Origin of the sequence: Actinocorallia herbida, from assembly GCF_003751225.1 — a bacterium.
Lineage (GTDB): Bacteria > Actinomycetota > Actinomycetes > Streptosporangiales > Streptosporangiaceae > Actinocorallia > Actinocorallia herbida.
The window spans coordinates 2,951,297-3,063,239 of the sequence record NZ_RJKE01000001.1 but is presented as its reverse complement, the minus strand read 5'-3'; the positions used below and the strand labels follow the sequence as shown (position 1 = coordinate 3,063,239).

The window sequence follows — 111,943 nt, the reverse complement described above, 5'->3', positions numbered from 1 at the left end:
CGCACGGCAGGGTCCGCGACTGGGCGGCCGGGGAGTGCGAGCCCGTCCCGGGCAGGACGATGCCGAAGCTCAGCGTGATCGAGCGGGACTACGGCGCGGTCGGCGCGAAGATGGCGGCGCTCGGCCCGCTGGTGGAGGAACTGGGCGCGGCCACCAAGGGCGTGGTGTTCCACCCGGAGCGCGAGGTCGAGTACCTGCGGTCCAAGAACGGGGTGATCCGGGGCGGCCCCGCCGACGGCCGACCCTCGCTGCGCTCGGAGATCGAGGCGTGCGAGGCGGTCCTCGCCCTTTCCGGGACGACGAACGGACGCCTCGCCGTCCAGGGCTTCCACCAGCTGGAGAAGCGGACCGGCGTCCAGCTCGCCGACCTCGCCGCGGAGCGGGAGGGCGAGCGGATCACGTTCGCCGACACCCAGGCCAGGCCCGTCTCGGTGATCACCTCGCCGGAGTGGTCGGGCTCGGAGTCGGGCGGCCGGAGGTACTCGCCGTTCACCGTGAACGTCGAGCGGCTGAAGCCCTGGCACACGCTCAGCGGCCGCCAGCACCTCTACCTCGACCACGACTGGATCGCCGAGATCGGCGAGCAGCTCCCGGTGTTCCGGCCGCCCCTGAACGTCGCGGGGCTGCGCGGCGAGCCCGAGATCGGGTCGGTCGGCGGCATGGGGGTGACCGTCCGGTACCTCACGCCGCACAACAAATGGTCGATCCACTCCGAATACCAGGACAACCTCCTGATGCTCTCCCTGTCGCGCGGCGGGCCGAACATCTGGATGAGCCCTCAGGACGCCGCGAAGGTCGGGGTCCGCGACAACGACTGGATCGAGGCGGTGAACGCCAACGGCGTGGTCGTCGCCCGCGCGGTCGTCTCGCACCGGATGCCCGAGGGCACCGTCTACATGCACCACGCGCAGGACCGGCTGATCGACGTGCCGCTGGCGGAGACGTCCGGGAAGCGCGGCGGCGTGCACAACGCGCTGACGCGGATCCTCATCAAGCCGAGCCACCTCATCGGCGGGTACGCGCAACTCGCGTTCGCCTTCAACTACCTCGGCCCAACAGGCAACCAGCGGGACGAGATCACCACAATCCGCCGCAGAAGCCAGGAGGTCACCTACTGATGCGCATCATGGCCCAGATGGCGATGGTGATGAACCTAGACAAGTGCATCGGGTGCCACACCTGCTCGGTCACCTGTAAACAGACCTGGACGAACCGGACAGGTGTCGAGTACGTCTGGTTCAACAACGTCGAGACCAGGCCGGGGCTCGGCTATCCGCGCACGTACGAGGACCAGGACCGGTGGCGCGGCGGCTGGCGGCTCACCAAGCGCGGCAGGCTGACCCTCACGGCGGGCGGCCGGCTGAAGAAGCTGCTCACCATCTTCGCCAACCCCGTGCTCCCCCGCATCCAGGACTACTACGAGCCCTGGACCTACGACTACGCGACGCTCACGAACGCGCCGCTCCAGGAGCACATGCCGGTCGCCCGGCCGAAGTCGCTGCTCACCGGCGAGAACACCAAGATCATCTGGTCGGCCAACTGGGACGACGACCTCGGCGGCTCGCTGGAGCACGCGCGCGGCGACGTCGTGCTGGAGAAGATCTCCGACCAGGTGAAGCTGGAGTTCGAGCAGACCTTCATGTTCTACCTGCCGCGGATCTGCGAGCACTGCCTGAACCCGAGCTGCGCGGCGTCCTGCCCGTCCGGGGCGATCTACAAGCGCGAAGAGGACGGGATCGTCCTGGTCGACCAGGACAAGTGCCGCGGCTGGCGCATGTGCGTCACAGGCTGCCCGTACAAGAAGGTGTACTTCAACCACCGCACAGGCAAGGCCGAGAAGTGCACCTTCTGCTACCCGCGCGTAGAGGTCGGCCTGCCTACGGTGTGCTCCGAGACCTGCGTAGGACGGCTCCGCTATATCGGCCTCGTCCTGTACGACGCCGACAAGGTGCTCGAAGCGGCCTGCACGCCTGAGGACACCGACCTCTACGAGGCGCAGCGGAGCGTGTTCCTCGATCCCGACGACCCGGGCGTCCAGCGGGCCGCGGAGGAGGCGGGCATCCCGCACGACTGGATCGAGGCGGCCCGCCGCTCCCCCGTGCACGCGCTCATCAACACCTACAAGGTGGCGCTGCCACTGCATCCGGAGTACCGGACGCTGCCGATGGTCTGGTACATCCCGCCGCTGTCCCCCGTCGTGGACGTCGTGCGCGAGACCGGGCACGACGCCGAGGACGCCGGGAACCTCTTCGCCGCGCTCGACGCGCTGCGCATCCCGATCGGCTACCTCGCCGAACTGTTCACCGCGGGCGACCCCGCGCCCGTGGAGGCCGTGCTGCGCAGGCTCGCCGCGATGCGGGCGTACATGCGCGACATCAACCTCGGCCGTGCGCCCGACGCGGGCATTCCGCAGCGCGTCGGCATGGCGCCGGAGCAGATGTACGAGATGTTCCGGCTGCTCGCGCTCGCCAAGTACGACGAGCGCTACGTCATCCCCGCCGCGCACGCCGAGCAGGCGCACCACCTGGAGGAGCTGGCCACGGACTGCTCCCTGAACTACGAGGGCGGGCCCGGCATGGGCGGCTCGGGCCCGTTCGGGGAGGCCTCGGGCGCGCCGGTGCCGGTCGCCGTCGAGAACTTCCAGGTCCTGAAGGACCGGCAGACCAGCGACGCGCCCACGGGCTCGTTCGACCGGGCGACCCGGGTCAACCTGCTCAACTGGGACGGCAAGGGCACGCCGACGGGCATGTTCCCCGAGCGCAAGGACGAGGCGTGAGGCCCCGGGGCCCGGCCCCCGCCGAGGCCGCGGCGGCCTGGCAGACGGCGTCGGTGCTGCTGCGGTACCCCGACGAGCTGCACGCGCTCGTGCCCGAGCTGCGCGACGTCCTCGCGGGCCTGCCGCGCCCCATCGCCGAGCCGTTCGGGCGGTTCCTCGACCACGTCGCCGCGACCAGGCCGCAGGACCTGACCGTCGCCTATGTGGACACCTTCGACCACCGCAAGCGCGGCTGCCTGTACCTCACCTACTACGCCTACGGTGACACCCGGAAGCGCGGGATGGCCCTGCTGCGGTTCCAGCGGGCCTACCGGGCCGCCGGACTCGTCCTCACCGGCGAGGAGATCGCCGACCACCTGCCCGTCGTGCTGGAGTTCGCGGCCTTCGACGGGGCGGGCCGGAACCTGCTCGTCGAGCACCGCGCGGGGCTGGAGCTGCTGCGGCGCTCCCTCAAGGAGTCCGCCTCGCCCTGGGCGCACGTCCTCGACGGCGTCCACGCGACCCTGCCTCCGCTGACGGGCAGGGCCGCCGACGCGGTCCTCAGGCTCGCCGCAGAGGGGCCGCCGGAAGAAGAGGTCGGCCTCCCGGGATACGGCCCGGACGCCGCGGCCTACGCCGAGCCCGTCTCAGCACCCGCCTCAACAGGAGCCCGCCCGTGACCTCGATCCTGCTCTGGGCGGTCCTGCCCTACGTCGCCATCCTCGTCTTCGTCCTCGGGCACCTCTGGCGCTACCGGTACGACAAGTTCGGCTGGACGACCCGCTCGTCGGAGCTGTACGAGCGGCGCCTCCTGCGCTGGGGCAGCCCGATGTTCCACTTCGGGATCATCTTCGTCTTCCTCGGCCACGTCGGCGGCCTGCTCATCCCCGAGTCCTGGACCGACGCGATCGGCCTGAGCGAGACCGCCTACCACTGGATCGCGATCGTCCTCGGGGCCGTCGCCGGAGTGCTCACCGTCTGCGGGATGGCGATCCTGATCTACCGGCGGCGGACCGTCGGGCCGGTCTTCATCGCCACGACCTGGAACGACAAGCTCATGTACCTCGTCCTGGCCGTGACGATCCTGCTCGGCCTCGCCGCGACCGCGCTGGCCAACGTCGCGGTCGGCGGCTACGACTACCGGCACACCGTCTCGCCCTGGTTCCGGTCGATCTTCCTGCTGCGACCCGACCCCGATCTGATGTCCGGCGTCCCCGTGCTCTACCAGGCGCACGCACTGAGCGCGATCACCCTGTTCGTCATCTGGCCGTTCACCCGCCTCGTCCATGTGCTGACGGCCCCGGTCGGGTACCTGACCAGGCCGTACATCGTCTACCGTTCACGGACGCCCCGGCCCGCGCCGCGCGGATGGACGCCTTCCCGCCAACCCGGGAAGAGTCCGCGGGTATGATTTGAGTACAACGGTCTCATAATGTGCGCCAGCTCACACCGGTTGGCGCGTGCGGGCACCCCGGTGCCCCTTCCCCCCGGAGGTGACGGCCATGGCCATCGTCGAAACGGAACGTTCCCCGCGCACGCTGCGGTTCCCCGGCGCGACGGGCAACACGCTCGTCGGCGATCTCTGGGGGCCCGAGGACGGTCCGCTGGTGGTACTGCTGCACGGCGGCGGCCAGACCCGGCACTCCTGGCGCCGCGCGGGCGCCGCCCTGGCCGCCGAGGGCGTCCGGGCGCTGGCCCTCGACGCACGCGGCCACGGTGACAGCGAATGGGTCGCCGACGGCGACTACCGGGGCGTCTCCATGGTCGAGGACGTCGAGCGGGTGCTCCAGACGGTGCCGGGCCGCCCGGTCGTCGTCGGCGCCTCCATGGGCGGGCTGACCGGCCTGATGCTGGCCGACAGGCTAGGCGCCGAGGGCGCGGCCGGCCTCGTCCTGGTGGACATCGTGCCGGGGTTCGACAACGCGGGCGGCGAGCGGGTCGTGGCGTTCATGAGCAGCAGCCCGGACGGCTTCGCCAGCCTGGAGGAGGCGGCCGACGCCGTCTCGGCCTACCTGCCGCACCAGGAGCGGCCCAAGAGCGCCAACGGCCTGCGCCGCAACCTCCGCCAGCGCGAGAACGGCCGCTGGTACTGGCACTGGGACCCGGCGTTCCTCACCCCGCACGACGGCGACATCCAGTCCTACCAGCGCTACGTCGCCGACATGGACCGGGCCGCCCGCGACCTGACCGTGCCGCTCGCCGTCATCCGGGGCGCGCTGTCGGACGTGGTCGGCGAGGAGGCGCTCGCCCGCTTCCGCGAGATCGCCCCGCAGGCCGAGGTGGTGGAGCTCTCCGACGCCGGGCACACCGCCGCGGGCTCGGACAATTACACCTTCACCCAGGCCGTCGTGGCTCTGGCCACCCGGATGCTCGGGTGACATCCTGAGGGCATGAGCGACGACGCGCGTTTCACCAGACTCCCCGATCGCGTCCGGCCTGAGGACATGGTCGCCGCCCAGCCCGTCCTCGAGCACGGCGAGCCCCTGCCCGACCAGGTCGAGCTGGACCGCGAGTGGGTCGTCCGCTGGTACGGCTGACGCCCCTCAGCCCGGCTCCCTGGCCACCTCCACGGCGGCCCGGGCGCCCTACCTGACGCCCCCGCAGGTGAGCACGGCCGCCGGGTAGTGCGGGCAGAGCAGGATCCGCCCGGGCCACCGCACACGCGCGCAGGCCGGGATCACACGCCCGACGGCGGCCCTCTGCCAGGTGAGGCCGGCTCCGTGTCCGTCGACGGACGCGTCAGGCCCGTGATCCTTCCCCTCGCCACTTCGCCCTGCGACACAGCGTGGCCATGCGCACCCGGCGACCCCGGGCTCGCCGATCAGAGCGCGGAACGTGCTGTCGCCGGGACGGCGAAGGCATTGACCACAGCCCTTTGGCACGGTCCAATGAATCACTGCGCACCAGGAGAATTAGTAACTAACCGGTACTATTTCCCGGTAGCCATTTCAAGAAGCGGGGTTCGGTGGGCGGAGCGAACGGGGGGCTCACCAGAGATGGCGCCACCTGGCTGGTATATCTGCAGGTCGGCGTCTACGCCACGATGCTGTACGGGCTGAGCGCGGCCCTGCCGATCCTGCGCGCCGAGCAGGGGGCGTCCCAGGCCGTCGCCGGGCTGCACGGCACCGCGCTCGCGGTCGGCACGATCCTGTGCGGCGCTTCGCTCGGCCCGCTGACCCGGCGCTTCGGGCGGCGCCGCGTGGTGTGGACCGGGCTCGCGATCATGAACGCGGCGGTGCTGCTGATCGCCGCGCTGCCGCTGCTCCCGGTGACCCTCGCGGGCTACTGCCTCGCCAACGCGGCGGGCTCCCTCGTGCTCTACGCGGGCATGGCCGCGCTCACCGAGCACCACGGGGCGGGCCGCGGCGCGGCGGCCATCAGCGAGGCCAACGCGGTCGCGGTCACCATCGGGATCGGCTCGACCTTCCTGCTCAGCGTGCTCGCCCAGTCCGCCTTCGGATGGCGGGCCGGCCTGCTCGTGCCGCCGATCGCGTCGGTGCTGCTGGCGCTCGTGCTCGGGCGGCGCTGGGTGCGCGAGCGCCCCGCCGCGAAGACCGCGGGCCGGAGCGGCGGCGCGCTCGGCGCGCGCTTCCAGATCATGGGCATGGTGCTGCTCTGCGTCGCGGCCGTCGAGTTCTGCTTCAACCTGTGGGGGGCCGAACTGTTCGCGCGACGGACCGGACTCACCCTGGAGGCCGCGGCGACCGGGCTCACCGCGTTCACCGCGGGGCTCGCCGTCGGGCGGTTCGCGGGCGCGCGGCTGGCGCTGCGGTACGCCCCCGCCTTCCTGCTGGTCGGCGCGCTGGGCGTCACCGGGGCGGGCTGGCTGGTGTTCTGGCTGGCGACCGACCCCGTCCTCGGGTACGCGGGGCTCGCGCTGTCGGGACTCGGGGTCTCGCTGCACTTCCCGATGTGCGTGGCCATGCTCGGCGAGGCGTCGGGGGGACGGACCGACCTCGCCAACGCGCGGGCCTCGCTGTTCGCGGGCGTCGGGGTGGGCGCGGGCCCGTTCGTCCTCGGCGCGCTCGCCGACGGGTTCGGGCCGCACCCGGCCTTCCTCATCGTGCCGTTCCTGCTGGTCCTCGCCATCGCCGGGGTCGTCTGGCAGCACCGCGCGCCGATCACCGCCCCGGCCCGGCAACCCGCCCTTTAGCCTCTGCCTCACGTCCGGGAAGGCGGGTCACCCCGTGTCCCGGAGCCGGCCGAGGCGGGCGGATCCGCCGGAGGCGAGCCGATCCGCGGCCGACCCGGCGGGTCAGGGGGCGAGGGCCCTTCGCGCGTAGGCCCTGACGTCGGCGTCGGGGTCGGCGAGGGCCCCGGTGAGTACCTCGTCCCTGGCTGGGGCGGCGGGGTGGGCGGAGAGCGCGATCACCGCTGCCTTGCGGACATCGAGGTGCGGGTCCGCAAGCGCGCGCGCGAGGTCCCGGCCATGGGCCGAGGCGACGGCCAGGGCGGCGGCGGCTCCGGCACGGACCTCCCAGGACGGGTCGGCCAGGGCCGCGACGGAGATCCCGGGGGCGCCGTCATATCCGGCGAACGCCTTCAAGGCCGCGGCACGGACGAGCGGATCGGGGTCGGCGGCCAGGGCGCCCAGCGCCTCCGGGCCTTCGGGGGCGGCGAGCTGCCCCAGTCCGGCGGCGACCGCGATGCGGACCTCCCGGGACTGGTCCGCGGCGGCCCTGGCGACGCCGTCCGCCGCGTCGAGCGAGACGAGGCCGCGCACCGCCTGGAGGCGGACCCGCTGGTCGGGGTCGGCCAGCGCGTCCGCGAACAGGGCGGTGTCGCCGAGGCGCAGCGCGCGCAGCACGTCGAGGCAGGCCGCGCGGGCGACGGGATCGGCGTGCGGGGCGCGCAGCGCGGCGGCCAGGCCGGGGCCTGGCGGAACCACCTCGACCAGCTCCCGGAGCGCGGCGGCCGCCGCGTGCCGGACCGAGGCGTGCGCGTCGTCCAGCGCCGCGGCGAGGACCGGCGCGAACCCTTCCGGGACGGTCTCGGTAAGGGTCGCGACCGCGGCGCGCCGGACCTTCGGATCGGGGTCGGCCAGGTAGGGCGCGAAAGCGTCGACGCCGGGGGCGGTCTCGGCGAGGGCGAGGAGTTCGAGGATGCGGGGCGAGCGGGCCGCCGCGGGGGCTCCCCCGCCCGAGGGGACGTGGCCGGACGCGGTGAACTCCATCGGCGCGAAGCGCTCCAGCACCGTCCTGGCCCCGCCGCTCGGCACGGTGAAGCCGTCCACGTCGACGAGGTAGTCGGCGACCGGGACCCGGACGAACTCCATCCGCCCGTCGGGCGCCCGCCGGACGTTCAGATGCGCGAACCAGGCGTCGTCGTCGCGTCCCGGCAGGTCGGCGCGGTCGTGGTAGAGGCCCCAGCGGCTCTCCGTCCGCACCAGGGAGGAGCGCGCGGCGAGTTCGGCGCAGTCCCGGATGAAGGAGACCTCGACGCAGCGCATCAGCTCGTGCGGGGTCCGGCCGCCCATCCCGGCGATCTCCCCGGACATCCGGGTGAACGCCTCAAGGGCGAGCTCCAGCCTTGTCCCGGTCTTGGGCGGGGCGACGTAGTCGTTCACGAAGCGCCGGAGCTTGTACTCGACCTGCTGCTGCGGCGGCCCGTCCGGATGGCGCAGCGGCCGGTAGACCAGCTCGTGCGCCTCGGCGATCTGGGCCTCGTCGGGTTCACCGGGCCGGGCGGAGGCGGCGGCGTCGGTCCCGGCCAGCTCGCCGAAGACGAACGCGCCGATCATGTAGTTGTGCGGCACGCACGCCAGATCGCCCGCCGCGTAGAGGCCGGGGACCGTCGTGCGGGCGTTCTCGTCCACCCACACACCCGACGCGGAATGCCCGCCGCACAGGCCGATCTCCGAGATGTGCATCTCGATGTCGTGGGTCCGGTAGTCGTGGCCGCGTCCGGCGTGGAAGGTGCCCCGGGTCGGCCGCTCGGTGGTGTGCAGGATGCCTTCGAGCGCCGTCAGGGTCTCGTCGGGCAGGTGGGTGGTCTTGAGGTAGATGGGGCCGCGCGCCGAGTCGATCTCCCGCTTGACCTCGGCCATCATCTGGCCGGACCAGTAGTCGCAGTCGACGAACCTGTCGCCGTCGGCGTTCACCTGGTAGCCGCCGAAGGGGTTCGCGACATACGCGCAGGCAGGGCCGTTGTAGTCCTTGATGAGCGGGTTGATCTGGAAGCACTCCAGACCGCTCAGTTCCGCGCCCGCGTGGTAGGCCATCGCATACCCGTCGCCCGCGTTGGCGGGGTTCTCGTAGGTGCCGTACAGGTAGCCGGAGGCGGGCAGCCCGAGACGTCCGCAAGGGCCCGTCGCGAGGATGACGGCTCCGGCGCGCACCACGACGAACTCGCCCGTACGGGTGTTGAATCCCGCCGCCCCTACGGCCCGCCCTTCCGAGGTCAGTACGCGGACGGGCATCACCCGGTTCTCTATGCGGATGCGTTCGCGCATGTCCCTCCGGCGCAGCACCCGGTAGAGGACCTTCTTCACGTCCTTGCCCTCGGGCATCGGCAGCACGTACGCGCCCGACCTGTGCACCCGCCGGACCGCGTACTGGCCGTGCTCGTCCTTCTCGAACTTGACGCCGTAGCCCTCCAGCCGCTTGACCATGGCGTAGCCCCGGGTGGCGGTCTGGTGGACCGTCCGCTGGTTCACGATCCCGTCGTTGGCGCGGGTGATCTCCGCGACGTAGTCCTCGGGGTCGGCGATGCCGGGAATGACGGCGTTGTTGACGCCGTCCATGCCCATCGCGAGCGCCCCTGAATGCCGGACGTGGGCCTTCTCCAGCAGCAGCACGCGCGCGCCGTTCTCGGCGGCGGCGATCGCGGCCATGGTCCCGGCGGTGCCTCCGCCGACGACGAGCACGTCGCAGGTCAGTTCGGTCCGCTCGCTGAGCGGGGGGATCGTGAGCGGGGCGGTGTCCATCAGGTGGTCTCCAGGGTGGGGGCGCCCAGCGCGGCGAGGACGCGCGCGCGGAGCGAGGGGTCGACTACGGTGCGGGGGCGGGCGACCTCGACGAGCTCGGTGAGGCCGCCCTCGCCGAGGACGGCGACGCGGTCGCCGAGCAGCAGCGCCTCGTCCACGTCGTGGGTGACGAGCACGACCGTCGTGCCCGTATCCCACACCTCGGCGAGCAGCCGCTGCATGCCGTGCCGGGTCTGCGCGTCCAGCGCGCCGAACGGCTCGTCCATGAGGACGGTGCGCGGCGCCCCGGCGAGCGTGCGGGCGAGCTGGACGCGCTGGCGCTGCCCGCCGGACAGGTCGCGCGGCAACCGCCGCTCCAGCCCGGCGAGGCCGACCCGGGCGAGCCAGGCGTCGGCGCGGACGGCCCGCTCGGCGCGCGGGACGCCGCGGATGGCCAGGGGAAGCGCGACGTTGGCGCGCGCCGTGCGCCAGGGCAGCAGCGCGTCGTCCTGGAACATCAGCGCCCGGTCCGGGGAGGTGCCGCGCACGGGCTCGCCGTCGGCGCGCACGGTGCCGGCCGCGACGGGCAGCAGCCCGGCGAGCACCCGCAGCAGCGTGGACTTCCCGCAGCCCGACGCGCCGGTGACGGCGAGGATCTCGCCGGGGGCTACGTCGAGATCGAGGCCGGTGAGGACGGCCTTGCCGCCGTAGGTCACCGTGACGTCTTCGAGGTGGAGCGCGAGACCCGTCATCGGCGTGCCTCCGCGGGCAGCCAGCGCGTGGCGCGGCGGCCGAGCACCTCGACGGCCGCCGAGGTGAGGAAGCCGAGCAGGCCGATGGTGATGATGCCGACGATGACGCCCGGGTAGTCCACGACGGTGTAGGCCGACCACGTCCGGTATCCGACGCCGAACTGGCCGGAGATCATCTCGGCGGAGATCAGGCAGATCCAGGCGACGCCCATGCCGACCGACAGCCCGCCGAACACACCGGGGAGGATGCCCGGCAGCAGGACGCTGCGCAGGATCCGGAGCGGCCCGCCACCGAGGGTGCGCACCGCCTCCTCCCAGACCGTCGGCAGCGCGCGGACCGCATGCCGGGTCGAGACCATGATCGGGAAGAAGGCGGCGGCGAAGGTGATGAACACGATGCCCTGCTCGTTCGCCGGGAACAGCAGGATCGCGATGGGCACGAGCGCGATCGCGGGAATCGGCCGGGCCAACTCGACCAGCGGCAGCAGCAGGTCCCCGGCCCGGCGGGACCGGGCGACGACCGTGCCGAGCAGTCCGCCGAGCACCGCGGCGAGCGCGAAGCCGGTGAGGATCCGGACCAGGCTCTGCGCGAGGTCCTGGTAGTAGACCCCGGTGCCCAGCTGGCGGCCGAACTCGGCGAGGACGTCGGCGGGGCCGGGGAAGCGGTCGAAGCGCAGGAGGAACACGACATCGTGGGCGGTCAGCAGGTGCCACAGGGCGAGGAAGGCCAGCGGGGACACCGTCCGCAGCAGGATCCTCATGCGGCCTTCACCGCCGCCTCGTAGGAGACCTCCTGGGTTCCGGCGTGGTCCTCGCGGTAGGCGGCGGCGTTCTCTCGGGTCGCGAACGGCAGCAGGGCGTCGCCGTCGCGGAGCCAGACGCTGTGGTCGGCGTACCAGCGGGTGCCGGTCCGCGCGTCGGGCACGTAGGCGGCGCGGACCTTCTGCCCCTTCTCCCCCGCTTCCCGGACGAACCTGAGCAGAGCCGCGGGATCGGCGACGGGATGGGTGGCCGTCTCTCCGTCGAGCCAGACCTCGCCCGCCTTCAGGGGGTCGCCGGGCAGGGCGGCGCCATTGGCCTTCTTCCCGGTGTCGGCGTCGTAGGACGGACCGTAGGCCTCGCGCAGGTGGGAGTCGTCGAAGAAGGCCGCGACGTCCAGGGGCTGCTCCAGCACGCCGATGGACTTCAGGAACGGCACGTCCTGCTCGAACGCCGCGCGCAGCTCCGGCTTGACGGTGACGTCGAAGGTGGCGATCCCGTTGGCCCCGTTGTAAAGGTAGACGGTCTCGGGGGCCAGTCCCGTCTCCTTCGCGACGGACTCGGCCGCGTCCAGCGGGTGCTCGTGAAGGTAGGTCGTCGCCTCGATCTGGGCCTTGAGGAAGGCCTGGAGGACGTCGCCCTCGACGTCGGCGAAGCCCTTCCGGACGACGACGCCGTGGAACGTCGGGACGTCGAGGGCGCCGCCGTCGTACAGGAGCCTGGCCTGCCCGGCCTGGACCAGCTGCCCCGGCCAGGCGACGAACTGGGCGAGCGCCGCCGCGCCGCCGGACTGGAGCGAGGAGGCGCCGACGGACGGCTGCTGGTTCTCGATCTTCACGTCCTCGGCCGGGTCCAGGCCGATCCGGCCGAGCGCCTGCACGAGGGTGCCGTGCCCGGCCGAGCCGACGCTCGCCGACACCGTCCCGCCCTTGAGGTCGGCGAGGGTCCCGGCGTCCGAGTCCTCGGCCACCACGACGCCGTTGAGCGCGCCCCGCAGGTTGTAGCCGGTGATGGAGACCAGCTCGGTGCGCGCGTCGCCGCCCTGGGCCTGGGCGCGGGAGCCGTTGATGAGCAGCGGGTAGTCGCCCATGGAGCCGATGTCGATCTTCCCGGCGAGCATCTCGGCGGTGATCGGGGCGCCGGACTCGTAGTCCTGCCAGACGACCCGGTACTCGTCGCCGAGGTTCTTCTCGAAGTAGCCGAGGGAGCGCAGCAGCGTCCCGGCGGTGACCGTGTTGATCGTCTTGGACTGGTAGCCGACGACGACCTCGATCCTGCCGTCGTCGTCGGCGGCGTTCCCGGCGACGGTGCAGGCGGCGAGCACGGGCGCGATCAGCAGGGTGAGCAGGGATCTGTTCTTCATGGGTCCGCCTAGCGCAGGAGGTAGGGGATGTCGACGGTGACGGCGCCCGTCGGGCAGCGGTCGGCGCACGGGCCGCAGTACCAGCACTCGTCCACGTACATGTGGGCCTTGCCGGTCTCCGGGTCGAGGGCGAGGGAGTCGAGGGGGCAGACATCGATGCAGAGGGTGCAGCCCTCGATGCAGAGGCTCGCGTCGATGGTGACGGGGACGTCCTGGCGGTGCGGGACGAGGGGCATCAGAGGCTCCGGTGAAGGGTGCCGCGCATGGTCAGCCGGTCGCCGCGGAAGCGGATGAACTCGAGGTCGACCGGCCGGCCGTCGGCGAGATGGGTGAGCCGCTCGGCCAGGAGGAGCGCCGCGCCGCGCGGCGCCTCCAGGACCGCCGCGGAATGGGGGTCGGCGTTGACGGCCTCGATGGTGAGGTCGGCGCGGCCGAGGGGGCCGGACAGGCGCTCGATGAGCACGAAGACGTCCTCGTGTTCGAGGTCCTGCGCCAGCAGCGAGGTGCCCAGCTCGGGCTCCAGGTAGGTCTGGTCGAGGCTGAGCGGGACTCCGCCCAGCCTGCGGAGCCGCTCGATGTAGACGACGGGTTCGCCCTCGGGCAGGCCGAGCCGCGCGCTGATCGCGGCGGGCGGGGTGATGCGGCCGCCCGCCCGCAGCTCGTTGACGATGTCGCCGTGCTCGTGCAGGGTCTCGTTGAGGCCGAGCAGCCGGTGCAGCCCGTGCGGGACCTTGACGGCGGTCACGAGCGTGCCGACCCCGGGCAGCCTCTCCACGAGCCCTTCGGCGCGCAGCAGGTCGAGGGCGTCGCGGACGGCGTTGCGGGTCGTGCCGAACTCGGCGACGATCCGCTCCTCCTTCGGCAGCACCCCGCTCTCGAAGGCGCCGCGCTGAATCTGGCACCGGAGCAGATCGGCCACCTGCCGGGCCCGGTCCGACCGCAGCCGCCGTGCGTCATTCAGATCAAGTGCGCTGGTCACGCCCATAACCTACAGACCAGGTAGGGAAACTTAGATAACGCGTAGGTCACGCCACCCCAGCCACCGCCCGAGCCTGCGCCGACACCCGAAAGTCCCCCACTTCCGCCACCCCTCCCCAGCGTCGAAGGCCGCCGATCACCGTCCTCAGCGCCACCACCTCCCATGGCCGCGCGGGCGGAGATGGCGCGGGCGCCTCCCATGAAACGGCCGCCCGGCTACGCCGTGGGCGCGATGAGGGTCAGGGGCGGTGACGCGCGGTGAGAAGGGCGGCGGCTTCCCAGACGGTGAGCGTGGGTGCGCGGGAGTCAGGGGGCGGTGAGGGTGGCGTGGAGGGTGGCGGCCTCCTTGGCGGTGCGGGAGGTTCGGGAGGTGGGGGTCCAGGTGGTGAGGGCGGGGAGGGGAGTGCGGATGCCGTGGGTCTCCGCGGTGCGGGTGGCGAGGGACAGGAGGTCGTTCAGGCCGCGGGCCGGGGATGTGCCGGCGGCGGGGAGAAGGGCCGGGACCGCCTCGGCGAAGAGAGGCCACAGGGGGACGCCCGCGCGGGCGGCTTCGGAGAGGCCCCGGACCACACGGGACAGGACGATGTCACCGGACTCGGCGAACATACCGAGCTGGGCGCCCAGGTCGGCGGCGGGCAGGGCGTCCTGGGCGGCGAACGAGATGACGGCGTCGAGGGCCCCGGCGCGTTCCGGGGCGTGCTGGGACGACAGGGCGAACAGCAGGACGGCGGCGGTCGCCCGGCCCGTGGGGCCCGTCGCGTCGGCGAGGCCGAGGGCGGCGGTGCCCTGGCCGAGCCGCCGCTCGGGCCAGTTCCTGAGCTGGCCGAGGAGGTGCGCGGCGGTCAGCTCCCGGTGCGAGGGCAGCAGCGACGGCCACCAGGTGGCCGTCGCCTGGAACTCGAAGAACCAGGGCTTGGCCTCCAGCAGCGGGGCCGCCTCAGCGAGCGGTTCCGGCGGCTCGGGGTATCGCAGGGCCGCCGGGAAGCGCGGTGAGGACCGCGTCACGAACCCGTCCAGGCGTTCGGCGACGGCGGAGGCGAACGCGGTGTCCGGGTCGGGCAGGCCGTCGGCGGCGAGCCAGGCGCGAGCGGTCTTCGCCGCGGGCGAGCCCAGCCCGGCGAGCGCGGGCAGCGGGCCCGTCCCGCGTGGCAGGCGCAGCAGCCCCTGGGCCAGGTCGACCGGACCGGGCTCCGCGCCCGCCTCCTCCAGGGCGCGCAGCCTGGCGGCGAACACCTCGGGATCGACGTGGCCCGTCGAGCTCGTCGGGGTGGCCAGCAGGACCGGGTCGCCCAGGTGCAGGGCGGCCTCCAGGAACCGCCGGCGCAGGAACCTCGCGGGGGCGGGACTGGAGGACGCCCGTCCCGCCTTCGCGAGACGGGTGCGGAGCTCGTCGTCCAGGGTGCCGCGCGGCCGGTCCCGCACGAGCGCGTTGAAGACGAGTTCGACGCCCTCCATGTGGCCGTGGGCGTCCTTGCGCAGCAGCCAGGGCCTCTCCTTCTCCGCATAGGCGCGCACCTCACGGAAGACGCCTCCGCCGTGCGCCACCAGCCCCGCGATCAGGCGCTCGGCCTCCGGCCAGGGACCCACGTCGTCGGACTCGTGCAGGTAGGCGATCAGCTCGGGGAGGAGGCCGGCGGGCGAGGCGATCGGCGGGTCGAGTTCGCGCGGCGCCACCGGGTACAGGACCGGCGCCTCGGCCCGGACGGGCTCGGCGGCCCCTCCGTACGCCGCGGCCACCTTCTCCCGCAGGGGGGCCGGCAGTTCGGCGGACGCCTCCCGGACCTCCTGGGCGGTACGCGGATCGACCGCGTCCTTGTGCTTCAGCACGAGGCGCACCGCCCGCTCGCGGGTGTCGGGGTGCTCGATCGCGAACGCGGCCACGGCCGCCGCGACGGTCGCGCGCTCGCGTCCGGCGGCGGTCCTGTCGAGCCAGCCGAGAGTGGATCTGAGGAGTTTGCGCTCCGGCCGGAACAGCAGCGCGCCCGCGGCCTCCGCGAACGCCTCCTCCGCGAGCGGCGCGGCGGCGTCGACCACCCGGATCTGGGCGAACGCGGCCTCGGCGACGGGAAGGGCGGCGGCGGGCAGCAGCCGGAGGTAGTCGCGCAGGCGGCCGGCCGATTCCGCCGCGATGGGCGCGAGGCGCTCGTGCAGACCGACGTACCAGGCGACGGCCCGTCCCTCGCCGCCGCGCAGGAGCCTGCGGACGCACCCTTCGAGCAGGTCCTCGCGGGCGACGAGTGCGACGATCTCCTCGGCGAGGCCGCGTGAAGCGCTCTCCTCGAAGGGATCCGGGTCCGCGAAGGGCGCGTCTTCCAGGAGGATCGGACCGAGTGCGTCCGCGGCGAACAGGACGGGCACCAGCACGGGGAAGAACGGATCGGCCGCCGCCGGTTCCGCTTCCCGGAAGCGCAGCCATCCGGCGGCGAAGGCCTCCGTCGCGGGCGGCGGCTCGCCCTCGGCCCGGAGCAGTCCGGCGGAGACCTCCCACGGGATCCGGTCGGCGTTCCAGTTCTGGAGTTCGGACGGCCGCAGGCGGGCGGCGAGCCGCGCGGCGAGGTCGAGCCGCCAGACCCTCGGCCGGCCTTCCAGCACAGACAGGACGGCCCGTGAGGTGTCCTCCTCCTCGCCCGGCTCACGCCACATGGGCGTCCGGAGCTCCCTGCGATGGAGCCACGCGGCCGCGGCGGCGGCGCCGGCCAGACATCCCGCGCCCGCCGCGCGCAACGCGCCGGAACTGCGGTCGCAGCCCCACGGGTCCTTGGCGAGTTCCCGCAAGAGCCCCGGCAGCCTTGCCCCGACCTCCTTGCGATCCGCCGCGTCGAGACCGGCGACGACCGCGGCCGTGCTCGCCGGGTCCGCCGCCCTGATCGCCTTCTCGACCCGCTCCCAGGCCATCGGCACTCGCTGATCCGTCACGGCCCGCAAGCTATCTCCCGGCACCGACAGAACAGCGCCGGGAAGATCTCCGGTCCCTTCGTGGTGGCCTGCGAAGAGTTCGCGCGACCCGGCGTCGACGCCGTGGTCCGCGCTCTCTTCGGCCGGTGGTCCCCGCTCTTCGGCGTACTCGCGGTGGCCACCGTGAACCCGGACCGTCCGGGAAGTAATCGGATGCGCTCCGGATCGCTGATCGTTAGCGTTCCCTTCAGCACCTCTCCGAAGTGCCGGCGACGGATACTTCACCTGTCACATTCGACGGGTCATTTCAGGCCGTCGCCACTTCTGTTCTCGGAGAGGTCCGTGCCGCCGTCGGCGGTGCCCGAAGTGCAGGCGATGGATACTTCGACTTGAGATCGGGTGGTCGCGGGTTCGAGTCCCGTCCGGCTCCCTGGGAGCCGGTGGCTCAGCTGGACAGAGCACCATGTCTCCACCTCCGACTCCGTTCTCGGGCACCCGCCGGCGGCGGCCCGGGCCGTCTCCTCTGTTCTCCCCGGGAATCGAGATGACCAGGTTCAACGCCAAGTCCGCCGCGCGCGTCGGGCGCCGCGGCCCGACGAGCCCGATCACCACGACCGGCGTCACCGGCACCACCCATGAGGGCGCGCCGGGGCACGGCCGCGACGTCAAGTCCGAGCTGTTCCTGCTCGGCGTCTCCGCGATGGTCGCCGAGGACGCCTTCTACGAGAAGGCCCGTGAGCGCGCGGAACGGTTCCGGCGGCTCGTCGTAGAGGCCGCCGCGCAGGACCCGGAGTGGACCGTCGCGTTCCTGACCTGGCTGCGCGGCGAGGGCAACGTACGGTCCGCGCCACTCGTCGCGGCCGCCGAGCTGGTGCGCGCCAGGCCGTCCGGGATGCGCACCCGGGCCGTCGTCGACGCGGTGCTGCAGCGCGCCGACGAGCCGGCCGAAATCCTCGCCTACTGGCTGACGACCTACGGCAAGCCGATCCCCATCGCGTTGAAGCGGGGCGTCGCCGACGCCGTCGTGCGCCTCTACACGGAGCGGTCCCTGGCAAAGTACGACCCGGTCGACCGGGCCGTCCGGATGGGCGATGTGGTCGACCTCGTCACGCCCGCCCACCACCACCCGGAGGTGCGCGGCACCTGGCGGTCCAGCCTGTACCGGCACGCTCTCGACCGGCGCCACGAGCGGGGCGGGCCGGTGCCGGAGGATCTCCCGCTGCTCCGCGCCCGGGCCGAGCTGCTCGCGCTCCCGGTCGCCGAGCGGCGTGCCGTCCTCCTCTCCGCGGACGGCCCGGCGCGCCTGCAGGCCGCCGGCATCACCTGGGAAGCCCTCGCCGGCTGGCTCCAGGGGCCGATGGACGCGCGGGCGTGGGAGGCGGTCATCCCGGGCATGGGCGTCATGGCGCTGGCCCGCAACCTCCGCAACTTCGACGAGGCGGGTGTCGGCGACGAGGCGGCCGAGGCCGTCGCGCGGCGCTTCACCGATCCGGTGACCATCGCCAGGTCGCGGATGTTCCCGTTCCGCTGGTTTCAGGCGTACGCGGCGGCACCGAGCGCAGGCTGGGGGCACGCGCTGGAGACGGCGCTGGGACTCGCCACGCAGAACGTTCCCCGCTTTCCGGGCCGGACGCTCGTCCTGGTCGACACGTCCTCGTCGATGGAAACCCGGCTGTCCGGGCGGTCCCAGATGACCCACGCCCAGGCCGCCGCATTGTTCGGGGTCGTGCTCACCCTGCGCGGCGCCGACGTCGATCTGCACGGGTTCGCCGACGGGACGTTCCCGCACCGGGTCGCTCCCGGCGGCGCCGTCCTCGCCGAGGTCGCCGCGTTCGTGCGCCGGATCGGCGAGGTGGGCCACGGCACCCGGATCGCCGAAGCCGTCAGCGGGACTTACCGCGGCCACGACAGGGTCGTCATCTTGTCGGACATGCAGACGTTCCACGGTCGCCGCAGCGTCACCGAGGCCGCCCCGGCCCGCATCCCGATGTACGCCTTCAACCTGGCGGGCCACCGCCACGGCGCGATCCCCACCGGCTCCGGCACCCGCCACGAGCTCGGCGGCCTCACCGACGCCGCCTTCCGCATGATCCCCCTCCTCGAATCCGCCCGCTCCGCCACCTGGCCCTGGCTCCCCACCACCCACGCCCCTTGAGTCGTGGGGCACCCGTCCCCACGACTCACGCCCACCACGACCCGCGGGACGGCCTGCCGGGCCGAGGCCGTCCCGCATCGCCCGACGCCGCGCCTCGGACCCGGCCGAGCGCGCTTCCTCGGCGCCCCGGGCACCTCCGGCCGCCACGCATGCCCGCCCGAGATCTCTACGTCGTCACCTGCGCGGAAGACGGCTCCTCCAGTCCGGCGGCCACGCAGCGCGTGCCCGCCCGAGACCTCACCGCGTCTCGAGCCCCAGGACGGGGCCGACCGAACCGCGTACTTCGCACCGACCCGACCACACGGCCGAACCCCACCTGAGCTCCGTGCCCCCTCCCGGACGCCTCGCGCGATACCGCCGCGCGGTCCCGCGGCTTCGCCGAGCACGGGCGGCCCGCGCGGCGGCCGTCGCCCCCCTCCCACTCCGTCCCCCGCCGCACGCGAAGCGACCGCGCAGCGCACCGGTCCGTGCAGCAAAGCCGAAGGAGCCGCCCGAAGCAGACGCGGCGCCCACCGCGCCCACTCACCACACGCGGCAGGACACGCAGCCGCCCCGCCGTACCCGCGCACCGGACGCCCGAGGGACGCACACGCCCCACGCCTCGCCGCCCGACCGGAAGGCCGGAAACGCCCGGGACGGGCGCTTGGCCGGTGGCTTTCGCGGGCCCGGGGGTCAGGGGGTGGTGAGGAGGGCGGTCAGGTGGAGGGCTTCCTTGGCGGCTCGGGAGGTGGGGGACTTGGGGGTCCAGGTGGTGAGGGCGGGGAGGGGGGTGCGGATGTGGTGGAGGGTGGCGGTGGTGGAGGCGGCGGCCAGGAGGTCGGCCAGAGGGGCGGGGGTGGACTCGTCGGCGGTGGGGAGGAGGGTGGGGACGGCGTTGGCGAAGAGTGGCCAGAGGGGGGCGCCCGCGCGGGCGGCTTCGGTGAGACCTTGGACCACGCGGGAGAGGGAGACGTCGCCGGACTTCACGAAGACGGGGAGGAGTTCCCCCATGGCGGCGGCGGGGAGCGCGTCCTGGGCGGCGAAGGACAGGACGGCGTCGAGTGCTCCGGCACGGTCGGCGGAGTGCGGGGAGGACAGGGCGTAGAGAAGGAGGGCGGCCGTCGCCGCGCCGGTCTTGCCCGTGGCGTCGGCCAGGTCGAGGACCGCCTCGCCCTGTTCGTAGCGGTCGAGCGGCCAGCGTTCGGCCTGGCGGAGCAGGTGGGCGGCCGTCAGCTCGCGGTGCGAAGGCAGGATCGGGGCCCACCACCGGGCGACGGCGCGGACGGCCCTGCTGTCCTCCAAGGCACCGGTGTCCAGGTCGGTCAGGAGGCCGGCGGAACCCGTCGCGGTGCCCCTGAGGACGGTGCGCAGACGCTTCCCGTTCTCCTTCTTCGGCTGTTCCTCCCAGTATTCGAGCTTGCGCCTGCGGAATCCGACGACCTCATAGGAGACCGCGGGCTCTGGCAGGCCGCCGCCCTCGATCCAGGCTCGCGCGCTCTTGGCGGCGGGCGACACCAGGCCGTCAAGGACCCTCGCGGAGGCGTCGCCGGGCAGCCGGAGCAGGGCCTGATCAAGGTCGTAGGCACCCGGCTCCCGGCCGGCCTCCTCCAGCAGGCGCACGCGCTCGGCGAAGACCTCGGGATCCACGTGGCCCGTCGAGACGGTGGGCGTGGCGAGCAGGGCCGGCGCGCCGAAGCGCGCGGTGGCGTCGATGAGGCGCCGATAGACGAACTGGGCGGGGGCGGGACGATCCGGGAGCTTCGTCCTGCCGTGCCGGTGGCGGAGGTAGTCGACCACGCCGCGCCGCGCGCTTCCCTGGGCGAGCCGGTGCATCACCAGGAAGGCGCCGTCCAGGTGGCTGAAGTCGGGGTGCACGATCCAGGGGAACCGCGCCCCGTAGCCGCGCAGGTCGGCGATGATGTCGGGGCCGTACACGACGAGCCCGGCGAGCAGCCGCTCCACCTCGGGCCAGCGCGTCGACCGGGACGCGTGCAGATGGGCCAGGACGGCTTCGCGGAGTTCGGCGGCCGAGGCGATCGGCGGATCCAGCTCGCTGGGCGCCGGCGCGTACAGCACCGGCGCCTCGATCGGCGCCTCCGGCTCGACGGCGCCCCCGTAGGCATCGGCGATCCTCGCGCGCAGCGGGCCGGGCAAGGCCCCGGCCGCGTCCCGGACGGTCTCGGCGGTGAGCGGATCGACGGCCGCCGCGTGCCGGACGGCGAGGCGCACGGCCCGTTCCCGGGTGTCGGTGTGCTCGATGGCGAACGCGACGGCGGCCTGCGCCACCGCGGCGGTCTCCCTGCCCTTCGCGGTCTTGTCGAGCCAGATCAAGGCGGCCTTCAGGAGCTTGCGCTCCGGCCGGAACAGCAGCGCGTTCGCGGTCTCGGTGAACATCTCGGGGGCGAGCGGCGCCAGCGCGTCGACCGCCTTGACCTGCTCGAAGGCGGTCTCGGCGATGGGCGGCGCGGCATTCGGGAGCAGCCTGACGTAGTCGCGCAGCCGTGGCGCGGACTCCTCCGGGGCCGGCGCGAGCGCGCGGTGCAGCGCGACGTACCAGGCGATACGCGCCCCGTCGCCGCCGCGCAGGAACCTGCGCACGCATCCGTCGAGCAGGAAGGCGCGGTCGGCGTGCGCGAGGATCTGCGCGCCGAGGGCGGGCACGGCACCGGGCTCGGGCGGGCCGGCCGTGCCGAACGGCGCTCGGCCGCCGAGCAGCGGCCCGATCCCGTCGGCGTCGAACAGGGCGGGCAGCAGCACGGGAAAGAACGGGTCCTCGGCGAGGGGTTCGGCGGGCCGCCAGAGCAGCCATCCCGCGGCGAAGGCCGCGCTCGCGGGCGGCGCGCCGCCTTCGGCGCGCAGCAGCGCCGCGGACGCGTCCCACAGGACCCGGTCCGCGCGCCAGTCCAAGAGGTCCGTGAGCCTTATCCGATCGGTGAGGCGGCGCGCGAAATCGAGCCGCCACTCGCTCGGCCGCCCGGCGACGGCCGCCGCGATCGCCGCACCGAGCCCGTCCCTGTCGCGCCATCCTCGAAGATCCCGCCGCGCCACCCAGGCCGCCGCCGCGGCGGCGCCCCCGAGGCACCCGGCCCCGGCGACCCGCAGGGGCCCGAGCCGCTGATCCGTCCACCTGGTGCGGTCGTCGATGCCGCGCAGCGCCTCGGGCAGCCGCTTCCCCACCTCTTTGCGCGTCTCCTCGCCGAACCCGCCCACGACCGCGGCGACCTTCCGCGCATCACCCTGCGCGATCGCCGCCCGCACCCGCTCCCACGCCACTTCGTCGCCGCTGCTCGCCATGCCCGGGACCTTAACCGCCCCCACCGACATTTCCGTGGTGAGGGCGGACCGGGCGCGCGAAGGGCGGTGTCAGTGGCGAGGACCGCCGCTGAGGTCGACCTTGAGGTGCAGGGGCTTGGCCACGGCGTCCCAGCGGACGAACTTGAAGTTCGTGTTCTCGCGGGCCTCGCCCTCTCCGTCGAGTTCGACGGGGGTGTTCTCGCCGTCGTGGACCGCGATGAGGCCGGTGGGGAAGGCGCGGCCGAGGGGGACGTTGACGACGGCGGCGCCGTCGCTGTGCTGGGCGCCGTCCGGACCGCCGACCACGAAGCCGCCCAGGTAGGTGGACGGAGACGTGCGGGAGTAGACGGCGAAGGTGCTGTCGCCCTGGCTGGAGGCGAGGAGGTAGCCGCCCCCGCCGCGGGTCTCGTAGATCGTCAGCCCTTCGGCGTCCGCGGTGAGGTGCGCGCCGCCGGTCCCGGGGTTCGGGCCGGTGGGCAGGCACTCGTCGGCCTCGGCGTCGTAGGCGGCGGGGGTGCCGAACTCGCGGACGCGCTCGATCAGGCGGGGCTCGCCCTTGAGGTCGGCGGGGATGCGCCAGATCCCGACGTCCTCCTGCGCGGCGTAGAGAACGTCGCGATCCTGGTCGACGACCATGCCCTCGACCTGGGGTTCGTCCCCCGGGTCGCCGCAAGGCGTCCAGATGCCTCCGGGGATCGGGAACTCCTTCGGAAGCGCGATCTGCCGGACGAGCCGGTAGGTGAGGCCGCGTCCGGACTTCACGATCTCCACGAGCGCGACCGTCGTGGTGCTGCGGCGGCTCAGCAGCGCGTAGGAGCGGCCCTTGTCCTTCCAGGTGGTGAGTCCGTAGGGGGTCCGCTGCTCGTTCACCTCTTCCTGGGTCGCGTTGAACAGGAAGGGGACGTCCCCGTCCGTCACGTCGGACAGCGGCCCGCCCGGACGGGACGGGTCGATCGCGTAGAAGCGGAGCGTGTCCCGGCCCCGGTCGGTGACGACGGCCACGTCCCTCCCGCCGAGCCCGTACACCACGTCGACGTTGTTGAACCTGCCGTTCTCGTCGTCCTCACCCGGCGCGGGCGGCGCGGCGAAGTGCTGCACGAGGGAGCCGTCGAGGCGGTAGACGTCCAGGCCGCCTTCCTTGGCGGTGCCGAGAACGAGGCTCCTTCCGCTGTCGGAAGGGTGGACCCAGATGGCGGGGTCGTCGGCGTTGGCGTTGCCGCCCGCCTCGTCGTCGAGCATCGGCCGCGTCTCGGCCTGCGGAAGGACGGTGGGAAGCCCCGGTGCCGCGCCCGCGGGCAGGGCGGCGAACGGAATGAGCAGCGCACCGAGCGCCAGAATCCTCTTCATCCCGGAAAAATCCCACCCGCAGATGGCCGCCGGGTGTCCGCGAGATGGCCTCTGCAGGGGCTCGGCCGAGGCGGCGCGGCCGCCGATCCCGACGGCGTCCCCGGCCACGGCGTCGACGTGCTGCGCGCGATGATGTATCACTTGCGGCATGGGTGATCCGCTCTCCGAAATCGCCGGTGCCGCCACGCCGCTCGAACTCGTCCTCCGGGCCGCCGGGCCCTATCTCGACGGCCTGGGCGATCGCAAGGTGCACGACAGGTCGGTGGACGGACTGCTCGCGGAACTCGACGGGCCGCTACCCGACGAGGGGGAGGGCGGGCCGGAGAGCATCGAGAGGCTGCTCGGGATCGGCACCCGGGCCGCGACCCATTCCTCGGGTCCGCGGTTCTTCCATCTGGTCGTCGGCGGCGCCACGCCCGCGGCGATGGCCGCGGACTGGACCGCCTCGCTCCTCGACCAGGTCAGCGGGCTGTGGGTGTCCTCCCCGCTGGCCGCCCACATGGAGACGACGGTCCTGCGATGGCTGAAGGACCTGTTCGGGCTGCCCGCCTCGTTCGGCGGGGTGCTCACGCCCAGCGCGACGCTCGCGCACGTGACGGGCCTGGCGTGCGCGCGGACGTGGTGGGCCGAGCGGCACGGGGCCGACGTCGCCTCCCAGGGCCTCGCGGGGCTGCCGCCGATGCCCGTGTTCAGCAGCGGCCTGGTGCATCCGAGCACCCGCAAGGCGCTCCAGATCCTCGGCCACGGCCGGGACACCCTTCGCACCTTCTCTCGCGACGACACGGGCGCGCTCGACCTCGCCGCCCTGGAGGGCGCCCTCGCCGACCTCGACGGCGCCCCGGCGATCCTCGTCGGCAATGTCGGCGAGGTGCACAGCGGCGACTCCGACCCGATCGGCGCGCTCGCCGACCTGCGCGACCGCTACGGCTGCTGGCTGCACGTGGACGGGGCCTTCGGCCTGTTCGCCGCGCTCTCTCCCCGCACCGCGCACCTGACCGACGGCGTGGCGCGCGCCGACTCCGTCACCGCCGACGGGCACAAATGGCTCAACGTGCCCTACGAGAGCGGTTTCTCCTTCGTCCGCGACGCGGCCTTCCCGTCCCGCGCCTTCGGCGGCTGGGGCGTCTCGTACCTGCCGGAGGCCGCGGGCGGGCAGGTCGACTACAACGTCCTGGGTCCGGAGTCGTCACGCCGAGCGCGCGCGCTTCCGATCTGGGCCACGCTGCGCGCCTACGGCCGGGAAGGGCACCGCGCGATGGTCGAGCGGCATCTCGACATCGCCGCCCACCTGGGCCGGCGGATCGAGGAGGCCCCCGACCTCGAGCTGCGCGCGCCGGTCCGCCTGTCCATCGTGTGCTTCCGCTACCGCCCGCCGGGCGTCCCCGACGACAGGCTGGACGAGCTCAACGCCCTTCTGGGAGAGGCTCTCCTGGCCGACGGAAGGGTGTACGCCGGTACGTCGACCTACCGGGGAAGGAAGGTCTTCCGTCCGGCCATCGTCAACTGGCGCACCACGACGGACGACGTGGACCTCCTCCTCGACGTGCTCCGCGAACTGGGCCCCGCCCTCGCCGCGCGCCTCGGCGGCTCCTCCGGCTGACGAGCCCGTCCCGGCCGGTGGGAAGCGCACTAGGCGGGACGGGACCCGGTGCGGTAGACAACGAAGAGTCTTCTGAGCACCGAGGGGCGGCCGATGTACGCGCGGGTCCGTGACACGAGTCTGTATTTCGACGTTGAAGGTGCCGGGCTCGTCCACTACAAGGGCGAGATGCGGGAGAAGCCCGTCCTGATCGCGCTGCACGGCGGCCCGGGAGGCGAACACAGCGCCTACAAGCCGGTGCTCTCCCGGCTCGCCGACAAGGCGCAGATCGTCTACCTGGACCATCGCGGGAGCGGCCGCTCCGCGCGCGGCCCCCGCGAGACCTACACGCTGGAGAACAACGTCGAGGATCTGGAGGCGCTCCGCCTTCACCTCGGCCTGGAGAAGATCGCTCTGCTCGGCGCCTCCTACGGCGGCATGGTCGCCCTCTCCTACGCCGCCCGGTACGGCGAGCACCTTTCCCATCTGATCGCGGTCGCCACGACGGCAAGCCACCGCTTCCTCCCCCGCGCCCGGGAGATCCTCGCCGAGCGCGGCACGCCGGCGCAGCGGGCCGCCGCGGAACCGCTCTGGACGGGCACCTTCGAGAGCGAGGACCAGCTCCGCGAGTACTTCGAGATCCTCGGCCCCCTCTACTCCCGCACCTACGACCTCGCCGAGGCCAGGAAGAAACGCCGCATCCTCAGCCCCGACGCGCTCAACGAGGGGTTCGCGGGCTTCCTGCGCGGCTACGACGTCACCGCCGACCTGCCCCGCATCACCGCGCCGACGCTGGTGATCGGCGCCCTCCACGACTGGATCTGCGCGCCGGAGTTCTCCGCCGAGATCGCCCGCGGCATCCCCGGCGCGGACCTGCGCCTGTTCGAGCACAGCGGCCACAGCATCCTGTCCGACGAGCCCGACGCCTTCACCGACGCCGTCCGCGGCTTCCTCACCTACAACACCTGACCTCCGCCCGGCCGGAACGGCGAGCGTTCTGTCGGTGCCGCCTGGTTGACTGCGGCTCGACGTTGATCGCGGCCGATCAGAGGGGGAGAGATGACCCGCACCACGCCGCCGCGCCCGGTCGATCCCGCCGCGGCGTTCCCCGAGCTCGCCGCGCTGGCCAGGACCGCCACCCGGCTGCACCCGCGCACCGGCGCGCCGACCGTGCACGACAGTTCGGTCGGCGGTCCGCTGCTGTGGCCCGCCGACGAGCCGTGGCCGGTCTGCGGCGACGGACACGAGGTGTTCGGGCTGACGACGGTCGAGGACGTCCGCACCCGGCGCCGCATCCTCACCGAGGCCTGGGCCCGCCCGCGCGCACCGCGCGCGAACCTCCTGACCCCCGAGGAGCAGGCGGTCATCGACCGCGTCCAGGCCGGCTACGAGCCGTCGTCCTTGCCCGCCGGTCCCTTGCCGCTGCTCGCGGTCGCCCAGTTCTACGCGAGGGATGTCCCGGACCTGCCGTGCCCGGAAGGCACGGACCTGCTCCAGGTGTTGTGGTGCCCGTTCAACGAGGTCATGGAGCTGTCCTCGGCGGTGCGGCTGCGCTGGCGGCGGTCCGCCGACGTCGGAGAGGTCCTGACCCGTCCCCCGGTGCCCGCGTTCGTCGGCTCGGACGACTATGTGCCGGAGCGGTGCGTCCTGCATCCGGAGCGGGTCCGCGAGTACCCTCCCGCGCACGAACTCGACGGGGAACTCGCCAAGGCCGTCCATTCCTGGGCCGTCGACCGGGGCCTGAGCTATCGCGGTGATCTCTCGACCGCGCCGGGCTGGAAGGTGGGCGGCTGGCCGCACCCCTGGACCTTCCTCGACCCACCCGAGCCCGCCGAGCTGAGGTGCGGCGCGTGCGGAGGGCCGGTGGAGGCGCTGCTCACCATCGAGGGCCGGGAGTACGACGGCGAGAGCAGGAGCTGGTTCCCGCTGGAGGACGCCTCGGCGGAGCCCGCCCCCTTCATCACGGCGGACAGCGCCACCATGGTGGAGATCGGCCGCGGCTACACGCTCCAGGTCTACCGCTGCGCCGCGACCCCGGACCACCCGCCGCTGACGTTCATGCAGTAGGTGCCCGGTGCTCAGGTCACGTTGACGATCTCGGCGGAGAGGAGGCGCCCGGCCTCGATCGTGAGGAGGCCGAGGGTGCCGTGGGGTTGGCGGCGGCGGTCGGTGGGCGAGCCCGGATTGAGCGCGCGGAGGCCGTCGGCGGACTCGTTCCAGGGGATGTGCGAGTGCCCGAAGACGACCAGGTCCGCGTCGGGGAAGGCGCGACGGAGCCTGGCGTGCCGCCGGGCGGAGGGTCCGCTGTCGTGGATCATGCCGACGCGCAGGCCGTCGAGCTCGATCTCCAGGCGTTCCGGCGCGCCCCAGGCGGCGACGTCGGGCCCGTCGTTGTTCCCGAGGACCACGTGCACCGGGGCGAACGCCGACAGTTCCTCCAGCACCGCGGCCGTGCAGACGTCGCCCGCGTGCAGGATCACGTCGGCCTCCCGCAGGTGCGCGGCGACGGCGGGCGGGCACGCCTTCCAGCGCCGTGGGGCGTGCGTGTCGGAGATCGCGACGACTCTCATCCGCTCATTCTCACGCCCGCGGGCGCGCCGGGAGCCCCGCCCCGCCGGGACGCGGAGTCCCGGCGGGGCGGTGGGTCAGCGGCCGAACCAGCGGCGCGGGTGGCGGGTGAGGGTGTAGCCGAGCACGCCCATCAGGGCCGCGACGACCCCGCCGACGATCGTCCAGGTCCAGCGACCGGTGAGCCGGCTGAACCAGCTCTCGGCCTTGGCCGTGGGCTTCGGCGCGGAGTCCAGGGCGCTCACCGTCGGCGTGGCGTCGGGCGCCAGGGTCGTGCCCGCGTTGACCGGCGGGGAGAGCGGCGCCTCCATGCGCGCCCCTGCGGGCTGCGCCGCGCCCTCCTTGACGGTCAGCTCCACCTCGGCCTGGACGGGCCGGCCGAGGTCGCGCTCGGGCAGCCCGGAGGCCGACAGCCGCAGATAGTACGTGCCGGGCAGCGGGTCGGCCGACCACGGGTCGGCCCAGGACCGGACGCGGCGCAGCGTGCAGCCGACCGCGACATCGGCCTCACCGCCCTTGGTGGTCGCGGTCTGCGCGCCCGCCGTGCAGGACTGGCGGCGGCGCAGGCCGTCGAAGACGTCGAGCGTCCACGTCATCGCGCCGTGCCGCTGCGCCGCGGGCGGCAGCGTGACCTTCACGGCGACCTTGTGGGTCTCCCCCGCCGCCGCGGCGAACGACCAGTACAGGTAGTCGCCCGTCGTCGCGGGGACCCGGACGAGGTTGCCCGGCGCGATCTCCGTGGCGCTGAGGAACGACGGTCCCGCGGTCTTCACCTCGAGCTGCGGAACCGTCTCGTCCTTCTCGTCGGCCGCGGCCGGGAACGGCGCCGACGAGGCGAGAACGGCCCCGGCGGCGAAGGCGAGGATCAGGCGTGCGCGCATCACTTCTCCCTCCAGATCGAGATCCGCCAGCGGGCCAGCCAGCCCAGGAGCAGCCCGGCGACCAGGCCCGCGAGGGCGAGCACGCCGAGCAGGGCCCAGCCCTTGCCGAGGACGGGCTCACCGGGGTCCGGCGAGGCCGCGACAAGGTCGACGGTCAGTTCCAGCGGCATCCCGGGGGACGTCCGGACACCCGACGGAGCGGCGAAGGAGTTGCTCACCACGAGGCAGACGGTCCGCGGCTCGGCGTCCTCATCGTCGGCCGAGCGGCCGTCGGACCAGCGCAGGCCGGCCGACTGCACGTCGGTCCTGCCGCTGCCCGCGTCCGAGCCCCGGACGAGTTCGCGGCCACCGCTCGCGGTCGCGCGGAGCAGCACCCCGTAGTCCCGGTTGAGACGCCGGTCGAGCGAGAGGCTGACCGAGGCGCGCAGCTCCCGCCCGGGGGCGAGCCGTACCCGGTACCAGCGGTGCTCGCCGATCTCCTCCCGGTCGCTGTAGACGCCCGGACCGAGCACGGGCGCGGTGGCGCAGCCCTCGGTCCCCGCGACGTGCAGGGGCGCCTCCTGGTAGGTGGCCTCAGCCCGGTCGATGAGCTGGTTGAGCCGGTCGGTGAGCTGCGCCTGGCCGGTGATCGCGGTGTAGGTGCCGCCGGTGGCCTCGGCGATGCAGGAGAGCTGCTGCCGCACCTTGGCGTCCAGGGAGAGGCCGAGGGTGTCGATGACGAGGTGGGTGCCCTGCGCGGCGAGCTCGCGCGCGACGTCGCAGGGGTCGGGGAGCCCGCAGGAGTCCTCGCCGTCGGTGATGAGGACGATCCGGCGGGTCGTCTCGCCGGTCCCGAGGTCCTTGGCGGCGGCGCGCAGCGCCCGGCCGATCGGGGTCCAGCCGGTCGGGGCGAGCGTGGCGATCGCGGTCTTGGCCTCGACCTTGTCGACGACGCCGACGGGGAACAGCAGGTTGGTGTCCTTGCACCCGACGGACTTGGGGCTGCCGGGGAAGCGGTGCTGGGCGCCGAGCAGCCTGATGCCGAGGTTCGTCTCGGCCGGCAGCGCGTCCACGACGTCGTTGAACGCCTGCTTGGCGACCGACATCCTGGTGCGTCCTTCGATGTCGGCGGCGCGCATCGAGCCGCTGGAGTCCAGCACCAGCTCCACGCGCGGCGGTTCTTTGGCGGGGGTCTCGTCGGCGACGGCCGCGCCCGGCGTCGCCACTGCGATGAGCGCGCCGAGCAGACCGGCCGCCCATCGTCGTGCGGTGATCATCCGGAAATAGTAGTGATCGCCCGGACCCGACGAAGATCATCCAGACCCGTCCGGATAACGATTGATCTCCAGTTCCGCGGGTCACCGGGCCGAGCGGACGCGGAGGGCGATGAGGCCGCCGATGAGGGTGGCCGCCCCGGCGACGAGGTAGAGCAGCGTGTAGTTCTTCGCCGTGCCGTCCACCGCGAGGTTCAGGAGCAGCGGCGCCGCGGCCGGGGCCGCCGAGTGCGGGATGGACGTGGCGAACTGGAGGATCGCGGTGTAGCGGCCCGCGTCGGTGGCCCGCTCGGGCAGGACGTCGAGGGCGAGGGCCTGGTCGACGGCGGAGAACAGGCCGAGCCCGAACGCGCAGATGAGCGACCCGGTCACCAGCGGCGCGAGGCCCGTCGAAAGGGCCATGGTGGCCGCGCCCGCGGCGTAGAGCGTGCCGGAGAGCAGGACGAAGACGCGGCGGCGGCCGAGCCGGTCGGAGAGGAACCCGCCGCCCAGCGATCCCGCGGCGGTCGCGGCGGCGCCCGCTCCGGCGAGCGCCGCGAGGGTCCCCGCGGCCTCGGGGACGGGCACGGCGAGCCGGGCCGCGAAGAAGAACGCGGTGAAGGTGGTGACGAGGGTCAGGCCGAAGTAGAACGCGAAACGCCCGAGCCACACGAGCGTGAAGTCGCGGTGCCTGCGGCAGTCCCACAGGTACGACCGGAACACGGCGCCCGCCGTCAAAGGCGGTGGCGCGGGCAGCCCGCGGCTGTCGGGCTCCCCGCACATCAGGGCGAACAGGAGCACCGCGGCGGCGCCGATCACGCCCGGCAGGACGAGCAGGGGCAGCGGGTCGCCCTTCACCGCGTTCGCCAGCGAGACGCCCACGAACGGCGCGGCCATGGTGGCGAAGCCGCCGAGCCCCGCGACCCTGCCGCGCTGCGCGGGCGGCAGCAGGTCGGCCTGCACGACGACGAGCTTGGTCAGCGCCTGCTGCCAGCCGAGCGCGGCGAGCACCCAGCCGAGCCCGAGGACGCCGACGCCGGGCGCCAGCGCCATGACGACGAGCCCCGCGACGCCGACCGCGGCCCCGCCGACGACGAACGGCCGCCGCCGCCCGAACCGGCACCGGGTCCGGTCGCTGAGCGCGCCGAGCAGCGGCCCGGCCAGCACGGTGACGAGGGCCCCGCTGCCGGTGATGTAGCCGAGGTACTCGACCTTGCCCGGTGCGATCTGGGCCACCCGGATGGACAGGGAGATCGCCAGCGGCGTGATGAACGCCAGGTAGACCCCGAACTGCGCGAGGACGAGCGGGCCGACGAACGCGGCGCCCGCCTTTCCCGGTCCGGAGGAGGAGGCGACGGTTTCTGCGCTGGACCGCACGCTCACAGCGACCCCCAGGGGAGAAAGGACCACATCTTCCGGGAAGATCACTACCCTCGGTGACCGGGATTACGAGTCCGTGCGGTAGGCGTCCCTCGGCCAGTACCCGTGCTCGACCCGCTGTCCGCGCGCCTCCGCCTCCCGCCAGTGGCGGCGCGCCAGGGCGTGGACCTGCGCCGCGGTGGGCGTCTCCGCGGGCGGAAGCACGGCGAGCCCGGGCAGCGCGACCTCGGCCCGGTGCTCGGGAGGCCCGGTCTCGACGGTCATGCTGTGCCGCGTCAGGGCGTCCCCGGTGACGCGGTAGGTGACGATGCCGCACTCCCACCCCTCGGCCCACGGGATCGGCTCGTGAACGCCGACGAGGTCGCCGTCGCGCAGCCGGTAGTAGGTGCGAGTCTCCGTCAGCCCGGGCGTGTCGCCGGTGCCGGGCCCGTGGAAGTGCGGGGGCAGGTCGAACGCAGGTCCCTCGATGAGGACGTCGCCGTCCGGCAGCCGCCAGGCCCGGGGTCCGTTCGTCGTGCGCATGCCGCGAGCCTGGCAGCAGGGTGTTGGGATCCGGTTGGACTCCGTCAGACGGCCGACCGGTGCCGGCCTCGCCCGGGAGGGCGGACCTCGGCGGGCGCCCAGGAGATGCCCGCGGCCCCGCCGACGAGGGCGAGCAGCAGCCCGACCAGGAAGCCGCCGAGGTTGGCGGTGAGGAAGGACGCGAGCCCGACGGCGATCGTCAGGGCGCCGACCACCACGCGGAGGGAAGGGGCCGTCCAGAAGAGCAGGCCGAAGACGACGAGGAGAAGGCCGAGCAGGAAGCTGAGCTGTCCGGCGAGCCCGGTATGGACGAGGATCCCCGCGCCGACGACGGGCGTCAGCAGGATCTCGGCGCCGGCGAGGACGGCGAGGAGGCCCGCCGCGAAGGGACGGCCGTCGACCCAGGCGCGCAGACCCATCAGAAGCACTCCGCCTCGTCGCGGCCGACGGCGAGCCGCAGGCCCTTCACGTGGATCGAGCTGCTGAAGACCGACCACGACCGCACCCGGACGTTCGTGACGGCGAAGCCGAGCGCCTGGATTCCGTAGTGGCCCGGGGCCCCGCTGTAGCCGGGCACCGCGTCCAGGGAGGCGGCGTCCCGGTTGAGCTGGAGGCTGGTGAAGCCGAGGTCGGCGTCGATCGAGGTCGCCGAGAGCGCGAGGTCGCTGACCCGGACGGGCGGGCCGTCCGGCGCGGCGCTCAGCCTGAGGACGTAGCGTCCGAGCGGCGTGTCGAGAACCGACGACTGGCACAGCGCGCGCACCCGGGCCGTCTTCACCGCGAGCACGGTGACCGCGTGCTCCGTGCCGTCGGCGGAACGGGCGACGGACGGATAGGTGACGTAGCCGGTGCCCTCGATCCGGTCGGCGGAGACCTTCATGTCACGCCCGGACACGGCGAAGGAGGCGGCGAGCGCGCCCTGCCCGACCGCCGCGGCGAGGACGCCGCCGAGCGCCAGCGACGGGACGAGCACCGCGGCGAAGCGGCGCGGGCGGATGGACGGCCGGGGCTGTGGCCGCCTCCGCCGGCCGCGGCTTCGCAACAGCGCGCACCTCCCCGATCATCCGCACTCCGATACCTTGAGTGATCATATAGTCGCGGAAAGACAGGACGGGGTGATCGTGATGGCGGGGAAGCTGTGGCGGGCCGACTGGCCGGTGCCGGGGGCGGTCCCCGACCTCGCCGTGCACGACGCACCGCATCGCGGTTGCGGCACCGAGCGGTGGTGGTTCACCGCCCGGCTGCACCACGGGGCCGCCGAGCACGGACTCGTCATCGCCTTCCTGCGGCAGGGCGGCACCCGGCCCGACGGGACCCCGCTGGACGCGCACGCGGTGTACTGGCAGCTCGGCGACCGCGCCCGCCCGTCCATGACCGGCGAGTCGGGCGCGTCGTGGCTGGACCGGGAGAGCCTCGAACTGTCCCGGTTGCTCGCCGCGACCGACCCGGCCACCGACCCGCGCGTCCGCCGGGCGTTCCTGGCGTCCTCCGCCGAAGAGCCGCCGCTTCCCGACCGGCTTCTGCCCAGGCCCGCGCGGATCGGGCTGGGCGGCCTCGACCTGGACTTCGGCGGGGTGGCCCGGCTGCGCAAGGACCCCGACGGCGCCTACCGGATCGAGGCCGACGGGACGGGCTGCGCGTTCTCCCTGCGGCTGGCCCCGCGGAAGGGCGCCGTGACCCAGACCGTCGGCACGGACGACGACGTCCCGGGCTGGCTGTACACCTACTTCGTCCCCCGGCTGACGGTCGAGGGCGGCCTCCGGCGCGGCGGGCGCACCGCCGAGGTGACCGGCGAGGCCTGGTACGAGCACTCCTTCGGCGACGCCTGGCATGTCCCCGACGGCCAGGACGGCGCCGACTGGTCGTGCGCCCGGACCGCCCTCCGTCTGGACAACGGCTGGGAGCTCTCCGTCTTCACCGCGGGCCGCACCGACGTCGTCACCGGCGCGACCGAGCCGCGGGACTGCCGCGCCGTCCTGTGCTCCCCCGACGGGGAGCGCCACGAGGCCAAGGCCTCCCTCATGGGCGCGGAGCCGTGGACCTCCCTGGCCACTTTCAACACTTATGACACGGTCTGGGAGCTTGACGTCCCCGGGCACGAGGCCGCCCTGCGCGTCCGGGCGTGGTTCCCGCAGGAGGTGCGCTCGCTGGTCTTTCGGACCGGCGCCCTCGCCGCCCATGTCGAAGCCCAGGGCACGATGGCGGGGCGGCCGGTGACGGGGCGGGGGCTCGCCGAGATCGTCCCGGCCAACCGGATCGGGGACATCGAGCGCTATGTCGCCCGGACCCGCGAGGTCACCGGGCAGGAGATCCGCCGCCTGCTCCCCGACCGGCCCGACCCGTCGGCGCTGGCCGCGCTCGCGGGCCTCTCGGACCGGCCGGAGGCACTCGATCCGGACCTCGCCGCCGACCTCCACGCCGCCCTCGTCCGCCCCCTCCGGCACGCCGCCGACGGCCTCGGCAAGAGCCTGCGCGCCTACATCGCGACCGCCGCGATCGAGTTGTTCGGCGTGGACAGCGAGCCCTACCGGCCACTGCTCGGCGCGATCGAGGTGCTGCACACCGGCAACCTCATCGTCGACGACGTCGAGGACCGCTCCCCCACCCGCCGCGGCGTGCCGTCCGTGCACAGCGTGTACGGCGACGCGGCGGCGATCAACGCGGGGACGGCCGCCTACTTCGTCCTGGACCAGGTGCTTCGCGACGTCCTGCCCGACGACGACCTGCTGCGCCGCCACGTCTACGAGACGTATCTGCGGGTCATGCGGGCCGGGCACGCGGGCCAGGCCCTGGACATCGCGGGGCACCGGGCCGCGATGGACGCGGCGGTCGAGACCGGCGACGCCGAGGCGCTGCTGCGCCGGATCCGGACCGTCCACCTGCTCAAGACCGCGACGCCGGTCCGGGGCCTCGCCGAGATCGGCGCGCTGATCGCCGGGGCGACGGGCGACACGTACCGCGCGCTCGGCGCCTACTTCGAGGCGGTCGGGCTCGCCTACCAGATCAGCGACGACGTCATGGACCTGCGCGGCCTCACCGCCCCGGACCCCGCCGGCGGCCGCGTCGCCACCAAGCACGCCGCCGAGGACCTTCACGCGGGCAAGGTCACGATGCCGCTCGCGCACGCGGTCGCGCTGGTCCCCCGGGGGCTGGTCCGCGAGATCTGGCACACCGTCCGCGACGGCCGGGCCGACACCCAGGCCGTCCGGGAGATCGCCGCGGTCCTGGAAGGGCACGGCGCCGTCCAGGCCTGCACGGACGAGGCGCGCGGGCTGGTGGACCGGGCCTGGCAGCCCCTCCAGGGCCTCCTTCCGCACACGCACCATGCCGTCCTCGTCCGCGCGCTGGGCTCCTACGCCGCCGAGCGCGAGCGGGAGTGAGGCGTCAGGGCGTGTAGCCGAGGAGCTTCGCGGCGAGGTCGGTGAGCACCTCGGTGGCGCCGCCGCCGATGGGCAGGAGCCGGGCGTCGCGGTAGTGCCGCTCGACCTCGGTGCCGTGCATGTAGCCGGTGCCGCCGTGCAGCTGGACCGCCTCGTGGCAGACGTGCGTGGCGCACTCGACGGCGGTCTGCTTGGCGAGGCAGGCCGCGGCGATCACATCGGCGTCCAGGCCGCCCGAGACATGGCGTTCGGCGACGGAAAGGGCGTAGGTGCGGGCGACCTCGACCTGCCGGTGCATCTCCACGAGCTTGTGCCGGACGACCTGGCGGCTGACGAGCGGGGCCCCGAACGTCGCGCGGTCCCGGCAGTAGGCCGCGGTGAGGGCGAGCGACCGGGCGGCGATGCCGTAGGCGTGGACGGCCAGGCCGAGCCGCTCCACCACGAACTGCTCGGCGATGTAGGCGAAGCCCGCGTTCTCCTCGCCGACGAGATGGGACACCGGCACCCGCACGTCCACGAAGGACAGTTCCGCGGTGTCGGAGCAGCGCCAGCCCATCTTGGCCAGCGCCCGGTCGACGGTCAGGCCCGGCGTGTCCTTGTCGACGATGAGCAGGCTGACGCCGCCCGAGCCCGGCCCACCCGTCCGGACCGCGGTGGTGATGAAGTCGGCGCGGACGCCGCTGGTGATGAAGGTCTTGGCCCCGTTGACGACATAGTGGTCTCCGTCGCGGACCGCGGTCGTGCGCAGCGCGCCGACGTCGGAGCCGCCGCCGGGCTCGGTGATGCCGAGCGCGCCGATCAGTTCGCCCGCGAGGGTCGGCCGGACGTACCGGTCGATGAGGTCGGCGCTGCCGCGCGCGGCGATGTGGGGCAGCGCGATCCCATGGGTGAACAGGCCCGCCGCGAGGCCGCTCGACATGCCCGCCTCGAACATCGCCTCCTGCGCGGCCATGCCGTCCAGCAGCGTGCCACCGTCGCCGCCCTTGTCCTCGGCGAACCCGAGACCCATGAGGCCGTGCTTCGCGGCCTCCCGGTGCAGCGCGCGCGGGATCTCGCCCGCGTCCTCCCAGGCGTCGAGGTGGGGCGCGATCTCGCGCTCGGTGAAGCGGCGCGCGGTGTCGCGCAGCAGTTCCTGCTCGGGGGTCCAGGCTCGCAAGGGGGCTCCTCGGGGGTCAGGGGGTGGCGGTGCGCAGTGCCTGATCGAGCGTGCGCGCCCAGCGGTCGAGGATCCGGGCCCGGCGCGCGGAGTCGTCGGTGAGGGTGTTGGCGAGGCCGAGGCCGCGCACGAGGTCCAGGGTCGCCTGGACGAGTTCGCGCACGCCCGGCACCGACTCGTCGACGCCGAGGGCCTCGACCGTCCGGCGGTGGGCGGCCTGCCCGATCCGCTGCTCCAGCCGGACGACCGCCTCGTGCAGCGCGGCGTCGCTGCGCGCGGCCACCCACAGCTCGAGGGCCGCGGTGTAGAGGTCGCCGGAGAAGTGCTCGCCGAGCAGGTGCACGACCCTGTGGACCTTGTCCGGGCCGTCGGGCAGCGCGGCGAAGGCGGCGCGGTGCGCCTCCGCGCGCGACTCCCACAGATGCTCGACGGCGGCGAGCACCAGGTGGTTCTTGGTCGGAAAGTGGTGGAGCTGCGCGCCGCGGCTGACCCCGGCCCGTTCGGACACCAGCACCGTGGACGTCCCGCTCCAGCCGTACTCGACGAGGCACCTGACCGTCGCGTCGAGCAGCCGCCGGCGCATGGCCTGCGACCGCTCACCCTGCGGGACCCGGCCCGCCGCGGAAGACGACACGCGCGGCATCATGCCCACGGCCGAAACAAACCGTCAAGCCTGACTTTTTTCGCTCGGCACGACTAGCATCGCAAGCCCGGCGCACCGCCCCGGCGCCGTGCTCAGAGAGGAATCCCATGACCCGACGGCCGGTGCGCATCGCCAATTTCTCCGGATACCTCGGCGACCGCCATGGCGCGCTGGACGAGGTCATGGCCGGGGATGCGGTGGACGTCCTCGTCGGGGACTACCTCGCCGAGGTCACGCTCGCCTCGCTTTCGGCGCGGCACCGGGCGGATCCGGCCAAGGGATACGTCGGGTACTTCCTCGGGCAGATCCGGCCACATCTCGCGGCCATCGCCGAGCGTGGGACCAAGGTCGTGACGAACGCGGGGGCGTTCCATCCGGCAGGGCTCGCGGAAGCCCTGCGTGCGGTGATCTCCACGGAGGGCCTGCCGCTGCGGGTCGCGCACATCGAAGGCGACAACCTGCTCCCCCATCTGGCGGAGCTGCGGGAGGCCGGGCACGACCTCGCGCACCTGGACACCGGCGCGCCGCTGGCCTCCTGGGGGGCCGAGCCGATCAGCGCCAACGCCTACCTCGGCGGCCGAGGCATCGCCGCGGCGCTGGAGGCGGGCGCGGACATCGTGATCTGCGGGCGGGTCACCGACGCGTCGCTGACCTCGGGGCCCGCGGCCTGGTGGCACGGCTGGGCCGAGGACGCCTGGGACGCGCTGGCCGGGGCGGTCCTCGCCGGGCACATCATCGAGTGCGGGCCGCACGCCACGGGCGGCAACTTCACCGGGTTCGCCGTGATTCCGGGTGGATCCGCGAACGTCCCGGGCGCGCTCCGGCCCGGCTACCCCCTCGCCGAGGTCGCCGCAGACGGGTCCAGCGTCATCACCAAGCACGCGGACCACCCCGGCGCGGTCACCGTCGACACCGTCACGGCCCAGCTCGTCTACGAGATCCAGGGGCCGGACTACCTCAATCCCGACGTGACCGTCCATCTCGCGGACGTCCGCCTGCGCCAGGCCGGGCCCGACCGCGTCGAGGTGTCCGGCACGACCGGGTCCGCGCCGCCGCCCACCACGAAGGTCGCGCTGTTCGCGCCGATCGGCCACCAGATCGTCATGACGGCCTACCTCACCGGCCTGCGCATCGCGGAGAAGCACGCGCTGCTCGCCGCCCAGATCCGCGACCTGGCCGCGCCGGGCGTCGAGGACCTCGACGTCACGCTGCTCGGCACCGCCGCCGCGGACCCGCGCAGCCAGTGGGAGGCGACGGTCCCGGTGCGGATCATGGCCACCGCGAAGGAGCGGGCACCCCTGGAGTACGCGAACTTCGCCGCCCGCGTCAACGCGCTGTTCCTCGGCAGCGTCCCCGGGTTCTTCATCGACACCGCCGCCGCGCCCGCGCTCGCACCGCAGCCGCGGATCGAGTACTGGCCGGGCCTGCTTCCCCTGGAGGCGGTCGAGCACAGGGCGGTCCTGGACGACGGGCGCCGCATCGGCATCGCACCGCCCAAGATCACCCAGGGGTTCGCCGGGCAGCCCGTCCAGCCGGAGCCCGCGCCATACCCCTCGGGCCGGACCGAGCGGGCGCCGCTCGGCCGGATCGCCTTCGCGCGGAGCGGCGACAAGGGCGGCAACAGCAACGTCGGCGTGTGGACCGCGGACCCCGAGGCGTGGCCCTGGCTGCGCGCCGCGCTCGGGACCGACGCGATCCGCGGCCTCCTTCCCGAGACCGCGGACCTGGAGATCGTCCGGCACGAGTTCCCGCACCTGCGCGCGGTCCACTTCGTGCTGCGCGGGCTCCTCGGCGTCGGCGGGTCCAGCAACCTGCGGGTCGACCAGGTCGGCAAGGCCGTGGGCGAGTACCTCCTCGCCCGCGTCGTGGACATACCCGTCGAGCTGCTGGACCGGCGGCCGGCTACCGCAGGATGATCGGGAGCGACTCCCAGCCGCGGACCGTGGACGTCGAGGCGAGGTTGGCCTTGTCCCAGTCCACCTCCCACTCCCGGAAGCGCTTGAGGATCTCCTCCATCGCCACCCTGCCTTCCAGCCTGGCGAGGGCGGCCCCGAGGCAGTAGTGGATGCCGTACCCGAACGTCATCTGGTGCCGGATCTTGCGGCGGACGTCGAAGCGGTCCGGGTCGGGGTAGCGGCGTTCGTCCCGGTTCGCCGCGGCCACGATGAACAGCAGGGCGCTGCCCGCCGGGACCGTCTGGCCGTGGAACTCCTGGTCCGTCATGACGGCGCGGGCGATCGCGTGGCCCGCGGGCTCGTACCGCAGCACCTCCTCGACCGCGTTCGGGATCAGGGACGGGTCGGCGACGAGGTCGCGGCGCTGGTCGGGGTTCTGGGCCAGCAGGGAGCCGATCCAGCCGATGAGCCGCCCCGTCGTCTCGTTCCCGGCGCCCGCGACGACGGTCATGTAGGTGACCACCTCGTCGCGGGACAGGGTGCGCCGGACCCCGTGCTCGTCCTCGAACTCGGCGGTGAGCAGCTCCGTCACCAGGTCGTCCGAGGGGTTCTTGATCCGCCAGTCGATGTAGGCGCTGAGCTGCTCGGTGTCCATCACCGCGCCCGCGCTGAAGTCCATCTGACCGCCGTCCTCGGTGGTGATGAACTTGTCCGCCGAGTCGCGGATGGACTCCTGCGCCTCGTCGGGGATGCCGAGGAGCGCGCTGATGACGCGCATAGGCAGCTCGGTGCCTACGGCGGCGACCAGGTCGAAGCCCTTCTCCCCGACCAGCGGGTCGAGGGTGCGCCGGCAGTAGTCGCGGACCATCGGCTCCAGCGCGCCGATCCGCCGCGGCGTGAACATCCTGGTGAGCAGCCGGCGGTGGATGCCGTGCGCGTCGGGGTCCTCGAAGATGAGGGTGCCCGGCGGGATCTCGATGCCCGACTTGATGAGCTCGAGGATGTTGCCGCGCGCCGAAGAGAACGTCTGCCAGTCCGGCAGGCCCCGGTCGAGGTCCTCGTACCGGCTGACCGCGTAGAAGTCATGGGCGTCGTTGTAGTAGAGCGGCGCCTCTTCGCGCAGCCGCCGGTACACCGGATAGGGGTCCTTCCCGATGACCGGGTCGTAGGGGTCCCAGCGGATCGGTTCCTCAGTGCCCACCGTCATTCCCTCCATGGCTCGCGAGCGCACGGCGCACTCCATGCTGGGCGGTCGCTCAGCATTGCCCGCCCATGCTGTCTACCACCGGTTTTCCAAGGCGGTCAAGGGCCCCTGCGGTATCATCGACATGTGTCACTGACGTTCGTCATTGACGTTCATCGACGGATCGGGGCGGAAGGGAAGGCGATGTCCGTACTTCGGGAGGGGCCGTCCCGGCGGGACGCGCAGCGCGTCGAGACACGTCAGCGGGTGTTCGAGGCGGCGCTCGCCGAGTTCCGGCGAGCGGGTGCCGCGAGCGCGGACATCGGCGCCATCGCGACCGCGGCGGGGGTCGCGCGGGGCACTTTCTACTTCCATTTCCCCACCAAGGAGCACGTCCTCGCGGAGGTCGTGCGGCGCGAGGAACGCCGGGTCGCCGACGGCCTCACCCGGTTCCTCACCGCCCCGCACGGCCTCGGCGACGTGCTCGGCGAAGTGGTCCGGCTCGTCCTGGCGACCGAGCGCAGGGTCGGGAAGACCCTCTTCAAGGACGTCCTCGCGCTCTACTTCTCCCCCTCGCGCCCCGACATCGACGAGTGGGACGGCCACCCGGTGATGGTCATGATCATCGAGGAGATCGCGCAGGCCAGGGCACGCGGCGAGGTCCGGGAGGAGGCCGATCCCGCGCACAGCGGCTACTTCTTCTTCCTCGGCCTGTACGCGCTGCTCGCCACGATCCGCGAGGCCAAGGCCGTCCGGGCCGGGCTCCTCGCGGAGTTCATCACGGCGACGCTGCGCGGTCTGGAGCCGCGGTGACCGGACGACACGCGGTCGCCGAACGGCCTACATCGGTCAACGCTTGGCTAATTCCGGACTTATCGATCTTCGACGTGGTTGGATCCGGAAGCTCCCAAGGAGGCAGTCCCCCCATGACCGCACAGTTCCTCGTCACCGCATCCGGCCTCGGCATGGCCGTCAAAGAGGCGCTCCGCGCCGGACTCGACCGGACCCTGCCCGGCGGCTCGGTGCCGCTGCGCGCCGACGGGATCGACGAGCGATGGCTCAGCGACGCACTCGGCCTCGCCCCCGGCACGGTCACCTCCGTGCGCATCGCCGACGCGCACTCCGGGACCGCCGCGCGCGTCCGCCTCGCGGTCGAGGCCGACGGGCTGCCGGACCACCTGTTCCTCAAGCTGCCGCCGCGCAACTACCTCCAGCACGTCCTGATGAACCTGTTCGACCTCGGCCTCCGCGAGATCCACGCCTACCGCGCGCTAGGCGAGACCCCGCCCGTCCGGGTGCCGCGCTGCCACGCCGCCAAGGCCGACGAGGGCAGGCGCCGCTCGGTCCTGGTGCTGGAGGACCTGTCGGAGACCGCCACGTTCCGGACCGTCGTCGACTCGGTGAGCCGGGAGGAGGCCGAGTCCGTCGTCGACGCCCTGGCTGGCCTGCACGCCGCCTTCTGGGGCACCGACCGCTTCAAGACCGACCTCGCGCCCCTCGCCCGGCGCTCCCCCGGCGCGCTGCGCCTCGGCGACCTGATCCGCCGCCGCTTCCTGGAGCAGATCAACGGGCACGCCGCCGATCTCATCCCCGAAGAGATGAAGCTCCAGTGCCGCGTCTTCTACCAGCGCAGTGCCGAGATCGACGCTTTCTGGGAAGCGCGGCCCCAGACCCTGATCCACGGCGACACCCACCTCGGCAACCTGTTCTTCGAGGGATCCGCGCCCGGCTTCCTCGACTGGCAGGTCGCCATGGCCGGACCCGGCATCCGCGACATCGCGTACTTCGCGACCACGTCCGTCGAGCCCGACCTGCTCCGCAAGATCGAGCGGCCGCTCGTCGAGCGTTACGCGGCGCGGCTGCGGGACCTGGGCGTCGCCGCGGACACCGACGAGCAGTGGACGCTCTACCGGGCGGCGGTCACCGAGGCGTACCTCGCCGCCGTCTGCACCGCCGAGGCCGGGGAGCGGATGCAGCCGCGCGACGTCTCCCGGACCGGCGTCGCCCGCGCCGTCGCCGGGGTCGCCGCGCACGACTCCTTCAAGGTGCTGACCGCGCTGATAGACGGCGAAGCGCCCTGAACGCGTGACGGCCCCGCACGGGGTGGTCCGTGCGGCGCCGTCACGGGGCGCCTCAGTTGAGCGCTTTGTTGAGCGCGTCGATCGCCAGGTGGCGGGCGACGTTCGCGGCGCGGGTGTCGCGCAGGCTGTCCAGCAGCAGGAAGTCGTGGACCATGCCCGCGACCCGGACCGCGGTGACGTCCACGCCCGCCTCGCGGAGCCGGTTGGCGTACTGCTCGCCCTCGTCGCGCAGGACGTCGGCCTCGTCGGTGATCACCAGGGTCGGCGGCAGGCCCTTCAGCTCCTCCAGGCTCGCCTGGAGCGGCGAGGCGTAGACCTCCTTGCGCTGGGAGTCCTCGGCCGTGTACGCGTCCCAGAACCAGATCATGCCGTCTCGGGTGAGGTAGTAGCCGTCGGCGAACTGGACGTAGGACGGGGTGCTGAAGTCGGCGTTCGTGACCGGGTAGAGCAGCACCTGGGCCTTGAGCGCGGGGCCGCCGCGGTCCTTGGCCATCAGCGCGAACACCGCGGACATGCAGCCGCCGACCGACTCGCCCGCCACCGCCATGCGGGAGGTGTCCGCGCCGTACTGGGCGCCGTTCTCGGCGATCCACTTGCCGACGGCGTAGTTCTGCTCGACCTGGGTCGGGTACTTCGCCTCGGGCGCGCGGTCGTAGACGGGGAAGACGCCTACCGCGTTGGCGCCGACGACGAGTTCGCGAAAGAGGCGGTCGTGCGTCTTGTCGTCGCCGAAGACCCATCCGGCGCCGTGGATGTACAGCACGACGGGCAGGTTCCCCGAGACGCCCTTGGGCCGGATGATCCGGGTGCGCACCTTGCCCCACTCCCCGGCGTCGACCTCGACCCACTGCTCGTCGACGTCGGGGCGCGCCACGCCCTCACCGCTCTGGAGGCCCGCCAGGATGTCCCGGCCCTTCTCCGGCGGCACCTCGTAGATGCGCGGGTGCGGGGCCGTCGCCTCGGCGAGCGCCTGCGCCGCGGGCTCGAGGAACGGGGTCAGCGGAGGAGGCTGCTGCGTCATGGGTGGTCTCCTTTGCGAGGTGCGGCGCCCGCCCCTACGCGCGCGCCTGGGCCCGGCGGCCCGGTTCCGGGAACCGCGCGGGCGGTCACGCAGTGTGGCCTGCTCCCGGCCGCCCCCGGCCAAACGCGCCCCGGGGCCGCCTTGGCGAACCCCCGCACATCCGTTGGCGATACCCCACTTCCCCACGGATCTGACGAGTCCGGAATTTTCCCCGAACCGGCCCATATCGCGTGCGGTCTCCCCTGTCCCGTCAGCGCCCTGGCCCGGTGGGCGGCACGCGATACGCGGCCCGGGCCGACGGGGTGCACAGGAGGACGAGCGCCAGGAGACCCGGGAGCAGCGGCGGAAGCAGCCAGATCAGAAAGAACGCCGGATCCAGGAAGATGTCGCCGTCCGCACCGCCGCCGTCGGCGAAGAACACCCGGTGGTACACCACGCACTGGGCGACCAGCAGCCCGCCGAGCAGCACCAGCGCGACCACCCGAACCCCGCGCGGGCCCTTCTTGAGCAGGCCCGAAACGCCGGCCAGCAGAAAGGCGGGCACGAGCGGCGCGAACCCCACCTCAACGTCCCCCTGGAACAGACCACCGAGGAACATCCCGGCAACGGCGAGCACCACAGCGTGCAGCCCCATGAGAAACCTCGCGATGACCACACTCCACGGCAGCTCCCGCCGCCCTCCCGCTCCCGAGTTCCCGTTCATCCACCCCTCCACAGGCACAACGCCCACAAGACAGGACGGGGGACCTGGATTCCCCCTATCCGACTCCCCCCGCCTCCCCCAGGTTCACCACGATCCGCGCACCGCACCGCACCGCATGACGTACGTCGAAGCCGCGACGGGCTGCGCGACGAGCGCCACCCCACGAGGGCGACCCGACCGGCGTGGGAGGCCGGCACGCCGTCAGCCCGGTCCGCGCTGCCGAGAGCCACCGCTACCTGGCTCCGGCAGCCTGGCCCCGTTGGCAACGGAGCCACTCCGTGGGCGGGCGACCCGCCTCCTCGCGCCATGCCGGCGCCCCGCGCCGTCTGCTCCGCGAACCCCCGTGCCAGCGGCGCCTCACGCCGTAGGCGGGCGACCTACGCGCGCGCCGCGCCGACCAGCGGAGTGACCGTGCTCGCCCCCTGCCGACCATCTGCCCGGACCGGGGCACGCCCCGTTCCGCCGGATCTGCCCACAGCGGAGAGGTGACCGACGTACATCGGGAAGGGGCGGGTGGCGTGTTCGGTTCTGTTCGGCCGCGTGGGTGCGGGCGTCGGGGCGGTCGGGGCGGGGACGGCGGCGAGGCCCCGGGGCGGCGCGCGACGCTGTGGACGGCGCGGGGCGCGGGAGATCGACGCGGCCGCGACCTCGGCCCGGAAGGGGCGGCCGTTGGGGGGCGGTGGGCCTTCGGGGTCAGGGTGGGGTGAGGGTGAAGGGGGTCGGGGGGTGGGTGGTGCCGTTGATCTGGAGGACGAGGGTGTGGGGGCCCGGGTGGAGGGGCCGGGTGCTGAGGGGCTTGAGCGGGTGGCGGCGGGTCAGGGTGGTGCGTTCGCCGGGGGACAGGGAAAGGGTGGTGAGTTTGAAGACCTTTGGGGCGGTTCGTCCCGTGGCCTTGCGGTAGTGGACGATGTAGTCGATCACCAGGCGGGTCGTGGAATCCCCGGTGTTGGCGACCTCGAACGCGAAATCGAGGGAGCCGCCCACGGCGACGTCGGACGAGGCGAGACGCGGGCCGCTGAGCGCGACCGGCGCGTCCGGGGCGAAGCCCAGCAGGACCAGGGCGCCGGGGTCCCCCCGCTTCACCGCGGTGCGCAGCGCGTGCCGCACCGACTGAGCCGTGCTCGGCCCCGGGTCGGCCGCCCAGCCGGCGGTGATCTCGACGGCCAGCGCCGCCTCGGCATGGCTGATGTCGTTGACGTGGTTGGCGACGGACCTGCGCACGTACTCCGACTCGTCCCGGTGCAGGGCGTCGAGGATCGGCCGGGTCGCCCGCGGCCGCCGCAGGATGTCCGGGACCCGGACGGCCCAGGGCAGCCGTGGCCTGGTGCCCTCCGACGCCAGCCTGCGCACGTGCTCGTCCGGATGCGCCGTCCACTCCGTGATGACGCCGAGCGCACGGTCGAGGTCGGCGATCAGCATCCGCCGGATCGCGAACTCGGCCGTCAGCCGTGGGGTGAGCGCGGCGAGCAGAGCGAGCCCCTCGTCGAAGGCCTCCGGCGTGCCCTCCTCCAGGGCCCGCGACGCCACGGCCTCGGTGACGGGCCAGGTCATCCACCCGGCGAACGCCGGATCCGCCAGCGCGGCCCGCACGCTCTCGCGCATGCCGACGTGCCCGGAGGGCAGCTCCGCGAGCAGCACCGCGCTGAGGGCATCACTCCGCTCACGCAGTGCCATCCCGTCCAGCCCTGGTGCGACCGCCCGCACCGCTTCCGCCGCGCGGCGCCGCCCTATCCCGTCGAGCACCGCCGCGAGACCCACGACGGCCTCCCGCCCCAGCAGCTCCTCCGCGAAAGGCATGCCCCCTCCTCCCCGCGACGATCCCCGACCGCCCCGCACCCGTCCGAACCGACTGCCGCTCACGCTAGCGCCCACCACCGACATTTCCGGGAACCCGTCGTCCCCTCGGCCGAAAGCCCGCCCGACCTGCGCCCCAACGCGTCCGCGGCCAGGTCGGAACCACCGACCCCGGACCGAACAGCGACCACCGCGCGACCCCGAGCCGTCCGTCTGAGACTCCGCGCCCGGACCATCGGCCCACGGCCGGAACGGCGGGCTCCGCGCGACGCTGCAGCGTCGTCGTCGGCGGACGCCGTGGCGGCAGTTCCACGGCGGACGATCAGGCTCCGCGGACGTCGTGGTCCGGCGGCTCAGGCGAGTTGGGCGTCGTGGGCGATCAGGGCGATCTGGGTGCGATTGTCGAGGTCGAGCTTGGTGAGAATGCTGGAGACGTGCGCCTTCACCGTGGTGACGCTCATCGCGAGGTCGGCGGCGATGTCGGCGTTGGCGGCGCCGCGGGCGATCTCGACGGCGACGTCGCGTTCGCGGGGCGTGAGGACGGCGAGGGCGGCGCGGGCGCGGTCGTGGGCACCTGTCTGGACGACGGCGCGCTCCATGAGACGCCGGGTGACGGCCGGGGAAAGGATCGGGTCGCCCGCCGCGACGCGGGTGACCGCCTCGACGATCCTCGGCGGCGGGGTGTCCTTGAGCAGGAAGCCGCTCGCCCCGGCGCGCAGCGCGCGCAGGATGTTCTCGTCGGTGTCGAAGGTGGTCAGGACGATCACCTCGGGCGGGCGGCGTCTGGCGCGCAGCCTGCGGGTGGCGGTGATGCCGTCGACGCGCGGCATCCGCAGGTCCATGAGGACGACGTCGGGGGCATGCGCGTCCGTCGCCGTGACGGCCTCGGCACCGTCCCCTGCCTCACCGACGACGGCGAGGCCCGCGGCTCCGTCGAGCATCATGGCCAGGCCCGCGCGGACGAGGGCGTCGTCGTCGACCAGAAGGACGCGGATCATGCGGGCCATGGTAGCCGGGCGTTCACGACGAACTCCCCGTCTCCGGCGCGATGGTCGAGCCTCCCCCCGGCCAGGCGCACCCGCTCGGTGAGTCCGACGAGGCCGGTGCCGCTCCCCGGGAAGGCGGGTTCCTGGACGGGATCGGCGAGCGGGTTCCGCACATCGATGCGCAGGCGTTCACCCGGCTCGCCGTGCACGTGCACCTCGACGGGTTGTCCGGGCGCGTGCTTGCGGGCGTTCGTCAGCGCCTCCTGGACGACCCGGTAGCCCGTCCGTCCCACACCGGAAGGCAACACGGCGCCCTCCGTCTCGTCCACGAGTCGCACCCTCTGCCCGGAGTGGCGGGCCTCGTCGGCCAGCCGTGCGAGGTCCGCCAGGGTGGGCGGGGGCACGAGGTCGTCGTGTTCGTCCTCCTCGCCCAGCAGGCCGATCACCTGCCGCAACTCCTCCAGGGCCGCGTGCACCCCCGCGCGGACGACCCCGGCGGCCTGGGAGACCTGCTGTGGGGAGACGTCCGTGCGGTATTCCAGGGCGCCGGCATAGGTGGCGACCAGCGTGAGCCGATGGGCGAGCACGTCGTGCATCTCGCGGGCCAGCGCGCGGCGCTCGGCCATGCGCGCCTCTGCGACCCGCCTTCCCTGTTCCGCTTCGGCCCGAAGGGCGCGTTCGTGCAGGGAGACGAGCAGCGCGTGCCGGGAACGGGCCAGCGCGCCCCAGCCGAGCAGCGCCGCGTAGGCCGCGCAGACGAGCAGCAGCCACCAGCCGAGCGCGATGCCCGGGTTGGGACGCAGGAGCCCCTGGCCGACGTGGGCCGCCACGCCCAGCGCCGCGACGCCCGCCGCCCGCCCGAACGGCCCGCGCCGCGCCGTCTGGAGCGCGCCGAAGGTCGCCGCGGGGGTCGCCGCCGGAGAGACCGCGGCCAGCAGCACCGCGGCGAGCGCTCCCGGAAACGGCCGCCACAGCTGGACGAGCGCCGCGACGAGGGCCGCGGCCCCGGCCAGGAGATCGAGTGTCAGGAACGTCCCGTCCGACTGCCCCCACACCGTGCCGGCGGTGAGCCCGCCGATCCCGACGACCACGGAGGCCACAGCCGCTGACGGGGGATGCCGCATCTCGCTCACCGCGCCAGGCTAACCACCGGAGAGACCGCACCGTCACCTACCAAAGTAGGGGGCGGCCCCTTCCCTGGACGGGGAGGTCACGACCGGAAGCCCGATGCGGAACCCTCGCCCGGCAGGCGAACCTTCGGCCATGAACACCACCTCGCGACGCCTCCTCATCACCGTCTTCGCCGCCCCCTTCGCCGCCCTCGCCCTCTGGGCCCTCGCCGTGCCCGGCGCAGGCGTGTCCCTGGACGTCGCAGCACACGGCGGCCCGCGCCCGGTAGGCCCCCTGGCGATCGCCTCCGCGAGCATCGCCGCAGGTCTCGCAGGCTGGGCCCTCCTGGCCCTCCTGGAGCGCTTCGTCCCCCGCCCCCGCCTCACCTGGACCCTCACCGCCCTCACCGTCCTCGCCCTCTCCCTCCTCAGCCCCCTCTCCCTGCCGAGCACCGGCACCAACACGACCCTGACCCTTCTCCACCTGGCCGTGGCCGCCGTCCTCATCCCGGCCCTCCCCCGCCGCTAGCCCAACCCCACAACGGAACCCACCGTGCGCGGCATCACCCTGCTCGACCAAGACTCGTCCGCCCCTAACCTCAGCCCCGCCGCCCAACGCGCGTTCGGCCTCTTCCCCTCTCTCGGCAACGAGTCCATCCTCAACGCCCTCGAATCCCTCACCTCCCACCTGGACCCCTCCCCCACACTGAGCCCTCACCGCATACACCTCTGCGCCCGAAGGCCGGCCGAACAAGACCAGACCGAGCGAACACCAGGTGATCCCGCCTTCCCCTCACCCCGCCCCGCACCCTGCCCCCACCGTGCCCCAGTTCTTACCCCGCAGCCTCCTTGCCCCGTACCCGGCCGCCCAGCGCCCAGCGCCCAGCGCCCAGCGCCCAGCGCCCCGACGGTGTACCAGGCGCGGGGCTCCCGGGCTTCGGGCTTCGGGCTTCGGGCTTCGGGCTTCGGGCTTCGGGCTTCGACGGGTCGGGGCAGGCCGTCGGGGGCGCATGGCCGCTTCGGGCTCGATGGGTCGTGATGTGCGCATGAGGCCGTGGCGCACGGGGTGGACCTGCAGCTGTCGGGGCACACCCATGGCGGTCAGCTGTGGCCGATGAACTTCGTGGCGGAGCTGGCGGTGGTCGGCTCTTGGGGCGTCTCGGGGTGTACGGGGGCTTGAGTTCGGTCAGCCGGCGAGAGCCGTGTAGATGAGCCTGGCCACCTCGTGCATGCCTCTGGCGTTGGGGTGCATGGCGATGGCCCCGGATGGGTCGCGCATGGGTTCGGTCCAGCGGGTGGTGCGCGAGCGGCAGGCGTCGTGGCCGGTGCTGGGTTCGAAGGGGTCGACGCTCAGGGCGCCGAAGGCCGCGGCGCGACGGGCCAGCATCGTGTTCAGGCTGCGTTCCTTGGCGGCCAGGTAGGGGATGTCCTCGGGCTCGACGGCGATCGACTTGCCGCAGTTCGCGGTGTCGGGCAGCAGCCGCAGGTAGCCGACGACGACGATCACCGCGTGCGGGGCCTTGGCGCGGATCCGCTCGAGTGCCTTGTCGATCTTCGGCGCGGTCGCGGCGATCTTCGCCTCGATCCTGTCCTTGCCGTTGGCGGTGAAGATCCGCTTACAGCCCCGGAGGAACGAGGCGAAGACGCAGGTCCTGAGGATGCCGCCGAAGCCGATGTCGTTGCCACCGACGGTGAGGGTCACGAGCTCGGTGTCGGCGGCGAGCGAGTCGAGCTGGGCCGCGACGCCCGCCTTCTGGCGGTGGAAAAGCGCGTCGGTGGTGGCGCCCTTGCAGGTGACGTCCGTCAGGGCCAGGCGGCCTTCGGCCAGCACCTGGGCGTAATTGCGGCTCGACCTTTCGCATTTCTCATTGAGTTCGCGTGGAATGCCCGGTCCTGCGGCGAAAGAATCCCCGAGCGCCACGTATTTCCGCAATCGGGCGGCTTGGGCGGGTGCGGCGAGGACGCCGCAGAACAGCGAGGCCACGGCCAGCACCACCAGGCCGATACGAACGAATCCGGAACCGCACATGATTCACCTCAACACAGGAGCGAAACCGAACCACCCGCCACACATTCACGACGGCAATCCCGACACTAGCAAAATACATTCTTCATCAAATCGGGACACATCCGCATTCGCCCCGAAAATAAATGCGCAAAAAATCTCCGACACCCCGTCCTCCTCGCTGGACACAAGGGCCCGGCGCCATCCGCGTCAGGTGTCGAGCCACTCCGGCCTCGTGGCCGCCGTCGGATCGAGCCGCGCCAGGACACGCTGCTGTGCCTCGTGCAGCTGCGCCAGCTGGGCGGGCGAGAGCGCGTCGATGAGGAGTTCCCGGACGTGCGCGACATGCGCGGGGGCGGCCTCCTCGATGAGGCGCACGCCTTCGTCGGTGATGACGGCGCGGGTGGCCCGACGGTCGTCGGGGTCGGGCTCGCGACGGACCAGACCACGGGCCTCCAGCCGCTTGACGACGTTCGACAGGCGCGAGAGGGAGGAGCTGGTGAGCTGGGCGAGGCGGCTCATCCGAAGGGTGCGGTCGGGGAGCTCGGAGAGCATCGAGAGCACGTGGTACTCGAAGAAGCTCAGCCCCGCGTCTTGTGCCAGCTGAGCGTCGAGGGAGGCGGGCAGGGTCGTGATGACGCGGACCATGTCGAGCCACGCCAGGCGCTGGTCCGGGGTGAGCCACCGGACGCCGTCTCCCCCCGCCTCGGGGCGCACGTGTTCCGTCACGCGCCAAGCTTAGTTGACGCTTGAAGTAATTCGGGCTAGCTTTCTTCAAGATTGAAGCATTTTCAACGGACGACCCCGAAGGGTGGAGTGCGTGATCGCAGACGTGCGGCCGACCGTGCTCTGGCAGGGCGAAGACAAGACCGACAAGCCGCTCGTCGTGCTCCTGCACGGCCGGGGCTCGAACGAGCGGGACATCATCGGGCTCGCCGACCTGCTCCCCGACGACGCCGTCTACACGGCCGTACGGGCGCCCATCAGCGAAGGCGGCGGCTACGCGTGGTTCGCCAACCGCGGGATCGGCCGCCCCCTGGCCGCGTCCCTCGCCGAGGGCATCACATGGTTCCGCGCGTGGCTCGACGGCGTCGCGAAGTCCGGCCGCCCCGTCTTCCTCGTCGGCTTCAGCGGCGGCGCGACCTTCGCGGGCGGCCTTCTCCTCGACGCGCCCGAACGCTTCGCCGGCCTCGCCACCCTGTACGCCACGCTGCCTTTCGACGCCGGAATCCCGACCACCCCTGGACGCCTCACCGGAGTGCCCGTCCTGGTCGCGCAGGGCGACGCCGACACGGTCATCCCCGTCGACCTCCAGGCCCGCACCTGGAAGTACCTCCACGACGAGTCCGGCGCGCTCGTCACCGCGCTCCGCTCCCCCGGCGGCCACGCCCTCACCCGTGGTGACATCGCGGCCCTCTCCACCTGGATCACCGAGCACGGCGCCTGACCGCGCTTCCGCACGCCGCGCGTACCGACCGCCCCGTCCGGGGCTTCGCGCATCGGCGCCGTTCGCGCTCCGGCGCCGGGAGCATCGGCTGACCGCGCGCACGGGCGGGGCCGTCCGCGCCCCGGCACGGGACGCTGTCGGGCCGGTCAGGTCTTGAGTCCGGCGGGGCTGGTGACGATCTCGGGGCGGAGGGGGGCGAGGGTCTCCCCGATCGCGGCGATGGTCGCGTCGGGGACGCCCAGGCCGTCGAGGGTCGCGACGAGGTGGGCGACCACCCGGTCGAAGTGGGCGTCGAAGATGGCGAGGGGAGCATGGGCCGCGGCCATGGCGCGGCCCGCGTAGATGGCCGGGCCGCCTACGGCGGCGGCGATGAAGGCGCGCTGGTGGGCTTTGAGGCGGTTCAAATCGGTGTCGGCGAAGAAGCCGGCGAGCTCTGGATCGGTGGTCACCCTGACGTAGAAATCGTCGACTGCGGCCTTGACCGCCTCTGCGCCGCCGATCGAGTCGTAGATGCTCATGCGGTTCGGTCTCCCGTCGCCTCGGGGTGCGTCGCCACCCGACGGTAGGCGGGTCTCGTTTCGGGGAGAACGCGGCGATCGTCTCTCCGTGCAACGTTCTGCTCACCCGGCACTCGCCGCACGGTGAAGGCCGCGGGGAGGGATGCGGGCCGATCTCACCGCGGGACCGGGGACTACACTCGCGGGGATGGCATCGGGAGCGCTGGAATCGCTGATCGCCGACCTGGCGGAGATCAGCGGATATTTCCACCTCTACACCGCCGACGCCCCTCCCGGACCCTGGCGGCCGCTCGGCACTCTCCTCGACGACGGCCCGGCCTTCGCCGCACGGATCGCGATGGTCGCCGCGCATCTCGGCACCGACGAGCTCCGCATCGCGGCGTCCGTGGCCCATCTGGGAATCTCCGCCCGGATCTGGTCCCCCGTCGTGGGCGCGCTGGTGGCGCACCGGGTGCTGCTCGACTGGAGCGCCGACACCCTGGAGTGGAAGGACGCGCTCGGCGGCCCGCTTCCCTTGCGTCTTCCCTCCCCTACGGGACGGCCGGTGGAAGATCCCGTCAAGGCGGCCGGGGCTCTCTACGCCGCGGTGGAGCCCCTGCTCGACCGGCTCAACGGTCTCGTCCTCGGCGAGGTGAAGCTCGCGCCGCGGCTTCTCTGGGGCAATACCGCGTCCGCTCTGGGCGGCGCCGTGCGCGCGCTGGCATCGGCCCGGCCTCACCTCTCCGCCGACGCGCTCGCCTTGGGTGACGCGCTGCTCGGCTCGGGAAGACTGCGCGGTACCGGCACGTTCACCGAGTCCGCCCCGGGCGAGGCGTTCTTCACCCGGACCACCTGCTGCCTCTATTACCGGATCCCCGGCGGAGGCAAATGCGGTGACTGCGCACTGCTCGAATCCAAGCCCCGCGGACGCGCGCGCTGAAAAGGACCCGCGGCCGCCCGGAGGCCGTCGACGCCCCGGCCCTCACCCGCCCCTTCCCCGCCCCTTCCCGGCGAGCCGGGTTCAGCCCCTGGAGGGCGTTCTGTCGCGGAGTTAGCATCGGGGAGTGAAAATCCGGATCGGCTACGCGCCGGGGGCCCGCGGGCCCGAGAGGGACGACTTCACCACGCTCTGCCGGAGCCTCGAGGAGCTGGGCTTCGACTCCCTCTGGGTGACGGAGCGGGCCACCGGGCCGGGCGGCGATCCCGTCGCGCTGCTGGCGCACGCGAGCGCGGTGACCGAGCGGATCAAGCTGGGCACCGCGGTGATGACGCTGCCCGGACGGCAGCCCGCGCTGCTCGCCCAGCAGCTCGCGACGCTCGACCGGCTGTCGGGCGGGCGGCTGCTGCCCGCCTTCGGGCTGGGCCAGCGGCTCGACGCCGAGCACCAGGCGTTCGGGGTGGCGCGCGGCGAGCGGGTCGCGCTGTTCGAGGAGCTGCTGCCGCTGCTGCGCAGGTTCTGGAGCGAGGAGAGCGTCACGCATCGCGGCCCCCGGTTCTCCTTCGACGGTATCGAGGTCCGGCCGAAGCCCGTCAGGGGCGCGTTCGACGTGTGGATGGGCGGTACGGCCGACACCGAGCTGCGCCGCACGGGCCGGCTCGCGGACGGCTGGCTCGCCGCCTTCGTGACCCCCGCGGAAGCCGAACGGGGCCGGCTCCTCATCGAGCGCACGGCAGCCGAGCACGGCCGCGCGATCGACCCGGAGCACTTCGGCGTCACCGTCGGATACCGGCACGGCGCCGCCTTGCCCGTCCGCCGGCTGCCCCGCAAGGACCTGAGCGACGCCGACCTCGACGACCTGGTCCCGTCCCTCGACGCCTTGGAACGGACCCTCCGCCGCTACATCGACGCCGGGTTCTCGAAGTTCGTCCTGGCGCCCCTCCACTCCCCCGCCGACTGGCGCACCGAGCTCTCCGCCGTCCGCTCCGTCCTGTCCCTCCAGACCTGACCCGTCAGCACATGACTTGGCCTGGTCCGGCCGGACGATCCGGGAATGCCCCGGTGCGGTACCCGACGTCTCGGCGAGCCCTCCGCGTCGCTTGAGGCGCGGGGCCGGCGGAGCACAGAATGCCGCCGACGGACATGACGGACGGGGCCGGGAGGCACGGATGGACGAGGCGGGCGGGCGGCCCCGGCTGGCGTTGGGGCTCCCGGTGGGGACGACCCTGTACAAGGCGGACCAGCAACACAGGATCGTGGAGATCGCGCGGGCCGCCGACGCGGCGGGGATCGACACGCTGGTGCACAGCGACCACGTCGTGATGGGCGGCCGGACCGACCGCTACCCCTTCGGCACGTTCGCGTTCCCCGACGGATCGCCCTGGCTGGAGCCGCTGACGACGCTCGCGGTCATCGCGGGGGCGACGTCCCGGGTCCGCCTGTCGACCGGCATCCTCATCGCCGGGCTGCGCCGCGCGCCGCTGCTCGCCAAGACCGCGGCGACTCTGGACGCGCTGTCGGGCGGGCGCCTCGAACTCGGCGTGGGCACGGGATGGCAGCGCGAGGAGTACGAGGCGATGGGCCTGGAGTTCGGAGAGCGGGCCCAGATCCTCGACGACACGGTCACCGCCTGCAAGGCGCTGTGGGCGGAGGGCGGACCGGCGAGCGTCGACCTTCCGACGCTCTCTTTCGACGGCCTGTGGTGCGACCCGAAACCGGTCGCCCCGGGCGGCCCGGCGATCCTGTTCAGCGGCCCGCTGACCGCCCGGAACCTGCGCCGGATCACCGGCCTCGGCGACGGCTGGATCCCGATCATGGGCGAGCCCGTGGCCGGCGTGGCCGAAGGCGTCGCGCGGATCCGCCGCGCGTGGGCGGAGGCCGGCCGCGGCGGGGCGGTCCCCCGGGTCCGGCACACCCTGCCCGTCGCGCGCACCGACGGCTCTCCCGACCTCGACAGGACCCTCGACCACACCGCGGCGCTCTCCGACGCCGGCGTCACCGAAGCGACCGTCCCTCTCACCGCCTTCACCGCCGACCCGGACCGCGCCCCCGCCTGGGTCGACGCCCTCGGCGCCCGCTGGCACCGCCTCTGGACCTGACCCCGCGCGTCCCTCGCCGAAGGGCCACTGCGTGACGCGGCGAACCCTGACGTCACCGCCCTACGGCTCCGGACGGCACCACCTCCGGAGCCGACCCGCACCGCGCGGGTCGAGGCCGCCGTGTCCGTGCGGAAGGGAATGCGGGGTCAGGCCGTCGCGCGGCGCGCGCGGTAGTTCCAGCGGTGCAGGGCTCTCAGGACGGTGTCGGCGCCGGTGGGGTTGGCGCTGTGGACGAAGATCGTGCCGATGGCGAAGGGTTCGCCTTCGAAGGCGGCCTGCTCCAGGAGGGTGAGGACGGGGAGGATGGTGTCGGCGCCGCCCAGGTCGTGGTCGAGCCAGAGTTCGGTGATGTGGGTGTCGCGGTGTTCCTGGAGGAGGCGGAGGCCGTCCTGGCTGGTGCGGGCGACGTGGGTGCAGTGGGGCAGGGGGCGGAGGTCGTCGATGCCGAGGATGAGCGGGGCGGTCATCGGGGCGGGTCCGCGCCGGGGCGGGTGCAGGTGGCGGCGGCGAGGGAGGCGGCTTCGGCGAGGACCGGGGCCAGGTCGGCGCGGGAGAGGGAGCGGAGGGCGTCCCGGGTGAGGAGGCCGCGGGTGTGCAGGCCCGCGAGGAGGCCCGAGGTGAAGGCGTCCCCGGCGCCCACGGTGTCGACGACCTCGACGCGGACGGCGGGCTGCGGCACCGTGCCGTCGGCGAGGTAGGCGGTCGCGCCCTTCTCGCCGCGCGTCACCACGACGAGGGACGGGCCCATGGTCAGCCAGCCCGCGGCGACCTGCTCGACGGGCAGTTCCGGGTGCAGCCAGGCGAGGTCCTCCGCGCTCGCCTTGACGATGTCGGCGAGCGCCGCGCACTCGTCGACGCGGAGCCGCGCGGTGGCCGGGTCGCCCATCAGCGACGGCCGGCAGTTCGGGTCGTAGGAGATGACCGCCTTGCCGTGCCACTCGTGCAGCAGGTCGACGACCCGGCCGGCGCCGGGTTCCAGGTGCGCGGCGAGCGACCCGGTGTGAAGGCAGGTCGTCGTCTCCGGCAGTGGGACGTCAGGGATGCGCCAGTCCAGCCGGAACTCGTACTCGGTGCCGCCGAGCAGGTCGATGCGGGCCGTGGCCCTGCTCGTCGCGAGGTCGTCGTGCGGCTCGCCGATCAGGCCGACCCCGCTGCCTTCGAGGTGTGCGGCGAGGGCGTGGCCGTCGGCGTCGTTCCCGAACCTGGTCAGCAGCGCCACCGGCACGTTCCGTCTGCCCAGACCCACCGCGACGTTCAGCGGGCTGCCGCCCGGCCGCGCGACCGCGTCCTTGTCCCCCGCCACCAGCAGCACGTCGATGAGCGCCTCGCCCACCACACTGATCACGCTTCAGCTCTCCCCGCACTCGCGCCCCATGACGTTCGGCGCTTGAGCATACGGCCAGAAGGTGAACAACAGGCAGACGAACGGACCGATCCCGTCAGGCCAGGGCGGGAAGGAGCCTGTCGGAGACCGTCCGCAGGTAGCGCCAGGCGATCTCCGGGGGCAGGCCGCCGAGCAGCGGGTGCAGCGCGAGCATCGTGCCGCCGCGGACGAGCGCGACGGCCTCCTCGACGGTCAGGATGCGGTGGCTGCGGTTCTCCGCGCGCAGTTCCTCCGCGGTCCGCGCGAACGAAAGGCTGGCGGTCGTGGTCGCGCCCTCGTTCCAGGCGGCGTAGGCACGGACGTCGTGCATCAGGTACGGGCCGAGTTCTTCCCAGGCCTTGTCGACGTCCTCGGCGACGAACACGGTCGTCGGGGTGTCGACGGTCGGCACGAAGCATAGGCCCGGTTCGTGCCCGGCGGCGCGGGCCGCGTCCCGGTAGGCCTCGGCGAGTCCCGGTTCGCCGCCCTGCGCGAAGAACCCGATGCCGTGCCGTCCAGCGCGGCGGGCCGCGGCGAGGCTGCTGCCGCCCCAGGAGACCATGGGCCCGCCGGGCGTGACGGGCGCCGGCGTGACGCGCACGCGCCGCCCCGCGTGCTCGAAAGGCTCGCCGGTCTTGGCCTTGAGGAGGACGCCGAGCTTCTCCTCCGCGATCTTGCCCCGCCGCCGGAAGTCCACGCCGAACATGGCGTACTCCTGCTCGACGTAGCCGATCGCGGCGACGTACATGACACGGCCGCCGCTGATGACGTCGATGACGGCCATCTCCTCGGCGAGCCGGATCGGGTCGCGCAGCGGCAGGATCACCACCGCGACGGTGATCGGCAGCGTCTTCGTCCGTGCCGCCATCGCGCCGGCCAGGACGAGCGGCGACGGCAGGTACCCGTCCTCGGCCCCGTGGTGCTCGGACACCATGGCGGTCACGCATCCGTGCCGCTCCGCCCACTCGGCCATGTCCAGGGCGGCCGCGTACAGCTCCGCCGCGGGCGCGCCGGTCGCCGGCGCCCGCATGTCGAACCGCATCATGAACATCGCCGCGCTCCTGCCTGCCCACCGCCAGTAAAAAGAATAATGTATATGTAAAAGTCGCCAGAAAAAGGCCGCCCGCTCGAAAGAGCGGACGGCCCGGCGGAGACGGCATCCCGGCCCCCGTGCACCGGGCCGGGTCCAGCCGGCTCAGTCGTAGTGGACGATCCCGCGGAGGTTGCGGCCCGCGTGCAGGTCGGCGTACGCCTCGTTGATCTCCTCGAGCCGGTACCTGCGGGTGATGAGCTCGTCCAGCTTGAGGTGGCCCGACCGGTACAGATCAAGGAAGTAGGGGATGTCCCGGCTCGGGGACATCATCCCGAACAGGGCGCCCTGGATCCGCTTCTGGAACATGGCGGTCTCGAACAGGCTGACCGGGATGTTCGGTTCCTGGACGTTGCCGACCGCGGTGACCACGACCGTCCCGGCCTTGCGGATCGCGGCGAACGCCTCGGCGACGTCCTGACCCTTCACGACGCCGACGGTGACGATCGCGGAGTCCGCGCCCTGACCGCCGGTGATGGACCGCGCGAGGTCGGCGGCCGCGGCCATGTCCGCGACGGCGTCGGTCGCGCCGAACTCCAGCGCGGTCGTCCGCTTGAACTCCACGGGGTCGACCGCGATGATCCGGGTCGCGCCCGCGTGCTTCGCGCCCTGGACGGCGTTGACCCCGATCCCGCCGACGCCCATGACGATGACGGTGTGGCCCGGCCGGACCTCGGCGGCGTTGACCGCGGAACCCCAGCCGGTCGGGACGCCGCAGCCGACGAGCGCCGCGACCTCCAGCGGGATGTCCTTGTCGATCTTGATGGCGCCCCACTCGGGCAGCACGCTGTACTCCGAGAACGTCGAGACCAGGGACGCCTGCCCGACGTCGTGGCCCTTGGCGTGCAGCCGGAACGTGCCGTCGAGCTGGGTGCCGAGCATCATGAACGCGCCGTTGTCGCACAGGTTCTGCTGCCCGCTCGCGCACCACCGGCACCTGCCGCAGCCCGGAATGAAGGCCGCGACGACGTGGTCGCCCACCTCCAGGTCGCGGACTCCCGGCCCGACGGAGACGACGACGCCCGCGCCCTCGTGCCCGCCGCAGTAGGGCAGGTGGCCTGCCGGGACGTCGCCCTTGGCCACGTGGTCGTCGGAGTGGCACAGGCCCGCCGCGGCGAACTTGACGAGGACCTCGTGCGCCCGGGGCTCGTCGACGTCGACCTCGATGACGTCCCACTGGCCGGGGGACTCCCACAGGACCGCTGCTTTCGACTTCATGTCATTGTTCCTCTCGATACGGGGTGGCTAGGCGGAGACGCCGAGGAGCAGGGGCAGCCGGACGACGCCCTTGACCTGGCTGAGGTGTCGGACGGGCGGGTCGGCCGGGTCGAGCCGGTAGTCGGGGAACCTCCGGTGCAGTTCGGCGAACGCGACCCGCAGCTCCACGCGGGCCAGGTGGGAGCCGAGGCAGCGGTGTCGCCCCGCGCCGAACGCCAGGTGGGGGTTGGGCTCGCGGGCGAGGTCCACCTCGTCCGCGCCCGGGAACTTCGCGGGGTCGCGGCCCGCCGCGCCGAGCGGGATGAGCACCCTGTCGCCCGCGCTCATCCGCACCCCGCCCACGACGGTGTCGCGGGTGACGACGCGGGCCGGCGCGACCGCCGACTCCCAGCGCAGCATCTCCTCGACCGCGGTGTTCACCAGGCCCGGGTCCGCGACGAGTTCGCGCCGCTTGTCCGGGTTCTCGGCGAAGAAGATCGCGCTGTGCGCGAGCTGCCCGACGACCGTGTGCAGCCCGCCGATGAGCAGCACGAACAGCATGTTGAGCATCTCGTGCCGGGTCAGCTCGCGGTCGCCGAACGTGCCGTGCAGCAGAAGCCCGGTGACGTCGTCGCGCTCGACGGGGTCGGCGGCCCGCGCGTCGATCATCTGGGAGAAGTAGCCGTACACCGCCATGGCCGCCTCGCCGCGCGCGGCCATCGACTCCTCTTCGGTGCCGCCGGGGACGCCGACGACGATCGTGTCGACCCAGGTGTGGAAGCGGGCCGCGTCCTCCAGGGGCCAGCCCATGAGGGCCAGGAAGACGCGGGTGGGCAGTTCCTTGGCGAAGGCCGCCACGAAATCGACCTTCGCCCGTCCTTCCATCGCGTCGAGGAGCTCGGCGACGATCTCGCGGATCCGCTCCTCCAGCGCCGCCATCCGGCGGGGCGAGAAGACCGGCGTGAGGATCTGCCGGTAGCCGGTGTGGTCCGGCGGGTCGGTCTCCAGCGGGATCATCTGGCCGTCCTGCCCGATGGACGGCGGAACGTTGACGCTCACGCTGGAGAAGGTCTCGGCGTCCCGGCAGACCGCCTGGATGTCGTCGTAGCCGGTGAGCACCCAGTGGCCGCCGTAGGCGGACGAGTGGGCGACGGGGCAGGCCGAGCGGAGCTTGTCGTACTCGGCGTAGACGGTGTCGGCGATCGCCGGGTCGTGGATGTCGAAGTCGGTCTGGATGCCGGGGTCGGAGGAGTCACGCGGGGGGTTCGTGCTCATGGCCGTCCTTAGGGTGAGGTCAGACTGATGGCTCTTGGTGGGGGTACTGCGCGGGTCACGGCCACCGGGAGCCCACCAGGGGATAGGCGCGGGTGGCCGGGTCGGTGTCGAGGCCGGTGTAGAGGCTCTTGACGCGGGTGTAGGCGAACAGGCCGTCGGGGCCGAGTTCCGCGCCGACCCCGCTGTTCTTGCGGCCGGCCAGGGGGGTGCGGGCGACGTCGGCGGCCCCCGCCTCGTTGATCCAGGTGAGGCCGCTCTCGATGCGGGAGGCGACCTCGCGGGCCCGGCGCAGGTCGGTGCCCCAGACGGAGGCGGCCAGGCCGTACTGCGAGTCGTTGGCCTGGGCGACGGCGTCGTCGATGTCGCGGTAGCTCAGCACCACCAGGACGGGGCCGAAGAACTCCTCGCGGGCCCCGACGTTGGTGTTGTCGAGGTCGACCAGCACGGTCGGGGCGACGTAGTGGCCGCCCTCGGGCAGCCCGGCCGGCAGCTCGCCGCCGACCAGCACGCGCGCGCCCTGCTCGACGGCCGCCGCTATCTGCTTCTCGATCCGGTCGCGCGCGGCGGCGCTGACCACCGGGCCGACATCGCTCGCCGGGTCGGTCGCCGGACCGAGCACCAGCGCGCCCGCCCGCTCGGCCAGCAGCGCGCAGAACTCCGCGTACCGGGACTCGGGCACGAGCATCCGGGTCGTGGCCACGCACGCCTGCCCGGAGTGCATCATGCTGCTGTAGAGGGTGCCGCGCACGGCGAGTTCGGCGTCGGCGTCCGGGAGGACGATCGCGGGCGACTTGCCGCCCAGCTCCATGACCACGTCGGTGAGGTTCGCCGCGGCGGCGGCCATGATCTGCCGCCCGACGGCGGTGCTGCCGGTGAAGCTGAGCAGATCGACGTCCGGGTGCGCGGCGAGCGCCTCGCCCGCGGCCCGGTCGCCGTGCACGATGTTCAGGACGCCTTCCGGCAGGCCCGCCTCGGCCGCGGCCGAGGCCAGCTCGTCCAGGCCGACGGGGGTGAGCGGCGAGGGCTTGAGCACGATCGTGTTGCCCGCGAGCAGCGCGGGCGCGGCCTTCCAGACGGCCATGAACAGCGGGAAGTTGTACGGCGTGAACGCGCCTACCACACCGACGGGCTCGCGGTGCAGCTCCCACTGGCCGAAGCCGGGGAAGGTGTCGACGGGGTGGGAGACCGGGCGCTCCAGCAGCGGCGCCATCCCGGCGAAGTCGCGCAGGTGCGCGATCGGGCTGCCCGCCTGGAGGATCGGGCCGAGCCGGACGGTGCTGCCGGTGTCGGCGACGAGCGCGGCCGCCAGGTCGGGGAACCGGGACTCCAGCACCCCGGCGATCGAGCGGAGGACGTCCGCCCGCTCCGCCACGGTCATCCGGGGCCAGGGGCCTTCGGCGAAGGCGCGGCGGGCCGCGGCCACGGCCTGGTCGATCTCGGCCGCGCCGCTGTCGGGGACGGTGCCCAGGGGCTCCCCGGTGGAGGGGTCGTCGAAGGTGAGGACGGGGCCTGGGTCCGCGGTGAACCGGCCGTCGATGAAGTTGGCGAGGGTGCGAGTCATCGTGCTTCCCATCGGGGTGTGCGAGTCAGCGGTCGAGGGGCAGGGCGTCGGACGGGGTGGCGGGGATGCGCTCGCGCAGCACGTTCTTGGCGAGCTTGCCGGAGAAGGTGCGCGGGAGCGGTTCGCCCAGGGCGACGGCGTGCTTGGGCTGCTTGAAGCGCGCCAGGTTGCCGCTCGAACGCTCGGCGAGCAGAGCGGCGGTCTCGGCGGCGTCCTTCTCGGTGTGGAAGACGACGATCGGGACCTCGCCCCAGCGCTCGTCGGGGACGCCGATGACGGCGAGGTCGAGGACACCGGGGACGCCCGCGAGCGCCTTCTCCAGTTCGGCGGGGTAGACGTTGATGCCGCCGGAGATGACGAGGTCCTTGCTGCGGTCGACGAGCTTGAGGAAGCCGTCGCCGTCCTGGAGGCCGAGGTCCCCGGTGCGCAGCCAGGGGCCGGACATCACCTCGGCGGTCGCCTCCGGCCGGTTCCAGTAGCCGCGCATGACGTGCGGACCCTGGACCATGATCTCGCCGACCTCGTCCGCGCCGACGGCCGCGCCCTGCTCGTCGCCGATCCGGATGCGGGTGCCGACCAGCGGCAGGCCCGCGAAGCCGGGACGGGTCCGCGCGTCCTCGTAGCGCATGGTCGCGGCGAGACCGGAGACCTCGGTGAGTCCGTAGACCTGGGTGAGCGGGATGCCGTGCGCGCGGTAGGCCTCCAGCAGGTCGAGGGAGACCGGGGCGCCGCCCGCGCCCGCGAAGGTGAACCTCGCGAGCTCGCGGGACGCCAGGCCCGAGGCCATCCGCTCCCAGATGACCGGGACCATGGTCGTCGCGGTGACGCGCTCGCGTTCCATGACGTCGAGGCCGGTGTCGGGGTCGAAGTCGGCGAGCAGGACGAGGGTCGCGCCGGTGTAGACGACGAACTGCATGAAGACCGAGATGCCCGACCCGGTGTAGACGAGCGGGGCGCAGGCCAGCACCCGGTCGCGCCACGACAGGCCGTGCGTGACCGCGGCGGACTGGCCGACCGACAGGATGCTCCGGTGCGTCAGGAGCGCGCCCTTCTGCACGCCGGTCGTGCCGGAGGTGTAGCAGATGAACGCGGGGTCGTCGTCGGCCACCTCGACGTCAGGGACGGCGCCAGAGGTGATGTACAGGAGGTCGATCGAAGGCAGGTCGGAGCCTCCTACCGTGTAGATCTCGAAGCCCACGTCGGCCTGGCCGGGTTCCAGCAGGTGCGCGAGGCCCGCGTCCGCGACGACGACGGACGGCGCGGAGTCCTGGAGCATCGGCAGCAGTTCCGCCGCGATGAGCCGGAAGTTCAGCGGGACGCAGATCGCGCCGAGTTTCACGGTGGCGAGCATCAGCTCGGCGAGGACCGGCTTGTTCGTCAGGAGCAGGCCGACCCTGTCGCCCTTGCGGACGCCGCGCGCGGCGAGGCCGCGGGCGAGCGCGTCGGACGCGGCGTCCACCTCCGCCCAGGACCGGACGGTGCCCTCGAAGGCGATGGCGTCGTGCTCGGGGCGGGTGCGGCCCCAGTAGCGGACGAGGTCATTGATGTGCAACGGACGGCTCCTCGCGGATGACGGGGGATGTGGGACGAGTCCGAAATGCCAGGCCGCACAAGGGGCGAATCCGGTGCGACCCGATGGGGTGGAAGGAATCCGCGGCCGGGGAGCCGCGCGATCACGGGAGAGAAGGGCCCGGTTCAGCCCTCCGCCAACCGAGCGGCCTCCTCGTCGGAATAGCCCGCGACGTCCCGGAGAACCGCCGCGGTATCGGCCCCGAGCAGCGGCGCGAGCTCAGGCGCGAACTCCTCGCCCGGCAGCCGCACGGCGGACGCGGGCAGCCGCAAGCTCCCGCCCCGCCCGTCACCGACCGTGTAAGTGGTGGCCCGCGCGTTGTAGTGCCGGTCCTCGACCAGCTCGGCGAAGGTGTTCACCGGACCTCCCGCCACGTCGTGCGCGAGGAACAGGTCGATCCACTCCGCCCGCGTCCGCTCCAGGAAGATCCCGCGCAGCTCCCGCCAGACCGTCTCCGCACGCCCGACCGCGCCCTCGTCGGCGGAGGACAGGTCGATCTCCAGCAGATCCCCCCGCCCCACGGCGAGGCAGAAGTTCCGCCAGAACTTCTCGACGTGCGCGCCCATGAGCATCGCGCCGCCGTCCTTGGTCCGGTAGGCCTCGAGTCGTGGCCAGTCGGGCAGCCGCCCATCGGGGAGCCACCCGTCGCGCGGCACGGTCCGCCCGGTGTTGAGCGCCGCGTCGATCTCGTCCGGGATCCACGTCGCCGCGACGTCGATCCCGGCGATCTCGAGCTGCCGCCCGCGCCCGGTGTTCCGCGCCTCGTGCACCGCGGCGAGCAGCCCCATCGCCCCGTAGGCCCCGAGGGCGTACATCGCGATCGACGGGGAGGTCGCGCCCGCCATGCCCCGCGTAGGAGGCTCGTCGGGAGTGGTGACCTCGCGGAGGCCCGCGTAGGCGTCGAAGACCGGCCCGCCGGAGCCGAGCCGCCGATACGGCCCGTCAGAGCCGAGGCCGGACACGCAGCACAGCACGATCGCGGGATTGCGCTCCGCGAGTACGGGGTGCCCGAGCCCGAGCCAGTCGAGGTAGCCCGCCCGGGTGCCCTCGATGACCGCGTCGCTGGCTTCGGCGAGCTTGAGGAACGCCTCCTTGCCCTCCGCGGAGCGCAGGTCGAGGCGGACGCTCTTCTTGCCCCGGTTCCAGCGCAGGTGCATGAAGGCCGGTCCGTCCGGGCCCCCGACGGCCAGCGCCCCGCCGACCCGCACGGGATCGCCGAGCGGCCCGGACTCGACCTTGAGCACCTCGGCGCCGAGGTCGGCGAGGTGCCCGCCGACGGACGAGGGAGCGAGCTGCGCGACCTCGAGGATCCGCAGCCCGGCGAGCATCGGATAACCGCTCATACTGATCTCCAAAGCAGGGAATTCGGGAAAGCCGGTGGTGGGCCGATCCGGCCGGGGGCTCAGGCGGAGACCGGACCGCCGAGCCAGACGCCGATCTCCTCACCGGACACGTACGCGGCCTCGTCCGACACCAGGAAGGACACCGTGGACGCGACGGCCTCGGCGGGGATCTCCGGCCACGTCGCCTTGAGGTTCTCCAGGGCCTTGTCCCCCGCCGAGCGGACCATGTCGGTCTCCACGAAGCCGGGGACGACGGTGTTCACGGTGACGCCCCTTCGGGCGGTCTCCTTGGCGATCACCTTGGCCATCGCCGCGAGCCCCGCCTTGGCGGCCGCGTACGCGCCCATGGTGGGGACGATGTCCCGGCCGCCGCTGGGGCTGCCGAAGAACACGACCCGCCCTCGGCCCTCCTCGTACATGCCGGGAAGGGCCGCGTGCGTGCAGTAGTAGGCGCCGTGCAGATTCACCGCGAGGACGCGGTCGAACTCCTCGGGCGCCTGCCTGCGCGCACTGCCGCTGTGGTTGACGCCCGCGTTGTTCACCAGGACCGTCGGGGTGCCGAGCAGTTCGGTCGTCCGCTCGATGAGCGCCGCGGCCTCCTCGGCCCGCCCGACGTCCGCGCCGAGCGCCACCGCCCGGCCGCCCGCCGCCTCGATCCCGGCGACGACGGCCTCGGCATCGGCCCGGCTCCGGGAGTAGTTGACGGCGACGGCGTACCCGTCGCGCGCCAGGCGGCGGCTGACGGCGGCGCCGATCCCCCGCCCTCCCCCGGTGACCACCGCGACGGGCATCAGCGCACCTTTCCATGCGTGTCGGGCACGTCCCGGTAGGTGTCGCGCAGCTCGCGCTTGGCGATCTTGCCACTGGCCATGCGCGGGAACTCGCCCTCGACGAAGACGACATAGCGCGGCACCTTGTAGTCGGCGAGGCGGGCGTTGCAGTGCTCGATCACCTCGGCCTCGGTGAGCTTCGCCGTCGTCTTGATGAGGGCCGCGGGGGTCTCGCCGAACTTCGCGTCGTGCACGCCGATGACGGACACCTCCTGAACGCCGGGCAGCTCGGTGAGCACGTTCTCGATCTCCAGCGGGGCGATGTTGAGGCCGCCGGAGATGATCATGTCCTTGATGCGGTCGACGAAGGTGAGGTATCCCTCCTCGTCGAGGACGCCCATGTCGCCGGTGTGCAGCCAGCCGTCCTTGAGCGCCGCCTCGGTGGCCTCCTTGTTGCGCCAGTAGCCGGGCATCATGGCCGGGCCGCGCAGCAGGATCTCGCCCGCGGTGCCCGCCGGGCAGTCGGTCCCCTCGGGGTCGACCACGCGGACCTTGGTGAAGATGCCGCCGCGCCCGCACTTCTCGGGGTTGTCCGCGGCGAGGTCGCGCGGCATGACGGTGGCCGAGCCGCCGATCTCGGTCTGCCCGTAGATCTGGCGCAGCAGCACGCCCTTGGCCTGCCAGGCGCGCAGCAGGTCGACCGGGACGCGCGCGCCGCCGACGTGTGCGGTCACCACGCTCGACAGGTCGGCCTCGGCGAAGCCCGGCGCGCCGGAGATGCCCTGGAAGATGATCGGCGGGCCCATGATCGTGGTGACGCGGTTCGCCGCGGCCACCTCGACGGCCCTGGCCGGGTTGAACGCGGGCTGGAGGAAGAGCGTGCCGCCGTTGATCAGCACCCGTGCGAACGCCCAGATGACACCGGCCGCGGTGAACATCGGCAGCACCAGGAGCTGCCTGAGGTCGTTCGGCGGGACGGGCTCGATCAGCGACCATTCCTGGGTCATCCCGGCGATGGTGGCGTGGCTGAAGATGACGCCCTTGGGCCGTCCGGTGGTACCGCTGGTGAAGATGATCGCGGCGACGTCGTCGCGGTCGGCGATGGGCGCGGTGACCGGGGCGTGGTCCGCCCCGCGCAGCGCGGTGAGGTCGCCGAGGACGCCGGGCACGAAGGTCGGGGACGCCGCGTGGACTTCCCCGAGGCGCTCGGCGAAGACCGCGTCGCCGTAGACGACGGTGGGCTCGCAGTCTTCGACCAGGGCCGTCAGCTCGCGGGCCAGCATCCGGTGGTTGAAGGGGGCGACGATCGCGCCGAGCCGCCAGGCGCCGAGCGTCGCGGCGCACCACTCGAGGCTGTTGTTGCCCAGCAGCGCGACCCTGTCGCCCGCCCGGACTCCCTCGGCCGCGAGCTTCGCGGCGACGCCGTCCGCCCACGAGGACAGCTCGCGGTAGGTGACGGCGTCGCCGTCGAAGTCGACGGCGACCTTGTCCGGGTTGATCCTCGACCAGAAGACGAGCGCGTCGTTGACGGTTCCGCTCATGGGGCAACCTTCCGATTGTCTCTTTCGATGGGCGGGCTCACGCACCGCCGCGGCTCCTCCCGCGACGGCCGGACTGTGCCCTGCCTCACATGCCGATTAATCTAAAGCCGTTAGTCTCTGGGCGCAAGACCCAGCGGGTGCGTTATCGCGGATTCCCAGCTAGATGCCCATGTTCAGGCCGTATCTGACATCATCCTGGGTCCGTTCGAAGCCGAGCAGACGACTCATCCGCACCACCCGGGACAGCGCGGGGTCCACCCGTGCCTCGGCCGCGCGGGCGCCGTCCGCGCGCAGCAGCGCGAGCGCGCCGGACGCCAGAGCGAGGCCGGTGCCGCGCCCGCGCGCGGCGGGCACGATCGCTTTCAGGGTGCCCGTCCGCAGTCCCTCGACCCGCCGCAGACGGCGGTCGAGCCAGGCGTAGCCGACGAGCCCGCCGCCGGGGCCGGCGGCGAACAGGAGGCGGGCCGAGCCGTCCACGGGCGGGCGGTAGCGCGCCGGCAGGCCGGACTCCTCCCACAGCCTGACGGCCTCGCCGGGCGCGGGTGCCTCGGTGAGGGTGAGCGCGCTGGGCGGCTCGGGGAGCGGGCGGGCGTGCGGGCCGGTCAGCGGCCGCAGAGTTCGCCAGACACGGCCGGTCTCCGGTAGGGCGAACCTGCGGGCCAGCCGCTCGGCCGCCGGATGGTGGCCGTCCGCCCAGCCGCCGACGGGTCCGGGCACCGGCCACGAGGCCGCGTCCGGGCCGAGGAGCTCCAGCAGGGTCGTCGCGATCCCGATCGAGCGGAACCCGGGATGGACGACGAATCGCCCGTCCGTCATCCCGTCCTCGGTGGTGAAGCAGGCGTAGGCGACCAGGGAGGCGTCGGCGTCACGCCGGACGAGGAGGTGCGGGCCAGGGCCCGTGCCGGCCTCCTCGGTCACGCCGGTGAAGCCCGCTTCGGCGTCGAACTCGGCGCAGATGCGGACGAGCTCCAAGGCTTCCTTGAGGTCCTCCCCGTCCAGCCTCGCGCGCCAGGCGGCGCCGATCACCGGTCGGCCGTCAGGGCGCGGACCTGGCGGTGGAAGATCTGGTTGATCACCTCGTTGCGGCCGAGCAGCATGCCGCCGGCGTCGGCGCTGCCCAGGGCCTCCTGGCTGGCGCGCAGCAGCGGGAAGTCCTCGGCGTGCAGGACATCGAGAAGGATCTGCCAGTTCTTCGCCCAGCGCCGCTCCCAGACCGCCTCGTCCAGCCCGGACGCCTCGACGTCGGGGACCATGACGCGCATCTCCATCCGGCTGCGGCCCGGGTCCGTCGGATGCGGGCGGAAGGTGAGCAGCTGGTAGTGGTCGGGCTGGCGCAGCAGGGTGCTGTTCGGGCCGAGGAAGTGCGACTCGGTGACGTGCCTGCCGAGATCGGCGTCCCCGTGGTCCTCCTCCAGGAAGCGGTCGATGCTCTTGCGCGGGGACAGGAAGCGCGCGTGCGCGCCGTAGTCCTCCACGGCCAGGACGTTGGTGTGGATGATCTTCCCGGCGGTGTTCGGATGGGCGTACTTGATGTGGTACCCGTCGAGGAAGGCGTCCTGCATGACCTTCCAGTTGACGGGCTCGTCGAAGCCCTCGGCCTGGTAGGTCAGGAGGGTGTCGAGGCTGTAGGAGGCGAGGATCGTGTCCATCTCGGGGCCGAGCCAGGAGCCGACGTCGATCGTCGCCGCGGCGTTGTCGACCAGCCAGATGAACCCGTGCCGCTCCTCGGCGGGCAGCTCGATCAGGCCCGAGGCCGACTTGTCGACCTCGCCGAAGGTGTGGTCATAGGTGACCGTGCGCAGGCTGCCGTCGGTGTCGTAGGACCAGCGGTGGTAGCCGCAGGAGAAGATCCGGCACTGCCCGGACGGCTGGTCCTCCAGCAGCGCGCCCCGGTGGCGGCAGGCGTTGACGAACGCCTTCACGCCCCCGTCGCGCTGGCGCACCACGATCACCTTGTTGCGCGGCATCTGGAGCGTCAGGAACGCCCCCGGCCGCGCGATCTCCGCCGAGTGCGCGACGATCGACGGCACCCGTCCGAAGATCATCTCCCGCTCCCGCGCGGCGATTCCGGGATCGGTGAACTCCTGTGGTCCGAAGGGCACCACGCCCTCGAACTTGTCGGTGTCGTCCTCGCGCAGCAGGTCGAGCAGCCGCTCGATCCGGCCGCCCCGCTCGTCCAGTGTCATGTCCGGCCTCCGTTCCCAGCTCGGGTCTTGTGCCGGTAAACCTACTCTCATTAGATTAATGGGGGAAGACCAGAACCCGATCCGAGGAGGAGCAGGCATGGAGAGCGAACTGTTCACCGCCGATCACGAGGCCTACCGGCAGACCGTCCGGGAGTTCGTGAAGCGCCAGGTCGAGCCGAACATGGCCCGCTGGGACGAAGAGCGGATCATCGACCGCGAGACCTGGAAGGAGGCCGGCGCCCAGGGCCTCCTGGGCCTGTCGGTGCCCGAGGAGTTCGGCGGCGCGGCCGAGACCGACTACCGCTTCCGCGCCGTCGTCCAGCAGGAGATCGCCCGCGTGGGCGCCTCCTCACTCCAGTCCGGATTCACCACGAACGACGACATCGCGCTCAACTACCTGCTCCGCCACGCCGACGCCGCCCAGCGCGCGCGCTGGCTCCCCGGCTTCACGACCGGCGAGACCATCGGCGCCATCGCGATGAGCGAGCCCTCCGCGGGCAGCGACCTGCGCGGCATCCGCACGACGGCGGTCCGCGACGGCGACGAGTGGGTGCTCAACGGCTCGAAGACCTTCATCACCAACGGCATCCTCGCCGACCTCGTGATCGTCTTCGCCAAGACCGACGAGGCCGCGGGCTCCCGCGGTTTCAGCCTCTTCGTCGTCGAGACCGGCACCCCCGGCTTCACCCGGGGCCGCAAACTCGACAAGGTCGGCCTGCACGCCCAGGACACCGCCGAGCTCTTCTTCACCGACGCCCGCCTCCCCGCGAGCGCCCTCCTGGGCAAGGTCGGCGAGGGCCTCCCCGCCCTCATGCAGAGCCTCCCCCTGGAACGCCTGGGCATCGCCCTGGCCGCCCAGTTCTCCGCGGAGACCGTCCTCGGCTGGACCGTCGACTACGTCAAACAGCGCCGCGCCTTCGGCAGGCGCATCGCCGACAACCAGGCCCCCGCCTTCCAGCTCGCCGAACTCCGCACCGCCGTCGAGGTCTCCCGTGCCTACCTCGACCGCTGCGTCCTCGCCTACAACAAGAGCACCCTCACCGCGGTCGACGCCGCCAAGGCCAAACTCTGGGCCACCGACCTCCAGCACGACGTCATCGACACCGGCGTCCAACTCCACGGCGGCTACGGCTACATGCTCGAATACCCCGTCGCCAAGGCCTTCATCGACGCCCGCATCCAACGCATCTACGGCGGCACCAACGAGATCATGAAGGAGATCATCCAGCGGGAGCTGCTGGCCTGAGCCCGGGCCTTCGGGCGGTCTCGCCGTTGAGGGGTCAGGGGCCGTCGCCGGGGCGCAGGGGGCTTACGCGGGGCACGGAGGCCTTGCCCGTGTTGGAGACCTCGCCGCCGGTCCAGGGGACCGAGATCGAGGTCGTCTCGTCCGGGGGCGTGATGAGCAGGGCCTCCGGTGTCACCGTGGTGACGCCGGAGATCGCCGGACTGCCGTAGGTGAGGCCCGACCAGGCGCCGGCCCCGGGCGCCAGCGTCACGGTCCGCCGCACGTCGCTCGGCTCCCGTTCGGGATCCGGTGTGATCTGCTCGCCCTTGCCGTTGACGAACGCGAGCCCGGGGTAGCCGCGGACCGTGCACGTGCGGTCGGAGGCGTTGGTCAGCACGAGCGCGAAGTTCGACTGGCCGGCGCCGGGGCTGTTGGGCCCGATGGACGCCTTCAGCTCAGAGGTGTGGCAACGCTCCCCCGCCGCCGGGGTGGCGGGCCCCGAGGGCGTTTCACCGGCGGCGGAAGGCGTGGAGGGCGCGCCGGACGGGCTGGGCGCACCGCCGATGGCGGGCGCCGAAGCGGCGGAGGTCCCTGACGGCGCAGAGGTGGGCTCGGAAGGTTCCTGAGCCGTACAGCCGGCCAACACGGAGCACACGATGAGCGTGCCGGACACGAGCAGCGGATGTTTCATGCCGTTCCCCCGAGGTGAATGCGCAGCGGCCGCTCGCGCCGACCCGACGGCGCGAGTTCGCCGCGCCGGTGGCGCATGGTCGCGGCGGTGGCCGTTCGTCCATCTTCCTCCCGCGGTTCGTTCCGGCGACGGCAGGGTCGCCGCCCGCGGAGAGGGCCGCCCTCGGCTCCCTACGGACGGCACGGATCGACACGCTCACGTGGGCGCTTGATCCGCTCATTGCGTGCGCTCAGGTTCTGTTCGGGTTCGTGGGCGTGGTGGTCCGTCGTTGTTCGCGGGTGCGGTGGAGTCGCCAGATGCGCAGGGCGAGCTGGGTTTCGATGCGCCACTGGGGGTCGTTGAGCGAGATGCCGCAGTAGTTCTCGATCTGGCGGATCCGGTAGCGGACGGTCTGCGGGTGGACGTTGAGGTGTTCGGCTATCTCCGGTGCCGATGATCCTCTGGTGAGCAAGGCCAGGAGTGTCTCCAGGAGCGGGGTGAGCCGTTTGTCGGAGACGTCGGCGAACGCGTTGAGCGTCCTGTCGACCAGGAGCCGTGCGCAGTCGTCGTCGGCGAGAAGGTGCAGCGTGGCCAGATGGTCGTCGCAGCGGATGCAGTCCCCGTCGGGCTGGATCATGCCCTCGTCGGCCAGGACGAGGGCGCGGCGGGCCAGTCTCAGGGACACCGCCCCGTCGGTGTACGGCACGGAAGGGCCGAGGGCGTGGGTGATCCCGCCGAGGCACTGCTCGAACATCGCCTTTCGCCCGGGGAGATCCGGCGCGGGCACCAAGAGGTAAGGGTCGGGGCGCTCCACGTCGAGCAGGACGTCCGGCGTCAGGCCGAAGAGCGTGCGGGCGTCCCCCGGCCTGGGCCCGAGCGCGACGCAGGCCAGGGTCTCGGGCAGGCGCCAGGCCGCCTCCCTTGCCAGGTCCGGCACCGGGCGCCCGTCGGAGACCCCCTCTCCGACCAGGGCCTTGATCAGGGCGAGGCGTCTCTCCTTCATGACGTTGAGGGGATCTTCCCCGAGCCGCTCGAAGATCTCCGTGGACACCGCCGACAGGTGTTCCAGGCGGTCGAACATGACTCTGGCCAGCAGGTACATGTCGGTGGGTGCGGCGCCGGTCTCCTGTCCGGCCACCGACAGCCGGTTCCACACGACACGGGCGGCGACCTGGCAGGCGGCCAGCAGCGTGCCCAGCGTGTGGCCCGCCAGGAAGACCTGCGTCACGAAGGCCCGGTGGATCCTGCGGGCCTGGCCCTGCGCGTCCGGCCCGCCTGAGATCGCGCCCTCGACGCACTCTTCGAAGACGTCCACGAAGTTCTGCCGAGCGCCTTGCCCGGCCTGCCTTCCGAGCAGCTCGCCGAGTCCGGGGACCTGCTCGCCCATCGCCGCGATGACGTCGACGGCGAGGGACGCCAGCTGGGGACGGATGACCTTTTCCACGATGCTCGACGGCAGGGCGCATGGTGCGTCCGGGGTGGGGGGAACATGATGCTCCGGCATGTCAGGTCCTCGACGGTGTCCGGCCGGCCTCTCGCCTGGGGGATCGCCGGCTAGGTGGTCGTGAAGGCGGTCACCCGTAAGAATCCTCTTCTCGCGAATGCGAAGTGGCGATCTCATTATTTGGGAAGATGCTTAGCGAGTCTGAAGCATGCCGGTTTTCTTGACCGTGGTCAACAATCCTGACGGGCCGGTATCCGCGGCCGTCGTGCGGGGGCCGGGGGTTTCCCGCTGCACGCCGCACGCAGGCCCGGCTCGGTGACCCATGCCGACGGCGCCGTGCTCGATGGCGTCGACACCGGTCTTCGGCGTCAGGGGCGGGCGGTTCCCTGGCCGAGGAGGCCGGAGAGGGGGACCGGGAGTTTCTGGGCGGTCTTGGGGCGGGTGACGGGGACGACCCAGAGGTTCGGGGCCGCGCTGTCGGGGATGAGGAGCTCCTTGGCGGGGCCGCCGACCGGGTTCTGGACCACCATGTCCTGTGCGTCGATCTCCTTCGCGCCGAACGCGGACGTCTTGATGGTCCTGGCGTGGGCGGTGTCGAGACCCTTGCGGGTGCCGCGGATCACGCGGAGGGTCCGGGAGTCGGGCGCGACGACCACGTCGGCGCGGCCGTCGCCGGTGACGTCGCCGACGGTCACCGACCCGGTGAAGGGGATCGGCGCGAGCGGCAGGCCGAAGCCCCGGCCGGTGCCCAGGCGCACGTCGACATGGCCGGTGCCCGGACCCGTCAGCCGGGTGGCGACCAGGTCGGCGCGGCCGTCGCCGGTGATGTCGGCGAGGTGCGCCGGGCCCTCGCCGTCCTGGAACCCGTCCGAGGTCCAGGACCGGGACGGATCCGGCCAGTACCCCTTCTTGCTCCGGAAGGTCACGGCCCGGGCGCCGACCGCCACGAGTTCGGCGAGCTTGTCGCCGCTCACGTCACCCGCCGCGAGCCGCCCCGTCACGCCCTTGAGGATCTTGTAGCGGTCGGCGTCGAGGCCCTTGGCGCCGCCCTTGAAGACCAGGACCCCCATCGGGACCCGGACGGCCACGTCGGCGTAGCCGTCACCGTTGAAGTCGGCGGCGACGGGGGCGACGCGCTCGGCCGCGCCCCAGGGCAGCAGGGTCCTGGCCTTCTTGCCCAGGCCCTTGCGCGAGCCCGCGTAGACGACCAGACCGCCCTGGACGTCGCCCGGCACGGGCTCCCGTTCGAGCAGGCCGGCCAGGTCCGCGTAGCCGTCGCCGTCGAAGTCGCCGGTCGCCAGGGCGGTGAAGTGACCCGTCGCGTTGGGCCGCCGGATGACGTCGGGATTGCGCGAGACCCTCTTGGCGCCGCCGGAGTACACGAGGATCGCGGACTTCTGCCCCTTGGCCCGCTCGAGGGTCACCGCGATGTCGCGGCGTCCGTCGCCGTCGTAGTCGCCCGGCCGCGCGGGGTGCGGTCGGGCCTGCGCGGCGGATCCGGGGATCAGCGCCGCCGTGAGAGCCAAGGCGGCGAGCGAGGGAAGGGCGACGGTCTTCACGGTGGCGACCTCTCGATCACGGATGTTGCGAGTGAGATGCCTGTACGACACGAAAAGTTCGCCGACTCGACCGAATATCCCGAGAATTCAGCCTGCGACAGCCCGTGGCGCGACCGTGGGAGGCGTGCCGATGGCGCGGCCGCTCCGGCATGCGCGATGCATGCCGGAGCCTGCGCCCCGCGGGTCAGACCCAGCGGCGAAGGGCGTCGATCGTCGTCTCCGGCGAGGTGTTGAAACAGAACCGGATTCCGGGATTCGTCGCCGCCAGTACGTTGATCAGCCGTTCGAACAGAAGGGTGCGCTCGGGGGCCATGCGCACGCCTCCCCCGATCATGGCCACCTCGAAGGGCCCCTCGGACAGCCGTTCGCGGACGGCCTTCTCAGCCTCGTCCGGGTCGGTGCCGACCAGGCAGGACACCGCGTCGAAGCCCGCCGCCCGCACGGCCGCGTCGCCCCGCTCGATCCGTGCGGTGAGCGTCGCCGCGTCAAGTCCGGGATGTCCGGTGTAGTCGATCGTGCTCGGATGCAGCCCGATCGTCAGGATCTTGGTCATGTTCACTCCTACCATGGAACCGGGCCGTCGCTGCCGAAGAAGCCTCCCGTCGGCCCACCGGCGTCCAAGGTGGCCAGCCTGATGATCGCCGAGGCGCCCTCCTCGACCGTGTGGACACCCGTGTGATGGTTCATGTCGGTGGCCGGGTTGCCCGGATCGGCGGCGTTGACCTGGAACCCGGGCAGCGCCCGGGCGTACTGGGAGACGACCATGTTGAGCGCCGCCTTCGACGAGGCGTAGTCCAGGCTCAGAAAGCCGTGCTCGGGGCGGGCCGGATCACCGGCGTGCGTCAGCGAGGCGAGACCGCTGGAGACCATGACGACGCGGGGCTGTGCCGACTTCCGGAGCAACGGCAGGAACGCGTGGGTGACCCGCACCTGACCGAACACGTTCACCTCGTACAGCACCCGGAGCGCGTCGGCGTCCATGTCGGCCGGATCCAGCATCGGGCCGCCCACTCCGGCGTTGTTGACCAGGACGTCCAGGCGCTCCACGCGCTCGGCGACGGCCTTCGCGGCCGCCGCCACGGACTCGTCCGAGGTCACGTCGAGCTCGACGAACTCCACTGCGAGCCCCGCGCCCGCCAGCTCGTCGGCCGCGCGGACGCCGCGCTCCCGGTCCCGCGCGGCCAGGAAGACCCGCCATCCCTCGCCGGCCAGGCGGCGCACGGTCTCCCGGCCCAGCCCCTTGTTCGCTCCGGTGACCAGGGCCACCGTCTTCGTCTCCGTCATGGCACCGATCCTCGGGTCGACCGCCCAAGGCCCGCCAGGACCGCCGAGGCCTAGGACCCGCGGTACCACCCGGCCTGCCCGGTCTGCGGGCATGATGGAACGGTGAACCGCGCCGGACTCGCCGAAATCCTCCGCACCGCCCGAGCCCGTGTCCGACCACAGGACGTCGGGCTGCCGGCGGGAACACGCCGCCAGGTGCCGGGTCTGCGCCGCGAGGAACTGGCCCTGCTCGCGGGCGTGAGCGTCGACTACATCGTCCGGCTCGAGCAGGGGCGCGGACCGCGGCCCTCCGGTCAGGTCATCGCCGCGCTGGCGCAGGCCCTGCGGCTCGACGACGACGACCGCGACCTGCTGTTCCGGCTCGCCGACCACGAACCGCCGCAGGCCGGGCGCATCGCGATGGTCGTCCAGCCGAGCGTGCTCCGGCTGCTGGACCGCATGGCGGATCTGCCCGTGCTGGTGCTGTCGGCGAAGGGCGACGTGCTGGCCTGGAACCCCCTCGCGGCGGCGCTGCAGGGCGACATGTCCGCGTGGCCGCGGCGACGGCGCAACCTCATCTGGCAGCGTTTCCTCGGCAGCAGCCGCTGCCAGGTCGCCGCGGGCCCCGACGAGGACGACGCGGCCGCCCGCGCCTCGATCGGCACGCTGCGCGCCGCACAGGCCCGGTACCCGGGCGACCCCGACCTGACCCGGATGATCGCGGAACTGCGTCGCGGCAGCACCCGGTTCGACGAGCTCTGGCGGGAAGGGCGCTCCTCCCAATGGCGTACTGCGACCAAGAGCGTCAGGCACCCCGGCCTGGGCACGTTCTCGCTCGACTGCGACGTCATGCTGCTCCCGGACGGCCACCAGACCGTGCTCGTGTACTCGGCCGAGCCGGGATCCCCCGGGGCGACGATGCTCGACATGCTGCGGGTGATCGGGCTCCAGCAGGTGTGAGGCATCCGGTTCCTCGGGTGTCGGGCTCGGGCGGGAGGGGCGAGTGACGTCCGGGCCCTGCTAACGGCCGATCTCGTCCAGCTCGGCGAGTTCCGCCCCGGTGAGCGGGACCCCCGCTCCGGCGACGTTCTCGCGCAGGTGCGCCGCCGACGAGGTGCCGGGAATGAGCAGGATGTTCGGCGACCGCTGCAAGAGCCAGGCCAGGGCGACGGACATCGGCGTCGTGGACAGGCGGGCGGCCACGCTCGAGAGCGCCGAGGACTGCAGTGGGCTGAAGCCGCCGAGCGGGAAGAAGGGCACGTAGGCGACGCCGTCTTCGGCGAGCGCGTCGATCAGCTCGTCGTCCCGGCGGTACGCGAGGTTGTACATGTTCTGCACGCACACGATCGGCGCGATCGCCTGCGCCTCGGCGACCTGCTCGGCCGTCGCGTTGCTCACTCCGAGATGCCGGATCAGGCCCTGCCGCTGGAGTTCGACGAGCGCTTCGAACGGCTCGGCGAGCGAGCCGGCCTGGGTCCCCTGAGCGTCCCCGAGGCGCAGATTGACCACGTCGAGCACCTCGACGCCGAGATTCTCGAGGTTCTCGTGGACGGACCGGCGCAGGTCTTCCGGCGCCCGGGCCGTGGGCCAGCCGCCCTGCCGGTCCCGGGTCGCGCCGACCTTGGTGACGATGCGCAGCGATGCGGGGTACGGGTGCAGCGCCTCACGGATCAGCCGGTTGGTGAGGTGCGGCCCGTAGGCGTCACTGGTGTCGAGATGGGTGATGCCGAGGTCGACGACCTCGCGGAGGACGGCGAGTGCGCCGTCGTGGTCGGCGGGCGGGCCCATGACCCCGGGGCCGGCGAGCTGCATGGCACCGTAGCCGAACCGGGTGACGGTCAGGTCGCCGAGTGTCCAGGTGCCGCCGGGAAGCGGCGCGGAGAGCGTACTCATGGAAGTCTGCCTACCCTCGTGAGCTGGGAAGATGGTGTCCGACCGATCTTTCCCCCAGTATGGGCAGGTGACTTCCCAACGGGAAGCAGGCACCTGAAAGTGCGTAGGTCACCCACGTGGAAGGAGCGATCGATGGCGACGACGACGGCGGCCGAGAAGAGAGCACGGGCCAAGGCGGAGTACGACGCCTTCCTGGCGGCATGTCCGAGCCGCAAGCTGCTCGACCGGATCTCCGATAAATGGGTCACTTTGATCCTGGCCGCGCTGGGCGGCGACGGCTGCGCCGACGCGCCCCGGTCGATGCGCTTCTCGGAGTTGTCCCGCACGCTGGCCGGCGTCAGCCAGAAGATGCTCACGCAGACCCTGCGCTCCCTGGAGCGGGACGGTCTCCTCACCCGCACCGCGACGCCGACCGTACCCGTCACCGTCTCCTATGCGCTGACCGACCTCGGCCTCTCCCTCCATCAGATGATGCGCGGCCTCAAGACCTGGGCCGAGACGCACATGGACGAGGTGCTCGCCAACCGCGCGACCCACGACACCCGCACCACTTGAACCGCCCGCGCCGACCGGCGGGGGCCTGGCGACGGTGGTGCCCGCCTCTCCCGTCGAACTATGCTCGGCCTCGGGCCTCCCTGAGCCGTGGAGAGACAGATGAGTGATGTGCGCGTCGGCGTCGGCAAAGTGGTCGTGAACAGGGCGATGTCGCTGGACGGCTTCATCGCCGGTCCCGGCCACTCGATGGACTGGATCGCCGACCACCTGACCGCGGACGCGGTGCCGGAGGTCATGGCGGCCACGGGCGCGATGCTCGTCGGCCGGGGCACGTACGAGGTCGCCAAGCGCATGTCCGATCAGGGCGCCGCCTACGACGGGGGACCGCAGTTCGTCCTCACGCACAGGCCTCCTGCCGAGCCGGACCCTTCCGTCACGTTCCTCACCTGTGCGCTTGAGGAAGCCGTCGCCACGGCGCGCGACGCGGCGGGCGGCAAGAACCTGGAGATCCTCGGCGCCGACCTGGCCGCCCAGTGCCTGCGGCGCGGGCTCGTCGACGAGATCCTCGTGTACGTCCTGCCGGTGCTCCTCGGTGACGGTGTCCGCTTCTCGCCCCCGGGCCTCGGCAGGATCGAGCTGGAGCCTTTCAGCAACACCCAGTCGGGCGCCGTCACGACGCTCCGCTTCCGCGTGCGGCGGTAGGCGCGGCCCTCAGCGGCCGGGGCCGCCGGTAGCCCCCCGACCGGTCGTGAGCGGGCTCCACGGGGTCGGCGCTCGGCGCACCGTCGAAATCGATGATCGGGCCCGCACCCCGCGCCACCTCGAGCGCGTTCCACGCGCGCAGCACCCGCTCGGCCTCGTCACGCGGTTCCGTCCGGCACCTCCTCCCGATCGCGGAGCGGAGCCCGAACCCACTCGGGCAGTTCCTCGATGCGCGGCAGCCAGCGCGCGGGAACCTCGCCCCCCGGCCGCGCGGCGATGACGCCGCCGACGATCGCGCAGGTGGTGTCGACGTCGCCACCGGCCGACGCCGTCGCCCAGAAGCCCGCCTCGAAGTCGTCGAGGTGGCGGGCGGCGGCCCACAGGCAGAAGGGCACCGTGTCGTGCGCCGCCACCTGGCGCCCGTTGCCGAGGACCGCCGCGGCCGTCGCGGCGTCCGCGATCGTGAGCAGCCGCCGAGCCTCCTCGACGCCCTCCCGGACCCTGCCTCCGGGCACGTGCTCCAGGACCGCGTCGAGGAACCGCCCCGGCGAGAGCCGGTCCGTGCCCGCGGCGACACCGGCCGCCACGGCGACGGCCACCGCCCCGGCGACGCCCTCGGGATGCGCGTGCGTCACCTCCGCGGACAGCACCGCCTGCTCCGCCGCGGTCCCGAGATCATCGGCGAACCACGCGCCGAGCGGCGCGACCCGCATCGCCGCCCCGTTCCCCCAGGACCCCTGGCCGCCGAAGCCTTCCCGGACGAGCTTCCGCCAGTCCCCGCCCTCCCGCACCAGGCGCAGCAGACGGTTGGTCCCCGGCCCGTATCCCCGGTCGAAATCATGGCGTTCTGCGAACACCCGGGCCAGGAGGTCCTGGTCGACCCGCCCGGCCGCCTCGAGCACTCGAACGACCCCGCAGGCCATCTCCGTGTCATCGGTCCACTGCCAGGGACCCTCCGGCGGTTCCCGCCGCTCGAACGCCCCCCGATGCTCCGGCACGAAGAACTGCGACCCCAGCGCGTCCCCCGCCGCCACCCCGCCCAGCGCCCGCCACGCACCCCCACGACGATCAATGCCCATCGGGCCAGCGTACCCAGCGGCGCCCACCCGCCCGGGAAGGTCGCAGCCGGGCGGGCAGTGAGCGTGCCGGACGGTCAGGCCGGGGCCGTGGCGAAGGCGAGGATTTCCGGGAGGGCGGGGCGGTAGCCGTCGCCGCCGACCACGGTCAGCGAGGGAGCGCTTGAGGCCACGGCCGATCCTCGCACTTCACGCACGGCCGCTCCCGTCCGTCGAGGGAGAAGATCGGCCCCTGATCCCGGCACGGTGGCGGCCGGGACCAGGGGCCGGGTGCCGGGCACGGACACCGCTGTCCGTGCGTGCGGTCGGGGCGTCGTTTTTGGGGGTGATGACCGGTAGCGTCCTGCGAGTGAGTAAGCGGTATGCGTTGTGGTCTTATGTTCCTGGGGCGGTCGCCGCGCGGACCGGGGATGCGATGTCGGGGCCCGCGCTGCTGCTGGCGGGGCTCGCGGCCACCGGGTCGGTCGCGTCCGCGTCGTCGCTGTTGGCGGGCATCACGGTCTCGGCGGCGGTCGGCGGGCCGGTCTTCGGGGCGCTGCTCGATCGGGCGGCGCGGCCGGGGCGGCTGCTGGCCATGGCGTTCGCGGTCTACGCGGGGGCGCTCACGGTCATCCTGGTGAGCCTGGGACGGGTTCCGGTGTGGGCGAGCGTGCTCGTCGCGCTCGGCGCCGGGCTGCTGGGTCCCGCGCTGTCGGGCGGATGGACCTCGCAGTTGCCGCACTCCGTGCCGCGCGCGGGGCTGCCGCGCGCGACCGCGCTCGACGCGATGACGTTCAACGTGGCGAGTCTCGCCGGGCCCGCACTCGCTGGGGCCGTGGCGGGGACGGCCGGGGCGTCGGCGGCGGTGGTCGTCGCGGTCGTGCTGATCTGCCTCGCGCTGCCGTCGGCGCTGGTGCTGCCCTCGCCGCCGCCACGCCCGCCCTCCTCGTCCACCGTCCGCGCCGACGTCGCCGCCGGAGTCCGCGCCATCGTCCGCACCCGGCCGCTGGCCCGCGCGACGGCGACCACGGTCGTCTCCTGCGCGGGGCAGGGCATCCTGGTCGCCTGCGTGCCCCTCCTGGGCGCCCGCGCCTTCGGCTCGGCCGACCACGGGGCGTTCCTCCTGTCCGTCCTCGCCGCCTCGGCACTGGCCGCCAACTTCGCCCTCTCCCGGTGGCCCGCCCTGATGCGCCCGGACACCGTCCTTTGGGTCAGCACCCTCGTCCTCGCCGCCGCCCTGCTCCTCGCCGCGACCGTCCACCCTGCCGCCCTCATCGCCGCCGCCGTGGTCGCGGGACTCGGCGAAGGCCCCCAGCTCACCTCCCTCTTCGCCGTCCGCCACCGCGAGGCGCCCGCCCACCTCCTCAGCCAGATCTTCACCACCGGCGCCAGCCTCAAGATCACCGGCTTCGCCGGAGGCGCCGCTCTCGCCGGCCCCCTCGCCACCCGCTCCCTCCCCCTGGCCCTCCTGACCGCCGCCGCGACCCAGTTGGCCGCCGCGCTCACCTACGCCGCCCTCTCGTTCCGCGCCCGAACCGCGCCCGCGCAGTCCGCCCACCCGTAGCCCTCACCTGCGCCGAAGCGGCGCGCCGTGCGCGCCGCGGGCCGGCGCGAGACGCCCCGGCGTCCGTCACGCGGGCACCGGGGCGTCATGAGTTTCGGCTACAGGCGGGAGGACAGGTAGATGGACTTGGTCTGGAGGTAGGGGGTGAGGCCTTCGGGGCCCAGTTCGCGACCCAGGCCGCTGGACTTGACGCCGCCGAAGGGAGAGGAGAAGTCCAGGGCGTAGTGGTTGATACCGACGGAGCCCGTTTCGATGCGGTGGGCGAGGTCGATGCCGTGGGACTCGTCGGTGGTCCAGATCGTGCCGCCGAGGCCGTAGTCGGAGTCGTTGGCGATGGCCACCGCCTCGTCTTCGGTCGTGTAGGGGATGACGGCGAGGACGGGGCCGAAGATCTCCTCCCGGGCGATCCGGTCGGTGTTGGCGACGTCGGCGAAGACCGTCGGCTCGACGTACCAGCCGGGGCCGTCCGGGGCCGCGCCGCCCGTGGTGAGGCGGGCCTCGCTGCGCCTGCCCTCTTCGATGTGGCCGAGGACCCGGGTCTGCTGGGCCCTGCTGACCAGGGGCCCGATCTCGGTGGACTTGTCCAGCGGGTCGCCGATCCGCAGGCCGCGGACCGTCTCCGTCACGGCCTCGACCACCTCGGCGTACCGGGAGCGGGGGGCGAGGATGCGCGTGCAGGCGTGGCAGGTCTGCCCGTTGTTGGGCAGGGAGACCTCGAGGAGCTTGGCGGCGAAGAGGTCCAGGTCGGCGTCTTCGGCGATGAGGGAGGCCGACTTACCGCCCAGCTCCAGGGTGACCGGCCGTAGCAGGCGGCCGCCCACCTCGCCGATGGACCGGCCCGCCGGGGTCGAGCCCGTGAAGGCGACCTTGTCGACGCCGGGGTGGGCCACCAGGTGGGCGCCCGCCTCGCGGTCGGCGGGGACCACGTTGAGCACGCCCGCGGGCAGGCCGGCGGCTTCGGCGGCCTCGGCGAACGCGTAGGCGTCCAGGGCGGTCTCGGGCGGCGGCTTCAGGACGACCGTGCAGCCCGCGGCCAGCGCCGGGCCGAGCTTCATCGCGGCGAGGGCCTGCGGGTAGTTCCAGGGGGTGATCGCGGCGACGACCCCGACGGGGCCGCGCGTCACGATCGTCCGGCCGCCGAAGACGCTCGCCCTGACGTCTTCGGACTCCAGGTCGCGCAGCAACCGCGCGTAGTAGGCGATGATCCCGGCGGCGGCGAAGCCGTTGGCCCCGGCCGACAGGGTGATCGGCATGCCGTTCTCGCGGCTCACCAGGGCAGAGGTCGCGCGGCCCCGGCTCTTCAGCTCCCGGGCGAAGCGGTCGATGAGGTCGGCGCGGGCGGGGGCGTCGAGGGCGCCCCACGCCCCCTCGAGCGCGCCGCGGGCGGCGGCGACGGCGTCGTCGATGTCGGCGGTCCCGGCGAGCCCCGCGCGGGCGAAGACCTCGCCGGTGGACGCCTCGACGACGTCGACGGCGCCGCCGCGCGGAGCCGTCCACGCGCCGCCGATGTACAGGGTGTCTCGGTCCATCGTGTTCCCTTCGGTCACAGCACGTCCTCGTGGGCGAACAGCACCGAGCTGACGAGCGGGGCCATCGGGCCGCCCGCGAACAGGGAGGTCCGCGCCCCGGTCACCTGGTTCGGTGACGTGCCGCGGATCTGCTTGACGGCCTCGACGGCCAGGCCCATCCCGTTGACGAACGCGTCGGCGATGTTCCCGCCGCTCGTGTTGACGGGCAGCTTCCCGCCTTGGGCGATGAGGTTCTCGAAGGTGAGGACCTCCCCCGCCGCAGGCCCGGACGGGGCGAGCCCGTGGTCGATGAGCGACGCGACGGCCGAGCCGCTGAAGTTCTCGTACACCTGGACCACGTCGACGTCGCCGGGCTTGATCCCCGCCGCGTCGAAGAGCCGTCCTGCGACGCCCCGGCAGTCCGGGCGTCCGCCGAAACCGGCGGTGGCGTAGGCGTCGTCGTTCTCGGTCAGCGAGGAGTACCCGCCCGGCGCGCCCTGGGCTCCGGCCAGCACGAACGCGGGGTCGGCACGCAGTTCCCGGGCCCGCTCCGCCGAGACGAGGATGAGCGCGACGGCCCCGTCGCTCTCCCGCGAGCAGTCGAACAGCCGGAACGGGTCGACGATCGGGCGGGACGCGGCGTAGGCGTCGGCGTCCAGGGGCTTGCCGTATCCGGCGGCGGTGGGGTTGCTCTGCGCGTGGTGATACGCCGCGAGGACAAGCGCGCGCTGGGTCTCGGCCGGTACGCCGTCGTGCTCCAGCATCCGCCGGGTGCGCAGCGCGCAGACCTGGGCGGGGGCGCCGACGCCGTGCGCGAGGTAGTGGTTGTCGTAGAAGTAGCGGGCGTAGCCGAGGCGGCCGGTGTCGACCTGGGCCATCGTCCGGTAGGCGACGACGCACTCGGCCTGGCCGGTCGCGATGGCGGCCGCCGCCGTCGTGATCGCGGCCGCCGCGCCTCCGCCGCCCCCGCCCCAGACCATGGACGACCAGCGCAGCTCGTGGATCCCGAGGTCGGCGCCCAGGACCGGGCCGGAGAGGTCTCCCCCGGCATAGGACACGAACCCGTCGACGTCACGGGGTGAGACGCCCGCGTCGCGGCAGGCCGCCAGGATCGCCTCCAGGGCCATCCGGTGCTCCCCCGCAGGGGCCTGGCCACGCTTGTAGTGCAGGTCGGCGACGCCGACGACGGCCGCCGCGCCCCGCATCGGGGAGGTTCTCATGCGCCTTCTCCAATCCGCCAGCGCAGCAGCGGCCACGCGGCGTTCTCCGGCCGTTCGAGGAACCCGGTCACCCGGTCCCCGATCGCGACGGAGTCGCCGTCGAGGAGCCCGAGCAGCCGGACCCCGTCGGCCTGCGGCAGCTCCACGACGACCGAGACATAAGGCACGAGATGCGCGTACTCCGCCATGTACGGATGATGCGTACGGCACCAGGAGTAGACCGTCCCGGTCATCTCCACGGGCTCGAAGCCCAGGTCGAAGCCGTGGCAGTGCGGGCAGATGTGCCGGGGCCCCCACAGCCAGGCGCGGCAGTCCGCGCACCGCTGGACCCGCAGCTCACCCGCGCGAAGCCCCTCCCAGTAAGGCGTGTCGAGCCCGTCGGCGGCCGGGCCGCAGGGGATCTCGACGGCCGGCGCGCTCACGCCTCCTCCGGGACGGGGAAGTTCGCCAGCGCCGCGGCGAGCCACACCCCGTCGCGCAGTTCCCAGATCGACCGGAGCCCGATCAGGCCCTCGGGGGTCGTGTAGACGGTGTCCCCGATCCAGGTGTCGCCCTCCCTGCGGACGTCCACGATCCGCCGCGCGCTGACACCCTTGCCCGGGGTCCGCACCCCCTCGAAGACCTTCGGCAGGTTCTCCTGGACCATGTCCGCGAGGGCCGACTTCAGATCTCCGTCCAGGACGAACTGCGTGTGCCGCTCATACCGGGCGCGGAACTCCGCCACCTCGTTCTCAGCCATCGTGGCGCTCCTTCCTCGGGGGTTCCTAAGACTAAAGCCATTAGGTTTATGACGGCAAGACCGGACCCGGGATTCCGGCTCCGACCTGCACGGATGCTCAGGGCGCCGCGACGACGGCGGGCACCAGGAACTTCTCGATCATCGCCCGGAACCGGGCGAAGGACGCCTCGTCGCGGCCGAACTGGCCGATGAACATGATCTCCAGATGGGAGATCCACTCCGACAGCTCCAGCGGCTCGACGTCCGCGCGCAGCTCGCCCGACTCCCGGGCCGCGACCAGGATCGGCGCCCACAGCGCGTGCGTCAGCTCCACCGCGATGCCGGTGTCGCCGAGCAGGGACGACGCCAGCGCCATCTCCTCCGGAGAGACGAGCCGGTCGACCATCGGGTCGCGGCGGCCCCGCCGGACGTTGTGGCAGATCCCCTCGACCAGTTTCTCCGCGAACGTGTCGAACTTGGCGATGTGCGCCCGCGCGGGCTCGATGTTCAGCCGCGCCCGCCGCCGCACCGACGCCAGCACCAGCGCCTCGCGATCAGGGAAGTACCGGTAGACGGTCGCCCGCGCGACCTCGGCGGCCCGCGCGACGTCGTCCATCGTCGTCTTGGCGATGCCGAAGCGCGCGAAGCACGACTCGGCGGCCCGGAGGATGGCCTCCTCCAGCTCTGCGCCGCGCAGCCGGGTGCGGGTGGACCTGCTCATACCGGTCACGATACCGATCTCCGATGATCCACAGAAGAGACTTATAGACAGATGACGAACTTTGTCTATAAGTTGCGGCCATGGATCGCACGGAGAAGCTCTCGCTGACCAGCCGCCTGCTGGCCCATGTGGACAACGGGACGACCGACTACGCCGACGGCCTCATGCGGGTCCCGTTCGGCGCCTTCAACGACCCCGAACTGGCGAAACGCGAGGTCGAGGTGGTCCGCAGGCATCCGCACATCGTCGCGCACACCGACGAGCTGCCGAATCCCGGCGACTTCCTCACCACCGAGCTGATCGGCACCCCGCTGCTGGTCGTCCGGCAGAACGACGGGTCGGTCAAGGCGTTCTCGAACGTCTGCCGGCACCGGGGCGCCCGGGTGGAGTTCGCCGAGAAGGGCTGCAAGCGGATCTTCAGCTGTCCGTACCACAACTGGGCCTACGGACGCGGCGGGGAGCTGCGCGCGATGCCGCACGCCGAGGACTTCCCGGGCCTGGACAAGGCCGAGTTCGGGCTCGTCGAGTTCCCCTGCGAGGTCAGGCACAGCCTTGTCTGGGTGATCCCGACGGCGGGCGAGGACCTCGACGTCAGGGCGATCCTCGGCGACAAGCACGACGGCGAGCTCGAGCAGACCGGGATCGGCGCGTCTCACCAGCACAGGTTCGAGACGTTCGATCTCGACATGAACTGGAAGGTCGTCGTGGACGGCGTCCAGGACAGCTACCACCTGTGCCAGCTGCACACCACGACCGTCTGCCCGCTGCTGCACGGCAACATCTACGCGCTCGACCCGCACGGCAAGTCCTGGCGGCTGGTCGTCGCCCGCAAGACGCTGGAGCAGATCCGCGGCAAGGACCCGGACGAGGTGGACGTCCGCGACTACACCCTGGCGAACTACACGATCTACCCCGGCACGATGCTCGTGACCGAGCCGAACCACTTCGAGATCTGGACGATCACCCCGCACCCGGACGATCCGAACCGGAGCCGCACCACGATCCGGCTCCTTTCCCCGGCGAAGCCCGAGACCGAAAGGCAGGTCAGGTTCTTCGACAAGAACTGGGAGCTGCTGATGAAGACCCTCCTCGACGAGGACTGGCACGTGGCCGGGACGATCACCGGCAACATCGCGACCGGCGGGGTCGGCGAACTCGTCTACGGCCGCAACGAACTGCCGGGCCAGATGTTCCACACGGTGCTGGCCGAGGACGTCGCGAAGCTCACCCGCTAGGACGCGGCCTCGGCCTGCGCCCGGCGTTCCGCGGCGAAGTGGATCACGCCGTGCAGGAAGCTGCGGATCATCTCCTCGTACAGCCTGGCCTGGGTGAAGGTGTTCGCGGCCATCGCCTCGGCCAGGACGGGCTGACGTTCGGCGTCGACGGGGAAGATCGCCCGGCGGGCGGCGGCGGGCTTGACCGCCTCGGAGATGCAGGCGCCGAGCGTCAGGGTGTCCATGCTGTCGAGGATCTGGACGTGCACCTCGGCCGGGACGCCGCAGGCCGCGAGGTACCTGGCGGCGTCCTCGTAGAGGTCGGTCAGCATGTCGCGCGGCGGGTAGGAGAGCAGCAGCGGCGCGGCGTTGCGGTGCCGCAGCACGGCCCGGCGCAGGTTGAGGCTGAGCTGGACGAACCACTCGACCCACCGCTCGGGGTCGGGCTTGCGGGGCACGACGGTCTCGGCGACCACGGCGGCGGAGACCGCGGCGAGGATCGCGGACTTGTCGGCGAAGTGGTGGTACAGCGAGGGCGCCCGGACGTTCATGTGCCGGGCGAGGCGCGGGAGGCTGAGCGCTTCGAGGCCCTCGGTGTCGATGATCTCGATCGCCGCGGCCACCGCGCCGGTCCGGCTGATGAGCGGCTGACGGGGACGTGGCATGCCCGAATCCTAGCCGATCACCCGGTCCGCACCAGGGCCTTACGGCCCATCGGTTACCTACTCCCTTGAGATTTAAATCTAAAGCCTTTAGGATAAGTGGGCCGCTCCGAGCAGCGCGGGAGCGGTAGAGAAAGGCCGAAAATGAACCAGTTCATCAGCACCGAAGAACCCTCCCCCGGGGTCCTGCTGATCCGCCTGGACAAGGCGGCGTCGCTCAACACGCTCAACGCCGAGCTCGTCGAGGAGCTGCACGGCCTCCTCGGCGGGGTCCGCGAGGACGCCTCGGTCCGCGCGATCGTCCTGACCGGTGAGGGCCGGGCGTTCTGCGCGGGCATCGACCTCAAGGGGTACGGCGTGCCGCCCGGCGCGTCCGACGGTGAGGGCAGGGTCCAGGCGGGGATGCGGGTCCAGGAGCACATAGCCTCCCTGACCGCCGCGTTCCGGGAGACCCGGGCGCCGATCATCGCCGCCGTCAACGGGCCCGCCTACGGCGGAGGCATGTCCCTCGCCTTGGCCGCCGACCTGCGGCTCATGGCCGACGGCGCGGCCTTCGAGGCGTCGTTCATCAAGCGCGGCCAGTCGGCCTGCGACGTCGGGCTGAGCTGGCTGCTCCCGCGGATCGCCGGGTTCTCCCGGGCCGCCGACATCATGCTCACCGGCCGCCGCGTCGACGCCGCCGAGGCGCTGGAGATCGGGCTCGCCTCGTCCGTCCACGCGCCCGGCGAACTGCTCCCCGCGGCGCTCGCCAAGGCGGCCGCGATCGCGGAGCACTCCCCTTTCGGCGTGTGGATGACCAAGGACGTCCTGTGGGCGAACCTGGAGACCGCCTCGCTGCCTTCGGCGATCGCGCTGGAGAACCGCACCCAGATCCTTAGCGCGCTGACCAGGGACCACAGGGAGGCCGTCGCGTCCTTCCTGGAGAAGCGCCCGCCGGTCTACCGCAACCACTGAGAGGCACCCCCGTGAAGATCGGAATCGCCGCCGGCTACTGGACCTCCCGCCCGCCCCGCGACGTCGACGGCCGCCTGGCCGCCGCCGAGGAGGCCGGCGTGGAGAGCTTCTGGACCGCCGAGACCTACGGGTCCGACGCCATCGCGCCGCTGTCGTGGTGGGGCGCCAGGACGGGGCGGATGCGCCTCGGCACCGCGGTCTGCCAGATGTCGGCCCGCACCCCGACGGCCCTCGCGATGGCCGCGCAGACCGTCGACCACCTGAGCGGCGGCCGGATGGTGCTCGGCATCGGCGCGTCCGGGCCCCAGGTCGTCGAAGGGTGGTACGGGCAGCCCTATCCCCGGCCGCTGGAGCGCACCCGCGAGTACGTGGAGATCATGCGCCGGGTCTGGGCGCGCGAGGAGCCCGTCAGGTTCGAGGGGAAGCACTACCGGCTGCCCTACCAGGGCGGCGCCGGGCTCGGGAAGCCGCTGCGCTCGACCGTGCACCCGGTGCGGCGCGACGTCCCCGTCCATCTCGGGGCCGAGGGGCCGAAGAACGTCGCGCTGGCCGCGGAGATCGCGGACGGGTGGATCCCGCTGTGGTTCTCGCCCAAGAGCGACGACTTCTACCGGGCGGCGCTGGCCGAAGGGTTCGCCCGGCCCGGGGCGCGGCGCGGCGCGGAGGACTTCGAGGTGGCGGGCGTCGTCTGGGCCGTCGAAGGCGAGGACGTGGAGGCCGCGGCAGCCAAGTTGAAGCCTACGATCGCGCTGTACGTCGGCGGTATGGGCGCCAAGGGCACGAACTTCCACCTCGACGTGTTCGAGCGGATGGGCTGGGGCGAAGAGTGCGCCCGCATCCAGGACCTCTACCTCGCGGGCCGCAAGCAGGAGGCCGCCGACGCCGTGCCGACCGCGATGGTGGAGGACGTCGCGCTGGTCGGCCCGGCCGAGAAGATCTGCGACGACCTCAAGGCCCGCTGGCTCGGCACCTGCCTGACCACGCTCGTCCTCGGCGGCTGGCCGCGCGCCGAGCTGTGCGCGCGGCTCGTGGAGACGGCGGCGGGCCGATGAGCACGGCGCTGAAGGCCGAGATCACCGGGAAGGAGCAGGTCGCCGACGGGGTCTGCCTGCTGACGCTGCGGCCCTCCGGCGGCGCGCCGGAGTGGACGCCGGGCGCGCACCTCGACCTGCTGCTCGGGCCCGGGCTCGTCCGGCAGTACTCGCTGTGCGGGGATCCCGCCGACCGGGGGTCGCTGCGGGTCGCGGTGCTCGCGCAGCCCGACGGGCGCGGAGGTTCCCTGCACGTCCACCGCGCGCTTGAGGTCGGCGGGACCCTGGAGATAGACGGGCCGCGCAACGCCTTCCCGCTCGTGGAGGCGCCCGGGTACCTGTTCGTGGCGGGCGGCATCGGGATCACACCGCTGCTGCCGATGATCCGGGAGGTCGAAGGGCGCGGCCTGCCTTGGCGGCTGCTCTACGGAGGGCGTACCCGGGCTTCGATGGCGTTCGCGGACGAACTCGTCGCCCTGGGAGGCGAGCGGGTCGCGCTGCGGCCGCAAGACGCGCACGGGCTGCTCGATCTGGACGCGGCGCTGGCCGAAGCCGCGGAAGGGACCGCCGTCTACGCCTGTGGTCCTGAGCCACTGCTCGGCGCGCTCGAGGCGGCCTGCTCCCGGTTCCCGCTGCTCGACCTGCACACCGAGCGGTTCACGCCCCGCGAGATCGTCCTCGACGGGCCGGACGGCTCCTTCGAGGTGGAGCTCGCGCGGGCCGGGCGGACCATCACCGTCGGCGCGGGCGAGACCCTGCTGGAGGCGCTGGAGCGGGAAGGGACGGCGCCGTCCTTCTCCTGCCGGGAGGGCACCTGCGGATCGTGTGAGACGACCGTGCTCGGCGGGACGCCCGACCACCGGGACTCGCTGCTCACCGAGGACGAGCAGGCCGCCGGGGACGTCATCTTCCCGTGCGTCTCGCGGGCCCGGTCGGCGAAGCTGGTGCTCGACCTGTGAGCGCGCCCACCGTCCTCGGCCCGCTCGGGCCCGCCCCCGCGCGCGTGGCCGGGTCGGTCCGGCGGACTTCGACCCTGGACACGACCTGGCCCGGGGGGTTCGACGGGCCCATGCTCACCCGGGGACGGGCACGGGATCTGCGCACCTTCGAGGAGGAGGGGCCGAAGGTCGTCGCGGAGGACGCGCTGACCGTCCGGTTCGCGCCCGGAAGCCGGACGATCACCGCGATCGCGGCGGATCCCGCACGGGCCGGGCTCGCCGGACTCGTCGGCGGCAGAGCGGGCGGCGGCCTGCGCGCGCTCGTCGGCCAGGCCCTTCCGGCCGAGCGGACCGCGCGCACCCCCCTGCACCTCCTCCTGGACGACCTGGGCGGTGCCTCACTCGTCGCGCCGATGGCCCGGTCGCGGTGGCTGCCCGACCCGTCGTCCGGGCTGGTCACCGACCCGCTGCCGATGACGGGCGTCTGCACCGGCTTCCAGCCGGGATCGAGCGCCCTCACCCCCGAGGCGCCCGCCCTCCAGCTCGCCAACCAGCGACCCGTCGCTGCGCTCTCGGCGCACGCCGACCCGTGGGCCTGGCATGCCCTGCCCGACCACGAGGTCCCCGCCGCCCGGCGCGCCCGCCGCCTCGACGTGACGCGCACCGCCGACGCCGTCATGATCGACGCGATGTTCCAGGACAGCACCACGATCCCCGAAGGCGGCCGCGTCGCCGTCCACGAGTACCGGGTCCGCGCCACTGCCGATCCCTCGACGCTCGTCCTACGCACCCTCTCCGCCGAACCCCGCATTCTCCCCTACACCGAATGCCCCTTGGCCGTCGGCACGCTCCCCCGCCTACTCGGCCTGCCTCTGGCCGACCTCGCCGGAACCGTCCACCGCGCCCTCCCCGGCGTCGCCGGCTGCACCCACCTCAACGACGCCCTCCGCGGCCTCTCTGACGTCCCGGCGCTCCTCGTCCATCTCTGACCGGCGGACGGTCACCGTGGACGTCCTGGCGCGGACGTGGCCGCCGGTGCCGAGGATCGGCTGGATCACCGGTGCGAAGGACGAGCCGGGTCAGGACCGAGGCTCGGCCGGGGTCTGGTCGTCGTCGGTCAGTTCGCGGTACCAGGTGGGGTGGTGTTCGGCGGCCCAGGACGGGGGGACGGTGCCGATGGCCATGCCGGTGAGGGCGTCGCGGTCGCGGAGGGCGTACCAGAGGTGGCCGGTGGCGATGACGGCGATGGCGAGGAAGAGCCAGTCGTGGACGAAGGTCGCGCCGGTGCGCCAGCCGTCGGGCCACGGGTCGGGGAAGGTCAGGATCGCGCCGGTGCCGAGCATGACCAGGATCGCGCCCGCGGTGAAGGCCGCGTTGAGTTTCTGGCCGGGGTTGAACTTGCCGATCGGGATGACGCCCAGGCCGTCGCGGACGGCCCTGCGGTCCCGGCTGCGCAGCCACGCCCAGTCGGCCGGGACGAACCGGTTGAGACGCCGCAGGTCCGAACGGAACGCCTTGGCGAGCAGGCCGAGGAGGATCGGGACCGGAAGCAGGAAACCCGCCCAGACGTGGACGGGCTTGAGCAGATCGCGCTGGCCGACGCGCTCGGCGAGCGCGGGGAAGTACAGCAGCGCCGCGGTGATCAGGCAGACGAACATCAGCAGGGCCGTCACGTGGTGGACGGCGCGTTCGGCGCGGCCGAACCTAGGAAGTCGGCGCATCTGTCCGTCCGTTCGATCGGCCCACCCAGGCGTCCACGTCGTAGCCGCGCAGCTCCCAGTAGCCGGGCTCGACCTCGTCGACCACCTCGATGCCGCCGAGCCACTTGAGCGACTTGTAGCCGTACATCGGCGCCGTGAACAGCCGGACGGGGCCGCCGTGGTCGTGCGTGACCGGGCCGCCGAGCATCGAAGTGGCCACCAGCATGTCGCGCCGGCGGGCCTGCTCCATCGTCAGGGACTCGGTGTAGACGCCGTCGAAGGAGGTGAAGGTGATCGCGGCGGCCTTCGGGTCGGCGCCGCAGGCGTCCAGGAGATCGGGCAGCGCGACGCCGCTCCACGCGACGTCCTTCACGCGCCAGCCGGTGACGCACTGGAAATCGCGGGTCAGGGAGGTCTGGGGCAGCGCGGCGAGATCCGCCATGGTCAGCGTCCGCTTCTTGGCGACCCGGCCGGACACCTCGAGCCGGTAGGTCTGCGCGGTCTCCTCCGGAACGGACGAGGTCACCGTGTAGTAGCGGAATCCGCCCGCCGCGGGGATGATCCCGGAGATCGGCGCGAGCACGTCGCCGACTTTGTCCTGCGCCCTCGAGCCCAGGGCGACGCCCAGCGCCCCCAGACCCAGCATCCCGAGCACGACCCGCCGTCCGACGGGCGCGCCCTCGACCTCGTCCACGGGCCCATTCCACCAGGCTCCAGCCCAAACGCCAACCCGCACCGACGAAGGGCCGGGCCGCCAACGTGCCCGGACGACCTCGGCGCCCTCCAACGGACGGGTTGGGGAGGCCGAATGGAGGTAGGTGGAAGATCCACTCGTGGACGGATCGCGACGGCCGTGACCGAATCGTGTCGGCCCGCGTCACACGCCTGCCGTGGCCTGGCCGACGAGGACGGGTTCGGGCCGCGGCTCCGGCACCGCGCCCGGTTCCGGCGGCGGCGGAACCGCGCCGCCCTGCGGGAGGGTGGTCAGGACGAGGCCCGCGATGACGGCCAGACCGCCGGCCATCTGAAGCGGGCCGAACGGGTCGCCGAACAGGACGACGCCGATGCCGAAGCCGATGACGGGCTCGATGTTGAGGAACGCGCCCGCGAGGTCGGGGGCCACCCAAGCCTGGGCGTAGGCGAACAGCCAGTACGGGATGAGCGTGCCCGCGATGATCAGGCCGGCGAGCGCGAGCAGTGGGCCCTGGGCGGCCGGAACCGCCGGGGCGCCTTCGGTCAGGCAGGCGACCGGCACGGCGGCCAGTGCCGCCGCGGTGAACTGGACCGCGGTCACCGCGAGCGGGCGGCGTCCGGCGAGCAGGCCGGGCTGGACCATGAGGAAGGCGGCGGACAGCGCGGCGCTCACGAAGACCAAGAGGTCACCGGACAGGGTGGCCCCGCCGCCACCCGCCCCTGCGACGAGCGCGATGCCGAGGAACGCGACGCCGAACCCGATCCAGCCGGTCCGGCCGGCGCCTCCCCGGCCGAGGACCACCGCCGCGATCGCGCCGAGCACCGGGATCAGCCCGACGATCAGCGACGCGTGCGCGACCGACGTCCGGCCGATGCCGACGCTCTGCAGGACGATCACCGCCCCGTAGCCGACCGCGCCCCAGGCGAGGATCTCGGGTCTCCACGCCTTGCGCAGCTCGGTACGGCCCGCCATCACGAGAAGGGGCAGGGCGGCGATCCCGAAACGCACCACGGTGAGCCACATCGGCCCCAGCCCGTCAAGGGCGACCTTCGTCAGGGGCACGGTGATTCCCCACAGCACGCCCGAGACGATCAGGGCGCTCAAGGGACCGGAACGGAGGTTTCGCATGTCCCAAGGATCGGAAAGACGACCGTAATATCCGCATGTCAGCGGCCGAAACGCTACTAAACTGCGTGAGATGGCCGCTGGACTGGATGAAATCGACCGCAGACTGCTGGACGAGCTCCAGCACGACGCCGACCGGACCAACGCGGAGCTCGCCGGCCTCGTCGGTCTCTCCCCCACGGCGACGCTGCACCGTATAAGGAAGCTCAAGGAATCGGGGGTGATCCGTCGTATTCGGGCAGATCTCGACCCGGCCCTCGTCGGCTTCCCGTTGAAGGTCTATGTGACGATCTCACTGGCCCGGCACACCCCCAAGTTCGAACGCACCTTCTACGAGGCGCTCAGGGCCGTCCCCGAGGTGATCACCGCCGACGTGATCGCGGGCGAGACCGACATGGTGATCGTCATCGCCGCCCGCGACGTCCCCGACCTCCAGCGGATTCTTCTGAAGCTCTCCCTGCACGGCGCCCAGCGGATCACCACCTTCCTCCACCTGGAGGAGATCAAGCCGTCCGCGCCCCTGCCCGTCCTGCGCGCCCCCGACGAGACCTGACCGGCCGGCCCACCGTGGGCGGCCGGAAATTCCGTTGACGGCCCGGGTCGCACCGGAGAAAGTGATGATCTTCCGTCCGGCGGTCGGGCGGAGCACCTCATCCGGGGCGAAAGGGAGCAGCATGATCGTCGTATCCGCGGCCGGAGGAGCACTCGGCCGGCTCGTCCTCGACGGCCTGCGCAGGACGCGGCCGGAAGAGCGGATCGTCGCCGCGGTCCGGCACCCGGCGAAGGCCGCCGACCTGGCAGCGCGCGGCATCGAGATCCGCCACGGCGACTACGACGACCCGGCCTCTCTGCGCTCGGCCTTCGCCGGCGCCGAACGGCTCCTCCTCATCTCGTCCCCGGAGATCGACCCCGCCCGGCGCATCGCCCAGCACGGCGCGGCCGTTGAGGCGGCCCGCGCGGCGGGCGTCGGAACGCTCGTCTACACGAGCTTCCTCGGCGCGGACACCCGATCCACGGGAGTCCCCGCCGCCCACTTCGCGACGGAACGCCTGATCGAAGACAGCGGCCTGCCCTGCACGTTCCTCCGGAACCCCTTCTACAGCGAGGCGTTCCTCAACCCGTCCCTGCTGGACGCCGTCGCCTCCGGCGAACTCCCCGACGGCACCGCCGGACGGGGCCTCAACACCGCGTTCCGCACCGACCTGGCCGAAGCCGCGGTGCGGGTCCTCACCTCCGCCGAGCCCGCGAACCGGGCCTACGACCTCACCGGCCCCCTGTGGACCCATCCCGAGCTCGCCGCCTCCCTTTCCCACGCGTCCGGCACCCCCGTGAAGGCGGTCCCCCGCAGCGCCCCCGCACCAGCCGCCTTCGCCTTCCTCGAATCCCTGGCCGCCTCCGGCGCCCTGGAACTCCAGACCTCCGACCTGGCCGCACTCCTCCCCCACCCACCCCGCACGGCCGGCTCCTACGCGGCCTCGCTCTTCCCTCCCCTCTGACGGGTCCGGAGCGCAGCCGCTCCGGACGGTCACGGGTCGCATCTCCCCGACCCGTCCCCGGGGACGGGCGGTGCTCAAGCGCCGCGCCACCGCCCTCGCCGCATCCGCACCGCCGAACCCGTCCTCCCCGTGCCCGCGACCCGCTGACGTCCTCGCTGCGGGCCGACGGGTAGCGGGTATCGGCCCTGCGGCCTGCCTCAGGAGATCCTCCGGCGGAGGACGGGGCGAAGCGGGCGGGAGCGCCGTGTCCTCAGAGGGCGATGGCGAGTTTGCCGACGGTTCCGGCGGTGAAGTCGGTGAGGGCTCGCGGCGCGTCGGACAGCGGATAGGAGCGGGCCAGAGGGACCCGCAGGCTTCCCCGGACCACTTCGGCGGCGAGCCGCTCCAGTGTCTCCCGGCTCGGGTCTGCCATCACCGTGGTGGCCTTGATGCCCCGGCCGGTCTCCTCGGGGGTGAAGTGCACCGTCGAGGCGAGGCGCCCGCCTTCGGCCAGGAGGGCGGCGATGGAGGGGCCGTCGCCCGCCAGGTGCAGGGCGGCGTCGACCCCGCCCGGCGCGAGCGCGCGCACCCCCGCCTCCAGGTCCGCGGGGTCGACGGCCCGGGCGGCGCCCAGACCGGTGACGAACGCGGCCTCGGCTCCCGGCCGGGCGGTGGCGATCACCCGGGCACCGCGCGCGGCGGCCAGCTGGACGGCGAAGGAGCCGACGCCACCGGTCGCGCCCGAGACCAGCACGGTCTCCCCCGCCTCTGGGGAGACGGCGTCGACCGCGTTGCGCGCCGCGGTCCCGGCCAGTCCCAGCACGCCCGCACGGGCGTGGTCGAGCCCGTCGGGGATCGCGGCGAGGCCGTACTGCGGGCTCACCACCACGTATTCGGCGTAGCCGCCCTGGCCCAGGGTCGGGCGCATCACCACCCCGAAGACGTCGGCGCCCGGCGTCCACCCGGTCACGCCGGGCCCGACGGCCGCGACGGTGCCGGCGAAGTCCTTGCCGAGCACGACGGGGAACTCGTACTCGTACACGCCTTGCAGGCCTCCGGCGAGGACGCCCAGGTCGAAGCCGTTGACCGAGGAGGACAGCACCCGGACCAGCACCTCGCCGGGGCCGGGCTCGGGGACGGGGAGGTCGGTGGCCGCCAGGTCCGCGCCGAACCCGGGAAAAGCCATGGCACGCATGTTGATCACTCCGTTTCGGGGGACGTCGCGGCGGCCTGCCGCCACGAGGCGCGCAGGACGGCGCGGGCGACGGCCAGATCGGCCTCGTCGCGCGGGGCGTAGAGCATCACGATCGCGTCCGGCCACTCGGGACGGCGGCTGATCGGATGCGGCTCGGCCCATCCGGCCCGCTCCAGCGGCGCCGCCAGCGCGGCGGGAACGGTCAGGTGGAGGAAGCCGGAGCGGTGGATGTGCGCGAACTCGTCGCGACTGGGATGCAGATACGCCTCCCACGGTCCGGCCGGGTCGTGCAGCCGCAGCGCCAGTGAAGACGGCTCGGACACCTGGCTGGGGCCGGTGAACACGCCGTCGAGCGCCCGCGCCTCCGCCACCAGGGCGGCCCTGATGTGCGGCGGGGAGAACTGGTCGAGCTGGTCGTGCGGGATCTCCAGGCCCGTGGTCCGCGGACGCGGTCCTGGACGGGGCGGAGGGTCGGTCAGATCGAGGCTCATTGCCACAGCACCTTCTGTGCGTTGGTCACTTCTTGTGTGCGCTTCGAGTCTGGTTCACAATGCCGTCATGGCGGAAGAAGGCACTTCAACCCACCCAAGGCACACCGATGTGCGCGTCACCGAGGACCATCCGACCTGCCGGCTGCGCGACGTCCTCGACCGCGTCGGCGACAAGTGGAGCGTCCTGGTGCTGAACCTGCTCGGCGACGGCCCCCGGCGTTACTCAGAACTGCAGCGCGCCATCGAAGGCATCTCCCAGCGCATGCTCACCCTCACGTTGCGCAGCCTGGAACGCGACGGCCTCGTCTCCCGCACCGTCACGCCCACCTCTCCCCCACGCGTCGACTACGCCCTCACCCCCGTGGGCGAGACCCTCTCCGCCCAGGTGGCCGGCCTCATCACCTGGGCCGAAGAGCACCGCCCCTACGTGGCCGCCTCCCGTCGGCGCTACGACGCCCCCTGACCCCTACAGCAGCGGGAACAACCGGGCCACGACGGCGACGGCCTCCGTGCCGGGAGGCCGCGCCGAAGGCCGGTCGTCCCGATGCCGGTACTGGGCGATCAGCGCGCGGATGACGTCGGCCATCCCGGCGAGTTCCTCGGGCGTGAGATGGACGACCTGGCTGAAGACCTCGTCGTGCCGCCAGCGTTCCGGCGCCGTGTCGCGCGTCGCCAGCCAGTGCCGGTAGCTCTCGTCCTCAAGCCCCCGGTTCACCGCGCTCAGCTCGGCGTCGGTGGGCACCTCGTCCCGGCCGGCGGGCGGCGGGCCCTCCCCCGCCGGATCCACGAGGCGCCAAGGCCGCACCCTGCCCTTCCCCCCGTGGACCTCCTCGACGAGCCGGAACTCGGCGAGCCTGCGCAGGTGGAACGAGTAGAGCCCCGTGCTCCCGCCCAGCTCCCGAGCCGCGCCGGTGGCCGTCACAACGCCATCGCGGCGAAGCAGACCGAGCAGGGCCACCCGCACGGGATGCTCGGGCAGGTCGCGGGATCGGGCGGTCGGCCGTGCGTTCTCCACCTTGCAAACTATAGTCTTTGCAAAGCAGCCTCGGCGAAGGGGGAGCCCTCATGACCGTCATGCCCGTCCGCCTCTTCGGTGATCCGGTACTGACGACGCCTGCGCGGGAGGTGACGGACTTCGACGCCGAACTGCGCAATCTCGTCCGGGACCTCGACGCGACGCTGCGGGATCAGCAGGGGTCGGGGCTCGCCGCGCCGCAGATCGGCGTCGGCCTGCGGGTCTTCGCCTTCCACGACCCGCAGGTGTCCGGGCATCTGGTCAATCCGGTGCTGGAGTTCCCCGACGAGGCCGAGCAGGACGGACCGGAGGGCTGCCTGTCCATGCCCGGGCTCTACTTCGACACGATCCGGCGGCTCAACGTCGTGGCGAAGGGGTTCACGCTGCACGGCGACCCGGTCCAGATCGTCGGCACCGGGCACCTGGCGCGCTGCCTCCAGCACGAGACCGACCACCTCGACGGGGTCCTGTTCATCGACCGCATGGACACCGCACGGCGCAAGGCGGCCATGCGCGCGATCCGGGACGCCGCCTGGAACCGGCCCGCCCCGCCCAGGATCAAGTTCAGCCCCCACCCCGCGCCCGGCCGCCGTCCCTGACACCGGACCGCTCCCCTGACCGTCCCGCACCGGCAAGTGGTGCGGGACCGTCGCCCGGCTGCGGCCAGGCGGATGCGGAGGTCCGCAGGATCAGCGCGGTGTCGAGACCGGGCGTGAGGGTGAGAGGGCCGACCACCAGGGCGAATGACCACAGGGCCGTGCTCGTCATCATGGACCGCCAGTCCATATCACCCGACATATCACCATCTGCCAACCGGTGCGCGATCCGGCGGTCGGCCTTCGGTCAGGAGTGCGTCCAGCGGTGGAGGACGGGGGCGAGGTAGTCCGCGTGCGGGTGGGGGAAGGTCGCGAGGTCCGCGGCCGCGTTGATCAGGGCGCAGGCGGCGAACTCCGGGCGGCGGCCCGCGGCCCGTTCCGCGGCGAGCAGGTCGGCGAAGGAGGCGCGGAGCGCGGCCGCCGGGAGGGGCGGCGCGCGGAAGTGGACGCCGACGTTGCCGTACTCGCCCTCGCTGACGGCCCAGAGGACCAGGTCGCCGGGCGGGGTACGGGTTCCGGTCTCCTCCGCGAGTTCCCGCGCCGCCTGACGGCCCAGTTCCGCCAGGTCGAGCGGGCCTCCGTTGGGGGGTTCGACCGAGCCGCCGGGGAGCTGCCACCGGCCGGGGACCGCGGTCGCCGGCCCGGTGCGGCCGACGAGGAGGGCGCCGTCCTCGTCGGGCTGGACGACGGTCACGAAGACCGAGGGGAGCGGCGTCGCGCCGGGGACCCGGCGCAGGGTGAAGTGCCGGTAGGCGGCCGGAGCCCAGGCGAGCGCCCAGCCGCCGTCGGCCTCCCGCGCCAGGGACGCGCACACGACGACCGGCCCGTCGAACAGGGCTTCGGGCCGCGCCCGGGTCTCGGCCTCCCAGAGCAGGTCGGCGGCCTCCCGGTGCCGGGGCGGCACGGGCGGCGGCGGGACCTCGACCAGCCGGAGCGAGGGCGCGTCCCGGAGGACCGCCGCGGCGTCCGGCGAGGGCGTCGGGCTCAACCCTCCTCCTTCGGCGTCTCGGATCCTAGGATCGGCGGCGGGGGGTCAGGGGCGGGTGAGGAGGGTCAGGGTGCGGCGGGCGGCCTGTTCGGGATCGGGGCCCAGGGCCGCGGGGAGCGCGCCGCGGAGCCAGAGTTCGGTGAAGCCGTGGACGATGGACCAGGCGGAGGCGGAGGCCGCGGCGGTGTCGGGGGTGCCGAGGGCGCGGGCCGCCGCTTCGTCGAGGATGGCGCGGGCGGCGGTCGCGGGGGCGAGGACTTCGGGGTCGGCGGGGTCGTAGAGGTCGGGGCGGAACATCACCTCGAAGTGGGCACGGTGCGCGACCGCGAAGCGGACGTAGGCGACGCCGAGGTCGACGAGGTCTTCTCCGGCCGCCGTCAGGGTCTCGGCGAACAGGGTGAAGCCTTCGGCGGCGAGGGCGGTCAGCAGGCCGCGCTTGTCGCCGAAGTGGTGGGCGGGCGCGGCGTGCGAGACGCCCGCGCGGCGGGCCAGCTCCCGCATGCTCCACCCGGAGGTGCCCGACTCGCCGATGGCCGCGACCGCCGCGTCCAGAACGGCGCGGCGGAGGTTGCCGTGGTGGTAGCTGCGCTCGCTGATGTGCGCCCCTTCTCTCAGGAATGAATATATCGAGCCGTTCGTTGCACCCGACGGCTAATCTAGACAGTGACTAGATCCGAGTCAGCCGACGAAAGGCGTTCCCGTGCCGACTCTTCCCTGGACCACTCCCGAACCGCCCGCCGCGCCGTCCGTGCTCGTCATGGCCTCGCGGCTCGAAGTCCGCTCCCTCCGCCACGTCCCCGGGTTCCTGCTCAGTTCCCTCGCCCTGTGGCGCCAGGCCCGCCGCTCCCCCGGCGCGCACGGCGTCGCCCTCAAGGCCGACCTCCTGCACCGCACCTTCTGGACGCTCTCCGCCTGGAAGGACGAAGCCGCCGTCCGCGCCTACGCCGCCACCGAACCCCACAAGTCCGTCATGCGCGCCAAGCGCCGCGTCATGCGCGAGTCCACCTTCGTCTTCTGGACCTCCCCCACCACCGCCCTGCCCGTCGACTGGGCCGAAGCCCGGCGCCGCGTCGAAGCCCAGCGCGCCGGCGAAGCCCGCCAGCCCGACGCCTGACCCGCCTGACCCGCCGGCCCCGCGCACCCGGGCCCCTCGCCCACGGCGGGCCGGGCTCGGGGACGGGACGGGCGCGAGGCCATCAGGACGGGCCGGTGCGGAGGAGGCGGGTCAGAAGGCCGCGGAGGAGTGACTTCTCGGCGTCGTCCAGGTCGAAGAAGGCCGTGGCGCCGGCCAGGCCACGGGCGTGCAGCAGATCGCGGCGGCGCTCGCCTTCGGGCGTGAGGACGACCTGCTTGACGCGCCGGTCGGCGGGGTCGGCGCGGCGCTCCACGAGGCCGAGGCGCTCCAGGCCGTCGACGATGTTCGTGACATTGGACGGCTCGCACGAGAGCCAGCCGGCCAGGGCGCGCATCGGGACCGGCTCCGTCAGCCGGTTCACGACGATCGCCTGGCTGGGGTTCAGATCGAGGTCGGCGGCGATCGCGCGGAAGTCGTCCCGCAGCCTTTCGGTGACCTCGGTGACCAGCGCGGTCAGCTCCACCACCGCCTCGCCACCTTGAGTGCTCATGCCCACAGCATAGAACATTTCACACCGCGGACTGTTCAGTGACTGAAGCTTCTGCTACGGTCCCAAAGTACTTCAGTAACTGAACAATCTAGTGAGTGAAGGAGATGGCGGCGTGTCCGAACCGACCGGCATGAATCAGCAGGTCTCCGACAGCCCGACGGGCTGGGTCGCCGCGCACATCCGGGCCTACGTCGCGAGCGACGGCGCGGACGGGCACCTGTACCAGGGGTGGCCGACGCTGCTGCTCACCACGCGGGGCCGCAGGTCGGGCCAGGCGCGGCGCACCGCGCTCATCTACGGCCGCGACGGCGACCGCTTCCTGCTCGTGGCGTCGAACGCCGGGGCGGACCGGCATCCCGCCTGGTACCTCAACCTCGTCGCCCATCCCGAGGCCGACGTCCAGGTCGGCTCGGACAGGTTCCCCGCCGTCGCCCGCACCGCGGCGCCCGACGAGCGGCGGCGGCTCTGGACGACGATGACGGAGATCTTCCCCCTCTATGACGACTACCGGAAGAAGACGTCCCGCGATATCCCCCTCGTCGTCCTCGAGCCCCGTGACCGCCCCTGACCGCCTCCGCACGGGCCGGGAACGACGAGCCCCGCGCTTCCGGGAGGGAAGGCGGGACCCGGGGCGGGGTGGGTCAGCCCTTGAAATACACGATCTGGTGGGTGGTGGCGAGGAGGGTGCCGGTACGGGACCAGAGCTGGGCCGACTGGTCGAAGTAGCCGCGGGAGAAACGCGCGGAGGAGGCGGTGCCGAGGAGGGGGTCGGTGCCCTGGGCGGCGAGTTCCGCGGCGTCGGCGTGGAAGTAGATGGTGAGGGAGACGGTGCCCGCAGGCAGGTAGGTGCCCATGCGGAGGAAGACGCGGGGGTAGAAGACGTCGCACAGGGACGTCAGGGAAGCGAAGTCCAGCGGGCGGGCCGGGGTGTCGCGGACCCACATGGTGGTCGTGGAGTCCGGGTTCTCGCCCTCCTTCTCCGGGATGGCGCCCTCGGTGAACCGCATCTCATAGTTCCCGGCCCAGGAGATGAAGTCGGGGAACCCTGAGCGCTCGACGTCCTCGGGCGCGGGCACGACGGGCATGGTCGCCTCGCCGTCCGCCCAGGTGTCGCGGCGGATGCCGAAGACCGCGGTGGCGGTGGTGGTGACGACGCCGCCCTGGGACAGCTCGATCACCCAGTGCTGGGTCGTCCGGTTGGTGCGCGCGGGCCGCACGGCGATCTCGAAGTCGCCGTCGGCGATGGGGCCCGCGAAGTTCACGGTGAGGGACAGCGGGTCGCCGAGCCGCTCGGGGTGCTGCTCGATGGCGCGCAGAAGGGTCGCGGAGGTGATGCCGCCGAAGGGGCCGACCATGTTCGCGTACGCGGGCGCCGTCTTGCCGTGGAATCGGCCGTCGGCCTCGGCGGTGAGCGCGATGGCCGCGTCGAACGGGTGAAGGGCGTCGGTCGTGGTCACGGATGCTCCTCGCGGGGAAGACAAGTTTTCCTATGTATGCAACCATACATAGGAACCTGGGCGCGCAGAAGGGAAGGGTGGCCATGCCGCGACGCAAGGACCCGGACGGACCCCGGGCGGCGATGATCCAGAGCGCGATCGGGATGATCCGCAGGCAGGGCGTCGCCGCGACGTCGTTCGCCGACGTGCTCGCCGACAGCGGGGCCCCGCGCGGCTCGGTCTACCACCACTTCCCCGGCGGCCGGGCGCAGCTGATGGAGGACGCGACCCGCAGTGCCGCCGCTTATCTGGACAAGGCCGTGAGCCGCATCCTCGACGCCTCCGACACCCCGTCGGCCTTGCGCGCGCTGGTGGGCATCTGGAGGCGCGGCCTGGAGGCGGGCGACTACGAGATCGGCTGCCCGATCGTCGCGGCCGCCCTGGGCACCGAGCGGACGGCCCGGGACGTCGCGGGCGACGCCTTCGGCTCCTGGTGCGGGATGATCACCGAGAAGCTCGTCGCCGACGGGGCCGACCGGGAGCGCGCCGAGTCCGTCGCGGTGCTCGTCATCGGCGCGCTCGAGGGCGCTCTGGTCATGGCCCAGGCCCGCCGCTCCTCCGCGCCCCTCGACGCGGTCGTCGACGAGCTGGGCGTCCTCTGCCGGTCGATCACCGCGGGCCGGGCCGCCGCGGGCTGACGCCTACCAGTCGAGGTCTCCGCAGTCGACGGGCACATCGTTGACGAAGCACTCGCTGGAACCGCCGATCCAGGAGCCGACCACGTCCGGTCCGCCGGAGGCGTAGAACATGCCGAAGGCGAACGCGGCGAAGATCAGTCCCGCGATGATCGGCCCGAACCCGCCGGAGGCCGGCGCGCCCGCCGTGGCGCTGGTCGGGTTCGCCGGGTCGTAGAAGACCTCGACCTCGGCGCCGACCCCGTGGTCGGACGGCTCCCTCGACTCCACGGTGATGTCGCGTCCCTCCAGCGTGGTGAAGACCAGGACGGGACGGTTGGCGGCCCTGAGCGATCGGCCGCTGCCGGTCATCCGCGTCTTCACATCGCTGACGACGCCCGGCACCCGGTGCGCCTTTCGCGCGAACGACCGGGCGCTGAAGACCCCCCGCACTCCGCCCAGCGCGACCAGCAGCCCGACGGCCACGAACAGCAGGGTCCCGCAGGTGAACACGGTGTCGAACTTCGCGAAGTCGTCGGTCATGGGGGGGCTCTTTCTCTGGCACCGGCGGAACAGCGGCGTAACGCTACAGGGAAAAGACGCAGGTCGTTTCCAGGAGGTTCCGGACCTTCACTCCGAGATCGGGTTCCGGTTGAGGCGGACCTCCTCGATGTCGAGGATCGCCCGGATCTGCCGCAGGACCGTGTCGTCGATCTCCCGATCGTCCCGAAGGCGCAGCACCGTGGCGCGCTCGCACGACACGAGGGCGAGCCGCAGAGCGGCGTCGTCGCGCTTGCGGCGGACCGCGGTGTCGGCCTCCTCCCCGTCCCCACCGGACGGCGACGAGCACCACGCAGACCACGGCGATGAGCACGATCCCGCCCTGCCCCGCACCGGGGCCCCGGCCGTCAGGGGCGGCCGGGGGCACGCCGTTGGTCAAGGGTCAGCGGGCGGAGTCACCGCGGACGGCCCGGACCACCCTGCCGAGGAGGGCGCGGCTGACCGACCGGCGCGCCCGCTTCGGCGCCGGGGCGGGCGCCTCGGCCGGCGCGACCGCCTGGATGATCGGCAAGGGCCGCGTCCCGGTGACGGGCGGGTGCAGCCGGAAGTTGACGGGCAGGGCGCGCAGCGCGCGCACGGCGGGGGACGGCCGCCACGAGAGCTCCTCGGGCGGCAGGACGAGTTCCAGCGCGGCGAGCCGCTCGAAGAGCTGCTCGACGGCGATCGCCACCAGGGTCATCGCGAGTTCCGCGCCGGGGCACCGGTGCGCGCCCGCGCCCCACGCCAGATGCGCGCGCGAGCTGTAGATCCCCTGCCTGGCCTGGGCGAACGCGGGGTCGCGGTGCGCCGCGGCGACCGACAGCAGGACGGGGTCGCCAGCCGCCACCGGCACACCGCCGAGCACGGTGTCGGCCACCGCGAACCGGAGGGTGAGGTGGGAGTTGGGCGGTTCGGTGAGGACCGCCCGGTTCACCGTCTCGCGTACCAGCCCGCCCGCGAGGCTGGCCCGCGCGCCGGCGTCACCGCTCACCACCTCCAGGACGGTGGAGCAGATGAGGGAGGACGCCATGTCGCCGAGGTGGATGATCAGCGCGACCATGTCGACCGCGATCTCCTCGTCGGTCAGGTCGGGCCCGGCCGCGGCGAGCATCAGGGAGGGCAGGTCGTCGCCCGGCCTGCGCCGCTTCTCCGCGACCGCGGCGACGGCGTGCGCGGTGACCCGGGCGAGCGCGGGGCGGGACTCCGGCCCCATGTCCATGGTGCGCCACACGTCGAGGAGGAGGTCGTCGGTCACCGCGGTGACGCCGATCATCTCCTGGCAGAGCATGAGCATCAGCGGCCGGGCGTACTGCGCGGCGAGGTCGGCGGAGCCGCGCGTGGCGCCGTCGGCGAGGAGGTCGACGAGTTCGTCGGCATAGGCGCGGCAGCGCTCTTGCAGGTCGCGGGCCACGGGGTGGGTCTGGTCCTGGAACGGGGGCAGCGCGGCGAGCCATGTGCCGCGCCGCTCGGTGTGCTTGGGCCCCTCGAGGAACAGGACGCCGTCCGCCTCGGGCGCGGTCAGGAACGGCCAGTCCGCCGGGACCCTGCCTTCGGCGCGCGCCTTCCAGCGCGCGGTGTCCTTGGTCCACACCCGGTTCCGGTTGTGCAGGACCTCGAGGACCTCGCGGTAGCCGAGCACGATCCAGACCGGGACGCCGTACAGGCCGACGGGGGCGACGGGCCCGTGCCGGTCGCGCAGTCCGTCGAGGAAGGGGCCGAGGTCGTCGGCGAAGTCCGCGGTCATGAGCGGCTCGGCGGCCGCCGTCGCGAGTCCTCCCCGCACCGAGCGGCCGTTCGCCTTCTTCGACGCGGTGGACCCGTCACTGCTCTGGCCGGTCGGCATCTCGCTCCATCGTGCCCGCCCCGGCCGAACCGTCCGCGCACGGCGGGACGACAGGGGCCGGACGCCAGGGCCGCCTCCACCGAGGAGTGGTTTCTGACTGGTCAGAACCCTAGCAACAATTCCACATTCAGGTATTTTCCCCACGAACTTACCGACAAGTAGTGGTTTTTATACCTTCCGAGATGTTCGTCCGCTTTATAGCCCTTATTACGATTCACCCAGATGGCATAAGTACCGATGCCGGGATGACGGCGTCGGTCCCCGGAGTAGGTGAAGAAGAAGTGGCGGAGGCGGAGGACTGCGAGCCGGGTGCCGGGTCGGTGGGGCGTCAGGTGGGGAGGACGGCCAGGGCCGCGGCGCCGTAGAGGCCCGCGTCGCGGCGCAGGGCCGTCGCGGAGACGGTGACGGGCGAGAGGGTGGCCGGGCGGCGGGCGGTGAGGGTGCGGCGGATGGGGTCCAGGAGGAGGTCGGCCGCGGCGGCGAGGCCGCCGCCGATGACGGTGTGGCGGAGGTCCAGGAGGGTGGCGGCGTCGGCGATGACCGCGCCGAGGGCGGCCGCCGCCTCGGCGAAGACGGCGAGGGCGAGCGGGTCGCCCGCACGGGCCGCGTCGGCGAGGGCGCGGGCGTCGGGCGGGACGGAGCCGGGCGCCCAGCCGCGCGCCAGAGCGCGGCGGACCATGCTCGGGCCGCTGGCGATGGTCTCCAGGCAGCCCGTGGCGCCGCAGCCGCAGGGGTCGCCGGTGGGGTCGACGACCACGTGGCCGAGGAATCCGGCGTTGCCGGCCGGGCCGAAGTAGGGGCGGCCGTCCAGGACGAGGCCGCCGCCGATGCCCGTCGAGACGACGACGCCGAGCAGGGAGTCGTGGCCGGTCCCGCCGCGCCACCACTCGCCGAGCGCCATGCACTGGGCGTCCCCGGCGAGCCGCACCGGACGGCCGGGCAGCCTCCCCTCGACCTCCGCGACGAGCGGGAAGCCGCGCCACGCGGGGATGTTGACGGGGCTGACCGTGCCCGCCCCGAGGTCGAGCGGGCCCGCCGAGCCGATGCCGACGGCGCCGACCGCGTCCGCCGGGAACCGGTCGAGCAACGTGTGCAGCACCGCCGACGGGTCACCGCCGACGGGGACTTCGCACCTGGCGCGGAGCGTCCCGTCGGGTTCGGCGAGGGCCGCGGCGAACTTGGTGCCGCCGATGTCGATCGCGAGAACCGTCATGGACCGTGCCTTTCCTCCTGTGGGGGCGTCCCCCGTGGGCACGCGGTCACGAAGGATAGGGGATCTCGCCGGGCGCGGGGGACTGTGTCGCATCACTCCCGGTTCGTCCTGCGAGGCCGCCGATCATGACGGTAGGGTGCCGTGATTCGTCCTGGTATCTAAGGAGTTCTCCGTGTGCGTCCCCCCGTCATCCGTCGAAGAGGTCCCGCGGCGTGGGTGAGGCGGAATGGGCGCGGCGGAGGGTGCTCGCCGGGCTGGGCGCACTCGCGCTGACCGCGGCGGGATGCAGCACGGGGACCAAGAAGGCGGCGACGCCCAAGCCGCCGCCGGTGCGGCCGCCGAACATCATCGTCGTGCTCACCGACGATCTCGGCTACGGCGAACTCGGCGCCTACGGGCAGCGCAAGATCGCCACGCCGAACCTCGACAGGCTCGCGGCCGAGGGCCTCCGGTTCACCGACGCCTACACCTCCGCGCCGGTCTGCGCGCCCGCGCGGGCCTGCCTGTTCACCGGCCTGCACACCGGGCACAGCCCCGTCCGGCGCAACCCGCCGAGCCGCGGCGGCGACCTGCCGCTCGGACCGCTGCCCACGATCGCCACGCTGCTGCGCGACCACGGCTACCGGACCGGCCTGTTCGGCAAGTGGGGCTTCTCCCTGGACAAGCCGGGCCCCGACCACCCGAACGAGCACGGCTTCTCGGAGTTCTACGGCTACCTCACCCACCACGCGGCGCACGACTACTACCCCACGCGCCTGTGGCACAACAAGGAGGCCGTCCGGTACCCGGGCAACACCGGGAGGGCGGGGACCGACTACGGACCCGAGCTGATCCTGCGGCACGCCGAGGCGTTCCTCGACGTCCAGGCCGACGACCCCTTCCTGCTGTTCCTCACGCCCAACCTGCCGCACGCGCCCGCGGTCGTTCCCGAGGTCGGCCAGTACGCGGCGCAGGACTGGACCGACGCCGCCAAGGGCCACGCCGCCCAGGTCACCCTGCTCGACTCCTGCGTGGGCCGGATCATCGACAGGCTGAAGGCGCGCGGCCTCGACAAGAACACGATCGTGCTGTTCACCAGCGACAACGGGCCGCACGAGGAGGGCGGGGTCGACCCCGACTTCTTCCAGGCCGCGGGGCCGTTCCGCGGATACAAGCGCAACCTCTACGAGGGCGGCATCCGGGTCCCGTTCATCGTCTGGTCGCCGCGCCTGCTCGCCGGGTCGGCCGGGCGGACGACGGCACGGCCCGCCGTCCACTACGACCTCCGGCCGACCCTCGTGGACCTCGCCGGCGCGGCCGTGCCGGTCGGCCTCGACGGGATCTCCCTGCGCCCGCTGTTCACCGGCCAGGGCGACGTCCCGGAGGACCGCCCGCTGTTCTGGTTCCGCAACCACTTCGGCACGACCCCGTCGCAGGTCAAGGAGGACCACGGGCGCGGCGACCGGACGGCCGCGGCCACCCGCCAGGGCCGCTGGAAGGCCATCGGCTTCGGCCGCACCGAGGAGTACCGCCGACCCGGCCCCAACTGGCAGTGGGAGCTCTACGACCTGGCCGTCGACCCCGCCGAGGCCACCGATGTCGCGCGGCTCCACCCCGCCGTCCTCACCCAGCTCCGCCAGTCCGTCATGGCCGCCTGGACCAACCCCCGGGACGCCTGAGCGGACAGGGCCGCGGCGGGTCCGGTCCCGGTACACCGGGCCGGGCCGCCTCCCGTCACCCGTCCTTGAGCAGCGGCCGCAGCACCTTCATCGCGTTGATCCTGGACCGGCTGATCTGCGCGAACGCCACCGCGGCCGCCAGGTCGGGGTTGCCGCTGGCGATGGCGTCGCACAGCTCCCGGTGCTTGGCGAGCTGGGAGGCAGGGTCCCGCGACGGGAGCTTGCGGAACAGCCAGCGGACGCGCCCCGCGATGGACCTCATCAGGCTCTCCAGGATCGGGTTGCCCGACAGCGCCAGCACCTCGTGGTGGAAGGCCGCGTTCGCCGCCTCCAGCGCGACCCGGTCCCCCGCCTCGGCCGCCGCCTCCGCGCGGGCCATGAGGTCGAGCAGCGGGGTCTGCGCGCCCGCGCCGAGCCGCCGGGCCGCGAGCTTGGCGGCCTGCACCTCGAGCGCCTCGCGGACGTCGAAGAGGTTCTCGGCCTCGGCCAGGGTCAGCGTGCTCACCATCGCGCCGCGCCGGGGCACGAGCCGGACGAACCCCTCGGTCTCCAGCATGAGCAGTGCCTCCCGGACCGGGATGCGCGAGACGTCGAGGCGTTGCGCCAGGTCGCGTTCGCGCAGCCAGCTCCCGGGTTCCAGCTCGTCGGCGATGATGAGTTCGCGGATGTGGTCGCAGATCTGCTCGGGCAGCGACTTCAGCTCACCGGTCCGCACGCCCACGGCCGCAGTGGTCTCCATGTGGATCACACTACGTTCAGGCGGTTGCAGAGGGAGTTCAATTCCTCGGCTCCGTCGTCGGTGACGAGGACCGTGCCGCCGAGGCAGACCCGCTTGCGGTCGCGGCAGGCGTTCGGCTCGAACGCGAACGCCACCCCCGGCGCGATGACGAAGTCGCCGTCACGCGGGGTCGTGGGGGGCAGCGGCAGCCCGGCGAGGCCCGGCTGGGTGTCGAGGCCGACATGGGTGGCGCTGTTGTAGATCACCGGTGAGACCGTCTGGACCAGCGGGCCCATGTTCCAGCAGCCGGCCTCGCGCAGCGGCGCCTCCATCACCGCGCACAGCTCGGCGAAGGTCACGCCGGGGCGCAGCGCGGCGACGCCCGCCCGGTAGGACGCCTCGGCCACCTCGTGCAGGAAGAGGTGGTCCGCGTCGGGCTCGCCGATGAACAGGTCGACCTGCTGCTGGGTCTCGAAGCCGCCGTAGAGGGTGAACAGCTCGGCGCCGAACGCGTCGCCCTTGTCCAGGACGCGGCCACCGCCGCCCATCCAGATCCAGTCGGCGCCGGACCAGCCGAGCCGCTCGGGCCCGCTGCGCTGCGGCCCGGTGATCCACAGGCCGCCGCGCCGGGTGACCTCGTGCATCCCGGCGGCGACGATCTCACTCTCGCGCACACCGGGTCCGGCGGCCGCGACCATCGCCGCGGTGGCGTGCTCGCCGATCTCGGCGGACTTGCGGAGCATCGCGATCTCCTCCGCCGAATGCACGACCATCACCATCTCGAAGCGGCCGGAGACGTCGGTGAACTCCGCGCCGGGCAGCGCGTCGAGGATCCGCTTCCAGGTGTTGTAGGGGATGGTCCCGGCGACGCTGGCGGGCGCGCGGCTGCTGAGGCCGACGACGCCGATCCGCGCGCTCGCCAGGCCCTTCTCCGCGATGACGTCGGCGGGGCCGAGCGCGCGGCCGGTGAGCCGCTGGTCGGCGACCCAGCGCTCGTAGGCGCGGCCCGGGACGTCGTGGCGGCCGAGGGTGGTGTTGCCGGTGGGGACCATGGTGACGGGCTCGCCGTCGCGGGGCAGCAGGCAGAGGCCGCGGGTGCCCTCGTTGGTGAGGTAGCGGTCGAGCTGGTCACGGCCGGTGCCTGCGACGAGCAGCGCGTCGAGGCCGAGCTCGTCCATGAGGGCGCGCAGCGCGCGGTAGCGGCGGTCGCGCTCAGCGAGCGTGAGGGTGGGGAAGCCGGTGTCCACCACGACGTTCCACCTTTCTCTGAGGTCCCCGGGGGGAGGGTTTGGTATGCCAGATCTTAGGCCGTGCTACAGGCGACAAACCAGACGTTCGCGCGAAACTTCCACGTTTCCCCTGGTCAAGTTACCGTCCTGAAACATGGTTTGCTCGTTTTGTTTACACGAGGCCCTTGTCTTAGGCCCAAGACTTAGAAGAAGGTATACCAAACGCCCCCTGCTCCTCCCGGAGGACAACCCGTGAACTCTCGCCGCAGCACCCTCCTCGGCAAGGACTTCAGACGCGCGGTCCCGATCGCCGTGCTCTCCGCGTTCGCCCTCACCGCCTGTACCGCGGGAGGCGGCGGCGCGGCCGACTCCGCCGCGGCCCGCGACACCCTCGTCTTCGGCGTCGACGGCACCCTGCCGAACCTCGACCCGGTCCAGGCCGTCAACTCCACGGTCGACCAGGCCGTCGTGCCGATGTACGAGGCGCTGCTGGACTACAGCCCGACCAACGAGATCGTCGGCGTGCTCGCCGCGGAGTGGACCGTCGCCGACGACGCCCGCTCGATCTCCGTCAAGCTCCGCGACGGCGCGAAGTTCCATGACGGCAGCCCCGTCACCTCCGCGGACGTCGCCTACACGCTCGACCGCATCAAGACCCTCGGCGTGGGCGTCGCGGACTCCATCGCCGCCTACGACAAGACCGAGATCACCGACGACAGCTCGTTCACCATCCGGCTCGGGTCCGCGTCGTCCCTGTTCATCGGCGCGCTCAGCAAGGTCTACATCCTCAACGAGGACGCCGTGCAGGAGGGCGACGACAACGGCCAGGCCTGGCTCGCCACGCACGCCGCGGGCAGCGGCCCGTACGAGCTCGCCTCCTACGCGCCCAACCAGCAGATCGAGTACCACCGCGTCGACGGCGCCGACCCGAAGATCGCGGCGAAGGTCATCTACCGGCTCATCCCCGAGAGCGCGACCCAGCGCGACGAGCTGGCCAGCGGCAACATCGACGTGTCCGACGCGATCGACCCGATCGACGTCAAGGAGTTCGAGGCCGACCCGGACCGCCAGGTCGTCCGGCTCAAGAAGCCGCAGGGACTCTACGTCTTCTTCAACACCCAGGAAGGGCCGACCACCGACAAGAAGCTCCGCGAGGCGATCCGGCTGTCCTACGACTACCAGGGCCACACCGACACGATCCTGCGCGGCTTCGGCGGCGTCGCGTCCGGCCCGCTGCCCGACACGATGGGGTGCCGCGCCGACATCGCGCCCGCGAAGCAGGACCTCGCCGCGGCGAAGGCGCTCGTGGAGGAGTCCGGCAACAAGGGCGTCAAGCTGACGATGGCCTACCAGTCGATGTTCACCGAGCACGCCGAGGCCGCGACCGCGCTCCAGTCGTCGCTCAAGGAGATCGGCGTGACGCTGGAGCTGAAGCCGGTCACCTACCCGAACTTCATCGCCTCACTGAAGAAGGTCGAGACGACCCCGCAGCTGTCCCTGCTGTGGGACAACCCGCCGACGCCCGACGCGGGCTCGCTGCTCTACCGGACCTACAGCTCCAGGTTCGTCGGCTCCGGCACCAACTACGGCCAGTACAGCAACCCCGCCGTGGACGCCCTGCTCGACAAGGCCGTCGGCAGCGGTGACGCCGAAGTCCAGTGCGCCGCCTACAAGGAGGCGCAGACGCTCATCGACGCCGACGCCGCGACCATGAACATCGCCGACCACGAGACCGCCGTCGTCGCGCCGAAGGGCGTCACCGGCATCGAGTTCCACCCCGCGCACGTCGGCTACGTGCCGCAGTCCTACAAGGTCGGCTGATCCATGGAACGGCGCCTGACACGGTATCTGCTCCAGCGCCTCGGCCTCGCCGCCCTGTCCGTCTGGGGGCTCGCCACCCTGGTCTTCTTCATGATCAAGGCGATCCCCGGCGACGAGGCGCAGAGCGCCGCGGGCATCACGGCGACCCCCGAGCAGGTCGAGGCGGTCCGGGAGCGGCTCGGTCTCGACCGGCCGCTGCTCGGCCAGTACCTCGCCTACCTCGGCCGGCTCCTGCACGGTGACCTCGGCAGCTCGATCTTCACCTTCCGGCCGGTCACCGCGGACCTCGGCACCGCCCTGCCCGCGACCGTCGAACTCGTCGCGACCGCGCTGGTCCTGCTCGTCACGCTCAGCATCCCGATCGGGGTCCTGGCCGCGGCGTACGAGCGGCGCAAGGCCGACGCGGCGATCCGGCTCGGCGCGATCGCCGGGGGCGCGCTGCCGCTGTTCTGGCTCGGGCTGATCCTCCAGCACGTGCTGGGCGCGCGGTGGGGGCTGCTGCCGATCTCCGGCACGCATTCCCTCGGCGTCGACGTGCCGCGCGTCACCGGCCTCACGACGCTCGACGCGCTGCTCGCGGGTGACCTGTTCGCCTGGTGGGACGCGGTCCAGCACCTCGTGCTGCCCGCCGCGACCCTCTCGGTGCCGTTCGTGGCGTTCGCCGTCCGGCTGGTGCGCAGCAGCATGATCACCGCGTTGGACGCCGACCACGTCGTCATGGCCCGCGCCAAGGGCACGCCCCCGTGGCGGGTGATGACCCGGCACGGCCTGCGCACCTGCATCGGTCCCGTCGTCACCCTCTTCGGGATGCAGGCCGGGTGGATGGTCGGCGCCGCCGTCCTCGTCGAGGGCGTCTTCGGACGGCCCGGCGTCGGCGCCTACCTCACCGAGGCCGT

General features: G+C 72.8%; 108 protein-coding genes (2 of these 108 cut by a window edge). 40 read left to right on the top strand and 68 right to left on the bottom strand.

Annotation, left to right across the window (positions count from 1 at the left end; translation table 11 throughout):
- From EDD29_RS14300 to EDD29_RS14275, 7 genes are all read left to right on the top strand, one after another.
- Positions 1-1,118 carry the 3' portion of a nitrate reductase subunit alpha gene (locus EDD29_RS14300; RefSeq protein WP_211359714.1) on the top strand. 2,569 nt of this gene lie to the left of the window's left edge, so only the last 1,118 of its 3,687 coding nucleotides appear in the window; its start codon lies beyond the left edge, outside the window; its stop codon occupies positions 1,116-1,118.
- Positions 1,118-2,776, top strand: a complete 1,659-nt coding sequence (gene narH, locus EDD29_RS14295; RefSeq protein WP_123664875.1) for a nitrate reductase subunit beta — start codon at positions 1,118-1,120, stop codon at positions 2,774-2,776. The genes EDD29_RS14300 and narH overlap by 1 nt, the downstream gene beginning before the upstream one ends.
- Positions 2,773-3,435, top strand: coding sequence for a nitrate reductase molybdenum cofactor assembly chaperone (gene narJ, locus EDD29_RS14290; RefSeq protein ID WP_123664874.1), 663 nt, complete (start codon positions 2,773-2,775; stop codon positions 3,433-3,435). Before narH ends, narJ begins: the two co-directional genes overlap by 4 nt.
- On the top strand, positions 3,432-4,166 hold the full coding sequence (narI, locus tag EDD29_RS14285; protein ID WP_123664873.1) for a respiratory nitrate reductase subunit gamma: 735 nt from the start codon (positions 3,432-3,434) through the stop codon (positions 4,164-4,166). Before narJ ends, narI begins: the two co-directional genes overlap by 4 nt.
- A gap of 91 nt (positions 4,167-4,257) precedes the next feature.
- Positions 4,258-5,133, top strand: a complete 876-nt coding sequence (locus EDD29_RS14280; RefSeq protein WP_123664872.1) for an alpha/beta fold hydrolase — start codon at positions 4,258-4,260, stop codon at positions 5,131-5,133.
- A 12-nt stretch (positions 5,134-5,145) separates the two neighbouring features.
- Positions 5,146-5,292: a hypothetical protein gene (locus EDD29_RS45430; RefSeq protein WP_170201397.1), complete on the top strand. Its 147-nt coding sequence runs from the start codon at positions 5,146-5,148 to the stop codon at positions 5,290-5,292.
- A 428-nt stretch (positions 5,293-5,720) separates the two neighbouring features.
- Positions 5,721-6,908: an MFS transporter gene (locus EDD29_RS14275; protein ID WP_123664871.1), complete on the top strand. Its 1,188-nt coding sequence runs from the start codon at positions 5,721-5,723 to the stop codon at positions 6,906-6,908.
- Positions 6,909-7,010: 102 nt separating this feature from the next.
- Here the strand turns inward: EDD29_RS14275 and EDD29_RS14270 are convergent, their stop codons facing one another.
- The 7 genes from EDD29_RS14270 to EDD29_RS14240 form a co-directional block, all read right to left on the bottom strand.
- Positions 7,011-9,680, bottom strand: a complete 2,670-nt coding sequence (locus EDD29_RS14270) for a fumarate reductase/succinate dehydrogenase flavoprotein subunit (protein WP_123664870.1) — start codon at positions 9,678-9,680, stop codon at positions 7,011-7,013.
- Complete coding sequence (locus EDD29_RS14265) at positions 9,680-10,411, bottom strand: ABC transporter ATP-binding protein (protein ID WP_123664869.1); 732 nt, start codon at positions 10,409-10,411, stop codon at positions 9,680-9,682. Before EDD29_RS14265 ends, EDD29_RS14270 begins: the two co-directional genes overlap by 1 nt.
- Positions 10,408-11,172, bottom strand: coding sequence for an ABC transporter permease (locus EDD29_RS14260; protein ID WP_123664868.1), 765 nt, complete (start codon positions 11,170-11,172; stop codon positions 10,408-10,410). Before EDD29_RS14260 ends, EDD29_RS14265 begins: the two co-directional genes overlap by 4 nt.
- On the bottom strand, positions 11,169-12,533 hold the full coding sequence (locus EDD29_RS14255; RefSeq protein WP_123664867.1) for an ABC transporter substrate-binding protein: 1,365 nt from the start codon (positions 12,531-12,533) through the stop codon (positions 11,169-11,171). Before EDD29_RS14255 ends, EDD29_RS14260 begins: the two co-directional genes overlap by 4 nt.
- 8 nt (positions 12,534-12,541) lie before the next feature.
- Positions 12,542-12,769: a 4Fe-4S dicluster domain-containing protein gene (locus tag EDD29_RS14250; protein ID WP_123664866.1), complete on the bottom strand. Its 228-nt coding sequence runs from the start codon at positions 12,767-12,769 to the stop codon at positions 12,542-12,544.
- Positions 12,769-13,512, bottom strand: coding sequence for a GntR family transcriptional regulator (locus tag EDD29_RS14245; protein ID WP_246052761.1), 744 nt, complete (start codon positions 13,510-13,512; stop codon positions 12,769-12,771). Before EDD29_RS14245 ends, EDD29_RS14250 begins: the two co-directional genes overlap by 1 nt.
- 305 nt (positions 13,513-13,817) lie before the next feature.
- On the bottom strand, positions 13,818-16,427 hold the full coding sequence (locus tag EDD29_RS14240) for a DUF6493 family protein (RefSeq protein WP_148085953.1): 2,610 nt from the start codon (positions 16,425-16,427) through the stop codon (positions 13,818-13,820).
- Between the two features lie 523 nt (positions 16,428-16,950).
- Between EDD29_RS14240 and EDD29_RS14235 the strand changes: the two genes are divergently transcribed.
- Positions 16,951-18,561 (top strand): TROVE domain-containing protein, encoded by a 1,611-nt coding sequence (locus EDD29_RS14235; RefSeq protein ID WP_123664863.1) that lies wholly within the window; start codon positions 16,951-16,953, stop codon positions 18,559-18,561.
- Positions 18,562-19,233: 672 nt separating this feature from the next.
- Here the strand turns inward: EDD29_RS14235 and EDD29_RS45425 are convergent.
- On the bottom strand, positions 19,234-21,834 hold the full coding sequence (locus EDD29_RS45425; protein WP_170201396.1) for a DUF6493 family protein: 2,601 nt from the start codon (positions 21,832-21,834) through the stop codon (positions 19,234-19,236).
- 69 nt (positions 21,835-21,903) lie between these two features.
- A complete protein-coding gene (locus tag EDD29_RS14225; protein ID WP_123664862.1) occupies positions 21,904-23,181 on the bottom strand; it encodes a phytase in 1,278 nt (425 codons plus the stop codon).
- A gap of 148 nt (positions 23,182-23,329) precedes the next feature.
- Between EDD29_RS14225 and EDD29_RS14220 the strand changes: the two genes are divergently transcribed.
- The 3 genes from EDD29_RS14220 to EDD29_RS14210 all read left to right on the top strand — a co-directional run bounded on the left by EDD29_RS14220 (position 23,330) and on the right by EDD29_RS14210 (position 26,827).
- Positions 23,330-24,781 (top strand): pyridoxal phosphate-dependent decarboxylase family protein, encoded by a 1,452-nt coding sequence (locus tag EDD29_RS14220; RefSeq protein ID WP_123664861.1) that lies wholly within the window; start codon positions 23,330-23,332, stop codon positions 24,779-24,781.
- Positions 24,782-24,874: 93 nt separating this feature from the next.
- Complete coding sequence (locus EDD29_RS14215) at positions 24,875-25,729, top strand: alpha/beta fold hydrolase (protein ID WP_123664860.1); 855 nt, start codon at positions 24,875-24,877, stop codon at positions 25,727-25,729.
- 90 nt (positions 25,730-25,819) lie between these two features.
- On the top strand, positions 25,820-26,827 hold the full coding sequence (locus EDD29_RS14210; RefSeq protein ID WP_123664859.1) for a hypothetical protein: 1,008 nt from the start codon (positions 25,820-25,822) through the stop codon (positions 26,825-26,827).
- 11 nt (positions 26,828-26,838) lie between these two features.
- On the opposite strand, the gene EDD29_RS14205 is transcribed toward EDD29_RS14210, so the two are convergent.
- The 7 genes from EDD29_RS14205 to EDD29_RS14175 form a co-directional block, all read right to left on the bottom strand.
- Positions 26,839-27,330, bottom strand: a complete 492-nt coding sequence (locus EDD29_RS14205) for a metallophosphoesterase family protein (RefSeq protein ID WP_123664858.1) — start codon at positions 27,328-27,330, stop codon at positions 26,839-26,841.
- 75 nt (positions 27,331-27,405) lie between these two features.
- Entirely contained in the window at positions 27,406-28,209 is an 804-nt protein-coding gene (locus EDD29_RS14200; RefSeq protein WP_123664857.1) for a peptidase, read from the bottom strand.
- On the bottom strand, positions 28,209-29,465 hold the full coding sequence (locus tag EDD29_RS14195) for a VWA domain-containing protein (RefSeq protein WP_123664856.1): 1,257 nt from the start codon (positions 29,463-29,465) through the stop codon (positions 28,209-28,211). Before EDD29_RS14195 ends, EDD29_RS14200 begins: the two co-directional genes overlap by 1 nt.
- An 81-nt stretch (positions 29,466-29,546) precedes the next feature.
- Entirely contained in the window at positions 29,547-30,824 is a 1,278-nt protein-coding gene (locus EDD29_RS14190; protein WP_211359713.1) for an MFS transporter, read from the bottom strand.
- Between the two features lie 63 nt (positions 30,825-30,887).
- A complete protein-coding gene (locus EDD29_RS14185) occupies positions 30,888-31,343 on the bottom strand; it encodes a hypothetical protein (RefSeq protein WP_123664855.1) in 456 nt (151 codons plus the stop codon).
- Positions 31,344-31,387: 44 nt separating this feature from the next.
- Positions 31,388-31,762 carry a DUF6114 domain-containing protein gene (locus EDD29_RS14180; protein ID WP_123664854.1) on the bottom strand — a complete coding sequence of 125 codons (375 nt, stop codon included), beginning with the start codon at positions 31,760-31,762 and terminating at the stop codon, positions 31,388-31,390.
- Complete coding sequence (locus EDD29_RS14175) at positions 31,762-32,385, bottom strand: DUF6230 family protein (protein ID WP_123664853.1); 624 nt, start codon at positions 32,383-32,385, stop codon at positions 31,762-31,764. The genes EDD29_RS14180 and EDD29_RS14175 overlap by 1 nt, the downstream gene beginning before the upstream one ends.
- Positions 32,386-32,467: 82 nt before the next feature.
- Between EDD29_RS14175 and EDD29_RS14170 the strand changes: the two genes are divergently transcribed.
- Entirely contained in the window at positions 32,468-34,723 is a 2,256-nt protein-coding gene (locus EDD29_RS14170) for a polyprenyl synthetase family protein (RefSeq protein WP_123670473.1), read from the top strand.
- A 4-nt stretch (positions 34,724-34,727) separates the two neighbouring features.
- Here EDD29_RS14170 and EDD29_RS14165 read toward each other — a convergent pair whose 3' ends face one another.
- On the bottom strand, positions 34,728-35,879 hold the full coding sequence (locus EDD29_RS14165; RefSeq protein WP_123664852.1) for an acyl-CoA dehydrogenase family protein: 1,152 nt from the start codon (positions 35,877-35,879) through the stop codon (positions 34,728-34,730).
- 16 nt (positions 35,880-35,895) lie between these two features.
- The gene (locus EDD29_RS14160) at positions 35,896-36,513 is read right to left on the bottom strand and encodes a TetR/AcrR family transcriptional regulator (protein ID WP_246052758.1); all 618 of its coding nucleotides are present in this window, start codon (positions 36,511-36,513) and stop codon (positions 35,896-35,898) included.
- Positions 36,514-36,629: 116 nt separating this feature from the next.
- Here EDD29_RS14160 and EDD29_RS14155 point away from each other — a divergent pair, with 116 nt between their 5' ends.
- Entirely contained in the window at positions 36,630-38,438 is a 1,809-nt protein-coding gene (locus EDD29_RS14155) for an acyclic terpene utilization AtuA family protein (RefSeq protein ID WP_123664851.1), read from the top strand.
- On the opposite strand, the gene EDD29_RS14150 is transcribed toward EDD29_RS14155, so the two are convergent.
- Entirely contained in the window at positions 38,425-39,618 is a 1,194-nt protein-coding gene (locus tag EDD29_RS14150) for a cytochrome P450 (protein ID WP_211359712.1), read from the bottom strand. The genes EDD29_RS14155 and EDD29_RS14150 overlap by 14 nt on opposite strands.
- A gap of 186 nt (positions 39,619-39,804) precedes the next feature.
- Here EDD29_RS14150 and EDD29_RS14145 point away from each other — a divergent pair, with 186 nt between their 5' ends.
- Both EDD29_RS14145 and EDD29_RS14140 read left to right on the top strand, forming a co-directional pair.
- Positions 39,805-40,413, top strand: a complete 609-nt coding sequence (locus EDD29_RS14145) for a TetR/AcrR family transcriptional regulator (RefSeq protein WP_123664849.1) — start codon at positions 39,805-39,807, stop codon at positions 40,411-40,413.
- 113 nt (positions 40,414-40,526) lie between these two features.
- Positions 40,527-41,681: a phosphotransferase family protein gene (locus EDD29_RS14140; protein ID WP_123664848.1), complete on the top strand. Its 1,155-nt coding sequence runs from the start codon at positions 40,527-40,529 to the stop codon at positions 41,679-41,681.
- Between the two features lie 52 nt (positions 41,682-41,733).
- On the opposite strand, the gene EDD29_RS14135 is transcribed toward EDD29_RS14140, so the two are convergent.
- The 5 genes from EDD29_RS14135 to EDD29_RS14115 all read right to left on the bottom strand — a co-directional run bounded on the left by EDD29_RS14135 (position 41,734) and on the right by EDD29_RS14115 (position 47,309).
- A complete protein-coding gene (locus tag EDD29_RS14135) occupies positions 41,734-42,702 on the bottom strand; it encodes an alpha/beta hydrolase (RefSeq protein ID WP_123664847.1) in 969 nt (322 codons plus the stop codon).
- 250 nt (positions 42,703-42,952) lie between these two features.
- The gene (locus tag EDD29_RS14130) at positions 42,953-43,336 is read right to left on the bottom strand and encodes a hypothetical protein (protein ID WP_148085952.1); all 384 of its coding nucleotides are present in this window, start codon (positions 43,334-43,336) and stop codon (positions 42,953-42,955) included.
- A 762-nt stretch (positions 43,337-44,098) separates the two neighbouring features.
- A complete protein-coding gene (locus EDD29_RS14125) occupies positions 44,099-45,202 on the bottom strand; it encodes a DNA alkylation repair protein (protein ID WP_123664845.1) in 1,104 nt (367 codons plus the stop codon).
- A 350-nt stretch (positions 45,203-45,552) separates the two neighbouring features.
- Positions 45,553-46,206, bottom strand: a complete 654-nt coding sequence (locus EDD29_RS14120) for a response regulator (protein ID WP_123664844.1) — start codon at positions 46,204-46,206, stop codon at positions 45,553-45,555.
- Positions 46,194-47,309: a sensor histidine kinase gene (locus EDD29_RS14115; RefSeq protein WP_123664843.1), complete on the bottom strand. Its 1,116-nt coding sequence runs from the start codon at positions 47,307-47,309 to the stop codon at positions 46,194-46,196. Before EDD29_RS14115 ends, EDD29_RS14120 begins: the two co-directional genes overlap by 13 nt.
- A gap of 139 nt (positions 47,310-47,448) precedes the next feature.
- On the opposite strand from EDD29_RS14115, the gene EDD29_RS14110 reads away from it, so the two are divergent.
- Positions 47,449-47,823: a DUF6069 family protein gene (locus EDD29_RS14110; protein WP_123664842.1), complete on the top strand. Its 375-nt coding sequence runs from the start codon at positions 47,449-47,451 to the stop codon at positions 47,821-47,823.
- 657 nt (positions 47,824-48,480) lie between these two features.
- Here the strand turns inward: EDD29_RS14110 and EDD29_RS14095 are convergent.
- The gene (locus EDD29_RS14095; RefSeq protein ID WP_123664840.1) at positions 48,481-49,323 is read right to left on the bottom strand and encodes an SGNH/GDSL hydrolase family protein; all 843 of its coding nucleotides are present in this window, start codon (positions 49,321-49,323) and stop codon (positions 48,481-48,483) included.
- Between the two features lie 186 nt (positions 49,324-49,509).
- Positions 49,510-50,028 carry a MarR family winged helix-turn-helix transcriptional regulator gene (locus EDD29_RS14090; protein WP_246052756.1) on the bottom strand — a complete coding sequence of 173 codons (519 nt, stop codon included), beginning with the start codon at positions 50,026-50,028 and terminating at the stop codon, positions 49,510-49,512.
- A 91-nt stretch (positions 50,029-50,119) separates the two neighbouring features.
- On the opposite strand from EDD29_RS14090, the gene EDD29_RS14085 reads away from it, so the two are divergent.
- Entirely contained in the window at positions 50,120-50,746 is a 627-nt protein-coding gene (locus tag EDD29_RS14085; protein ID WP_211359711.1) for an alpha/beta hydrolase, read from the top strand.
- 146 nt (positions 50,747-50,892) lie between these two features.
- Here EDD29_RS14085 and EDD29_RS14080 read toward each other — a convergent pair whose 3' ends face one another.
- Positions 50,893-51,264 carry a group I truncated hemoglobin gene (locus tag EDD29_RS14080; RefSeq protein ID WP_123664839.1) on the bottom strand — a complete coding sequence of 124 codons (372 nt, stop codon included), beginning with the start codon at positions 51,262-51,264 and terminating at the stop codon, positions 50,893-50,895.
- Between the two features lie 187 nt (positions 51,265-51,451).
- Between EDD29_RS14080 and EDD29_RS14075 the strand changes: the two genes are divergently transcribed.
- The 3 genes from EDD29_RS14075 to EDD29_RS14065 all read left to right on the top strand — a co-directional run bounded on the left by EDD29_RS14075 (position 51,452) and on the right by EDD29_RS14065 (position 54,279).
- Positions 51,452-52,183 (top strand): (2Fe-2S)-binding protein, encoded by a 732-nt coding sequence (locus EDD29_RS14075; protein WP_170201395.1) that lies wholly within the window; start codon positions 51,452-51,454, stop codon positions 52,181-52,183.
- A gap of 124 nt (positions 52,184-52,307) precedes the next feature.
- Positions 52,308-53,189 (top strand): LLM class flavin-dependent oxidoreductase, encoded by an 882-nt coding sequence (locus tag EDD29_RS14070; protein ID WP_123664837.1) that lies wholly within the window; start codon positions 52,308-52,310, stop codon positions 53,187-53,189.
- A 160-nt stretch (positions 53,190-53,349) separates the two neighbouring features.
- On the top strand, positions 53,350-54,279 hold the full coding sequence (locus EDD29_RS14065) for a TIGR03619 family F420-dependent LLM class oxidoreductase (protein ID WP_123664836.1): 930 nt from the start codon (positions 53,350-53,352) through the stop codon (positions 54,277-54,279).
- 146 nt (positions 54,280-54,425) lie between these two features.
- On the opposite strand, the gene EDD29_RS14060 is transcribed toward EDD29_RS14065, so the two are convergent.
- From EDD29_RS14060 to EDD29_RS14005, 12 genes are all read right to left on the bottom strand, one after another.
- Positions 54,426-54,746 carry a cyclic-phosphate processing receiver domain-containing protein gene (locus EDD29_RS14060; protein ID WP_123664835.1) on the bottom strand — a complete coding sequence of 107 codons (321 nt, stop codon included), beginning with the start codon at positions 54,744-54,746 and terminating at the stop codon, positions 54,426-54,428.
- On the bottom strand, positions 54,743-55,624 hold the full coding sequence (locus EDD29_RS14055; RefSeq protein ID WP_123664834.1) for a carbohydrate kinase family protein: 882 nt from the start codon (positions 55,622-55,624) through the stop codon (positions 54,743-54,745). Before EDD29_RS14055 ends, EDD29_RS14060 begins: the two co-directional genes overlap by 4 nt.
- A gap of 94 nt (positions 55,625-55,718) precedes the next feature.
- Positions 55,719-56,693: an LLM class flavin-dependent oxidoreductase gene (locus EDD29_RS14050; RefSeq protein ID WP_123664833.1), complete on the bottom strand. Its 975-nt coding sequence runs from the start codon at positions 56,691-56,693 to the stop codon at positions 55,719-55,721.
- A 144-nt stretch (positions 56,694-56,837) separates the two neighbouring features.
- A complete protein-coding gene (locus EDD29_RS14045) occupies positions 56,838-57,950 on the bottom strand; it encodes an NDMA-dependent alcohol dehydrogenase (protein ID WP_123664832.1) in 1,113 nt (370 codons plus the stop codon).
- Positions 57,951-57,977: 27 nt separating this feature from the next.
- Positions 57,978-59,204: a cytochrome P450 gene (locus EDD29_RS14040; RefSeq protein WP_123664831.1), complete on the bottom strand. Its 1,227-nt coding sequence runs from the start codon at positions 59,202-59,204 to the stop codon at positions 57,978-57,980.
- A 55-nt stretch (positions 59,205-59,259) separates the two neighbouring features.
- On the bottom strand, positions 59,260-60,765 hold the full coding sequence (locus tag EDD29_RS14035; RefSeq protein WP_123664830.1) for an aldehyde dehydrogenase family protein: 1,506 nt from the start codon (positions 60,763-60,765) through the stop codon (positions 59,260-59,262).
- 25 nt (positions 60,766-60,790) lie between these two features.
- Positions 60,791-62,317 (bottom strand): class I adenylate-forming enzyme family protein, encoded by a 1,527-nt coding sequence (locus EDD29_RS14030; RefSeq protein ID WP_123664829.1) that lies wholly within the window; start codon positions 62,315-62,317, stop codon positions 60,791-60,793.
- A gap of 143 nt (positions 62,318-62,460) precedes the next feature.
- Positions 62,461-63,678 carry a CaiB/BaiF CoA transferase family protein gene (locus tag EDD29_RS14025; protein ID WP_123664828.1) on the bottom strand — a complete coding sequence of 406 codons (1,218 nt, stop codon included), beginning with the start codon at positions 63,676-63,678 and terminating at the stop codon, positions 62,461-62,463.
- A 59-nt stretch (positions 63,679-63,737) separates the two neighbouring features.
- Positions 63,738-64,469: an SDR family oxidoreductase gene (locus EDD29_RS14020; RefSeq protein ID WP_123664827.1), complete on the bottom strand. Its 732-nt coding sequence runs from the start codon at positions 64,467-64,469 to the stop codon at positions 63,738-63,740.
- On the bottom strand, positions 64,469-65,989 hold the full coding sequence (locus EDD29_RS14015) for a class I adenylate-forming enzyme family protein (RefSeq protein ID WP_123664826.1): 1,521 nt from the start codon (positions 65,987-65,989) through the stop codon (positions 64,469-64,471). Before EDD29_RS14015 ends, EDD29_RS14020 begins: the two co-directional genes overlap by 1 nt.
- 159 nt (positions 65,990-66,148) lie before the next feature.
- On the bottom strand, positions 66,149-67,015 hold the full coding sequence (locus EDD29_RS14010; RefSeq protein ID WP_123664825.1) for a hypothetical protein: 867 nt from the start codon (positions 67,013-67,015) through the stop codon (positions 66,149-66,151).
- Complete coding sequence (locus EDD29_RS14005) at positions 67,012-68,175, bottom strand: aromatic ring-hydroxylating oxygenase subunit alpha (protein WP_123664824.1); 1,164 nt, start codon at positions 68,173-68,175, stop codon at positions 67,012-67,014. The genes EDD29_RS14010 and EDD29_RS14005 overlap by 4 nt, the downstream gene beginning before the upstream one ends.
- A 97-nt stretch (positions 68,176-68,272) precedes the next feature.
- Between EDD29_RS14005 and EDD29_RS14000 the strand changes: the two genes are divergently transcribed.
- On the top strand, positions 68,273-69,421 hold the full coding sequence (locus tag EDD29_RS14000) for an acyl-CoA dehydrogenase family protein (protein ID WP_123664823.1): 1,149 nt from the start codon (positions 68,273-68,275) through the stop codon (positions 69,419-69,421).
- Positions 69,422-69,455: 34 nt separating this feature from the next.
- Here the strand turns inward: EDD29_RS14000 and EDD29_RS13995 are convergent, their stop codons facing one another.
- The 5 genes from EDD29_RS13995 to EDD29_RS13975 all read right to left on the bottom strand — a co-directional run bounded on the left by EDD29_RS13995 (position 69,456) and on the right by EDD29_RS13975 (position 74,357).
- Positions 69,456-70,091 (bottom strand): DUF4232 domain-containing protein, encoded by a 636-nt coding sequence (locus EDD29_RS13995; RefSeq protein WP_123664822.1) that lies wholly within the window; start codon positions 70,089-70,091, stop codon positions 69,456-69,458.
- Positions 70,092-70,320: 229 nt separating this feature from the next.
- Positions 70,321-71,574, bottom strand: a complete 1,254-nt coding sequence (locus tag EDD29_RS13990) for a helix-turn-helix domain-containing protein (protein WP_483902882.1) — start codon at positions 71,572-71,574, stop codon at positions 70,321-70,323.
- Positions 71,575-71,882: 308 nt separating this feature from the next.
- Positions 71,883-73,073 carry an FG-GAP repeat domain-containing protein gene (locus tag EDD29_RS13985; protein ID WP_148085951.1) on the bottom strand — a complete coding sequence of 397 codons (1,191 nt, stop codon included), beginning with the start codon at positions 73,071-73,073 and terminating at the stop codon, positions 71,883-71,885.
- Between the two features lie 184 nt (positions 73,074-73,257).
- A complete protein-coding gene (locus tag EDD29_RS13980; protein ID WP_123664819.1) occupies positions 73,258-73,626 on the bottom strand; it encodes a hypothetical protein in 369 nt (122 codons plus the stop codon).
- An 8-nt stretch (positions 73,627-73,634) separates the two neighbouring features.
- Entirely contained in the window at positions 73,635-74,357 is a 723-nt protein-coding gene (locus EDD29_RS13975) for an SDR family oxidoreductase (protein WP_123664818.1), read from the bottom strand.
- A 102-nt stretch (positions 74,358-74,459) separates the two neighbouring features.
- Between EDD29_RS13975 and EDD29_RS13970 the strand changes: the two genes are divergently transcribed.
- Positions 74,460-75,296 carry a helix-turn-helix domain-containing protein gene (locus EDD29_RS13970; protein ID WP_123664817.1) on the top strand — a complete coding sequence of 279 codons (837 nt, stop codon included), beginning with the start codon at positions 74,460-74,462 and terminating at the stop codon, positions 75,294-75,296.
- Positions 75,297-75,356: 60 nt separating this feature from the next.
- Here EDD29_RS13970 and EDD29_RS13965 read toward each other — a convergent pair whose 3' ends face one another.
- Complete coding sequence (locus tag EDD29_RS13965) at positions 75,357-76,229, bottom strand: aldo/keto reductase family oxidoreductase (protein ID WP_123664816.1); 873 nt, start codon at positions 76,227-76,229, stop codon at positions 75,357-75,359.
- Between the two features lie 132 nt (positions 76,230-76,361).
- Here EDD29_RS13965 and EDD29_RS13960 point away from each other — a divergent pair, with 132 nt between their 5' ends.
- Together EDD29_RS13960 and EDD29_RS13955 are read left to right on the top strand one after the other, a co-directional pair.
- Positions 76,362-76,784 carry a winged helix-turn-helix transcriptional regulator gene (locus tag EDD29_RS13960; protein ID WP_123664815.1) on the top strand — a complete coding sequence of 141 codons (423 nt, stop codon included), beginning with the start codon at positions 76,362-76,364 and terminating at the stop codon, positions 76,782-76,784.
- Positions 76,785-76,883: 99 nt separating this feature from the next.
- Positions 76,884-77,426 (top strand): dihydrofolate reductase family protein, encoded by a 543-nt coding sequence (locus tag EDD29_RS13955; RefSeq protein WP_123664814.1) that lies wholly within the window; start codon positions 76,884-76,886, stop codon positions 77,424-77,426.
- A 158-nt stretch (positions 77,427-77,584) separates the two neighbouring features.
- Here the strand turns inward: EDD29_RS13955 and EDD29_RS13950 are convergent, their stop codons facing one another.
- Positions 77,585-78,505: an ADP-ribosylglycohydrolase family protein gene (locus tag EDD29_RS13950; protein ID WP_123664813.1), complete on the bottom strand. Its 921-nt coding sequence runs from the start codon at positions 78,503-78,505 to the stop codon at positions 77,585-77,587.
- Positions 78,506-78,830: 325 nt separating this feature from the next.
- On the opposite strand from EDD29_RS13950, the gene EDD29_RS13945 reads away from it, so the two are divergent.
- The gene (locus EDD29_RS13945; RefSeq protein ID WP_211359710.1) at positions 78,831-80,045 is read left to right on the top strand and encodes an MFS transporter; all 1,215 of its coding nucleotides are present in this window, start codon (positions 78,831-78,833) and stop codon (positions 80,043-80,045) included.
- Between the two features lie 98 nt (positions 80,046-80,143).
- Here the strand turns inward: EDD29_RS13945 and EDD29_RS13940 are convergent, their stop codons facing one another.
- The 5 genes from EDD29_RS13940 to EDD29_RS13920 all read right to left on the bottom strand — a co-directional run bounded on the left by EDD29_RS13940 (position 80,144) and on the right by EDD29_RS13920 (position 84,212).
- A complete protein-coding gene (locus EDD29_RS13940) occupies positions 80,144-81,592 on the bottom strand; it encodes an aldehyde dehydrogenase (RefSeq protein ID WP_342774433.1) in 1,449 nt (482 codons plus the stop codon).
- Positions 81,589-82,773: a thiolase C-terminal domain-containing protein gene (locus EDD29_RS13935; RefSeq protein ID WP_123664811.1), complete on the bottom strand. Its 1,185-nt coding sequence runs from the start codon at positions 82,771-82,773 to the stop codon at positions 81,589-81,591. The genes EDD29_RS13940 and EDD29_RS13935 overlap by 4 nt, the downstream gene beginning before the upstream one ends.
- The gene (locus tag EDD29_RS13930) at positions 82,770-83,195 is read right to left on the bottom strand and encodes a Zn-ribbon domain-containing OB-fold protein (RefSeq protein ID WP_123664810.1); all 426 of its coding nucleotides are present in this window, start codon (positions 83,193-83,195) and stop codon (positions 82,770-82,772) included. Before EDD29_RS13930 ends, EDD29_RS13935 begins: the two co-directional genes overlap by 4 nt.
- Positions 83,192-83,512 (bottom strand): hypothetical protein, encoded by a 321-nt coding sequence (locus EDD29_RS13925; RefSeq protein ID WP_123664809.1) that lies wholly within the window; start codon positions 83,510-83,512, stop codon positions 83,192-83,194. Before EDD29_RS13925 ends, EDD29_RS13930 begins: the two co-directional genes overlap by 4 nt.
- Before the next feature lie 97 nt (positions 83,513-83,609).
- Positions 83,610-84,212, bottom strand: coding sequence for a TetR/AcrR family transcriptional regulator (locus EDD29_RS13920; protein ID WP_123664808.1), 603 nt, complete (start codon positions 84,210-84,212; stop codon positions 83,610-83,612).
- Positions 84,213-84,292: 80 nt separating this feature from the next.
- On the opposite strand from EDD29_RS13920, the gene EDD29_RS13915 reads away from it, so the two are divergent.
- The gene (locus tag EDD29_RS13915) at positions 84,293-85,447 is read left to right on the top strand and encodes an aromatic ring-hydroxylating oxygenase subunit alpha (RefSeq protein ID WP_123664807.1); all 1,155 of its coding nucleotides are present in this window, start codon (positions 84,293-84,295) and stop codon (positions 85,445-85,447) included.
- On the opposite strand, the gene EDD29_RS13910 is transcribed toward EDD29_RS13915, so the two are convergent.
- Entirely contained in the window at positions 85,444-86,091 is a 648-nt protein-coding gene (locus EDD29_RS13910) for a TetR family transcriptional regulator (RefSeq protein ID WP_123664806.1), read from the bottom strand. The genes EDD29_RS13915 and EDD29_RS13910 overlap by 4 nt on opposite strands.
- A gap of 141 nt (positions 86,092-86,232) precedes the next feature.
- Between EDD29_RS13910 and EDD29_RS13905 the strand changes: the two genes are divergently transcribed.
- The 4 genes from EDD29_RS13905 to EDD29_RS13890 are packed head-to-tail and all read left to right on the top strand — an operon-like array spanning position 86,233 to position 90,000.
- Positions 86,233-87,042, top strand: coding sequence for an enoyl-CoA hydratase/isomerase family protein (locus EDD29_RS13905; RefSeq protein WP_123664805.1), 810 nt, complete (start codon positions 86,233-86,235; stop codon positions 87,040-87,042).
- A gap of 11 nt (positions 87,043-87,053) precedes the next feature.
- On the top strand, positions 87,054-88,094 hold the full coding sequence (locus EDD29_RS13900) for an LLM class F420-dependent oxidoreductase (RefSeq protein ID WP_123664804.1): 1,041 nt from the start codon (positions 87,054-87,056) through the stop codon (positions 88,092-88,094).
- Positions 88,091-89,032, top strand: coding sequence for a PDR/VanB family oxidoreductase (locus EDD29_RS13895; RefSeq protein ID WP_123664803.1), 942 nt, complete (start codon positions 88,091-88,093; stop codon positions 89,030-89,032). Before EDD29_RS13900 ends, EDD29_RS13895 begins: the two co-directional genes overlap by 4 nt.
- Positions 89,029-90,000 carry a DUF2889 domain-containing protein gene (locus tag EDD29_RS13890; RefSeq protein ID WP_123664802.1) on the top strand — a complete coding sequence of 324 codons (972 nt, stop codon included), beginning with the start codon at positions 89,029-89,031 and terminating at the stop codon, positions 89,998-90,000. Before EDD29_RS13895 ends, EDD29_RS13890 begins: the two co-directional genes overlap by 4 nt.
- A gap of 90 nt (positions 90,001-90,090) precedes the next feature.
- Here the strand turns inward: EDD29_RS13890 and EDD29_RS13885 are convergent, their stop codons facing one another.
- The 3 genes from EDD29_RS13885 to EDD29_RS13875 all read right to left on the bottom strand — a co-directional run bounded on the left by EDD29_RS13885 (position 90,091) and on the right by EDD29_RS13875 (position 92,533).
- A complete protein-coding gene (locus EDD29_RS13885) occupies positions 90,091-90,732 on the bottom strand; it encodes a cytochrome b/b6 domain-containing protein (protein WP_123664801.1) in 642 nt (213 codons plus the stop codon).
- A complete protein-coding gene (locus tag EDD29_RS13880; RefSeq protein ID WP_211359709.1) occupies positions 90,716-91,405 on the bottom strand; it encodes a molybdopterin-dependent oxidoreductase in 690 nt (229 codons plus the stop codon). Before EDD29_RS13880 ends, EDD29_RS13885 begins: the two co-directional genes overlap by 17 nt.
- A 183-nt stretch (positions 91,406-91,588) precedes the next feature.
- Positions 91,589-92,533 (bottom strand): DMT family transporter, encoded by a 945-nt coding sequence (locus EDD29_RS13875; protein WP_123664800.1) that lies wholly within the window; start codon positions 92,531-92,533, stop codon positions 91,589-91,591.
- Between the two features lie 70 nt (positions 92,534-92,603).
- On the opposite strand from EDD29_RS13875, the gene EDD29_RS13870 reads away from it, so the two are divergent.
- Positions 92,604-93,083 carry an Lrp/AsnC family transcriptional regulator gene (locus EDD29_RS13870; RefSeq protein WP_123664799.1) on the top strand — a complete coding sequence of 160 codons (480 nt, stop codon included), beginning with the start codon at positions 92,604-92,606 and terminating at the stop codon, positions 93,081-93,083.
- 121 nt (positions 93,084-93,204) lie between these two features.
- Positions 93,205-94,026, top strand: a complete 822-nt coding sequence (locus EDD29_RS13865) for an NAD(P)H-binding protein (RefSeq protein WP_123664798.1) — start codon at positions 93,205-93,207, stop codon at positions 94,024-94,026.
- Between the two features lie 250 nt (positions 94,027-94,276).
- On the opposite strand, the gene EDD29_RS13860 is transcribed toward EDD29_RS13865, so the two are convergent.
- A complete protein-coding gene (locus tag EDD29_RS13860; protein WP_211359708.1) occupies positions 94,277-95,191 on the bottom strand; it encodes an NADP-dependent oxidoreductase in 915 nt (304 codons plus the stop codon).
- 14 nt (positions 95,192-95,205) lie between these two features.
- Positions 95,206-95,691: a luciferase domain-containing protein gene (locus EDD29_RS13855; protein ID WP_123664797.1), complete on the bottom strand. Its 486-nt coding sequence runs from the start codon at positions 95,689-95,691 to the stop codon at positions 95,206-95,208.
- 67 nt (positions 95,692-95,758) lie between these two features.
- On the opposite strand from EDD29_RS13855, the gene EDD29_RS13850 reads away from it, so the two are divergent.
- A complete protein-coding gene (locus tag EDD29_RS13850) occupies positions 95,759-96,154 on the top strand; it encodes a winged helix-turn-helix transcriptional regulator (protein WP_123664796.1) in 396 nt (131 codons plus the stop codon).
- 3 nt (positions 96,155-96,157) lie between these two features.
- Here the strand turns inward: EDD29_RS13850 and EDD29_RS13845 are convergent, their stop codons facing one another.
- On the bottom strand, positions 96,158-96,706 hold the full coding sequence (locus tag EDD29_RS13845; protein WP_123664795.1) for a helix-turn-helix domain-containing protein: 549 nt from the start codon (positions 96,704-96,706) through the stop codon (positions 96,158-96,160).
- Positions 96,707-96,756: 50 nt separating this feature from the next.
- Here EDD29_RS13845 and def point away from each other — a divergent pair, with 50 nt between their 5' ends.
- Positions 96,757-97,305 carry a peptide deformylase gene (gene def / locus EDD29_RS13840; protein WP_123664794.1) on the top strand — a complete coding sequence of 183 codons (549 nt, stop codon included), beginning with the start codon at positions 96,757-96,759 and terminating at the stop codon, positions 97,303-97,305.
- A gap of 244 nt (positions 97,306-97,549) precedes the next feature.
- On the opposite strand, the gene EDD29_RS13830 is transcribed toward def, so the two are convergent.
- Both EDD29_RS13830 and EDD29_RS13825 read right to left on the bottom strand, forming a co-directional pair.
- Positions 97,550-98,290, bottom strand: a complete 741-nt coding sequence (locus EDD29_RS13830) for an NUDIX hydrolase (protein ID WP_123664793.1) — start codon at positions 98,288-98,290, stop codon at positions 97,550-97,552.
- Positions 98,291-98,335: 45 nt separating this feature from the next.
- Positions 98,336-98,842 (bottom strand): TetR/AcrR family transcriptional regulator, encoded by a 507-nt coding sequence (locus EDD29_RS13825; protein ID WP_281281025.1) that lies wholly within the window; start codon positions 98,840-98,842, stop codon positions 98,336-98,338.
- A gap of 148 nt (positions 98,843-98,990) precedes the next feature.
- Between EDD29_RS13825 and EDD29_RS13820 the strand changes: the two genes are divergently transcribed.
- Positions 98,991-99,404 carry a DUF3291 domain-containing protein gene (locus tag EDD29_RS13820; RefSeq protein WP_123664791.1) on the top strand — a complete coding sequence of 138 codons (414 nt, stop codon included), beginning with the start codon at positions 98,991-98,993 and terminating at the stop codon, positions 99,402-99,404.
- An 82-nt stretch (positions 99,405-99,486) separates the two neighbouring features.
- On the opposite strand, the gene EDD29_RS13815 is transcribed toward EDD29_RS13820, so the two are convergent.
- Complete coding sequence (locus tag EDD29_RS13815; RefSeq protein WP_211359707.1) at positions 99,487-99,915, bottom strand: MarR family winged helix-turn-helix transcriptional regulator; 429 nt, start codon at positions 99,913-99,915, stop codon at positions 99,487-99,489.
- 112 nt (positions 99,916-100,027) lie between these two features.
- Here EDD29_RS13815 and EDD29_RS13810 point away from each other — a divergent pair, with 112 nt between their 5' ends.
- Positions 100,028-100,483 carry a nitroreductase family deazaflavin-dependent oxidoreductase gene (locus tag EDD29_RS13810; protein WP_246052752.1) on the top strand — a complete coding sequence of 152 codons (456 nt, stop codon included), beginning with the start codon at positions 100,028-100,030 and terminating at the stop codon, positions 100,481-100,483.
- Between the two features lie 73 nt (positions 100,484-100,556).
- Here the strand turns inward: EDD29_RS13810 and EDD29_RS13805 are convergent, their stop codons facing one another.
- Complete coding sequence (locus EDD29_RS13805; RefSeq protein ID WP_211359706.1) at positions 100,557-101,372, bottom strand: acyl-CoA thioesterase; 816 nt, start codon at positions 101,370-101,372, stop codon at positions 100,557-100,559.
- Between the two features lie 83 nt (positions 101,373-101,455).
- Between EDD29_RS13805 and EDD29_RS13800 the strand changes: the two genes are divergently transcribed.
- Positions 101,456-102,049 carry a TetR/AcrR family transcriptional regulator gene (locus EDD29_RS13800; RefSeq protein ID WP_123664788.1) on the top strand — a complete coding sequence of 198 codons (594 nt, stop codon included), beginning with the start codon at positions 101,456-101,458 and terminating at the stop codon, positions 102,047-102,049.
- 3 nt (positions 102,050-102,052) lie between these two features.
- Here the strand turns inward: EDD29_RS13800 and EDD29_RS13795 are convergent, their stop codons facing one another.
- The 4 genes from EDD29_RS13795 to EDD29_RS13780 form a co-directional block, all read right to left on the bottom strand.
- Complete coding sequence (locus EDD29_RS13795) at positions 102,053-102,568, bottom strand: DUF3592 domain-containing protein (protein ID WP_123664787.1); 516 nt, start codon at positions 102,566-102,568, stop codon at positions 102,053-102,055.
- An 87-nt stretch (positions 102,569-102,655) separates the two neighbouring features.
- The gene (locus EDD29_RS13790; RefSeq protein ID WP_123664786.1) at positions 102,656-102,919 is read right to left on the bottom strand and encodes a hypothetical protein; all 264 of its coding nucleotides are present in this window, start codon (positions 102,917-102,919) and stop codon (positions 102,656-102,658) included.
- 49 nt (positions 102,920-102,968) lie between these two features.
- The gene (locus EDD29_RS13785) at positions 102,969-104,408 is read right to left on the bottom strand and encodes a cytochrome P450 family protein (RefSeq protein WP_123664785.1); all 1,440 of its coding nucleotides are present in this window, start codon (positions 104,406-104,408) and stop codon (positions 102,969-102,971) included.
- A gap of 328 nt (positions 104,409-104,736) precedes the next feature.
- A complete protein-coding gene (locus tag EDD29_RS13780; RefSeq protein WP_123664784.1) occupies positions 104,737-105,621 on the bottom strand; it encodes an ROK family protein in 885 nt (294 codons plus the stop codon).
- Positions 105,622-105,833: 212 nt separating this feature from the next.
- On the opposite strand from EDD29_RS13780, the gene EDD29_RS13775 reads away from it, so the two are divergent.
- Entirely contained in the window at positions 105,834-107,279 is a 1,446-nt protein-coding gene (locus EDD29_RS13775) for an arylsulfatase (protein ID WP_170201392.1), read from the top strand.
- A gap of 55 nt (positions 107,280-107,334) precedes the next feature.
- On the opposite strand, the gene EDD29_RS13770 is transcribed toward EDD29_RS13775, so the two are convergent.
- Together EDD29_RS13770 and EDD29_RS13765 are read right to left on the bottom strand one after the other, a co-directional pair.
- Positions 107,335-108,018: a GntR family transcriptional regulator gene (locus tag EDD29_RS13770; protein ID WP_123670465.1), complete on the bottom strand. Its 684-nt coding sequence runs from the start codon at positions 108,016-108,018 to the stop codon at positions 107,335-107,337.
- Between the two features lie 5 nt (positions 108,019-108,023).
- Positions 108,024-109,247, bottom strand: a complete 1,224-nt coding sequence (locus EDD29_RS13765; protein WP_148085950.1) for a M24 family metallopeptidase — start codon at positions 109,245-109,247, stop codon at positions 108,024-108,026.
- Between the two features lie 231 nt (positions 109,248-109,478).
- Here EDD29_RS13765 and EDD29_RS13760 point away from each other — a divergent pair, with 231 nt between their 5' ends.
- Together EDD29_RS13760 and EDD29_RS13755 are read left to right on the top strand one after the other, a co-directional pair.
- Positions 109,479-111,047, top strand: a complete 1,569-nt coding sequence (locus EDD29_RS13760; protein WP_123664781.1) for an ABC transporter substrate-binding protein — start codon at positions 109,479-109,481, stop codon at positions 111,045-111,047.
- 3 nt (positions 111,048-111,050) lie between these two features.
- A protein-coding gene (locus EDD29_RS13755; protein WP_123664780.1) for an ABC transporter permease crosses the window boundary here: on the top strand, positions 111,051-111,943 show its 5' portion. 157 nt of this gene lie beyond the right edge of the window; 893 of the gene's 1,050 nt are visible here — the first part of the coding sequence; the start codon lies at positions 111,051-111,053; its stop codon lies beyond the right edge, outside the window.

Excerpts from the sequence above, each read along its gene's own strand:
- EDD29_RS14200 (WP_123664857.1), bottom strand. The coding sequence starts at position 28,209 with ATGCGCGCACGCCTGATCCTCGCCTTCGCCGCCGGGGCCGTTCTCGCC.
- EDD29_RS13885 (WP_123664801.1), bottom strand. The coding sequence starts at position 90,732 with ATGCGCCGACTTCCTAGGTTCGGCCGCGCCGAACGCGCCGTCCACCAC.
- EDD29_RS14180 (WP_123664854.1), bottom strand. The coding sequence starts at position 31,762 with ATGGGTCTGCGCGCCTGGGTCGACGGCCGTCCCTTCGCGGCGGGCCTC.
- EDD29_RS13770 (WP_123670465.1), bottom strand. The coding sequence starts at position 108,018 with ATGGAGACCACTGCGGCCGTGGGCGTGCGGACCGGTGAGCTGAAGTCG.
- EDD29_RS13905 (WP_123664805.1), top strand. The coding sequence starts at position 86,233 with ATGAACCAGTTCATCAGCACCGAAGAACCCTCCCCCGGGGTCCTGCTG.
- EDD29_RS14170 (WP_123670473.1), top strand. The coding sequence starts at position 32,468 with ATGGCGGGGAAGCTGTGGCGGGCCGACTGGCCGGTGCCGGGGGCGGTC.
- narH (WP_123664875.1), top strand. The coding sequence starts at position 1,118 with ATGCGCATCATGGCCCAGATGGCGATGGTGATGAACCTAGACAAGTGC.
- EDD29_RS13915 (WP_123664807.1), top strand. The coding sequence starts at position 84,293 with ATGGATCGCACGGAGAAGCTCTCGCTGACCAGCCGCCTGCTGGCCCAT.
- EDD29_RS13855 (WP_123664797.1), bottom strand. The coding sequence starts at position 95,691 with ATGAGCCTCGATCTGACCGACCCTCCGCCCCGTCCAGGACCGCGTCCG.
- EDD29_RS14145 (WP_123664849.1), top strand. The coding sequence starts at position 39,805 with ATGTCCGTACTTCGGGAGGGGCCGTCCCGGCGGGACGCGCAGCGCGTC.
- EDD29_RS14140 (WP_123664848.1), top strand. The coding sequence starts at position 40,527 with ATGACCGCACAGTTCCTCGTCACCGCATCCGGCCTCGGCATGGCCGTC.
- EDD29_RS14135 (WP_123664847.1), bottom strand. The coding sequence starts at position 42,702 with ATGACGCAGCAGCCTCCTCCGCTGACCCCGTTCCTCGAGCCCGCGGCG.
- EDD29_RS14255 (WP_123664867.1), bottom strand. The coding sequence starts at position 12,533 with ATGAAGAACAGATCCCTGCTCACCCTGCTGATCGCGCCCGTGCTCGCC.
- EDD29_RS14195 (WP_123664856.1), bottom strand. The coding sequence starts at position 29,465 with ATGATCACCGCACGACGATGGGCGGCCGGTCTGCTCGGCGCGCTCATC.
- EDD29_RS13965 (WP_123664816.1), bottom strand. The coding sequence starts at position 76,229 with ATGAGTACGCTCTCCGCGCCGCTTCCCGGCGGCACCTGGACACTCGGC.
- EDD29_RS13875 (WP_123664800.1), bottom strand. The coding sequence starts at position 92,533 with ATGCGAAACCTCCGTTCCGGTCCCTTGAGCGCCCTGATCGTCTCGGGC.
- EDD29_RS14270 (WP_123664870.1), bottom strand. The coding sequence starts at position 9,680 with ATGGACACCGCCCCGCTCACGATCCCCCCGCTCAGCGAGCGGACCGAA.
- EDD29_RS14185 (WP_123664855.1), bottom strand. The coding sequence starts at position 31,343 with ATGCGCACGACGAACGGACCCCGGGCCTGGCGGCTGCCGGACGGCGAC.
- EDD29_RS13865 (WP_123664798.1), top strand. The coding sequence starts at position 93,205 with ATGATCGTCGTATCCGCGGCCGGAGGAGCACTCGGCCGGCTCGTCCTC.
- EDD29_RS14280 (WP_123664872.1), top strand. The coding sequence starts at position 4,258 with ATGGCCATCGTCGAAACGGAACGTTCCCCGCGCACGCTGCGGTTCCCC.
- EDD29_RS13895 (WP_123664803.1), top strand. The coding sequence starts at position 88,091 with ATGAGCACGGCGCTGAAGGCCGAGATCACCGGGAAGGAGCAGGTCGCC.
- EDD29_RS13920 (WP_123664808.1), bottom strand. The coding sequence starts at position 84,212 with ATGAGCAGGTCCACCCGCACCCGGCTGCGCGGCGCAGAGCTGGAGGAG.
- EDD29_RS14205 (WP_123664858.1), bottom strand. The coding sequence starts at position 27,330 with ATGAGAGTCGTCGCGATCTCCGACACGCACGCCCCACGGCGCTGGAAG.
- EDD29_RS14045 (WP_123664832.1), bottom strand. The coding sequence starts at position 57,950 with ATGAAGTCGAAAGCAGCGGTCCTGTGGGAGTCCCCCGGCCAGTGGGAC.
- EDD29_RS14065 (WP_123664836.1), top strand. The coding sequence starts at position 53,350 with ATGGACGAGGCGGGCGGGCGGCCCCGGCTGGCGTTGGGGCTCCCGGTG.
- EDD29_RS13910 (WP_123664806.1), bottom strand. The coding sequence starts at position 86,091 with ATGCCACGTCCCCGTCAGCCGCTCATCAGCCGGACCGGCGCGGTGGCC.
- EDD29_RS14025 (WP_123664828.1), bottom strand. The coding sequence starts at position 63,678 with ATGAGCGGTTATCCGATGCTCGCCGGGCTGCGGATCCTCGAGGTCGCG.
- EDD29_RS14095 (WP_123664840.1), bottom strand. The coding sequence starts at position 49,323 with ATGTGCGGTTCCGGATTCGTTCGTATCGGCCTGGTGGTGCTGGCCGTG.
- EDD29_RS14120 (WP_123664844.1), bottom strand. The coding sequence starts at position 46,206 with ATGGCCCGCATGATCCGCGTCCTTCTGGTCGACGACGACGCCCTCGTC.
- EDD29_RS13990 (WP_483902882.1), bottom strand. The coding sequence starts at position 71,574 with ATGCCGGAGCATCATGTTCCCCCCACCCCGGACGCACCATGCGCCCTG.
- EDD29_RS14210 (WP_123664859.1), top strand. The coding sequence starts at position 25,820 with ATGACCCGCACCACGCCGCCGCGCCCGGTCGATCCCGCCGCGGCGTTC.
- EDD29_RS13815 (WP_211359707.1), bottom strand. The coding sequence starts at position 99,915 with ATGAGCACTCAAGGTGGCGAGGCGGTGGTGGAGCTGACCGCGCTGGTC.
- EDD29_RS14040 (WP_123664831.1), bottom strand. The coding sequence starts at position 59,204 with ATGAGCACGAACCCCCCGCGTGACTCCTCCGACCCCGGCATCCAGACC.
- EDD29_RS13870 (WP_123664799.1), top strand. The coding sequence starts at position 92,604 with ATGGCCGCTGGACTGGATGAAATCGACCGCAGACTGCTGGACGAGCTC.
- EDD29_RS14235 (WP_123664863.1), top strand. The coding sequence starts at position 16,951 with ATGACCAGGTTCAACGCCAAGTCCGCCGCGCGCGTCGGGCGCCGCGGC.
- def (WP_123664794.1), top strand. The coding sequence starts at position 96,757 with ATGACCGTCATGCCCGTCCGCCTCTTCGGTGATCCGGTACTGACGACG.
- EDD29_RS13925 (WP_123664809.1), bottom strand. The coding sequence starts at position 83,512 with ATGGCTGAGAACGAGGTGGCGGAGTTCCGCGCCCGGTATGAGCGGCAC.
- EDD29_RS13945 (WP_211359710.1), top strand. The coding sequence starts at position 78,831 with ATGACCGGTAGCGTCCTGCGAGTGAGTAAGCGGTATGCGTTGTGGTCT.
- EDD29_RS13980 (WP_123664819.1), bottom strand. The coding sequence starts at position 73,626 with ATGACCAAGATCCTGACGATCGGGCTGCATCCGAGCACGATCGACTAC.
- EDD29_RS13795 (WP_123664787.1), bottom strand. The coding sequence starts at position 102,568 with ATGACCGACGACTTCGCGAAGTTCGACACCGTGTTCACCTGCGGGACC.
- EDD29_RS14130 (WP_148085952.1), bottom strand. The coding sequence starts at position 43,336 with ATGGGGCTGCACGCTGTGGTGCTCGCCGTTGCCGGGATGTTCCTCGGT.
- EDD29_RS13935 (WP_123664811.1), bottom strand. The coding sequence starts at position 82,773 with ATGAGAACCTCCCCGATGCGGGGCGCGGCGGCCGTCGTCGGCGTCGCC.
- EDD29_RS14215 (WP_123664860.1), top strand. The coding sequence starts at position 24,875 with ATGTACGCGCGGGTCCGTGACACGAGTCTGTATTTCGACGTTGAAGGT.
- EDD29_RS14225 (WP_123664862.1), bottom strand. The coding sequence starts at position 23,181 with ATGAAGAGGATTCTGGCGCTCGGTGCGCTGCTCATTCCGTTCGCCGCC.
- EDD29_RS14000 (WP_123664823.1), top strand. The coding sequence starts at position 68,273 with ATGGAGAGCGAACTGTTCACCGCCGATCACGAGGCCTACCGGCAGACC.
- EDD29_RS14220 (WP_123664861.1), top strand. The coding sequence starts at position 23,330 with ATGGGTGATCCGCTCTCCGAAATCGCCGGTGCCGCCACGCCGCTCGAA.
- EDD29_RS14075 (WP_170201395.1), top strand. The coding sequence starts at position 51,452 with ATGGCATCGGGAGCGCTGGAATCGCTGATCGCCGACCTGGCGGAGATC.
- EDD29_RS14115 (WP_123664843.1), bottom strand. The coding sequence starts at position 47,309 with ATGCGGCATCCCCCGTCAGCGGCTGTGGCCTCCGTGGTCGTCGGGATC.
- EDD29_RS14265 (WP_123664869.1), bottom strand. The coding sequence starts at position 10,411 with ATGACGGGTCTCGCGCTCCACCTCGAAGACGTCACGGTGACCTACGGC.
- EDD29_RS45430 (WP_170201397.1), top strand. The coding sequence starts at position 5,146 with ATGAGCGACGACGCGCGTTTCACCAGACTCCCCGATCGCGTCCGGCCT.
- EDD29_RS13995 (WP_123664822.1), bottom strand. The coding sequence starts at position 70,091 with ATGAAACATCCGCTGCTCGTGTCCGGCACGCTCATCGTGTGCTCCGTG.
- EDD29_RS14005 (WP_123664824.1), bottom strand. The coding sequence starts at position 68,175 with ATGACACTGGACGAGCGGGGCGGCCGGATCGAGCGGCTGCTCGACCTG.
- EDD29_RS14155 (WP_123664851.1), top strand. The coding sequence starts at position 36,630 with ATGACCCGACGGCCGGTGCGCATCGCCAATTTCTCCGGATACCTCGGC.
- EDD29_RS13860 (WP_211359708.1), bottom strand. The coding sequence starts at position 95,191 with ATGGCTTTTCCCGGGTTCGGCGCGGACCTGGCGGCCACCGACCTCCCC.
- EDD29_RS13850 (WP_123664796.1), top strand. The coding sequence starts at position 95,759 with ATGGCGGAAGAAGGCACTTCAACCCACCCAAGGCACACCGATGTGCGC.
- EDD29_RS14015 (WP_123664826.1), bottom strand. The coding sequence starts at position 65,989 with ATGAGCGGAACCGTCAACGACGCGCTCGTCTTCTGGTCGAGGATCAAC.
- EDD29_RS14260 (WP_123664868.1), bottom strand. The coding sequence starts at position 11,172 with ATGAGGATCCTGCTGCGGACGGTGTCCCCGCTGGCCTTCCTCGCCCTG.
- EDD29_RS13785 (WP_123664785.1), bottom strand. The coding sequence starts at position 104,408 with ATGCCGACCGGCCAGAGCAGTGACGGGTCCACCGCGTCGAAGAAGGCG.
- EDD29_RS45425 (WP_170201396.1), bottom strand. The coding sequence starts at position 21,834 with ATGGCGAGCAGCGGCGACGAAGTGGCGTGGGAGCGGGTGCGGGCGGCG.
- EDD29_RS14060 (WP_123664835.1), bottom strand. The coding sequence starts at position 54,746 with ATGACCGCCCCGCTCATCCTCGGCATCGACGACCTCCGCCCCCTGCCC.
- EDD29_RS14035 (WP_123664830.1), bottom strand. The coding sequence starts at position 60,765 with ATGACTCGCACCCTCGCCAACTTCATCGACGGCCGGTTCACCGCGGAC.
- EDD29_RS13950 (WP_123664813.1), bottom strand. The coding sequence starts at position 78,505 with ATGGGCATTGATCGTCGTGGGGGTGCGTGGCGGGCGCTGGGCGGGGTG.
- EDD29_RS14050 (WP_123664833.1), bottom strand. The coding sequence starts at position 56,693 with ATGTTCATGATGCGGTTCGACATGCGGGCGCCGGCGACCGGCGCGCCC.
- EDD29_RS14080 (WP_123664839.1), bottom strand. The coding sequence starts at position 51,264 with ATGAGCATCTACGACTCGATCGGCGGCGCAGAGGCGGTCAAGGCCGCA.
- EDD29_RS13960 (WP_123664815.1), top strand. The coding sequence starts at position 76,362 with ATGGCGACGACGACGGCGGCCGAGAAGAGAGCACGGGCCAAGGCGGAG.
- EDD29_RS14125 (WP_123664845.1), bottom strand. The coding sequence starts at position 45,202 with ATGCCTTTCGCGGAGGAGCTGCTGGGGCGGGAGGCCGTCGTGGGTCTC.
- EDD29_RS13780 (WP_123664784.1), bottom strand. The coding sequence starts at position 105,621 with ATGACGGTTCTCGCGATCGACATCGGCGGCACCAAGTTCGCCGCGGCC.
- EDD29_RS14110 (WP_123664842.1), top strand. The coding sequence starts at position 47,449 with ATGAACACCACCTCGCGACGCCTCCTCATCACCGTCTTCGCCGCCCCC.
- EDD29_RS13800 (WP_123664788.1), top strand. The coding sequence starts at position 101,456 with ATGCCGCGACGCAAGGACCCGGACGGACCCCGGGCGGCGATGATCCAG.
- EDD29_RS13975 (WP_123664818.1), bottom strand. The coding sequence starts at position 74,357 with ATGACGGAGACGAAGACGGTGGCCCTGGTCACCGGAGCGAACAAGGGG.
- EDD29_RS13955 (WP_123664814.1), top strand. The coding sequence starts at position 76,884 with ATGAGTGATGTGCGCGTCGGCGTCGGCAAAGTGGTCGTGAACAGGGCG.
- EDD29_RS14020 (WP_123664827.1), bottom strand. The coding sequence starts at position 64,469 with ATGCCCGTCGCGGTGGTCACCGGGGGAGGGCGGGGGATCGGCGCCGCC.
- EDD29_RS14250 (WP_123664866.1), bottom strand. The coding sequence starts at position 12,769 with ATGCCCCTCGTCCCGCACCGCCAGGACGTCCCCGTCACCATCGACGCG.